We start from the raw sequence: 115,343 nt of genomic DNA on the forward strand, positions 1-115,343 counted from the left end.
CGGAAAGTTGTGACCGGATCTGACTGTGCACAACCGCAGCGCCGGCTGAAGCCGGCTTCAGCAACCGGAGATCACACCACCCAAGATGCCGCCCATCGCGGCCCCCATTGGCAGGCTCCAGAGGCGATTGCGGGAGTTGCTGGCCAACAACGCTCCCAATCCGCCACCAATGGCAGCCCCGGTCAGCACGGTGCCCCTATTGCAGCGATTCACGGGAGGAGGGCTATAGAGCTCAGGCTCAGAGGCGATGGGGTAGTCATAGGAACTCACGGGCAGGGGGGCATAGGTTCGGCCTCGGGGCGGACCGTAGTTGTCGTAGGAGTAGCGCTGACCGCCGTAGCGCTGATCCCCGTAGCGCTGATCGCCGTAGGGATAGGCCTGGGAGGCCTCAGGAGCCAGGGCTGCACTGCCGAGCAGGCCGGCCAAAACGAGAGGAAGAGCAGAGAGGCGCATGGTTGATCTTGCGGAAGGTGATCTCGAGGTAGGTGGTGTGGCGGGGAATGGGGTTCGGAGAAAGAAAACCGAAAAGGCCGTCAGAGGCTCAGGCCGGGCCGCCCGGGCAGCTGGGCGGTGAAGCCCTGGCGGTCCATCAGAAGCTGCCATTCCTTCTGATCGCGCCGCCTCTGACGCTCCCGAGCCTGCTCATCGCGGCGCAGGCACTGATCGTTGTCCCAGCGCTCACGGGCGCTGCTGAGGCAGCGATCCAGTTGGTCGAGGCGCCACTGGGTCTGGCGATAGGACTGATCCGCCAAGGCCCGCTGAGCCTGAACCCAGCCGCGCGTGAGGTCCGAATTAGGGCTCCAGGGGCCGAAGGCTCGACCGGGGAACTGGGGATCGGCCATGGCGGAGCCGTCACTAACGACGCCGCTACCCAACAGGCCCAGCACCAGGGCCAGACGGGGAAGGGGAAAGGACTTCATGGGAAGAAGGTGGGTGAAATTGTGCAGCCTCGAGCTGTCACCCCGGAACTTTGCGGCGAACCAACGGGCGAAGTGCAACCGAGTTGCCACCAACCTGTGACCAAATCCGACAGACGCGGGGGTTAACCGGCAGTTTCAGCTCCCCAGCTGGCTTTTGGAGCGCCCCCAAAGGGCGATTCCAAAACGAAATCCAAAGGCGGGGCTAGGGCCATTGCCGGAGCCATCGCTCTCCAGCCGCTCCAGCCCACCGCCGTGGGCGGCCGCCACCCGAGCGGCAATCGCCAGCCCCAGGCCGCAGTGGCCGCTGCCACCTCGGGCGGCATCGAGCCGCTGGAAGGGCATCAAGGCCTGATCCCACTTACCGGCAGGGATGCCTGAGCCCCCATCCCAAAGCACGATGCGGAAGCCCTCCCCCTCAGGCGGCCCGGACTGCAGTACCAGCCTCAGCGGTGGTGCGCCGTAACTGCGGGCGTTATCGATCAAATTGGCCACGGCCCTGGAAAGCGCCACCGGCTGCACCACTCGCAGCAAGGGCTGCAGCTCCAGCGCCAGGGTGTCGGCATCCAGGCCCGCCGCCACCTCGGCCAGCAGCTGGTCAAGCGGCACCGCCACGGCCACCTCGTTGTCGTTACCCCCAGCGAACAGCAAAAACTGTTGAGTGATCCGCTCCAGGGCCGCCAAATCGGCCTCAGCCTGTTGCAGATCCACTCCCGGCAAGCCGGCCAAGCTGAGCCGAAAGCGCAGTCGTGTAATCGGGCTTTTGAGGTCGTGGGCGATGCCACCCAACATCACCGAACGCTCCTGCTCGACGCGCCCCAAGCGCCGCACCATTGCATTGAAGCGGCCGGTGAGCTGGCGAACGGTGGTGGTGCCACGCTCCTCCGGCAGAGCGGGTGGCCCGGCGGCGGTGCCTACCCCGCCCAGGGCCCGCTGCAGCTGATGCAGGGGGCGTTGCACCTCGATCCAGAAAAACAGCAGCAGTGCCACGCTGCCGCCCAGCCCCAGACCCGCCAGCAGCAGCCAGGGATCGGGCGGCCAGCGGCGGGCCGGCGGAATCGGCGCCAGCAGCCACACCGGCTCCAGCGGTGCCAGCAGTTGCACCCACACACCCCTGTGCGGCAGCGCTGCCGGCAGCACGGTGGGACAGGGCCGCAGCTCACGGCAGAGCTGCTGGCGGAGCAGCCGTCCCTCGGCAGCCAGAGCAGAGTTGGTGGAGGTGAGCGGAAGGGCCCCGACTCGCAGGGACAGGCCACTGAGCCGGGCCAGGGTCGCCGGCGGCAAGCGATCGAGGGCCAGCTCCGCTAAGCGCACCTGAAACAGCACCTCGGGCCCCAACTGGGCAATGCGGGCCCGCTGCAGACGCTCGGCCAGCAGCGCCTGCAACTGGGCCGTACTCAGCAGGGCAACCCCAAGTCCCACCAGGCCGTAGCGCAGGGCGGTCCTAACGGCTGCGAGGTTGACCATCGGGCACGAATACATAGCCATAGCCCCACACCGTCTGCAGGTAGCGGGGTCGAGCGGGATCCGGCTCCACCAATTTGCGTAGCCGCGACACCTGCACATCCATGCTGCGGCTGTCTGTCACTGAATCCGGCCCCCGCGCCAGCTCGACCAGCCGCTCACGCGAAAGAGGTCGGTGCGGATGCTGCACAAAGGCCGCCAGTAAAGCGAATTCGCCTGAGGTGAGCACCGTGATCCTTCCCCCCTGCTCCAGGGTGCGGGCCGCCAGATCCAGCACCTGCTCACCAATCGTCAAGGACTCCCCTTCGGCCAGGGGCGTACCGGCCGGCAGGGCGACGCGGCGACGCAAAACCGCCTCAATGCGGGCGGTGAGCTCCCGCGGCAGGAACGGCTTGGCCAGATAGTCGTCGGCGCCCTGCTCCAGGCCGATGATCCGATCCACCGCATCGCCTTTAGCGGTGAGCATCACCACCGGCAGATCGTCGCCGCCGTCTCGCAGACGCCGCAGCAGGGTGAGGCCATCGTCTCCCGGCAGCATCAGATCCAGCACCACCAGATCGGGACGCTGGCCTGCCAACCGCGCCATCAGCTGGGCTCCGTCTGCCAGGCAGCGCACGTCATAGCCCTGGTCGATCAGGTAGGTGCCCACCATGCTCCGCAATTCGGGGTCGTCATCAACCACCCAGATGCTTTGACCAGGGGACATCGCGGTGCCATTCCGGAAAGATTTAGTCACAGCTTGGCCGGAATCTGGCAATAGCGGGCAGCACAGGGCTGCATAGCCTGAGTTCATTCCCACCTAAGCCATGCCCACCGCAACCATGGTTCCTGGTGTTCGTCACCCGCTGCGACTGATCGCCAGCCGCCTGGCGGGAGTGCTGCTTTTGGCCACTGTCGTCAGCCCAGAACTGCCGGCACGGGCGGCCGATGAGTTTGAGGTGTACCAACAGCGGCTAGCGCAATTGTTCCGGCAGCTCGATCGCAACGGTGATGGCAGGCTGGAGCTTGATGAAGTGCGCACCAACGCCTACCTTCTGCGCCACTTCGAGCGGCTCGACCGCGGCGGCAAGGGCTACCTAGTGCCCGGCGACCTGCGTTAAGGATCCAGCTGGGTCTTGTCGGCCACCACCAGCACCCGCTTGGTGGCACTGACGATGCCCTTGGGATGGACCAGCAAAATTGCCCAGGTCTGGGATCCCGGTGTGAAGGGAGCCTGCACCGACTTGAACAGGCCACCGCCACCCAATGCTCCCAGCTGGAGCTCTGGGCTCTCCAGAGCGTTCACCTGCTGACCGGTAAGGGCCACCAAACCACCCGCCGCGATCGCCCCCTCCAAGGGCTCGTCAAACAACGCGTCAACGTCATAACGCTGACCTGTGAGCACCGCATCCGGGATCAAAAGACTCACGGGTATATCGGTCTCACCGCTGCGCATCAGGGTCTGCTCTCGAATCACTATCTGGCCATTGATGCGGCCCCCAGGACCGCCACTGCTGCTGAGCACCAGCTGTTGCTGGGCATTGAGCCGGTAGCGAGTAGGGCCTTCCTGCCGGCTGCCGGTCACCTGGAGCTGCACGGTGCTGCGCCCATCACGCAAAGGCTTGCCCGTGGTGAGCTGCCAGCGGGCATCAGGGAACTGCCGCAGCACGCTGCGCCTTCGCAGTTCCACCAGGGTTACGTCGAGCCCAGGACCGTCCTCCATGGCGCCCCTGAGCTCGCCGGTGCCATTGAGGGCCGTTTCCAGGGCCTGGAGCTGAGCCGCACTGGGCCCGGCAGCAGCAATAGCGGGCACCGTGCTGACCAGCAGGACGGCGAGGCCGGCCAGGCCGGCCAGGCTTCGGGGCAGAAATCGGCCAAGTAGCTGGAGACGCGGCATGGGGCGGCGGAAACCGCTTTTAAGTTAGGCATGCTTCAGCCCCAGCACCCATGCCCAGGCTCCTAATTGCTGCCAGCGGCACCGGTGGCCACCTATTTCCTGCTCTAGCAGTGGCCGATGCCATGCCGGCGGATTGGAGCGTGTCGTGGCTGGGGGTGCCAGACCGGCTGGAACGCCAGCTGGTGCCTAGCCGCTATCCACTGCACACGGTGCGGGCCGGGGGGCTGCAAGGCCGGGGCCTGCGCAAGCTGCTCAACCTGCTGCAACTGCTGCAAGCGGTTCGGTCAGTGCGGCGGTTGATCCGGCGCGAACGCATCGCAGCGGTTTTTACCAGCGGCGGCTACATCGCGGCGCCTGCAATCCTGGCGGCCCGCTGGGCCGGCGTGCCGGTGGTGCTGCATGAGAGCAACGCTGTGCCCGGCAAGGTGACTCGCCTGCTGGGCCGGCTCTGCAGCCAGGTGGCTGTGGGCCTGCCCCAGGCCGCTGCCCGCCTGCCCCGCTGCCGCCCCCTGGTGACGGGAACGCCGGTGCGGCAAGCCTTTCTGGAGCCCGCCCCCCTGCCCGAATGGGCTCCCAAAGGCTCCGGGCCCCTGCTGCTGGTGATGGGCGGCAGCCAGGGAGCCGTGGGTCTCAACCAGATGGTGCGCCCCCTGCTTGCCAAGCTCACGGCCGCTGGCGTGCGGGTAGTCCACCTCACCGGCAGCAACGACCCCGAGGCAGGCCAGCCCCTGCCAGCCGGGGTGGTGGAGCTTCCCTTCAGCGACGAGATCCCGGGCCTGCTGCAGCACGCCGCCCTGGCGATCAGCCGCAGCGGCGCCGGCGCCCTCAGCGAGCTGGCGGTGTGCGGCACCCCGGCGGTGCTGGTGCCCTACCCCGCCGCCGCCGACCACCACCAGGACGTCAACGCCGCCGCTGCGGCCGAACTTGGGGCGGCCGTGATCGTGTGGCAGCACGGCCCCGCTGAGCCGGCCCTCGAGCGCTGCCTCTGGCGACTGCTGGGCCCGCGCCTGCGGGGTGCACCAGCTGCTTGTGATCCCTTAAAGCAAATGTCTACAGCCATGGGCGAGCTGGCGGTGCGCGATGCCGATCAACGAATGGCCTCACTACTCAGCCAACCCAGGGATTGATCACATCAAGCCCCACAATCGCACTCCTGCCGCAAGGCCCGGATGATGCGGCGGTTGTGGCGGCGGCTCTGGACGCCAATCCGGAGCCAACGCTCACCCAGCCCTTCGAAGGAGCGGCAATCGCGCAACAGGATGCGGTGACGGCACTCCAGGCCCTCGCGCAGCGGCACAAGGGACGCGTCGCCGTGAATCAAAAGAAAGTTGGAGGCTGACGGTAGCGGCGTGATGCCCGGCAACGCCTCCAGACGGGCCGAGAGCCAGGCCCCCTCGCGGGCTGTCCAGCGCTGCACCCGGCGGCACCAACGCCCGTAGGCCAGCGGATCGGCCAGCAACCGCTCACCCACCGCCAGCGCCAGACCGTTCACCGGCCAGGGATCGCGCCAACGGACCCAACGAGCCAGGCGCTCCGGCTGGCCGAGGGCATAACCGAGACGCAGGCCGGCGATCGACCACAGCTTGGTGAGGCTGCGGATAACCACCAGGTTGGGGTGGGCCTGTAGCAGCGGAATCAGGCTCTGGGCTTCCCCCCCTGGCACCAGCGGCAGAAAGGCCTCATCGGCGATCACCAGGGCGAAGCGCTGCAACAAGGGCTCGAGGGAGGCACGGCTCCACAGCGCTCCGGTTGGGTTGTGGGGGTTGGTGAGCCACAGCACCGCGCCCGCCGGAGCCGCCGGAAACGGCTGCGGCTCCGAACTGGCCTGCAGCGTCAACGGCAGAGATCGCCAGGCGCCGCCCCAGCAGGCCAGGGCACGGGGGTAATCGGCGAAGCCCGGCTGGGGCACCACACTCAAGCCGGCTGCCGCCGCATCGCGCGCTGCCCAGGTGAACAATTCCGCCGCCCCATTGCCCGGCAGCGTCCAGTCGGGCTCCACCCCATGCAACTGGGCCAGGGAGGCGCGCAAGCCAGTGGCGTGCCGGTCGGGATAAGCCCGCAGCGGCGACCCAGAGGCGAGGCCCAGGGCAGCCTTCAGCAGGCGGCCGCGCACAGCCCAGGGCGGCCCGAAGGGCACCAGGGAAGCGCTGGCATCCAGCAGCTGGGAGGGCCTGCAACCCAGGCGCGCGGCGGTGGCGGCCAGATTGCCGCCATGGCGCTGGTGGAGCGACATCGGCATAGCCGAAAGCTAAGTGCTGCCGGCGGCCGCCTGGAGAACAGCCCTGTGCAACCTGGGAAGCGCGCGAATTCCTGCGCTATAAGCCGTTGCAACGGGCACGAATGCCATGCCAAGACGCATCGCGCCTCCGACGTTGCCAAGTCCAGTCCTCCTGCTGAGCGCCTCCGCCAGCTTGCTAGCTGTAGTAGCAATGCTGATGCCGCCTACCGCCAAGGCGGATTCGCGCGACCTTTTCAAACTGCTGGAGACCCGCAGCTGCCGTGGCTGCAAGCTCCAGGATGCAGATCTGGTGCATGCGGATCTACGCGACGCCGATCTACGCCATGCCCAGCTGCAACGGGCCAACCTGGGTCAGGCACGCCTGGATGGGGCCCAGCTCAGCGGGGCCAATCTGAGCTTCACGAGCCTGATGGGCGCTTCCATGCGCGGGACCGACCTGCGCGGCGCGCGGCTAGATGGCACCGATCTGCGCCAAGCCGATCTCAGTGGTGCCCTGCTGGACGCAGGAGCCCTGTCCCGCAGCCACTGGCAACGGGCTACGGGCATCGAGCCCACGCAACTGAGTTACGCGGAATTGCACAACGCGGGCGCCGAGGCCGCGCAGCAGGGCCGCTATCCAGAAGCGGAATCATTCTTCAGTGCAGCCATCCGCAAGGAACCCACCGCCGCCATCAGCTGGGTGGCGCGGGGGATCTGCCGCGGCGAACAGGGCAAGAGCGAACTGGCCGCCAATGATTTCAACTACGCCGCAAGCCTCTATGGAGAACGCGGCGAACAGGAACAGGCCCAACAACTCAAGCAGGCCGCGGAGAAAATAGTGGCCGCTACAAAATTAGACAACCCAAGCGGGAACGGGATAGGCAGCAAAGCACTGGGCGGCGCCTTCGCGGCGTTTCAATTTCTGGCCCCGATCGCAGCCAAGGCGTTTCTGCCTATGGGATTCTGAATATAATTCAATTCATCCTCCGACGCGAAAATCGGGGACGGAATCCATACTCAGTCCTGATTAATTACGGCATTCAAGAGCTTCAATACATCAACATCCACGCCAAACGATTGATCGCAAGTTCACACCAAAGACAGCGCAGTCTCTAACCGGAGAGATCCTCTCGCATCCAGCCAGCTTTAGGCGGGCCAAGCAAGCGAACGACGCCACAAAGAATTCCATCATCTTTGATGTTAGAAAACCCTACTACAACTACAATCAGTCCCCCAATTCGTTTTAATTGACCACTAAATACCGATCCGGCTAACATAGGAAAACTCCTTGCCTAGCATAAATGAACAAGGATTATGCGACCAATGCCAGATAGCCTAGAAACCTGATCCTCCCATAAGCTCACGCGCCTGGGAAGTTGAAGGGCGATAACCGTACCCATAAAGTCCACCTTGCTCATCATCGAGCAATCTAGGAGTAACCAAAATAACTAATTCACGCTTCTGCCTTTGATTAGATGAATTTCTGAAGTATTGACCAACAAAAGGAATATCTCCCAAGATCGGCCATTTAGTTACCGCTGATTGATCTACATCTGAGATCACACCAGTCATCACAAGCGTCTGGCCATCTCGGACTCGAGCACTTCCAGTATCTAAACGGCGGAGAGAAAGGATGTCAATTGGTCCGCATCCTCCAATATTTTGCTGTCTTGTAACGGCTGAAATTTGTGGAGAAATTGTAAAAGTCACAAATCCATTGTCATCAATACGATTAACACGGGCGCCAAAGGTTAATCCTGCAATCCCGAGCTCAGGCTGACAGCTATTGGGTGCTCCATTTTGACCAGCTTTCACTTGATAGTTGGTAATTACTTGCTCTCCAACTGTGACAAAAGACTCATTGGCTCTTTCTCGGCCAATTGTCGCACTAGACCCCACCAAACCATTAGAACTAATTTGAGCCTGCTGGGCGGCACCTCCAATCGCTTCTGAATTTTCAGACAATATGAGAGTTGGGCTGGCTAAGACCTTAGTATTTCGAGACTGGATAGAAGCCCGCACCAAATCGTAAAGATTATTATTGCCATAGGCGAGTCCAGGGTTTCTTGCAGGATTAGCACCTTGCGCTATCTGGTTAAAACCAGGAAAAGGAAGCGACGAATCAATCACCGTCCCCGGGGGAGTAAAATTATTAAATGCTCCAACAAGCCTACCCTCATCATTGACTATAAAATTATTACCCAGCCTCAGGGCAAAGCTATTATTAATGTCCGTATCATTGTCCAAGGTAATGTCAAGGATCTTAATGCTAAGCGCAACCTGGCGCTGGCGAAGATCTATTTGGCGAAGATATTTCTCAGCAATAATTACAGCATTCTGGCTGCCTACCAAGGTAATTGTTTGCAATCTGGGATCAATCGTCCCTCCTAATCCCAGTAAAGGCCCCGTAGACGCGCTATAGGTATCAGCTTGAGTAATTTTTCTTGTGCTCCTCGCAGCCTCATCCTGATTCTGTTCTTGCTGACCATCTTTAGCTTTCCTGCCCGAATCCTGAGACTGGTCCGAATCTTGAGGACCTGAAGAAGTTACGCCCAATCCGATCTTAAATCCAGGAACAGCAATAGAAGCACCAAGTGAATTTAAATACTCAGCAGCAGATTCGGAAGACGCTTGATTTAACCTATAAGTTTTAGACATAACCGCCCCAAAAGACTTTGAAGCAGCGGAAAGGCCAGCAAATATTACGCGCCCTTCCAGCCTTCCCTGAAGACCAGCTGACAACAATACTGAATTCAATACAGTCTCGTATTTCTCGTTCACGAAGAAAGCAGTAACAGGCCTAGACCCTAAAGAAACCTTACCCACACGCGCTTTGGCATCTGCGCTAACATCGGCATCCATGAGGCCATAATCAAACTGATAGTTAGATTTATCAGGTTCCCTCTCGTCGATCATCACAAAGCCATAGCCGCCAATTTTCGCGATGGCCATCAGCGCATCTTTGGCCCTTGATTCACGCAATGTCAAAGTAATTCGAGGACCTGAGATTTTTACATAGCTTGGATTTTGCATCATCATCGTCCCAACCGCCATATCTCCCAGCGGCGGCGCAACAGCCCGGGGCTGAAGCGGTGGCGCATAGGTGGGCAACGGCACAGCGCCGGGCTGGCTGAGGTCTAGGCGATTTGTTTGCAGGGAAATCTGCGGCGAGGCGGGAAAGGTGAGGATCAGATTCACACCATCAGCACTCACCACCGGGCGCGCCAGGGGAACCCCAGGCATTGGGGTCACCGACAGGCTGTAACTGCTGCCGGATCCATCCAGGCTGACTGACTGAAAACCAAGCTCCGGCAAAGAGATGCGCTGCGGGCCAGACCGCAACCCCGTAGGAATAGCTGTAAGCAGCTGACCCTGCCAGCCATTGCTTCGCATTGACTGCTGCAACTGGGGAGCCGCGCCAACCCCCTGCACAACCAGCTCAACAGCATTACCCAGGCGACGCACCTGCAGCTGGATAGGCCCCGCCGCTACACCAGCAGAGCCACGAAAGGAGGAGGAGGATTGACCGGTCGCAGACGCTGGAGCACCTGCAGCGGATTGGCGAGGGCCAGCTTGGCCAACTGCGTCAAGAAGGACAAAACTGGGAAGGACTGCCGCCGCCGCGGCAGTAACAAAACGCCGCCCAAATTTGCTGCCCAACGTTTTTCGTACAACTCTACGCAGATCTTAGCGAAATGATTTCTAAAAAACCAGTGCACCAAATGAGGGCAATGGGCGACGGATTAATTGTTAAGGGCCACAGGCGCAGGGGGCCGATTAGCGCCAGCTTGATAATAAGTTATGGTCAATTTCAGCTCCGTTTTGGCTGCGACATGGGTCATAGCTGATGAGAACGAACCGTCCAGATTGCCCTTCTGATTAGCTTTCTGATTGCCATCCTCAGTCGCCGGCTGAGGAGCGGCTTTAGGAGACTCCACAGCAGTCAAAGACAAGTTGCTTTGTGACACCAAAACAGTCAGCTTTTCAGTGGCACGCAAAAACGCCAACACATTGGGATAGGCCCCCCGGGCCGTTAGCAAAACCTTCTGGGCGTTCAGACCGGCCCCCTCAAGGGGTGACTGGGGTGCTGGCGCTGGCTGATCACCCTTCAGGGACTCTTTCTTCCCATCCTCAGGAAGAGTAGGCAGTGCCGTCAGGGGCTCATACAGATCCAGCTGCACACCAAAGCGACTGGCCTCCCGATCCAGCTGGGCCAGGAATGTCACCAATTCGCCACTCCCCTCGATCAGTTGCAGCACCTTTTGCTGCTTACGCTCAGCTGCAGCCTCGCTTTCCGCCGTTTTGGCGATCTGAGCCCGTAGCAGAGGGATCCGGCCCTGGATCTCCTCGAGCTGGGCCAGCCTTTCACTTTCTGCCTGCAGCTTCAGCCACTGGGGAACCACTCCCAGACCCAGCACAAAAACTGCCAGCACGGCCCCCACGCCAATCGGCACCCCCAAAAGCAACCGTTGTAGCCCATGGTTGGCATGGCGATCAGCACCATCCTGAAGATTGGACATCAGAGCAAGCCCTCCCTTTGCAGCAGATCCAGACGGCGCACCAGGCCCTCAGCTCCAAGCTGGGTGAGTATCTGTTTCTCTGCTAGCGGACTAATAGGCGGACGAAAATTGATCAGAAGCTCAAAACTGACTGGTCCTAATCCAGATGTATTGGCCTCAGCAACACCCCGAGACGCTTTGACCAGAGTGACGGCATTGGTATCAACCAAAGCGGAGCGCTTCAACTGCAGCTGAAACGCATTTATACGGGCAAAGGCCTGTGGATCACGCGAAACCCCCTTGAGCCGGTAGCCATTCCCCTCTTCCGTAGCAGCGGTGAGTTGAACACCTTCAGGAACTCGCAGCTGCAGATCGCGCATCAGCGCCGATCCAGAGCGCACAGCAATCAACCCCTTGACCAAATCTGCGTTGGCTTTCTCCACCCTATTGAGCTTGCCCCGTGCCGCCGTGAGCTGAGTTTCAAACAGCTGGACTTCCGCCTCCACCGTGCCGAGGCGACCCACCTCAGCGCTCACCATCAGGGCACGCAGTAACACCAAAACAGCCATCCCCAGCGAGATCCCGATCAGAGCAGCACCGATCGCTACGCCCTGCACCAACAGTTGACGACTATGAACTGCAACCTGGAGTGGATCGGGCAGGTTCAGTTCCTGACGTTTTTCACGCAGGAGGTCGAAATCAGTGGTGAGTGGCATTGACGTCACTGGACCAGCTCCAAGGAGGCCAAGCCCTGCAAGCAGAGGGAACCAAAGCCATCTCGATCGACCAACTCGGCTTCCAACCCCAGCGCTTGCTCCAATGACGCCGCATCATCAAGGGGTGCAGAGAGCAGCAACCTCACCGGTGCCTGGGGAGCCTTGAGGTTTCGATAAAAATCCAAGCTCTGTTTCAAGGCCGGAATCAAATCAACCATCGGCCCAGGCAGCATCCGCTCAAACTCAGGCACTCCTTTGTTCCACACAATCAGGTTTGTTTGCTGATCCAGCGGCTGCAGCAGCGCCACCAGGGAGCTTGCGGGTGTGGCAGCCAGCTCGTCGCGGAGGCCCCACATCATGCACAGCTGCGAGGGCAGCAGATGCTGCAGGGTGCCACCAGCAATCGCAAACACCTCCACCCAGGCATCCACCACCGACCGCTCCGCTGCGATCACTAACGAGCTAGCGGCAAGGCCCGCCAGAGGCTGCACATCTATATAGGCCTGCTCCAGTGGAAACGGCCAGCCCAGATCCGGGTTCAGCGCGCGCAGGTCGCCCACGGAATTCGCCTGCTGGTGGCCGGCCGGCCAATCAACTACCCGCCAATGGGCCGCTTGCCGGGGCAGGGACACCACCAACTGAGCATCAATCACCCCGTACTCCAGCAGCAGGTCGCCCAAAAAATCCCCGACCGCATCCTTGAGTTGCGGCACCCCATCGCGGCAGGTCAGAGCAGGAATTGGGGCAGTCCAAATCGGCTCCAGAGGCTTACCCCGCTTCACCAACTGAGCAGTCACCAACTGCTCAGATAGATCAATCATCACCAGCTTGGGGAAGATCTGGGCACGGAGGGGGCGCCAAGTGTTTTGGAGTCCCGCCACTACCAAGGTGCAAACCCATTCGCTATTGCAACTTACCGAACATTCAGCGCCAGGCCAGACCGGTGCCCACGGCTGCGCTGATATGGCTCAGGCCATGACGATCCAGCTGGGACGCCAGACCTTCCAAAATCTGCGGCACCAGCGCTGGCCCACCGTAGATCCAGCCGGTATAGAGCTGCACCAGCGAGGCCCCCGCGGTGATCCGCTCCCAGGCGCTCTCGGCCGAATCGATCCCGCCGACGCCAATCAGGGGCAAGGCTGGACCCGCCGTGGCCCGCAGCCGACGCAGCACCTCAAGGGCCCTGCCCCGGAGGGGCACTCCGCTGAGACCGCCGGCCTCCTCGGCCAATGTGCGGCCCGTCTGCACCAGGCGCCGCTGCTCCAGGCCAAGGCGATGCAGACTGGTATTAACGGCGATTACGCCGGCCAGGCCCTCCTCGTAGGCCATGCGGGCGATGGCATCAATGGCGTCGTCCTCCAGATCCGGCGCGATCTTCACCAGCAGCGGCGGGCAGGCCGGCAAGCGCCGCAGCCGCTCCACCAGGCGCCGCAACAGGGTTTCCTCCTGCAGCTCCCGCAGACCCGGCGTGTTGGGCGAGCTCACATTGATCACCGCATAGTCGGCCAGGGGGGCGAGTAGCTCCAGGGAGGAGGCGTAGTCGTCGGGGGCCAGCTCCAGGGAGGTGATCTTGGATTTGCCCAGGTTGATACCAAGCACCGCCGGGCGCTGGCCCGGTGCCGGCAGCTGCTGACGCTCCAGGGTGCGGCGCAACACCTGGGCGCCGCCGTTGTTGAAGCCCATGCGGTTGAGCGCCGCCCGCTCGGCAGCCAAACGAAACAGCCGCGGCTTGGGATTACCCGGCTGGCCGTGCCAGGTGACCGTGCCCAGCTCGGCAAAGCCAAAACCAAACAAATGCCAGATCCCTGCTGCTACACCGTTTTTGTCAAATCCAGCCGCCAGGCCCACCGGGTTAGAGAAGCGGCAGCCAAACAGGGTTTGCTCCAGCCGTGGATCGGGGCGCTGCAGCTCAGCGGCCAAGCCTGCCAGGGCACCACTCACCAAGGGCCACTGGCGCCGCAAAGACGCCTGGGCCAGGGCCGTGAGGGTGAGCTGGCTGAGCTGCTCGGCGTCAGCGCCGTCATCGCGCCCCAGCAGCGGAGCCACCAGCCGCCCGTATAGGGCCTCTGTGCTGGTGCGAACCGTGCTGGTGAGAACCGTGTTGTTACCAGCCCTGGTCGAAGAGCCTGAATCCACCATCAGCCGCCGCCTACTCCCGCACCACCAATCCTCCCTCGTCCCGTTGCAAACGCCAGCGCCCTCCCTCCAGGGGCAACACCTGCCAGTCGCGCCAGCGCCAGGGGCCACTGCGGCGCTCCAGTTGCTGCAGGGGCTGCTCCACCAACTGGGCCAGCTCCACCAAGCTGAGACCGTAGCCCTGGCCAGCGAAGCGATCGGCCAGCTCACAGCGGCTGAGCTGCTGCTGCAGGGGCGCAGGCGCCGGGTCGGCAATCTCTGGGCTAGGGGCGGCGTTTTTAGTGCTGGGAATATCGGCAGGAATATCGGCAGGAACGTCGGCTTCGATCCGGGCAGTGGCGATCACCTCGCCAGCCGCCATGGCCGGCATCTGACCCTTGGAAAAGGCCACGGCGATCGCATCACAGCGGTCGTTGTCTGGATCACCGCTGTGACCCTTGACGTGCACCAGGGACACCCCCTCAAGCCTGGCCTGGTCCAGCTGCTCCCATAGATCCCGATTGAGCACCGCCCCGCCGGAGGCCGTGCGCCAGCCCTTGCGCTTCCACCCCTGGATCCACTTGCTGAAACCATCGATCAGGTAGCGGCTGTCGGTGCGAATGCTGAGCTGGTCCGGACGGGGTAGCTCCTTGATCGCCTCCAACAAAGCCAGGGCTGCGGTGAGCTCCATGCGGTTGTTGGTGGTGGCCCGATCGGCGCCGCCCATCTCATGCACCGAGCCATCCTCGAAGCGCAGCAAGGCGCCCCAGCCGCCTGGACCCGGATTGCCACTGCAAGCACCATCACAGGCCGCAGCCACCACTTTCACCGGCTTAGCCGCCACTGGACAACCCCCGAAAATTCGCTAGAGAACCCATCTGTCCGCTTGCTGCGCCCCGCCATGGACCCATCCAAACCGGGCCTGACCAGAAGCCGGGCAGAGCGCCGAACCTACCGTCCCTGGCGCAACGCCCTGCTGGCAGGTGCGGCCCTGGCCGCCCTCACCCCCTGGGCAGAGGCCGCCAACCTGTTCAATAGCCGGCCGCTCGATGCCAGCCGCTTCGCCGTGCTGGCGCGGCCCCTGGGGCGCAACGACTGGAACCTGCTGGTGCTTGAGCAGATCCAACCCCAGCCCCGCTGCTGGGAGGAGCGCCCCGACGGCCTGATCGACCCGGCCCTCAACCGCTTCAACTACACCGGCATCTGCAGCCGCTATCTCGACAGCAACGGCTACTCCCTGCGCATCGGCGATCAGGATCTGGCCAGTCGCTACCGGCTGCAGCTGCGCCAGAGCGGCAACGAACTGCAACTGCAGGCCAGCACCCCCAGCGATCCCACCACCCTGGTGGTTGCCCGCGCCAAGGTGCCCCTGCGGGATCGAGATGGGTTTGTAGCCCTGAAGCTCGAAGCCGGCTGGGACCTGCAACGCCGCAGCTTTGGCGAGCAGACCCTGAATCACCTGTACTTCGCCAACGCCGCACCCCTGCCCCAGCTACTAGCCGCAGCCAGCGGCACCTCCCAACCCCCAGCCAGGCCTGGAGCCCAGCTTGGCCTGCGTCCGCCGGTTGCCCCCCCGAGCCTGCTGGCCCAGGGGACAGGCCAGGGCCCTATTCGCTTGCCAGTGATCCCCTTCCGCGATTGAAGCCCAGGTGCCAGTTGCCGGAGAGTCCCAGTCCAGCTAGCCGATCCCAAAGCCTGCCATTAAGTTTCTGGGGTGTGAGGAGTGGGAACGCTCTTCCGGGGTCGAAACGAGGACAGACTCCCAGAATCGTTCCAACTCAGAGCCCTGCCTTCGGCGGGGCTTTTTTATTGGTCACATCTTTTTATTGGTCAGATCTTTTTGTTGGTTACTGCATCAAAAAACCGGCCCTGAAGGGGCCGGTCTGATAGCAACGAAATGACGTTGGCAGAAAGGTGATAGGGCCCCGCAGGGCCCCAGCGATCACTTGATCGAAACCTTGCCGCCGACTTCTTCCACAGCTTTTTTGATGGATTCGGCTTCGCCTTTGGCGATGCCTTCCTTGATGGCGCAGGGAGCGCTTTCCACCAGGGCCTTGGCTTCGCCCAGGCCGAGGCCGGTGACTTCGCGGACGGCCTTGAGGACCTTGATCTTGGCAGTGGCGTCAAAGCTGTCGAGCATGACGTCGAATTCGGTCTGCTCCTCGACGGCTTCAGCGGCAGCAGCGGGAGCTGCGGCCATCATGACGCCCGCGGAAGCGGCGGCGGATACACCAAAAGCCTCTTCAATCTGCTTGACGAGCTCGGAAGCTTCAAGCAGGGAAAGAGTCTTCAGTGACTCGAGAATTTGGTCGGTTGTAGCGGACATGGTTGAGAATCAGCAACAGATCTGTTTGTGAACAGTCGGATCGGGGGAGCTCAGCCTTCGCCTTCGGCGTGCTGTTTGAGCGCCCGGGCAAGACCGGACGGAACCTCGTTGATACCCACGGCCAACTTGGTAGCCACGGCGTTGATCGCACCTGCGATCTGGGCCATGAGCACCTCCTTGGAGGGCAGATCTCCGATGGCCTTGATGTCTTTTTCGGAGAGGAGTTTGCCTTCGAAAAGGCCACCCTTTACCTCAGACTTCTTCGTGTCCTTCTGGAAGGACTGCACGGCCTTCACCGCACCACCCACATCGCCCTTAACAAGGACGAAAGCGTTGGAGCCGGTGAGCAGAGAATCGAGATTCGCCCAGGCGGTATTTCCATCAATGGCGCGGCGCATCAAGGTGTTTTTGGTCACCTTGCACACCCCCTTGCTGGCCTGCAGACGAATCCGCAGATCAGACATCTCCTTGATGGACAAGCCCTTGAAATCAAGGACAAGCGCCATTTCGGCCTCGCCGAGGAGCCCCTTGAGCTCATCGACGATCTGTTGCTTGCTCTCCAGCGTGCGGCCCATAGGAAAGGAACGGATCAGGGGAACAAGCCGGGAACGCAGCCCGGGACGCTGACTTTTCCCAAGGGAAAGGTCAACTCGAGGCCGCTGCACGCTCCACAACCCTTCCGGACGAATCCTTCTTGGTGCCAAACCTGTCGCGATCACCTCGGCAGGACTTATGGACCGAAGTCCACCTGCTGTCTGGGGTAGGGCGCGTGCCCTTCTGGACAAAGCCAGTGGTCCACACTACACACTGCCCACACCCGAGCTCAGCCATGCCTGCCTCTCGCCGCCGCGGCGCCAAGCTGCTGCTCAGCTTGGTGATGGCCTTGGTGGTGGCCTTGGTGGTAAGCCTGGCGATTCCAGCTGGAGCTGCCCCCGCCTGGACCGTAGGCACCGATCCCACCTATGCCCCCTTCGGCATGACTGATGGGGCCAGCGGCGAGCTGCGAGGCTTCGATATCGAACTGATCGAAGCGATCGCCAAGCGCACTGGCCATCGGCTCAAGCTCACAGCTCTGCCCTTCGATGGCCTGATACCTGCCCTGCAAGCGGGCAACCTCGACCTGGCGATCAGCGCCATGACGATCACCGCAGAGCGGGCCGAAACCGTCGACTTTTCGCGCCCCTATTTTGCCGCTGGCTTGGGCATAGTTGTGCGGCGAGGCACCCGGGGCATCGCCAACCTCAAGGATCTAGAAGGACGCACGATCGCCGTTCAGATCGGTTCCACCGGTGCAAAGGCCATGGCAGCCGTGCCCGGAGCCAAGCTCAGCACCTTTGATTCAGGTCCTCTTGCCCTGCAGGAGCTTCTGAACGGCCACGTGGAGGCCTACGTAAATGACCTGCCTGCCACCTTGTATGCGATCGAAACGGCTGGCCTCGATGGCATCGAGATCGCCGGCAAGCCCCTCACTAGCGACTTCTACGGCATCGCCTTCCCCAAGGGCTCTGGCCTGCGCGAAGCAGTAAACAAGGGGCTGGGCCAGGTACTGGCCGATGGCAGCTACGCCCGTATCTATGAGCGCTGGTTTGGGCAGAGCCCGCCAGCTCTGCCCCAGCGAGCCCCTGCTCTCGATAGCCGCAGCGATAGCGCCGGACTTGACGGGGTGCAGTTGCTGCGCAATTTGATCCGCGGTGCGGGCGTGACCCTGGCGCTGACCCTCTGCTCCTTCGGCCTAGGCCTGATCGGAGCCGGCCTTGTAGCTGCGGGGCTACTGGGGGCCAACACAGTGATGCAGCGCTGCTGCCGCATCTACGTCGACTTCTTTCGCGGCACGCCAATTCTGGTGCAGCTGTTCGTGATCTACTTCGGCGTGCCTGCCCTAGCCCGCCAACTGGGACTAGAGCTGCAACTAGATCGCTTCGCGGCAGCAGTGCTCGCCCTAGGGCTAAACGGCGCTGCCTACCTAGCGGAAACCCTACGAGCAGGAATTATTTCCATTGACCGGGGCCAATGGGAGGCCTCAAGGGCCCTGGGGCTCAAGCCCCTAACGGCGCTGCAGCTAGTGATCTTGCCCCAGGCCCTGCAGCGGGTGCTGCCCTCCTTAGCCAATGAGTTCATCACGCTGATTAAGGACACCAGCCTGGCGGCGGTGATCGGCTTCGACGAACTTTTCCGCCAAGGGCAGCTGGTGGTGGCCACCAGCTACCGGGCGTTTGAGGTTTACCTAGCGGTGGCCTTGGTTTACCTAGTGATGACCACCACGGCCTCGCTGCTGTTCAAGCAGCTGGAGCGGCGACTCAGCCTTCCTGCTTGAGGTCCTGCAGGGCCGAGAAGTCAACTTCCACCGAGGGGCCCATGGTGGAGGTCACATAGAGGCTCCTCCAATAGCGGCCTTTAGCACCGCTGGGCTTATTGCGATCGATGGTCTCCTGCAGGGCCTTGAGGTTCTCGAGCAAGTTGGCTGGAGTGAAGCTGGCCTTGCCAAAGCGCACGTGCACGATGCCACTGCGGTCTGCGCGGAACTCAAGTTTGCCGGCCTTGAACTCGTTGATGGCGCCAGCCAGATCGGTGGTGACGGTGCCTGCCTTGGGGTTGGGCATCAGGCCGCGGGGACCGAGCACCCGGCCCAGCTTGGCCACCTTGGGCATCATGTCCGGGGTGGCGATCAGCAGGTCGAAGTTCATCTCGCCTTTGGCGATCTGATCCACCAGATCGTCGTCACCAGCGAGGTCGGCGCCGGCAGCCTTGGCGGCGGCCACGGCTTCACCGCGGGCGATCACGGCAATGCGGATCGCCTGGCCGGTGCCGTGGGGCAGGGCCACGGTGGTGCGCAGCTGCTGGTCGGTGTACTTGGGATCGATCCCGAGGCGCACGTGGGCCTCCAGGGTTTCGTCAAACTTGGCGTTGGCGTTGGTCTGAACCAGCTCAATGGCCTCGAGGGGGCCGTAGCTGCGGTCTTCGACCTTGGCGCTGAGCGCTAAGAAGCGCTTGGAGATTTTCGGCATGGTGGGGATGGGGTACGGGCGATTCAGGGCGTGGCTGTTGAGCAGATGAACTGATCAAGGCTGCCTGGATCTCCCCCGGATAAGGGGTGGAATTAATCGTTAACGGCGACGCCCATATTGCGGGCGGTGCCTTCGATGATGCGCATGGCCGATTCAACGCTGGTGCAGTTGAGGTCGGGCAGCTTGGTTTTGGCGATCTCCTCGAGCTGGGCGCGGCTGATGGCACCCACCGAACCCTTGGCAGAGGTGGCGGCACCCTTCTCGATACCGGCTGCTTTGGAGATCAGCACGGAAGCGGGAGGGGTCTTAGTGATGAAGGTGAAGCTGCGGTCTTCAAAGACCGAAATTTCAACCGGGATCACATATCCAGCCTTCTCCTGCGTCCGAGCGTTGTACTCCTTGCAGAACGCCATGATGTTGACGCCGTGCTGACCGAGGGCAGGGCCCACCGGCGGCGCGGGGTTGGCTTTGCCGGCTTGGAGGGCCAGCTTGATAACGGCAACGACTTTCTTGGCCATCGTCTAAGGCTACGGGGCGAATCTGCGGATCACCCCCATCGCCGGGGATGTGAACTGAAACGGCCGCCCTCCGCAGGGAGACGGCCGCTGAGCGGGGCCGAAACCTAGCTCTGCTTGCTGATCTGGGAAAACTCGAGCTCCACCGGGGTTTCCCGGCCAAAGATCGAGAGCAGGGCCTTGAGCTTGTTGCGCTCGCCGGAAACCTCGATCACCTCGCCCTGGAAATCCTTGAAAGGACCAGCCGTGACCAGGATCTGATCGCCTTCGGCTAGATCCACCTTGACGACTGCCTTCTTTTCTGCGGCTCGCTTAAAGATGCGATCAACTTCCGTGCGACTGAGCGGCCGGGGCTTGATGTGGCCTCGGGCCTTGGCCGTTGCGCGCCGCTCCTCTGCCCCCACGAAATTGATCACGTTGGGGGTGCTGCGCACGGCCATCATGGTGTCTTCGTCGAGCACCATTCGCACCAGCACGTAGCCGGGGAACACCTTTTCCTCCGTGCTCTGGCGCGAGCCATCCTTCTTCAGTTTCATCCCCGGGGTCTGGGGGATCTCGATCTCAAGGATCCGGTTGTCGACGCCCAAGGTGACGGCCCGCTGCTCGAGCGTGGCCTTCACCTTCTTCTCGCAGCTGGAGGCCACCTGCACCGCATACCAGCGGGCCACCTGCATCTTCTCAACTGGCGCCGGCGCTTCCAGCACTTGGGGCACCAGCTCGAGCTCTTCTGCCGCAAGCTCAAGCTCTTCTGCCGCAAGCTCAGTGGCTTCGATTTGGCTGTCGGTCAGGGACTCGGACACGGGGCTCAGGAAAGAAACGGGATCAACGGACGGGGGATCGACTACGGATCGGCTCAACGGAACACCTGATTGGCCCCCCAGCCATAAAAACGATCGATGGCGGCGATCGCTGCCGCCGAGAGACTCACCATCAAGATCACGGCCACCGATTCGCTGAACAGCTGCTGACGGCTGGGCCAAACGACTTTGCGGAGTTCCGCCAGGGTGGCGGCAGCAAAGCCATCAGGCACCGCCGAGGCTGCGGCAGGCGAGATGGACGCATCGGGGCTGGGTTCTGCCTCTTTGGAGTCGGGAGTTGGGGGGGTTGGGTCCACTGGCGCTCGCGCACGGGGGCGTCCGCGCGTACCGGCAAACGAACACCCTAGCCGAGGGGCACAAAGGTCAAGGGATTGCCCGGCTCAACACGCACGCCCCGTGCGCCACTGAAGCGCTCCGCCAGCAGCTCGGTCGCCAGGGGATTTTCCAGCTGGCGCCGCAGCACCCGCCGCAGGGGCCGGGCGCCGTATTCGGGCTCGTAACCCTGCTCAGCCAGGGCCTGCACCACCGGCTCCGGCACCTCCAGCTCCAGGTGCTGCTCAGCCAGCAGCCGGGCCAGCTCGGCCAGTTGCAGGCGCACGATGCGCTGCAGGTCGGCTGGACCAAGGGGGCGGAAGCGGATCACCTCGTCAATGCGGTTAAGGAATTCCGGCCGAAACTGGCTGGCTAAAGCCTGGTCTATCTGCTGGTCGAGCCAGATCTGCTGATCGAGCCAGGCCTGCTGGTCAAGCTCCACGCCCGCCTCCCGTGCCGCCTTTGCACTGTCGAGGATGGCGCGGCTGGCCAGGTTGCTGGTCATGATCACCACCGTGTGGCGGAAGTCCACGGTGCGGCCCTGGGAATCGGTAAGGCGGCCGTCGTCGAGCACCTGCAGCAGCAAATTGAACACCTCCGGGTGGGCCTTCTCCACCTCATCAAGCAACAGCACCGCGTAGGGCCGGCGCCGCACCGCCTCGGTGAGCTGGCCGCCCTCCTCGTAGCCCACATAGCCAGGGGGTGCCCCCACCAGCCGGGCCACGGCGTTGCGCTCCATGAATTCGCTCATGTCGAGGCGCACCAGGGCGTCGTCCTCGTCGAACAGCGCCGCCGCCAGAGCCTTAGCGAGCTCGGTTTTGCCCACGCCGGTGGGGCCCAGAAATAAAAACGAACCCACCGGCCGCGTTGGCGACTGCATACCGGCCCTAGCGCGGCGGATCGCCGCGGCCACCGCCGCCACCGCCTCTAGCTGGCCAACCACCCGCTCGCCCAAGAGTTGCTCCAGCTCCAGCAATTTCTGGCGCTCCCCCGCCAGCAGGCGCTGCACCGGAATGCCGGTCCAGCGGGCCACCACATCGGCGATGTCGCCCTCCTCCACCTGTTCACGCAGGATCGTCTCCCCCTTCAGTTCGGCCTCAAGGGTTTCGCGGCGCTGCTGCAAGCCATTGAGCTGGTCGTGCTGCAACCGGGCTGCTTCCTCATAGTCACCCTCCCGCTCGGCATCGGTAATGGCGTGGCGTAGGTCTTCGTCTTGCTGCAACAGCTCCCGCAGCTCCGCCAGCCGCTCCCGCTCCGCCTGCCAGCGCTGCTGCAGTGCCTGCAGGGTCTCGGTGGCGCGGCGGCGCTGCTCCTGCAACTGCAGCCGCTCCTCCAGCGGCGCCGCCTCAGCCGAGAGGAGGGCCAGCTCCACCCGGCGCAGCTCGGCCTCGGCGGCTTCCACCATCTGTGGCTTGGAGGTGACCTCCATCCGCAACTGGGCGGCGGCCTCATCCACCAGATCAATGGCCGAATCGGGCAAACAACGATCGGTGATGTAGCGGTCGGCCAGGCGAGTTGCCGCCACCAAAGCCTGGTCGGTGATGGCTACGCCGTGGTGCAATTCGTAGCGCTCCTTGAGGCCCCGCAGAATTTCCACACTGGTATCGAGACCTGGCTCCTTGATCAGCACCTGCTGGAAGCGGCGCTCCAGGCCAGGATCCTTCTCGATGCTGCGGCGGTAGTCCTCGGCGGTGGTGGCGCCGATGCAGCGCAGGTAGCCCTGGGCCAGGGCTGGCTTGAGCACGCTGCCGGCGTCGGCATTGGAGCGATCGCCGCTCACCACCGTATGCAGCTCGTCGATAAACAGCACTACCCCGGCTGCCCCAGGAACGGCATCGGCGTCGTGCACCTCCTTAAGCACGGCCCGGAGGCGCTCCTCAAACTGGCCGCGAAACTTGGCCCCTGCGATCAAGGCGCCCAAATCCAGGGCCACCAGCCGCAGACCCTGGAGCGAGTCGGGCACTTCGCCGGCCACGATGCGCTGGGCCAGCAGCTCAGCCACGGCGGTCTTGCCGACGCCGGGCTCCCCAATCAGCACCGGGTTGTTCTTGCTGCGGCGTGAGAGCACCTGAATCAGGCGTCGCATCTCCAAGTCGCGGCCGATCACCGGGTCGAGTTCGCCGGCCCGGGCCGCCGCAGTGAGATCCCGGCCGTAGCGCTCCAGGGCGCTGGGCTCGGGCGGCTCCTGCTCCAGTGGGGCGACAACCTGTGGGGCTGCCAGTGGGGCGGCAGCTACCGGCGCAAGCGGAGACGGGCCCGCGTCGATCCAGGCATCGGGGGGGGGGGCTGGCGCCTGCTGGGGAGCAGGAGCCGGTGGGGCTGGGCTGGCAGGGGAACCAGGCCGAAACTGGCGTTGCAGCAAGTCTTCGCTGAGCCCCTCAGCCGCCAGCAACGACGCCCCGATCCGGGGATCGCGCACCAAAGCGACCAGCAGGTGGGATACGTCTAAGAGAGAGTCGCCCCAGGCGGCCCGGCAGCGGTCCCCATCCTCGAGCAGATCCTCAAGGGCATCGCCGATGTAAAGCTCACCGCCAGCGCTGCCGGGTTGGTCGACGCAGAAACTCTCGAGCTGATCGAGCAGGCGATCGGGCTCAAGCGGCAGGGGATCCAGCCAGCGCCCGAAGCGTCTTTCCAGCAGCAGGGTCTGCAGCAGGTGCTCCACATCCATGGAGCCATGGCGCCAACGGCGAGCCGTGTCCTGGGAGGCCAAGAGCAACTCCCAGGCGTCTTCGCTGAAGCGATCTGGTTCGCTGGTGAGGCTTGGGGGCATGGGCTTAGCGGTCAGCCGCGGGAGGAGAGCTGGATTAGTTCCACCTTGTAGCCATCAGGATCTTCCACAAAGGCGATCACCGTGTTGCCGTGCTTCATCGGACCGGGTTCGCGCACCACCTTGCCGCCCTTAGCCCGGATTGCATCGCAAACCGACTGGATGTCCTCCACTCCTAGGGCGATGTGGCCATAGCCCGCACCAAGGTCGTAATGACTGGTGTCCCAGTTGTGAGTTAGCTCCAGCACGGTGGTGTCCCGCTCCTCGCCGTAACCCACAAAGGCGAGGGTGAAACGGCCTGAGGGATAGTCCTTGCGGCGCAGCATCCGCATCCCCAACACCTCCGTATAAAAGGTGAGGGAGCGCTCCAGATCGCCAACCCGGAGCATGGTGTGCAGCATGCGCATCAGCGGATCAGGCCAGGCAGCAACCTGGGCATAACAAATTCCATTGTGGCGAGCAACCCCAAGGGCGGTACCCATCAGCACAAATGGATGGGTGGGGGTGACCCATAGGATCTCGACAGAGAGCGCCAATGGCACTTCAACGTGATCGATTCCCTCGACCTTGTTATTGACACCGTGGTGGCACGGGAGGTGTTGGATTCCCGCGGCACACCCACGGTGGAGGCCGAGGTGCTGCTGGAGGGAGGCGCCAGCGGCCGGGCGATTGTGCCGAGTGGCGCTAGCACCGGTGCCCATGAGGCCCATGAGCTGCGCGATGGCGGCAGCCGTTACTTCGGCAAGGGCGTCACCCAAGCCGTCAACAACATCGAAGAGCGAATCGCCCCGGCCCTTTGTGGCCTCAGCGCCCTTGACCAAAGCGCCGTGGACGGTGCCATGGCCGAACTCGACGGCAGTGATAACAAGTCCAGCCTCGGTGCCAACGCCGTGTTGGCCGTGAGCCTGGCCACCGCCCGGGCAGCCGCCAACGGCGTCGGCCTGCCCCTCTACCGCTACCTAGGCGGCCCGCTGGCCAACCTGTTGCCGGTGCCGCTGATGAATGTGATCAACGGCGGCGCCCACGCCTCCAACAACATGGATTTCCAGGAATTCATGTTGGTGCCCCATGGCGCCAGCAGCTTCCGCGAAGCCCTGCGCATGGGCGCGGAGGTGTTCCACACCCTCAAGGGTTTGCTGAGCAGCCAGGGCCTCTCAACCGCCGTTGGCGATGAGGGCGGCTTCGCTCCGGACTTGGCCAGCAATGACGCCGCCGGAGAACTGCTGGTGCAAGCAATCGAGAAGGCCGGCTATCGGCCCGGCGACCAGATCTCCTTAGCTCTGGATGTGGCCAGCACCGAGTTTTTCAAAGATGGCCGCTACAACTTCGGCGGCGGAAGCTACAGCAGCGCCGAGATGGTGGACCAGTTAGCCCAGCTGGCCAGCCGGTTCCCGATCGTTTCAATTGAAGACGGCATCGCCGAAGACGACTGGGATGGTTGGGCCCTACTCACCGAGCGCCTTGGCAAAACGGTGCAGCTGGTGGGCGACGACCTGTTTGTGACCAACACCGCCCGGCTACAGCGGGGCATCGATCTTGGTGTCGCCAATTCAATTCTGATCAAAGTGAATCAGATCGGCTCGCTCACCGAAACCCTGCAGGCGATCGATCTAGCCGGCCGGGCTGGCTACACCAGTGTTATCAGCCACCGCTCCGGCGAAACCGAAGACACCACCATCGCCGACCTCGCCGTGGCAACCCGTGCCGGCCAGATCAAAACCGGATCCCTCAGTCGCTCCGATCGGGTGGCTAAATACAACCAACTGCTCCGGATTGAGGACGAACTCGGCAGCCAAGCGATATACGCCGGCGCTGAAGACCGGGGGCCCCGCGGCAAGGCCTAAGTATTTATTGTCCCCCAATGGGGGACAATAAATAAAAAAGCTAGGGTCAGCGATTAAATTAGTTTATTTCCCTGAACGCTTAAGGCCCGGAGGTGGCGCTGTTGGCACCCGCCTCCCAAGACCCTCCCACCAAATTGGTGGCGTCTGAATTCACAGCAAAAAGCCCAGAGTTCAATGCAAAGGGCTTAACGCGCCTCTCCGCCTTGCTCGGCGCTATCGGCATGGTTGTTACGGCTGGAGCGGCCGTATTCACCTATCAACTCCTGCATGAGCCTTTGGAGTCGGTTGGGGCCTCGGAGGTGAGCCACCTGGCCTCTGCCAAATGCACCACCATTGCCCGCTCGCTCACAGCCCTTTCCCTGGCTCGCAGCGATGTGCAAAACGGGGAACCAGAGGGTGAGCGCACCGATCCCGGTCCCAACGCGACCATCGGCGTAATCAGCCTCGGCAGCTGGGATCTCGAGGATTTTCGTACCAGCAGCATCTCCCAGCGGGAAAGCCTGGCCATCCTGCGCCGTTTACCTCTAGATCCCCGCAACGATCCCCAGGCTCGATCAGTTCGCACTGCCCTAAGCGGCGCCTCCCCTGAGCTCAGGGCCGACCTAAATCAGCACCACTGCAATGAATTGGGCTACAGCCTTACCCCTCTGGCGGTGCGGGCCTATCCAATACCGGGCCGCTCCAGTGGCTGGACAGCCTTTATCTACGGTCCATGGAACATACGGGGCAAGCAAAAAGCAGCCTTCGCCCTGGTAAATCTTTCGGCCAGCATTCTGGCGATCAGCGGTCATGATCAGGACCCAAGCCTGCAAGCGCTCTTCCCAAGAGGCGCTAGCCAACTTGACGTAGGCGTGACTCTCAACCCGGCCCAGGTGCTCGAGGACAAAGCGAGCCTGCGCCGGGCACTGCCCAAGATTGAGCTGGAGCCAGAAGACCAAAAACTGGTAGGGCTACGCATCGTGCCCTTTGCCAACCAGCTGGTCAGCACCCAGGTGAGCATTGACCACAACCGGCTCAACTGGATCTCCTGGCGCGCCGCTGCCCTGGTTTTTCTGATGGGTTCACTGGCCACCATCTCGTTGGTGTTAGTGAGTCGCAATTCGGAGGTCCGCCTACGCCAGCTCAATGGGGCCCTGCTGCGAGAGAGCCGCACCGATGGGCTCACCCGCATCGCCAACCGCCGCGCCTGGGATGTGAGCCTCAACCTTGAGGAGAGCCGCCGCCAGCGACACGGCCATCAATACGGGCTGGTGGTGGTTGACCTAGACGGCTTCAAGCAAATCAATGATGAGCAGGGCCATCAGATGGGCGACCAGGTGCTGCAGATCGCAGCCAGCCAGCTGAGCGCCCAAATGCGCAGCACGGATTTACTGGCCCGCGTTGGCGGCGACGAGTTCGCGCTGATGGTGTTCAACCCCAGCGCCTCCGGCTTGGATGAACTGATCGATCGCCTGCGGGATGCCCTGCAAGCCTGCGGCGTTCAAGCCTCGATCGGTGCAGCGATGAGTGAACCGCGAACCACCCTGGAGCAAACCTGGGCAAAAGCTGATGAGGCTATGTACACCTACAAGGCCCAAACCAGCAAAAAGCTCAACCCACGCCGGGCAATTGATCAATCCGGCCATCGCGCTTAAGCCGGCCCTGCAGCTTGATCCAGCTGAGCCCGACAGGCAGGCTGGCCAGCAGGGGGATGATCACTAAAGCGGGCCTAGCACTGACCGCCAGCAGGGCCGCTGCAACCGCCAAACCAGCTAGCAGCATCGACTGACCGGCAGCCTGCTGGGCCAGAGCCAAGCGCCGTAGCAGGCGATCCGTTTCGCCGGCGCGAATCTGCACCTGCAGGTCGCCCTGCTCGATGCGCGCCAGGCTGTCGTCTAATCGTTTGGGAATACCCAAGGCGCGGCTGCCTACCTCTGCCGCCTGGCGCGAGATTTCGTTGAAGAGGTCGTTTGCACCACCGCCAACACCAGAACCACTGCCACCGCTTGAAGTCATTAGGGGAAGTAGGTAGGGGCGGGCAATCGCCACCAAACTAAAGCCGCTATCGAGGCTGCGGCCGACCCCCTCAAAGGTGGAGAGGGCCCGCATCACAAAGATCAGCTCTGGGGGCAACCTGAAGGGCTGGCCGTAAACAAGGTCGTATAAGTCGCCCGACAGGCGCTCAAGCACATTGGCGGAAAAGGGAGGCGTCAGCGCCTCTTCCAGCATCACCCGCACCAGGCGCCGCACCGGGCCAGGATCAACGCCAGGTGCAATCACACCCGCCTGCTGCAGCTCCTTGACCAAACCAGCTGCGTCTCGGCCAGCAGCTGCACGCACCATGCTGCCCAGGCGGCCCCGCAGGCGGCTAGAGAGCTGACCCATCATGCCGAAGTCGTAGTAGATGAGAGCCCCATCGGCGGCAACGGCCAGGTTGCCGGGGTGGGGATCGGCGTGGAAAAAGCCGAAACGCACCAACTGCTGCAGGTAGCTGGCGGCGCCCTTTTCCGCTACGGCGGCGGGCACGATTCCAGCCTCGATCAGGGCCTGGCGATCGGTGATCTTGATGCCGGGCACATAGTCGAGGCAAAGCACCCGGCGGGTACTCAATTCCCACACCACGGCTGGAATGCGGATGCCGGGATCGTCAAGAAACTGCTGGCGGAAGCGGGCCGCGTGCTCGGCCTCCAGCCGGAAGTCGAGCTCTCTGAGCAAAACCCGCCGGCACTCCTGGGCAATGCCGATCCAGTCGCGGCCGCGGCCCCAGCGGGGATGGCGCTGCACCGCCGCGGCAACTTGTTGCATCACCTCAAGGTCGAGCCGGAAGGTGCGCTCCAAGCCAGGTCGCTGCACCTTGAACACCACCTGACGGCCGCTGCGCAGGCTGGCGCGGTGCACTTGGGCCAGGCTGGCCGAACCCAGCGGCTCGCTCTCCAGGTCAATTATCTCGGCGCAGCGCTCACCCAACTCCTGCTCCAGCAGGTCTTGCACCACCGCAAAGGGGAAGGCGGGCACCCGGTCCTGCAGGGTGGCTAGCTCCTCCACCAGTTCAGCGGGCAGCACGTCGGGACGGGCCGAAAGCAATTGGCCCAGCTTGATAAAGGCTGAGCCAAGCCCCAGGAACGCCTGGGTGAGCCAGCGAGCCCGGCGGCGCTGGCGACTCCGCTGCCGCTCTGGGGTGACACCACCGACATAGCTCCAGGCCTGGCCGTCCCACCACAGACCGAGCAGCAGGGCCAGGGCCAACCACCAGATGCGCAGCGGCCTAAGCAGGATCACGAATCCTGGTCCAGTCGGCGAGCCATGGCCGCCACCCGGGCGCGCAGGGCATCGATTTGATCCTGGATATCCGCAGACGGCGCCGTGATGGCTACCTCCGGCTCATCGTCCCTCTCGATCCGGGCAGCTTCTGCTTCCACTTCGTCCCAGAAAAGCTGAAACTCCTGACGCAGACGCTCGGGAGCGTCCTGGGCCAGCAGAGCGAGATTGGCGGCCGCATCAACGAGGCCGCTGCCTAGACGGGCCCCCAAGCGCTGCAAGGCAGCTTGCACAAGCGATTGCGGCGCACTCATTGGGGCCCGGCAGCAGGTGTGGACTGTGGCAGATCAGCGCCTGGTAAATCTGGAGGCGGCGGGGCATCCAGGCTGGGCGCGTCAGCAGGGACAGCCTGGGCTTCCGGTTCAGCCGCGGGCGAGGGCAACTCCTGGGGCGGCTCAGCTTCCCTGGCGGCGGGAGCCGCTGTATCGGGTTGCTGCTCTAACTGCAAAAGATCGGCGTCACCGCGGATGTCCTGGTTTTCAGCGCCAAACCGCAGCCGCAGGCTCTCCAGCGAGGTGCCCGGGAAGGGCCGCACCTCAAAGCCCTGACCAAGGCGCACCAGGGAAGGCAGCTGCAGGGCAAGCAGCCGCTGGGTGACGCCATAACCGAGGCCAAAGCAAAAGCCCACCAGTAATGGCACCTGCCATCGGGGGCGTTGCTGGGATGGCGGAGCTGCTGAAACCGAAGCCACTTGAGCCATAGGTGCCAAATCTAGGGGGAGGGGCTTTGCTGGGGGGAGTCCCCGCCTAAGAACAGATGCCCCTGATTCCCCGCTGGCGCTTCATGAGCGACGAGGCGAAGGCTTTGACAAAGCGCACCGCGGTGTCGTTGCTGGTGGTGTTGCTGGTGGCAGTTGTATTTCGAGCGCTGCTGCCATGGGCGCTGCTGGGGCTGGTTATTTGGTGGCTTTGGAGAGCGATCAACAAATAATGGCCAATAAAAAAGCGGACCCGTCCAGGACCGCTCGATGACCAAACCCAAATATATCACAATTTGTAACGCCCCCTTGCGGAGCTCTGTCAGGCGGCCTGCTGGTCCTTAGCCCAGGCTCGCTCAAGGGAGCTCCTGAACTGCTCGGTGCCGGACGGGGCGCCGATTAGGTGCCTGCGGAACAGGCTGGTCAAGCGCCAAAACTTGATTCCTGCCGCGATTGCAAAAACCGCCCAGGGCACAAGCATCCATAGGGGGTTGCTCATCGCTGGTGCTCTCCTCGACCAAGGCCTGTAATCACCGTTGAAATCTAATCACTGTAGAAATTCCAACACAGATCAGCTGAAGACTCGTTTGGTTTGCCTTCAGATAATTAGGTCGTGTAATCGGCGTTGATGCGGACATATTGAGCCGAAAGGTCGCAGCCCCAGGCGACACCTGTGCCGGGGCCATCGCCCACCACCAGGCGAATAATCACCGTGTCGCTCTGCAGATAGGTGCTGGCGGCGACACGATCGAAAGCCAAGGGCTGGCCAGCGGCCATCAGCTGGTGCTCGCCCAGCCACAGAGCCACCAGATCAGCAGCAAAGGGCACGCCGGCCCGGCCGGCGGCGGCCACGATCCGGCCCCAGTTGGGATCGCGGCCATGCACGGCGCATTTCACCAGCGACGAGCCGCACACGGTGCGGGCAATGGCACGAGCGCCGGTGTCATCGGCAGCTCCCTGCACCTGCACCTCGATCAGGCAGGTGGCGCCCTCGCCATCGCGGGCGATCGCCTTGGCCAGGTGTTGCGACACCGCCGTCAGGCCGGCTTCCAGCGCTTCGTAGTGCTCGTGGCTTAGGAGCTCCCCGGCTGCAAAGGCCAGGAACGTGTCATTGGTGCTGGTGTCGCCGTCCACCGTGATCGCATTAAAAGAACGATCCACCGCCCGCCGCACCATCGCCTGCCACACCTCAGCGGGTACGCCCGCGTCGCAGCTGAGATAGCCCAGCATCGTGGCCATATTTGGGTGGATCATTCCCGAGCCCTTGGCCATGCCGCCGATGCGCACACTGCGGCCGCCCAGATCCGCCTCCAGGGCTATCTGCTTAGCCACCAGATCGGTGGTGAGGATGGCGGTGGCTGCCGCGGCGCCACCCTCGGGGCTGAGGGCCGCCACCAAGGGATCAAGACCCGCCAGCAAGGTGCCCATAGGAATCGGCACGCCGATCACACCGGTGGAGCAGATCAGCACCTCTTCAGGCGCCAGACCCAACCGATCGGCGACGGCCTGGGTGGCCCGCAAGCTATCGATCAGGCCCCGATCGCCGGTGCAGGCATTGGCCTGGCCGGAATTGGTGAGCACCGCCCGGGCATGACCGCCTGAGTCCGCCAGGCGCTCGGCGCAGAGATCCACGCAGGCGGCCCGCACCATCGAGGTGGTGAAGGTGCCAGCGCACACGGCGCCCTCGGGCGCCAGCAGCAGGGAGAGGTCGGGATTGCCGGAAGCCTTCAGGCCCGCGGTCACAGCGGCGGCTTGGAAGCCACGGGGGGCGGTGATGCCGCCGGGGATCGGGTGCCAGGGGTGGGTCACGGGCTGCAGCTGCTGCGAACCTGAGCATGGAATAGCGCCACGCCCCTTCTCAAGCCATGGTTGCTGCACGCCGCATTGGCCTCACCGGTGGCATCGCCAGTGGCAAGAGCAGCGTGGGCCGGCTGCTGGCGTCGCGGGGCCTGCCGCTGCTGGATGCGGATGTGTACGCCCGCGAAGCACTGGCGCCCGGCAGTCCCGCGGCCGGCTCGGTACTGGAGCGCTACGGGGATGGGGTCCGGGCGCCCGGAGGAGAGATAGATCGCGCCGCCCTGGGGCAGATCGTGTTTGGCGATGGCGCCGAGCGCCGCTGGCTGGAGCAGCTGCTGCATCCAGTTGTGCGAGCGTGCTTTAAAGCCCAGCTTCAGGAGCTGGCGGTGGAGCCGGTAGTGGTGCTGGTGGTGCCGCTGCTATTTGAGGCGGGCCTGGAGACCCTCTGCAGCGAGGTGTGGCTGGTGGACTGCGACGAGTCGCAGCAGCTGCAGCGATTGATGGCCCGAGATGGCCTGGGCGAGGCCGATGCCCGCGCCCGGATAGCCGCCCAGTGGCCGCTGGCGCGCAAGCGCCAGCTGGCCGATGTGGTGCTCAACAACCGGGGCGACCCCGAGCAGCTGGCCGCCCAGGTGGAGCAGGCGCAAGCGTGGCTCAGGCAGCTTTGATCCAACCAATTAGCGCCGGATAATCAAGTATGAATCGGACTGCCAGCAATACCAGCATCACCGCCAGGCTTGCAAACACAAGTCTCAGCTTTTGACTAGAAAGATTTAAAAGGGCAAGGTCATCACCTTGCGTATTGACAATTTTGCGGAACCCTTTCGCAGCTTGATTGAGTTGATATGCCGCAAACAATGCCGCCAGCGCCTGAATAGCGTCATCTAGTGTTCGCAGCATCAAGGAGACCTTGCCGCTCGCAATCACATTGAACAGAAACGATGCATTAGCAACGGAATAAACCACCAGCGCCAGAGCCGAAACAAGGCAAAAGCTGGCTAGGGCGCTGAAGTGCTTGTTTTCAGCAGCCCCAAACTCGAACTGGGAGTTGGTCACCTAAGTTAGTCAAAATAAGACCCCAAGACCTTAACTTCCCTGCGACTAAAAGCAATACCAGTAACTTTAATTAACATGGCCTAGCATCAGGCCTCTTGGGTGCTGATCCAAACTTGATGCTCAGCCGTTTAGCTTGTTGATCAAAATCTGGTTGGCGAGCTTGGGGTCGGCCTTGCCACCAGTTTTTTTCATCAGCTGACCCACAAAGAAGCCCTGCAACTTGGTTTTACCGCCGCGGAAGGCTTCCACCTCCTCGGGGTGGGCAGCCAGCAACTCCTCCACAATCGCCGTAATAGCAGCGGGGTCGCTGATCATGCCCAGGCCGCGCTCCGCCACGATCGCCTTGGCGGAACCGCCCTGCTCAAGCAACTCGGGCAGAATCTCTTTAGCGATCTTGCCGCTAATAATTCCGCCCTCAATCAGCTGCACCAGCTCAGCTAGCTGCTCGGGCTTAAGGGGCAACTCGGCAATAGCCAGCCTGTTGGCATTTACATAGGCGGCAATGTCGCCGGTGACCCAGTTGGCGATGCCCTTAGCGTCAGCGCCGGCGGCCACCGCGGCCTCGAAATATTCAGCCATCGAGCGCTCATCGGTAAGCACTCGGGCGTCGTAGATCGACAGACCCAGCTGGTCGGCGTAGCGGTGCCGCTTAGCAGCGGGCAACTCGGGCAGCTCGGCGCGCCAGCCCTCCCGCTGGGCGTCACTCACCTCGATGGGTCCAAGGTCGGGATCGGGGAAGTAGCGGTAGTCGCTGGCGCCCTCTTTACCGCGCATGCTCTTAGTGAGCTGTTTGGATTCATCCCAAAGGCGGGTTTCCTGCCGCACCGGCTCGCCGGTTTCGTAGGCCTTGATCTGGCGCTGAATCTCGTAATCAATCGCCTTCTGGATAGCCGAGAAGGAATTCATATTCTTAATTTCCACCTTGGTGCCGAAGGGGGCATCAGGGCCGCGCCGCACGGAGATATTCACATCGCAGCGCAAGGAACCCTCCTGCATGTTGCCATCACTCACGCCCAGATAACGCATGATCCGGCGAATCTCCGAGGCGTATTCCGCCGCCTCGCGGCCGGTGCGCAAATCCGGCTTGCTAACAATCTCAGCCAGAGCTACTCCGGCGCGGTTGTAGTCCACCAGGGAGTGGGTAGAGCCGTCTAGGCGATCACTACCGGCGTGTACCAATTTGCCGGCGTCTTCTTCCATGTGAAGCCGCTCTATACCGATGCGCTTCAAATAGGTTTCTTTGCCTTTTTCGGCCACCTCAACTTCAATCCAACCATCTTCAGCGATTGGCTCATCGAATTGGGAGATTTGATAATTCTTGGGCAGATCGGGATAAAAATATTGTTTGCGATCAAACTTGCTGTGCGCAGCAATATGCAGGTTGAGGGCAAGGGCTGCTTTTACTGCATACTCGAGCACCTTTTGATTAAGCACTGGCAAGGTGCCGGGCAGGCCACACACCACCGGGTCGATGTGGGTATTGGGGGCGTCGCCGAAGGCGGTGGAGGCGCTGGTGAAAATCTTGCTGGCGGTGCCCAGCTGCACATGGGTCTCCAAGCCAATCACCGCCTCCCAAGGGAGCTGCTGGGAAGTGACTGGTGATGCTGGTGCTACTGCCGCGCCTGTCATGGCCTGTATCGATGCCTGAGCCGATCCTATGGGGAGGTACTGGACGCCGGCCTCACGGGGGCGAGGGGGCTCCGGGGCGGATAGTGATTTGCGCTGTTTAGCTAAGCTAAAACTAAGTCCAGAGGTTTTTGCAGCCATGGCCTACCCGCCATTCCCCCCTGAGCCAGCACCAAGCAACCGGCCCCAGCTGGTGAATGTGCATGAAGCCAAAACCCAGCTCTCCCGGCTGCTGCTTCAGGTGGAGCAAGGCGAGGAGATATGGATCGCCAGGGCAGGCAAGCCGGTAGCCCGCCTCAGCGCCTGGGTGCCCAGCCCCAGCGCCGCCCACGCGCCGGGCGCCATGCGCCACGCCATTGCCATCGCCGCCAACTTCGACGCACCGCTGCAATGAAACGCCTGCTGCTCGACACCCAGGTGCTGCTCTGGTGGCTGGCCGACGACCCGCGTCTGCCGGCCTGGGCCATTGCCGCCGTACAGGCGCCGGGAGCAGAGGTGTTCGTGAGCCAGGTGAGCCTCTGGGAACTGGCCCTCAAGCAACGCCAAGGCCGGGTGCAGCTCGACCTGGCCCGCCTGGAGCAGGAGGTGACCCGTCAACACTTCCACTGGCTGCCCCTACGCAATGAGCACCTGCTGGCCCTGGCCGAGCTGGATAGCAGCGCCGCCCCCAGCGACCTCTTCGACCAGCTACTGCTCGTGCAAAGCCGCCAGGAACCACTGCTGCTACTCACCGCTGACGCGGCCCTGCGCTCCTGCGGGGCCACGGTGCTAGGGCTGGAGCCAGCGGCGCTGGCCCAGCCATGACTACAGCCAAGGGGCCAGCCATCACGGTGCTGGGGGGCGGCCTGATGGGCCTGGCCATGGCCCATCAGCTCGCCCGCCGCGGCGAGCCAGTACGGGTGCTGAGCCGGCGCCGCAGCGAAGCCGCCGGATTTGTAGCCGCCGGCATGTTGGCGCCCCACGCCGAGGGGCTCACCGGCGACCTACTCGCCTTGGGGCAGGCCAGCCTGCAGCTCATCCCCTCCTGGGTGGCCCAGATCGAAGCCGATAGCGGCCTGAGCTGCGGTCTGCGGCCCTGCGGCATCGTGGTGCCCTTCGCCACCTCGGCGGAGCGGGATGCCTATCCCACCGCCGCCTTCGGCCAGCGGCTCAATCGCCGCGGCCTGGAGCAAGAGATTGCCGGCATTGGCGAGCGCTGGCAGGCGGGCCTGCTGTTTGAACAGGACGGCCAGATCGACAACCGCCGCCGGCTGATGCGCGCCCTGGAGCGGGCCTGCGTGGAACTGGGGGTGACCTTTCAGGAGGGCAGCCAGGTGCTGGAGCTGGTCTGCGACCCGGCCGGCGCCCTCAGCGGGGTGCGTCTACGCAGCGCCGAAGGGGAGGAGCACCATCTCGCTGCCGATCGGGCGGTGCTGGCCTGCGGTGCCTGGAGCGCCCAGCTACTGCCCCAGCTACCGATCGCTCCGGTGAAGGGCCAGATGCTGTCGCTGCAGGGGCCGCGACAGGCCCTGCAGCGAGTGATTTTTGGGCCCGGCACCTACCTGGTGCCGAGGCAAGACGGCCTGCTGGTGGTGGGAGCCACCAGCGAACCCGAGGCGGGCTTCAGCGAAGGGCTCACCCCCGCCGGCCAGCGCCAGCTGCAGGAGGGCTTAGCCAGCCTGCTGCCGGAGGCGAGCGCCTGGCCGCCGATGGAGCGCTGGTGGGGCTTTCGGCCCCACACCCCAGACGAAGCTCCCCTGCTCGGAACCAGCCCCATCCCCGGCCTGTGGCTAGCTGCGGGGCACCACCGCAATGGTGTGCTGCTGGCCGCGATCACCGCCGAATTGGTGGCGGGATCGATCCTTGGCGACCTAGGAGCGGCAGAACAGCGCCAGCTGAATAACTTCAGCTGGCGGCGATTTAAGCGGACCTGATCAACCCTCGACGCGCCACACCTGGTCGGCGGGGCTCCAATCGCTCAGCTCGGAGGGCTGGAACCACAGGCCGATTTCGAATTCAGCGGTTTCGGGGGCATCGGAGCCGTGAATAACGTTGCGGCCGATGTTGATAGCCAGATCGCCGCGGATCGTGCCGGGCTCGGCCTCGAGGGGCTTGGTGGCACCAATGAGCTTGCGGGCGCTGGCGATGACGCCATCGCCTTCCCACACCATCGCCACCACTGGACCAGAGGTGATGAAGTCCACCAGGCCGGCGAAGAAGGGGCGCTCGCGGTGCACGCCGTAGTGACTTTCAGCCAGCTCGCGGCTGGGGGTGAGCTGCTTAAGGCCAACCAGCTTGAATCCCTTGCGCTCGAAGCGGCCGAGGATTTCGCCGACCAGACCGCGCTGGACGCCGTCGGGCTTGATGGCAATAAAAGAGCGTTCGGCGGCCATGGAGAAGAAGTCGATCCGGCTCATCGTCTGCGGCGGCCCTGCCCATTGGCAAGCACAGTGGTGCCGTGATCACCGCCCCCCACCAGCCCCCTGCCGTGAGCGCGACGAGCCCCGACAACCGGAATTCAACCGACTGGAGCGCCGCCGCCGGCGCCGCCCTCTACGGGCTGGATCGCTGGGGTGACCCCTATTTCTCCGTGAGTGATCGCGGCCACGTGATGGTGCAGCCCCGGGGCGACCGGGGCGGCTCCCTCGACCTGATGGAGCTGGTGCAGGAGCTGCAGGGCCGCGACCTAAGCCTGCCGCTGCTGATTCGCTTCGACGACATCCTCGAAGACCGGCTCGAACGACTGCACGGCGCCTTTGAACGGGCCATCGCCCAGTACGGCTACGCCGGCCGCTACCAGGGTGTGTTTCCGGTGAAGTGCAATCAGCAGCGCCATGTGGTGGAGGAACTGGTGAGCAGCGGCCGGCGCTGGCACTTCGGATTGGAAGCCGGCAGCAAGGCAGAGCTACTTATTGCCCTGTCCCTGATCGACGACCCCGAGGCCTTGCTGATCTGCAACGGCTACAAGGATCAGCGCTATATCGAGACCGCCATCCTGGCCAGGCGCCTGGGACGCCAACCGGTGGTAGTAATCGAGCAGGCCGATGAGGTGGAGCGGATCATCAGCGCCAGCCGCGAGCTGGGTGCGGCACCCCTGATCGGCATCCGGGCCAAGCTCTCGGCCCGCAGCACCGGCCGCTGGGGCAGCTCAGTGGGCGAACGGGCCAAGTTTGGCTTGGGCATCCCCGAGCTGCTGGCCACGGTGGAAGCTCTGCGGGCCGCCGATCTGCTGGGCGAGCTGCGCCTGCTGCACTTCCACGTGGGCAGCCAAATCAACGACATCGCCGTGCTCAAGGACGCCCTGCAGGAGGCCGGCCAGATCTACGGGGAGCTCACCAAATTGGGGGCGCCCATGGGCTACCTGGATGTGGGCGGCGGCCTGGGCATCGACTACGACGGCAGCCGCACCGCCAGCTCCGCCTCCACCAACTACTCGCTGCAGAACTACGCCAACGACGTGGTGGCAACGGTGAAGGAGTGCTGCGAACCCCACGGCATCCCCGTGCCCACCCTGGTGAGCGAAAGCGGCCGGGCCTTGGCTAGCCACTTCTCAGTGCTGGTGTTCGACGTGCTCGGCGCCGGCAGCCTGCCCGGTGCCGTGCCCACACCCCAAGAGGGCGAAGCCCTAATCCTGCGCAACCTGCGCGACACCTACGCCGCCATCACAGCGCCTGATGCCAGCGTGGAAGCCCTCCAGGAGGCCTGGAACGACGCCCTCAAGTTCAAGCACGACGCCTTGGCCGCCTTCCGCCTCGGCTACCTGAGCCTGCCGGAGCGGGGACTGGCCGAGCAGCTCACATGGGCCTGCTGCCAGGCCATCGCCGAGCGGATCAAAGGGCTGCCAGCGGCCACGGTGATCCCCGAAGAGCTACGGGCCCTGCCAGCAGCCCTGGCCTCCACCTACTACGCCAACCTCTCGGTGTTTCGCTCGGCCCCCGACACCTGGGCGATCGACCAGCTGTTTCCGGTGATGCCGATCCACCGCCTCGACGAAAAACCAGAAGCGCTGGGCAGCTTCGCCGACCTCACCTGCGATTCTGACGGCAAAATCGCCCGCTTCATCGATCCGGCCAGGAGCTCCGGGCAAGGCCAGGTGAAACCCCTGCTGGAGCTGCACAAGCTGCGTCCAGGGGAGCCCTACTGGATCGGCATGTTCCTCGGTGGCGCCTACCAGGAGGTGATGGGCAACCTGCACAACCTTTTCGGCAGCACCAACGCCGTGCACTTACGCCTCAAGGCCAGCGGCGGCTACCAGCTCGATCATGTGGTGCGTGGCGACACCAATGCCGAGGTGCTGGAGGTGATGGAGCACAACCCGGAGCTGCTGCTGGAGCGGCTGCGGGTGGCCAGCGAGGCAGCCATAGGCCGGGGCCAGCTGGGCATCAGCGACGCCCGCCGGCTGATGGCCCACCTGGAAACGAGCCTGCGTCAGACCACCTATCTGCAGAGTTGAAGGCTGGACAGGGCTGAGGATCACCCGCGCCGATCAGCGGGCACAGAAGCGGGCCGATAAGCCCAGCCGATCGACAGGAGCCTGGAGCTCCTTTGGATCAAAAGAGGGCGAGGCGTCAGCAGCCGTGGCCCGCAACATCGGCATGGGACGCATGCCGCCATCCAGCTGAATTTCCAGGGGCACAAGGGTGGTGCGACCAAGAACGCCGGCGATCTCCAAGGCCTGACCGCGTGCATCCAGGTAGGCGTCCCGCAACAGTTGACGCTGCACTGCCAGGTCACCCACCGCTGAAGCCTGGGTAGTGACCGGAGCCAGCCGTACCCCCGGCAAAGAACCCACCTGGCGCACCAGGGGCTGGAGGCGGCCGGGGGCCAGGGCACCACTCACCTGCAACTGGGCCTGGACCGCCGCCGGTCGCTGGCCCTCGGCACCCCGCTGCCAGGTGCTTGGGGAGCTCACCTCCAACTCCTGGACCTGCAGGCCCTGAAGCTGGCGACGCACGGCGGCCAACCGATCCTGCAGCAGCCCCAGGGCCCCATCCGCCGTCGGGCCCTCCGCCTCAAGACCTAAGGAAAAACGCAGCCGTTCGGTGACCCGCTTGCGCTCCGCCTGACCCCGTGCCTCCACCAAGGTGCCATCGCAGCTCAACAACACCTGCCCCTCGGCCCTCAAGGGCCCTGCCTGCAGGGCCGACAGCAATAAGAGAGTTGCGCTGCAAGACAGCAGCGGAATCGAACGACAGACCATGGCCATGGACAAGGGAGTTGACTTCAATTGTGGAAACAACCTGATGCCTGCGGCAAAACAAGGGGCTTGCGCCAAACCAGATGCTTACGCCAAAAATCATGGTGCTTGGAGCGCGGCCGCGGCTGGCCAGCTGGACCATGGCCGCTACTGTTGAAGCAAAGGCAGCCCTAGAGAATCCCTGGCCATGGTCGCGCTGCTGGCTTCGTTGCTTGGCTCGCTGGCCACCAGCCCCGCAATGGAGACGGGCCTTACCGTTTCCCCAACGCCTGCGGCGGCTGCACTGGTCGACCTAGTGCTCCTGCTCAGCTTCGCCCACTGCCTCTGTGATTTTCCCCTCCAGACCGACAAGGTCGCCGTGGGGAAATGCCCAGGCACCACCGTGGTGGGGGTGCCCTGGGGCTACTGGATGGCCGGCCATTGCGGCACCCACGCCCTGGCAGTGGCCCTAATCACAGGGGTCCCCTTGCTGGGAGCGGCTGAATTTGCCGCCCACTTTTTGATTGACCTGCTCAAATGCAGGAAGGTCTTCAACCTCGCCACCGATCAAACACTCCATTTTCTTTGCAAGGTGGCTTGGGCGATCTGCGCCGTCTCCATTGCCTGAAGCCGCCGGAGCCTCCCTCCACCATGTAGATGCCTGAGATGCTCGATTCCGGCGTTCTTTTACAGGGCCTAGGGCTGGAGGTCCTGCTGTTGGCCATCCGGCTGCTCTGTGTGCGCGCACAGTTGGCGCCGTTACCCCTGCGGCTCCCCAGCGTCGCGATCCTGATCTGGCTGGTCCACGCCAACCTTCCCGCCAGCATTGCCAATGAACAGAACCAACTGTGGCTCGATTCAGTGCTGCTGCTAAGCCGCAGCTATGCAGGCCTGCAGCTCATGTTCTGGCTGTTCCTGGAACTGCCGAGCCCCATCAGCTGGTGGGCCCATCCCCCCAAAATCCTGCGGGACCTCAGCGCCCTGGCCATCGGTGCGGCCCTAACCCTGGTAGTGCTCCAGCAAGCCGCCAAGATCAACGTGGTGGGCTTGGTAACCACCTCGGCAATCCTCACGGCAGTTATCGGCCTGGCGGCCCAGGAAGCCCTCAAGGATCTGTTTGCAGGGATCATGCTGCGAGTGGACAATCCCTTCGTCGAAGGGGATTACCTAGAGCTGGGCGACGATGTCAACGGATGGGTCGATTCCCTAACCCTGCTCAGCACGCGTCTGCGCCATGTGCACGGCGCTGTGATCACCTTGCCCAACAGCATGATGTGGCAAAAAAATATGCGCCGCTTCAGCCCAAAGGGCCCGATAGCACGGGAATTACATATTCATCTTGACCGGGAATTGCCACCCAATGAGGCAACCAAACTGCTCCTACGCGTAGCCGAACGCAGCCATCTGGTCTTGAAAAAGCCGGAACCACAGGCGATTGTCTACGCCTACCACGACTATGCAATCACCTACGAACTGGAGGTGTGGCAAGAGGATCCGACGGACATTGGCTACGACGACCTCAGGGGAGAACTCCTGAGCATGATCTGGTATTCGCTTGAGCGTATTGGCCAGCGGGTCCCATTCCCCGTGCAGGAGTACAAGCGCAGGCATGGACCGGCAATTCCTGAAGAACCTCAGGAATTCAATCTCCAACAACGGCTCGCCATCCTTAGCAAGAGCCCCCTGTTCGGTAACCTCAGCGACGAGCAACTGGCTGACATTTCCGCCCTCACCCGCTGTATACGCTTCGCAGAAGGCGAGCAGATCGTGGTGGAAAACGAGGAAGGCGACACTCTCTACCAAATTGTGAGTGGCCAGGTGGCGGTGATCAAAACCATGGCCGAGGGTGACCATCAAGAAGTGGCTCGTCTTGGAGCTCCGGCAATCTTTGGGGAGATGAGTGTCTTCAACGAAGAGCCCCGCAGTGCCACCGTTAGAGCCCTCGAACAATGCGTTCTGCTTGAAGTGGAACGCAACGATCTCCGCCCCCTGCTGGAGAGTCACCCCGCCATCGTGGAGCAGCTAGCGCAAAGCATCAGCGAAAGGAGAGCCGCACTGCTCAAACTCACGCCTGAAACCAAGGCCAAACAGGGCAACGATCTACTCGACACAATGCTCCGGCTGTTCGTCGGCTCCTGAACAAAGGCCCGCCAACGGCCGCGAAGAGAGGACTTCTAGACGGTTCAAATCTGAAGCGATGTGTATCGGAGTGATTGCCCCAGCCGGGCAGGCAAGTTAGAACGCATCGGAGTGTCCAGGGCATTGGCCATTGGTCCGCGCGCTGCCGATCAAGCCCTGCTGGAGACCATGGCCCTGTTAGACCCCACTACCGAGAACCTCCTACAGGAGATCGCTCTCGAGCTGGCCTTTGCACCCACGGGTGGCCACCAGTCCGTCGTCACCCTGTTGCAGGCCCTGCGCCAACTGCAGCAGCTGGGCCAAGCCCAGGAGGCGATAGAGAACCTGGTGAACTGGCTAGCTCCCCTAGAGGCCAGCGGCGAGGCCCTGGCCGAGGGCGACCTGGACAACCTGCAACGCCAGTATCTCGCCGTCGAAAAAGCTGTTTACGCCCAAGCTGCTACCTCCGCCATCGTCGCTCCCTCAGCCTCGGACACGGTCCGATCAAAGGCTGAGCCAAGTGCAGAGCCAGATGATGAAGCTGGCGGCGTAAGCGCCGAAGAACCCGGATTGACGATCACGGTGGAGAGTAAAGATGACCTGGAATTACTCAACGAGTTTTGCAACGAAGGTCGCGATCTACTCAGCCAGGTTGAGCAAGGTGTCCTGGTTCTTGAGCAACAGCCCGAACACCGAGAGACCCTCAACCAGGTGTTTCGAGCCTTCCACACCTTCAAGGGCGGCGCGGGGTTCCTGGGACTGGATCCCATCAAAGAACTAGCCCACATCCTGGAATCACTGCTAGATGCAGCGCGACAAAACATCCTGCCAATCGATCGACAAGTAATCAATCTGATCCTTGCCGGGGGAGACACCCTGCGTCAGTTCATAGATGGCATTGAGCAGACCATCCGCAGCACCGATAACAACACACCAATTATAGTTCCCACCCTGGAGTTGATCGCCAGGGTGAAGGCGACCTTGGCTGGTCAACCCGAAGAGCCAAGCCCAGCGATGCCGGAGATGCCGGCTGCACCAGCTGCGGCGACAGTAACGACAGCAGCAGCACCAAGAAGCAATCCCGAGGCCAACTCACCCGGACCAAAACCCAATCCAAATCCAAGCCCCACCCCAAATCCAGATCCAGATCCAAGCCCAAATCCAAAAGTAACTGCAGAAGGACTAAGCAATTTTGTCAAGATTGACACCCAGAAGCTCGATGCCTTGATCGATTTAGTGGGTGAACTGGTGATTGCCCAGTCGATGGTGGTGGAACATCCCGTGCTGGCCCAAGAACGCAGCGGCGACCTACCTCGCCATCTCCGCCAATTAGCCAGAATCTCTTCCGACCTGCAACGAAATGCCATGTCGTTGCGGATGGTTCCCATCCGCAACACATTCCAAAAGATGAAACGCCTGGTGCGAGATCTCGCCAGCAGCCAAAACAAACAAGTAAGCCTTGTACTGAAGGGCGAAGACACCGAACTCGACCGCAAAATCGTCGAAGCGCTAGCCGAACCGCTGATTCATATGTTGCGCAATTCGATCGACCACGGGCTGGAGCAGGCGGACGAGCGGCTCAACCTGGGCAAACCGGCCCAAGGAACGATCGAAGTGGAGGCCAGCCATCAAGGCGGCGGCATCCTGATTCGGATTGACGATGATGGTCGTGGCATCGATCCCGACAAAGTGCTCGCTAAGGCCAAAGAGCGTGGCCTTATCGATGCTGAGTTCCACGGAAACAAAAAGGAAATCCTCTCTTTGATCTTCCAACCGGGATTCTCCACAGCGGAAACAGTGACGGATGTCTCCGGTCGTGGCGTCGGCATGGACGTAGTGCGAGGCAGTATCAGCCGCCTGCGTGGAAGCATCGATGTCGAATCGAACGTGGGAAAGGGCACCAGCTTCCGCATTTACCTGCCCCTCACCCTGGCCATCATCGACGGGATGCTGGTGGGGGTAGCCAAGCAACGGTTTATTCTGCCCACCCTGTCGATTCAGGAATCGTTTAGACCCACTCGAGCAATGTTGTCGAGTGTCAAAGGTAGGGGGCAGATCGTCAACCTACGTGGAAATCTGATTCCCCTGCTGCAGTTGGGCTCGAGACTTGGCCTCCAAGACGGGGTACAGGATCCAAGTGAAGGCATCGTTCTGATCATCAACTCGGGGGGGCAGCCCAGGGGAGTAGTCGTCGATCGATTGATCAGCAAACAAGAAGTAGTCATCAAGGCACTCGGGGATACCTTCCAGAGCCAACCTGTCTTCTCCGGTGCCGCAATCATGGGCGATGGCCAGGTGGCCTTGATCCTTGATCCCGATGCGCTGGGCCGAGCTGAGAACCATGGGCCAGCTATGGCGATCAGCCGCAAAGACAGCCACAGCGAAGGTCCTTGATCAAACGAAGCCAATAACAACGGGAGTGAACCCGCTCAAAGCTTGGCTGATCCGCGTGACAGCCCAATAAATCAACGTTAGCATTGCGAAAATGAAGAAAGCTTCTCAGCAGGCCATGGCGCTCAATGTAAAATTCATGATTCGAGCCAATGCCGTATTATTCACAGCGGCATTGATCGGCGAAGTTATTTTTGTGACCAGCCTGACCAAAGAAATTTGGATTAAGCAGCCTCTCTACAATAAAATCGTAGCCAACAAAGATCTGATGGCCGACGTAGCCCCTCCGCCCCTATTCTTGCGAGGGCTCAGAGGCGAAATTTCTCGCACCTTGCTGAAAGCCGAACAACTCAAAGACCCGGCAAAGATCGCTAGGGATTCCAGCGTTTCCGACCTAGAGCAATACTACAATAACGCTCGGAGGCAATACGAAAAACGCACAGCATACTGGTCAGACAATCCAAACATAGCGCCGAACCTACGGAATCAAATTAGGGAAAAGGGATCAGACTCAGGCACGAGCTTTCTCAACCCTGTTGGCAGTCGACTGATCCCCGCCTTGCAAAACGGAAACTTGAGCCTTGCGTTGCAGATCGACCGCGAAGTTGAGCGCCATTACAATACTCATTTGGCCGCAGTTAATTCCATCGAAGCCAGCATCATTGCCTCCATCAAAGACGACGAAGATGAAGCCAATGCCAGTCAAACCCGAAGTCTCCTATTGGTACTTTTCAGCACCATTGGACTTCTGGCGCTTACTTATTATGCTCTCTACATGATGCAGAAGGCATCGGTGGGGCCCCTTGGAAAGATCGCCAGCGAGCTCGGCGAAGGCTCCGATCAGTTCATGGGCGCCACCAATGACGTGGCCAGCGCCAGTCAGGAGATTGCCGCTGGAGCTATCGAGGTTGCCACGGCCAGCCAACGCATGGCCGAAGGGGCCTCAGAACAAGCTGCTGCCATCGAGCAAACGAGCGCTTCGCTGGAGGAGATGTCGAGCATGATTCATTCCTCCGCCAAAAATGCTGAACATGCCAAGACCCTGGCCGGCGAAGCCCAGGCCAGTGCCAGCATGGGCAACGCCAGCATGGAGGACATGAGCCTGGCCATGGCGGCAATCGAACAATCCAGTAACGAGGTTGCCAAAATCGTCAAAAGCATCGACGAAATTGCGTTTCAGACCAACATCCTTGCCCTCAATGCAGCCGTGGAAGCAGCAAGGGCTGGAGAAGCCGGCGCTGGATTTGCTGTCGTTGCCGAAGAAGTGAGATCCCTAGCCCAACGGAGTGCAGCCGCCGCCCATGAATCATCCGACAAAATCGAGGCGTCCATACTGAGCAGCAGGGAAGGCGCTGAATGCCTCAAAGGGGTCGGCGCCTCCTTCGCAAGAATTGAAGAAAAAGTTCAACAGACAGATAACCTGGTCTCAGAAATCACCCTAGCCGCCAAAGAGCAAGCTCAAGGTATTGAGCACATCACCAGTGCCATTCAGGAAATGAGTAAGGTGGCACAAGATAGCGTAGTTTCGATTGAACAGATGCGTAAATCGGCGGAAGAAAGTGCCAGCAACAGTCAACGTATTGCCGGCGCGGCCGAGCAAATGCGCAGCCAAGCCACTCGTCAACGGCAAATCACAGCCAATCTGCGTAATGTCATCGATGGCAGCAGCCTCGATGAAAACCCATCAACCACCTATCACAATCAAAGTGGGGGCACGGCAATGGCAACGACCGCCAATAAAGCCGCAAGGAATCCAGCCAACAACAACATAGATGCACACTTCAGTGACTATTAAAACCCACTCAAGCATCAATCCATGAACCTCCTGACCCCTCTAACAGTTACAAGATGAGTGAGACACTAACGAGCAACGATCTACCTGTTGCCGGAAAATTCCTACATCTCCAGCTGGGCCAAGAGCGCTACAGCCTTCCCGTCACTGCTGTGAGGGAAATCATACGTGTTTGTCCGATCACCCATGTACCCAGGATGCCAGCCCATCACCTAGGGGTGATTAATCTGCGCGGAAAAATTGTACCTGTGATGGATCTACGCCGGCGCCTGCATTTGCCCCCAGCCGAGAATCTCGAGCGGGCCTGCATCATTGTTGTGCACAATCAGACCGAACAAAATCCTGACCAATTGGTTGGGCTGCAGGTCGATGTAGTAGAGGAAGTGGCCTTTATTAGTCAAGATGCTATCGAACCTGCACCAGACTTCTGCGATGTGATAGATGGCAAGTTTATCTTGGCAATGGCTAAGAGCAAAGAGTCCGTGATCACGATCCTCAGCATTAAAGAGCTGCTGGAGAACAGTGGAAATACTGAGCTACACCCTGCACGGCCATCCGACGAAGAAGCCATGCAGACCTGAAGTGGCCCAGTGCTTGCGTACCCTCAAGCCAGAGCATTGCCTAAGTGAACCCAACCACCAGGAACCATGAGTCTCAACGTCAAAGTTCTGATCAGAGCCAACGCTGCCCTTATCACCATTGCATTGGTGGGCGAACTGGTTGTGACCAGCATCCTAACGAAATCAACATCCATCAACGGCCCTGCCTATGACAAGATTATTGCCAGCAAAGATCTGATTGCAGACATCCTTCCACCGCCCAATTATATCATCGAGCTCCACTACTATGTGACCCGCGCCATGGTAGACATCAAAAAAGGAGTTGGCCAAAAGAATGGCATGCAATCAGCCAATATCTCTCGATTAATCAGCGTCTTCCCAAAACTACGGGAAAGCTACGAAGACCGCATCGCCCACTGGAGCACAGACAAGAACATCACCGACGATGAACGAGTCCTGCTCACGCAAGGTGCCAACAAATATGCCGGCGAATACATCAATCTTTTGAGCTCCGGCCTGCTGCCATCGCTCGAGGCTGGAAACTACACAAAAGCAATAGAAATCTATACCCAGCTAGACCAAAACTATGAACAGCACAGAGCGCAGGTTGATGAGCTGGTGGAGATAGCAGGCCGCGAGATCGTCAAAAATGAGCAGGCAGCTACTGCCACTTCGCAGCGCACAAACCTTTGGATTCTATTGTTTACAATTTTACTCCTCGGCACTTCCTACATCGTACTTTATATAATGCTCCGTGATTTTGCCCGTCCCCTTGACAAGATAGCTGTTGATCTAGGCCATGGCGCGGATGAATTTCTACAGGGCTCCATCCAGATCGCTGAGTCCAGCAACCGCTTAGCCGAAGGTGCCAGCGAGCAGGCTGCTGCTATTGAAGAAACTAGTGCTTCCTTGGAGGAGATGTCGAGCATGATCCACTCCTCGGCTCGCAATGCTGATCATGCAAAAAACTTGGCCAGCGAATCTCAGGCGAATGCCAAAGAAGGAATGGCCGGCATGCAAGAGATGACAGAAGCCATGGCAGCTATCGAGTATTCCAGTAATGAAGTGGTAAAAATCGTCAAAAGCATTGATGAAATTGCTTTTCAAACCAACATCCTTGCCCTTAATGCCGCCGTGGAAGCTGCGCGAGCCGGTGAAGCCGGCGCCGGTTTTGCAGTGGTGGCGGAAGAGGTACGATCCCTCGCCCAACGCAGTGCAGCAGCAGCCCACGAATCAGCAACCAAGATCGAAGCCTCAATCCAAAGCAGCCGCCAAGGTGCAAGGTGTCTGCAAGGAGTGGGGGATTCATTCACCAAGATCAGCACCAAAGTGAAGGAAACAGACAATTTAGTATCGGAGATTGCCATGGCAGCTAAAGAGCAAGCCCAAGGCATCGAACACATCACCTCAGCGATCCAGGAGATGAGCAAAGTTGCACAATCCAGTGCCGCCAATACCGAGCAGATCGCCAGTGCAGCTGAAGAGATGAGGCGACAGGCAGCCATGCAGCGTCAAAGCACCTCCGAATTACGTGAGGTCATCGACGGATCGACTACCAACCCATCCTCATCGGCAGGAAGCGCAGGGGAAGTCGGCAAAACCGGGGGCCCTCGCCATCCCAGAGGAGCAAACCAAGACCAGGGTGGCCTGGGGGGGGGTAGCTTGGACGACCACTTCAGCGACTACTGATGGTTGTCGACGCCAGAGGTGGACAGGCGACAACAGATGCAACCATGTCTGAGGCCACCTATCGGAGCCTCTGCGACCTCATCTTCAGTCATAGCCGCATCTATCTAGGAGCCAACCGCCAGTCCATGCTGGTCAGCCGACTCAACAGCAGACGTCAACATCTAGGCATCAAATCATGGAATGCCTACTATGAGCATCTCAGCAAGAATCAAAACGGAGAAGAACTGGGAATATTGATCGATTTAATAGCCACCAATCACACCCAATTTTTTCGAGAAAATCTTCATTTCGACCGCCTAAAGTCGGAAATTATTGATACCATTCTCAAGGAATGTAGTGGTGCCGCCACAAAGTTTTTGGCCTGGTCTGCCGCCAGCTCATCCGGAGAAGAGCCCTTTTCTCTCGCCATCACAATCAAAGAGCATTTCAGCCAACGCCCTGGACCTCCCATTGATTGGATGGTTTACGCCAGTGACATCTCGCGTAAAACTTTAAAAGTTGCAGAGGCTGCAATTTATCCCAGCACCAACCTCAACCTACCCAATCCTGAGTGGCTGCGACGCTATTTCAAACGAGGCAGCGGACCCTACGAGGGCCAATGCAGAGTTAAGCCAGAGATCCTTAAACACGTCAAATTTCAGCAAATTAATCTATTTCAAAAAAACTATCCATTGCCCCAGCCTCTTCACCTCATCTTTTGCCGCAATGTTCTAATCTACTTCGAGCAAGAATCCCAGGCTCAACTCGTTGCTCGCCTTCACAGCATGTTAACCCCAGGCGGCTTCCTTATCGTGGGTCACTCCGATAGCCTTAATTGTTTCCGGCATGACTTCACACCCTTGGGTGGCGGCGTCTATCGGCGCAACACCTAGCCGTTGCAAAACATGCTCGCCATGAGACGCAAAATTCGTGTACTCGTGATCGACGATTCTGCCCTCGTGCGCAAGACGATCACAGACACTCTGCAGATGGACCCCGAAATCGAGGTGGTCGGAGTGGCCAATGATCCGCTGATCGCCATCGACAAAATTCCGAAGCTGCAGCCCGATGTTCTGACCCTGGACATGGAGATGCCGCGCATGGATGGCCTCACATTTCTGCGCAAACTCAAGAGTGAAAATTCACCCATCCCTGTTGTGGTGATCAGCTCCCTCACCCAGCACGGATCCAAGCTTGCCCTCGATGCCATGGAAGCCGGGGCCAAGGAAGTGCTGGCCAAACCGGACGGCAGCAGCTCCATCGGCGCCCTGGCGGGGAAATTGGCGTACCACGTCAAGGCTGCCGCCAAAGCCCGCCGAGACCTCTCTCCCCTGTCGGCACCCCAGCAACGCCAAGCCTTTCGCCCCACCAGTGGCTCACCACTGAGCCCATCGGACCGGCGCCTGGTGATCATCGGCTCCTCCACCGGGGGGGTGGAGGCCCTGCGCTACATCCTGCCGGCCCTGCCGGTAGACCTCCCGCCCATCGCCGTAGTGCAACACATCCCGGCCTACTTCTCCAAGGCGGTAGCGGAGCGCATCAACAGCCTCAGTGGCCTCGAAGTTAAGGAGGCATCTGACAACGACCCCTTATTGCCCGGCGTTTGTCTGATCGCTCCTGGGGACTATCACATGATGATCGTCAAACAGGGAACCTATCGGGTGCGCCTGATCCAGACGCCGCCTGTGCACCACTGCCGACCAGCCGTGGATGTGCTGTTCCGCTCGGCCGCCGCCGCCGCCGGACCCCACGCCCTGGGGGTGCTGCTCACCGGCATGGGCAGCGATGGCGCCCGGGGGCTACAAGCGATCAAAGAGGCCGGGGGCCGCTCCCTAGCCCAGGACGAAGCCAGCAGCGTCATCTATGGCATGCCCAGGGCCGCCGTTGCTCTGGGGGTGGTCGACCGCAGCGTCTCTCTGCAGTCGATGCCCCAAGCCATCGTGGACAACCTCAATCAGCTCAGGAGCTGAATCCCAACGGCCTCGCCCTCTGCCCCCCCACCCGTGCCCGTGACATTCCCCGAAGCAGACCTGCTCAGCAATGCCCGCATCCTGGTGGTGGACGACAGCAAAATGCTGCGCATGGGCATCGCCCGCTCGCTGCGTCAACTGGGGGTTGAGCAGATTGAGGAAGCCGTGGATGGTCAGCACGCCCTTGAGCGCCTGGAGCAGGAGGCATTTGACCTGATGCTGCTGGATATGGAAATGCCCCAGATGAATGGCCTGGCCGTGCTGGCCCGCATGCAGACCAATCCGGAGCTGAGGAACCTACCGGTGATCGTGATTTCCGGTGGAGAGGCGATCGAAGAGGTGGTTTCTTGTATCGAGATGGGGGCGGAAGACTATCTCCCCAAACCCTTCAGCCAGGTGCTATTGCGTGCCCGACTCACCTCATCCCTCGAGAAAAAAAAGCTACGTGACATCGAAATCAATCAGCGCAAACAACTCGAATCCCAACACCTGCGGCTGATTCAGGAACAGGAAAAATCTGAACTGCTGCTGCTCAATATTCTGCCAGTCGCGATCTCCGAACGCCTCAAGGGGGGGGAGCATCGCTGCGCCGACAGCCACGCCAATGTCTCCGTTCTCTTCGCCGATCTAGTTGGATTCACGAAGATGTCCCAGGGCATGACTGCCGGCCAACTGGTCGAGGTGCTGCACAACCTGTTCTCGGAATTCGACCAGTTGGTAGAGCAGGCGGGGCTCGAAAAAATTAAGACCATCGGCGATTGCTACATGCTGGCGGGGGGGCTGCCGGAGGCGCGCAACGACCATGCCAAGGCCGTGGTGGCAACGGCCTTGCTCATGCTCGAGGCGATGGCGCGCTTCAACGAAGCCCACAGCACCGATCTGATGATGCGGATTGGTATTCACAGCGGCCCGGTGGTCGCCGGGGTGATTGGCAAGCACAAATTCACCTACGACCTGTGGGGCAACTCGGTGAATGTGGCCAGCCGCATGGAATCCAGTGGCACACCTGGGAGAGTGCATATCTCCGCCCAGACCGCCGAGTTGCTGGGCAACGATTTCGCTCTGGAGTCCCGCGGACTGGTGCAAGCCAAGGGGCTTGGTGAAGTTGCCACCTTCTATGTGAATGGGCTCCAGGGCTCGACCACCAATCCGTAGTCAATCAGCAAGATCAATCCACAACCAGCAACGATGCGGTGAGCTCTGCCCGCGCCTGCTCCAGGGCCCCATCGAGAGCCGCGCCATCACGCCCGCCCGCCTGGGCCAGGTTGGGTCGGCCGCCGCCGCCGCCGCCGCAGGCCTTGGCCACCGCTCCGATAAAGGCACCAGCCTTGGGCCCCGCCGCGATCACCGCCTGGCCAAAGGCCGCCACCAGAATCACCTTGGCCAGATCGGCCGGATCGGGCAAACCGCCAAGCACCACGGCAGCACCAGCGCCGAGCTGATCGGCCAGGCCCTGGGCCGCGCTCTGCAGGCCGGTGCCCTCAACGCCATCAAGGCGGGCCACCAGCAGCTGGAACTCCCCGAGAGCCTGGGCCTGGCCCGCCAGCGCTGAAGCCTTGGCCAGGGCCAATTCGCCGCGGACCGCAGCCAGCGCCTTGCCGCTGGCCTTGAGCTCCTCCTGCAGGGCCCCCACCCGCTCAACGATCTCGCCGGGCTGCACCTTGAAGCGCTCACCCAGCAGCTTCACGACCGCATCGCGCTCATTGAGATAGGCCAGCACCGCCGGGCCTGCCACCGCCTCGATGCGGCGGATGCCGGCAGCCACGCCGCCCTCGCTCACGATCTTGAACAGGCCGATCTCGGCGGTATTCGCCACATGGGTGCCGCCGCAGAGCTCCATCGACACGCCGGGCACGTCCACCACCCGCACCACATCGGCGTACTTCTCGCCAAACATCGCCACCGCACCGGCCGCCTTGGCCTGCTCGATCGCCATCTCCGCCACCTCGAGGGTGTGGGCATCGGCGATCCAACCGTTAATCAGGGCCTCGATCTGCTCCAGCTCAGCCGGCGTCACGGCCCGGGGGCTGTTGAAATCGAAGCGCAGCCGATCAAAGGTCACCAGCGAGCCGGCCTGGCCGATGCCGGGATCCACCACCTGCTTAAGCGCCGCCTGCAGCAGATGGGTAGCCGTGTGGTTCGCCTGGGCCCGGCGGCGGCAGGCCCGGTCCACCTGGGCATTCACCAGCTCGCCAATGGCCAAGCTGCCGCGCTCGATGCGGCCGCTGTGCACAAACACTGAGCGGTTGCGGCTGACGCCATCAATCGCCACGATCACGCCAGCTCCATCGTCACCCTGGCCGCAGAGCACGCCCCGATCGCCCACCTGGCCGCCGCCTTCGCCATAGAAAGGGGTGGAATCGAGCACCAGTTGCACTGCGTCGCCCGCCACGGCACGCTCCGCCGGCTCACCGTTCACCACCAGGGCCAGCACGCAGCTGGGATGCTCCAGGGCCTCGTAGCCCTTGAAAGCGGTGGCGACCGCAGCGGCTGTCACCTGATCAATAGCGCCCTGCAGGGTGAGGTCGATGCTCACCGCCGCGGCCTTGGCCCGTTGGCGCTGGGCCTCCATCGCCGCCTCAAAACCGGCCAGGTCCACCGTGAGCCCCTGCTCCTCAGCGATCTCCTCGGTGAGCTCCAGCGGGAAGCCGTAGGTGTCGTAGAGCTCGAAGGCCTGTTCACCGCTGATCTGGGTGGGCTTGGCCGCCAGCACCTCAGCCAGCAGCTTCTCGCCCCGCTCCAGGGTTTCCAGGAAGCGGGCCTCCTCGCGGGCGAGCTCGGCCAGAATCACCTCACGGCGCTCCACGAGCTGCGGGTAGGCCGCCGCCATCAGCACGATCGACGCCTCGCCCATTGCCGTCAGGAATGGTTTGTCGATGCCGAGGAGCCGCCCATGGCGCACGACGCGGCGCAGGAGGCGCCTCAGGATGTAGCCGCGGCCCAGGTTGGAGGCCGTGACGCCATCGCAGATCAGCTGGGTGATGGCACGGCTGTGATCGCCGATCACCTTGAGCGATGTCTGGCCCTTGGCATCGAGGACGGAGTAGTCGACCCCAGCTAGGCCCGCCGCCGTTTCAATCAGCGGGTAGATCAGATCGGTTTCGTAGTTGTTCGGCACCGCCTGCAGAATCTGGGCCATGCGCTCAAGCCCCAAGCCCGTATCGATGTTGCGGTTGGCCAGCGGCGTGAGGATGCCCTCCGCGTCGCGGTTGTACTGCATAAACACCAGGTTGTAGAACTCGATGAAGCGCGAGTCGTCTTCCAGGTCGATGCCGTCGTCGCCGAGTTCGGGCTTGAAGTCGTAATAGATCTCCGAGCAGGGGCCGCAGGGGCCGGTGGGGCCTGAGGCCCAGAAGTTGTCGGCCTCATCCATGCGAATGATGCGCTTGGGGTTAACCCCCACCACGTCGCGCCAGATAGCGCCTGCCTCATCGTCTTCGCGGAAAACACTCACCACGAGGTTGTTGGGCGAGAGGCCGAACACCCCAGTGCTCAGCTCCCAGGCCCACTGGATCGCCTGCTCCTTGAAATAGTCGCCGAAGGAGAAGTTGCCGAGCATCTCAAAAAACGTGTGATGCCGCGCCGTGCGGCCCACGTTTTCGATGTCGTTGGTGCGGATGCACTTCTGGGAGCTGGTGGCCCTCGGCGCCGGCCGCGGCGCCTGGCCAAGAAACACCGGCTTGAACGGCAGCATGCCAGCGATCGTGAGCAGCACCGTCGGATCGTCCGGGATCAGCGAGGCGCTAGGCATGCGCCGGTGCTGGCGCTGCCCATAGAAATTGAGAAAAGCCTCGCGGATCTCGGCTCCGCTGCGGGGGAGATCATCACCGGCGGAGAACGGGGCGCAAGGAGCGGCAGCCATGGCAGATCGGAAGCGAAGCAAGACTGAGAAGTCATGATCGCCCAGCGTCAGCGGCGCCATCCAGCGCCAGATCAGTCAATCAGACTGCACTGGTACTGGCCCGGTCAAGCAACGCGGCAGGACTGCATTGGGAGGCAGATGCATCCAGGCTCAGGATCTCCAGCAGCCGCGTTTCCAGAGCTGTCACCGAAATGCCCGGCTGGTCGATCTGGCTCAGAAGCAAGGCGGACTGTTTCGAGCTGGGCAGTCCGAGGCGGGGCTGACGGAATACGGACGACGCCAACTCCGGGTTGCGCCGACGCAACATCCAGAGCGCCCAGGCGGCCGTAAGCGGATCGGGGTCCTGCCACAGCTCCTGGAGCACCCCATCCAGGGGGGGCGGGGCTAACGCCGTCTCGGCCTCACTGGACTTCGACCCAGGATCCGCAGCCGGCAGGCGAATCCCCCTGAGGTCAAGTCGTATCTCCACCGAACCCGGCAGCTGCCGGAGCAGGCGCTCCCAGACGAGCTGCAGCTCGTCCTCCAGACCCTTCGCCATCGCCGGCGCGAGGTTGACCAACACACTCACGATCTGGAGATCGAGAGCAACCAACAGTGGCTGCATCAGCAATTCATGCTCGCAGGCCTGAGCGACGCTCCGGCGGGATTCGATCAGCAGCGCCAGGAGCTCCAGATTCCTGGCGATCAGGGGAGAGCGCAGGGAGGCCGAGGAATCGAAAGCTGCCAGCACCGCGGCCCAAGCCGCATCCTCAAGGCCGCTCTGCTGACGCAGGCGCTCCAATCGCTGGCGTTGCCTCGGCGTCAGGGCATCGAGCTGGGCCGGCGATCCAGACCCGAGATCGAGCAGATCGGCAACCGCTTCAGTGGCAGCAGCCTGGCGCAGATCTCTGGCCTGGCGCTGTCGGGCATCGAGTTCGAGCAGGCCGGGATCGCTGAGCGCCAGTTCCCTCAGGGCCTCATGGTGATCGGCTTCCTGCAGGCCGAGGACACCCCGAAGTTCCTCCAGCTGCAGAAAGGCCGAAGCCCGATCGAGGCGCCCGGAACTGAACATGTCCTCGAGCACATTGCGATAGATCGTGAGGGTGTTCGTGCGCAGGTGCGCGGGAAGCGCCTTGGCCAGGGTAAACACTTCCGCCGCCGATAACTGGGCCAGGGATCGGCCATCCAATGCAGCCTGCAACTGAGGCTCGAGGGGCTCTAGCTGACGACGCAGGCTCACACTGAGACTTTCCCGGCGATAGTCGTCAGGACTGCGTCGCCACCCCCTAGCCAGCCAAGCGGCGGTTACCACAAGCATCAGGGAGCGCACCAGCTGTCCTCCCACACCACCAGCAAGTCCAAGGGTGGGATCAGCGAACCAGAAAAAACTGTTGATCGCCAGAAAAGAGGCAATCAAACGCGTGCGCTGGATCGCCATATCCGCAGCCAAGGCATAACCCTGAGCTGACAGCCAGCGCCGCTGCAGCCGCTCAATCTCCTTAAACAACAGAAAGGAGATGAGACCAGCGAATAGCAGCAAAGCTGGTATCGAGACCAGCCGGGGAAGAGCCCAGGGGAGAATGAACCCAATAGCAGCAGACATAAGCTATTTATCCTAAAAAAGACAATAACTAGACCTAGAATGCGCTTCCCGGCTTGCGACTACCTCCAGTGAAATCTGGCGGCATATGATCCAGCAACTGACCCTTATCGTGAATTGAATCCTTAGAAGAATCACTTTGCTCGATCGGAGGATCCTTCTCAGGAGGAACAGGGCGAGCCCTCCAATTGCCCGACCTAGGCAATTGGGATGGGAATAAAGACTTCTGCTTTGGAGGCGGCAACACGGGAGCCTTCGGCAGCAACACCTGGAGGGGCTGAAGGATCGGCTCTGTCACTTTGCGACTGAACCCGCCCAGCGGTGTGAGCACCCGTTCGGCAAGACCATTGTCATAGGCCCAGCGGCCACTTCTGAGGTAATTGATATCACCATCGCCCTGCCACTGGATGAGCAAGAAGAAGGCGAAAATCAACCCAGGGTAGGAATACCAGGCCCAGTCCAAACCACGCTTCCCGCGCAGGGTCTGCCAATAGAGCCGTTCAGAATCAATATCGATGCAAGGACTCTGACAGGCCACACAGGCGCTGGTCTCTTTACCAAGCTCGCCAACGCTTCGGCACATTGACTGGGTCATCTTTGACTTGCCGCCCAGATGGGCTGAGCTGCCCAGAAGACTGCGAGGTCCGATCAGAATGGCCTGCACGGGCGCCATGGGGCAGACGTACTGACACCAGGCCTTACCTCCATAGGCCCAGCCAACCCCCAGGGAAGCACCAATCGTGAGCAAGAGCAGCAACCCAAGCCCGAGCGGACTGCTATTCACTACCAGCAGGCGGAGCACCAGCCCTGCAATCAAAAGCGACCATTGCAGCTGGATGTGATAGCGGCCCAGCCAGGACTCAGGCGACACCTTTACAACTTCACGACGACCCGTCTTGCCCAGTTGCGTGCGCTGCCAGCCCAGGGCCCTGAACAACTGGGAAACAAAGGCAAGGGGACAGGTGCGCCGCCAGACCTCATGGCTCAACGCCACAATCACCAGCAGACCAGCGGGCACAACCAGACCCCAGAAGATCCGGTTGCCATCATGTCGATGAAGTTCGCAGGAAAGCCCTGGGGCACAAGGAACCATGCCTCCGGCCCAGCGATGGAGCTCTAGGGAATACCAGGGCGAGATCAGCAGGGAAAGAATCAGCAAAAGCCATCCAGCCACCAAGCCCCAGCGAAAAAGCCGAACCTGCCGCTCAGACACAGAATTAAAGATATTCATGGTCCTTGCGCCGAATAATCAGAGCCGAAAGGAAACATAATCTTCCCTGGCAACAAGAATAAAATCATTTCAGGACGAATTTCCGAAACAGCCATGGATGATATGCAAACTATTTGACAAAAATTAACGATCCGATTTACCGTGAGATTCATCTCTTCTGACTGGGCCGGCATCTAGTGAAAGCCGTGGGGTTAAGGGCTTCCCGCCGTTCTGAAAGGAGGATGCAGCCACGTCAAGGGACTCATGCAAAACACAGCTGCCTTTACCGCTGCCGCAAAGTACATGCCGCGCCTGGTCGCCTCGGCGAGACTTAAAGTCATAAAGCAGAGTATTACGCCATGACCAACCTTTCCGCCCTTCGTGAGAAATGACTTGGCATTCCAAATGGTCCTGCTTAGCTAGACCTTTTGCAGGGCTAGGTGGAAGTTGTACATAGCCTGACCACATATCAAACCCACTGCCACCTGCCCAGCAAAGCAGGCATGATTTCTGGCTGATACCAAAGCACCAGGCTTGAGCAGCCTCCAGACAACTGCGATCAGTCGAGCGGATCTAAGGCTCCGCTCGATCGGTTGGGCCCTGGCCGCCGGTGCCGTGGCGGGCTTGCCAGAGCTGCTGGGCGCAGGCCTGGATCCAGCCCTGCGCTCAGCGGGCTGCGGCTTTTTTTATGGTCTGCTGGCCTTTCACCTGCAGCGGGTCGACCCCGACGACAGCCACCTACAGGCGGGATTGGTGGGCGCGGTGTGTGGAATTCGCAGCCTCGGTAGCCCCCTAGAGCTGGCATCGGGCCTACCAGCTGTGATGATGGCGCTGATCCGCGGGTGGCTGCCGCTCTGGCTGCCGCTGATCGGCAGTGCCTTGGTGCTGCATTCAGCGCAGCGCTTGGCCCCACGCCTCCTGCCCGCCCGACGGCCGTAAGGCCGGGTTCATGAGCCTGCTGCACGCCACCTGGCTGTTTCCCCCCGAGGGTTCGGGCGGCCGCCTATTCCTGTGGGCCGACACCTGGCGGGTGGCGACCCCTGCCGTGCCGAAGCTGGAGGCCCCTGAGCACCCACTGGCCCTCAACGAAGACGACCTGGCCACCTGGCTCGACGACAACGGGCTGTGGTCGGAGGCCCTGCGCCCAGCCCGGGCCACCCTGACCCTGCCCAGCCGCAACCAGGCGGCCAAGGGCCGCCGCACCAGTGCCAGCACCTGGAGCGGCCTGCCCCTGCAGGCCGGCGAACCGATTCCCAAACAGCTCGAATGGTGGCCCTGGCAGGTGGAGGGCTGGGCCCTCGATGCTGCCAACGCGGGCGAATGGCTCAGCCAGATACCCCTGGCGGGTGAGCACCCGGAGATGGCCGATGAGCTGCGCTGGTGGAGTCACCTACAGCGCTGGGCCCTAAGCCTGATCGCCCGCGGCCGCTGGCTGCCCCAGATCGCCGAGGGCAAGGCCCGCTGGCTGCCCCTGCTCAACCGCGAAGACGACCGCCGCCGCCTCGAAGACCTGGCCAGCGGCCTGCCCCAGGTGGCCACCTGCGCCCTGGCCGCCGGCCCCAGCGGCGACCCCTCCCTAGCCTGCCGCCGTCCCGGCAGCGGGCGCCTGCGGGTGGCGAGCCTGCTGGAAGCCCTGCTCGATGGCCAGCTGCGGGTGGGCTTCAGTGCCAGCGCAGGCGGGCTCGATCCCTTGCTGGCGGCCTGGCAGAAGGCCCTGGGCAAAGGCGATGGCAGCCTCAGCCTGGGCGAGGAGGAGCTGGAGCGTCTCAGCATCGCCACCCACCACTGGCGTGAAGGGGTGGCGGGCAAGGTGGAACCAGCCCGCACCTGCCTGGAGCTGTTCACCCCAGCCGAGGGCGAGGAGCTGTGGGAGCTGCGCTTCGGGCTGCAGGCGGAAGCCGACCCGAGCCTGCGGGTGCCAGCCGCCGCCGTCTGGGCCGCCGGCGATCGGGGCCTGCAAATGGGCGAAGTGGCCGTGCCCCAACCGAGCGAGCTGCTGCTCGAGGGCATGGGCCGGGCCCTGACGGTGTTTGAACCGATCGTGCGGGGGCTGGATTCGGCCACCCCGGAAACGATGCAGCTCACGCCAGCCGAGGCGTTTGTGCTGGTGCGCACCGGCGCCCACCAGCTGCGCGATGTGGGCGTGGGTGTGGTGCTGCCGGCCAGCCTCGCAGGGGGCCTGGCCAGCCGGTTGGGCCTGTCGATCAAGGCCGAGCTGCCTGAGAAATCACGCGGCTTCACCTTGGGCGAAACGCTCACCTGGGAATGGGAATTCATGATCGGCGGGGTCACCCTGACCCTGCGGGACCTGGATCGCCTGGAGACCAAACGCAGCCCCCTGGTGCAGCACAAGGGGGCCTGGATCGAGCTGCGGCCCCTCGATCTCAAGAACGCCAAGAAATTCAGCGGCGCCGATCCGGGCCTGAGCCTCGACGACGCCCTACGGCTCACCGCAAGCGAAGGCGACACCTTCCACCGGCTGCCTGTGCATCGCTTCGATGCCGGCCCGCGGCTGCAGGCCGTGCTGGAGCAGTACCACCAGCAGAAAGCACCCGACCCCCTGCCCGCCCCACCTGGCTTCTCCGGCCAGCTGCGGCCCTATCAGGAGCGGGGCCTGGGCTGGCTGGCCTTCCTGCACCGTTTCGACCAAGGCGCCTGCCTAGCCGACGACATGGGCCTGGGCAAAACGATCCAGCTGCTGGCCTTCCTGCAGCACCTCAAGGCCGAAGACGAGCTCAAACGACCGGTGCTGCTGGTGGCCCCCACCTCAGTGCTCACCAACTGGAAGCGCGAAGCCCACGGATTCACCCCCGATCTGGGCGTGCGGGAGCACTACGGCCCGCGCCGGCCCTCCAGCCCCGAGGCCCTAAAGAAAGCCCTCAAAGGCGTGGATCTGGTACTCACCAGCTACGGCCTGCTGCAGCGCGACAGCGAGCTGCTCGAGAGCATCGACTGGCAGGGGGTAGTGATCGACGAAGCCCAGGCGATCAAAAACCACACAGCCAAACAAAGCCAAGCGGCCCGGGACCTGGCCCGCCCAAGCCGTGGCGGCAAAGGGGGCAGCCGCTTCCGGATTGCCCTCACCGGTACGCCGGTGGAAAACCGCGTCAGCGAGCTGTGGGCGCTGATGGATTTCCTCAACCCCAAGGTGCTCGGCGATGAACCCTTCTTCCGCCAGCGCTACCGGCTGCCGATCGAGCGCTACGGCGACATGTCGTCGCTGCGGGATCTCAAAAGCCGGGTGGGGCCGTTCATCCTGCGGCGCCTCAAAACCGACAAGTCGATCATTTCCGACCTGCCGGAGAAGGTGGAGCTCAACGAATGGGTGGGCCTGGCTCCAGAGCAGAAGAAGCTATACAACAAAACAGTCGACGAGAGCCTCGATGCCATCGCCCGGGCACCGCTGGGCCAGAAGCACGGCCAGGTGCTGGCCCTGCTCACCAAGCTCAAGCAGATATGCAACCACCCGGCCCTGGCCCTGAAGGAAAACGCCGAGGCCGTGCTGGCCAGCGGCAACGGCAGCTTCAGCAGCCGCAGCGCCAAGTTGCAGCGGCTCGAAGAGATTCTCGAGGAGGTGATCGAGGCGGGCGACCGGGCGTTGCTGTTCACCCAGTTCGCCGAATGGGGGCTGCTGCTCAAGGCCCACCTGGAGCACAAATGGCGCCAGGAGGTGCCGTTCCTATACGGCAGCACCAGCAAAACCGAACGCCAGGCCATGGTCGATCGCTTCCAGGACGACCCCCGCGGCCCCCAGCTGTTTTTGCTGTCGCTCAAAGCTGGCGGTGTCGGCCTCAACCTCACCCGAGCCAGCCACGTCTTCCACATCGACCGCTGGTGGAACCCGGCCGTGGAAAACCAGGCCACCGACCGGGCTTATCGGATCGGCCAGCAAAATCGGGTGCTTGTGCACAAGTTCATCACCAGCGGCTCAGTGGAAGAAAAGATCGACCGCATGATCAAGGAGAAATCAAAGCTGGCCGCTGAGATCGTCGGCTCCGGTGAAGAATGGCTCGGCGGCTTTGATGTGGGCCAGCTCAAAGATCTAGTGGCCCTGAGCGAAGAGGATTAATGCCATGACCCTCACCCCCACCACCTACGCCAGCGCCATCAACACCCAGCTCGGCGACCAGGGCCTGGCCCAGCAGCCCTGGTGGGTGGAGCAGTGGATGGAGCTGATCAACTCCTACCGCTTCAAAAAGCGCCTGGAGCGCGCCTGGGAGTATGCCCGCAGCGGCAATGTCACCTCGATCCGCTTTGAGGGGCGGCGAGTGCATGCCCGGGTGCAGGGCACCGACGAGGAGCCCTACAAGGTGAAGCTCTGGCTCGACGTGCTCCAGGACGACGACTGGAACTACGTGCTCGACGCCCTCACCCAGAAGGCGCGCTGGTCGGCCCAGCTGCTGGCCGGCGTCATGCCCCAGGACATCGAGCGCGCCTTCGCGGCCAGCGGCAAGCGCCTGTTTCCGTTCAAGTTGCAGGAGGTGCGCAGCGAGTGCAGCTGCCCCGATAAGGCCAACCCCTGCAAGCACGTCAGCGCTGTTTACTACCTGATGGGCGATCGCTTCAGCGAAGACCCCTTCGTGTTGTTCCAGCTGCGCGGCCGCACCCGGGCCCAGCTGCTGGCCGACCTGGCCAAGCGGCGGCGCAAGGCGCTGGCAAAACAGGCCAGGCAGGCTGCAGCCAAACAGGGCTCCCAGCCGGTCGCCGCAGTGGCGCTGCAGCCGGTGCATCCAGCCATCAAGGACCCAAACCGCTGGTGGCGCTATGGCGCAGCCCTCGATTCGGATCTGGTCGTGATCACACCAGCCCTGGAGGGCGACACCGGCCTCGATGCCGCCGGTCCCCTGCCCCTGGCAGAAGAACCCCGCTTCCCCGAGGCCAATCTCCACTTCCTGGAGCACCTCAAGGCCCACGGCCAGCAGCTGGCGGCCCTGGCCATGGCCAAGGCCATGGGCCCGGCCAACGGCGATGAAAGCTGAGCTCATCAGTCCGCCCCCCTGGCTGACGCCGGCGGCCCAAAGCCTGGCCCTGTGCCTGCTCAGCAATTACCAGCGCGCCTTCGGCACCCCCCTGATCGCCGGCCTAGCCGCCGACGCCTCGCCCCAGCTGGTGGCCCAGGAGCTGTTTGCCGCCGAGCTGGTGCTGCTGGCCCATGACGGCGCCGATCCCAGCAGCGAGCCAGGGCCAAGGCTGATCTATGCCAACCGGGCGGCCCTGCGCCTATGGCAGCGCCCCTGGGCCGAGCTGGTGGGCATGCCGTCTCGGCTCACCGCCGAGCCCGCCGAGCGGGCCAGCCGCCGCCAGGCGTTGGTGACAGCCCAAGCCAAAGAAGCGATCTCGGGCTACCGGGGCATCCGCATCGACAGCCGCGGCCGCCGCTTTGCCATCGAAGCCGCCCGCCTCTGGACCCTGCGCGATAGCTCAGGTCAGCCCTGCGGCCAGGCCGCCCGCTTCAGCCGCTGGTGGCTGTTGTGATCGCCACCATCCCAGCGCCGCCGCCCCAACTGCCCGCCGAGCTGCGGCCCCTGCTCACAACCCTGCAGCAACGGGGTTTTCAGGTGCGGCTGGCCCCGCCGCCAGTACGCGGCGCCTACGGGCTGTTCCAAGCCAAAACGCGCACCCTCTGGATCGCGCCGGTGGCCTTCGATCTGGGCATAGGCCGGCAGGTGTTCCTGCATGAGGCCATTCACGCAGCCCAGAGCTGTCCCACCGGCGTGCTCCAGCCCTTGGGCTGGAGCGTGCGGCTCAACCCGGTGGTGGAGCAGGAGATCAGCGGCATCCTCACCACCCGCTACCACCACGGCAACCGGCAACTGGAGCGGGAAGCCTTCAGCGTGCAGGGCCATCCCGACGCCATCGGCCGGGTGATCGCCGCCTTAAAGCAGCGCTGCCGGTTGCCCCTACCTGCCAGTGGTGCCAACCGAACGGGGCCGTAAGGGCCGAACCAAAACGGGCGGTCTACCCCCTGCCGTCGCCCGGCTGGCCGCAGCACATTGGCTGTGTCCCGGAGAACATCCGATGCTCACCCTGCACCAACACCCCTTCGAGTTACTCGAGCAACAACTGCGCGCTGCCGAGCGTCCCGCCGCCGAGCGAGTGCCGGCCGCCGAGGTGCACGAAACCGACGACGCCTACGTAATCGCCCTGGAGCTTCCCGGTGTCGATAAGACCTCGATCGACGTCAAGGCCACCGACCGCAGCCTGGTGATCAACGCCGAGCGCCGTCAGCCGAGCCCCGATGCCTCTTCCCCGGTCGCCAAACAGGCCTCCTTGATCAGCGAATTCCGCTACGGCACCTGGAGCCGCAGCTTCCGCTTTCCCGGTGGCATCAATCGCGAAAGCCTGCAAGCCCACTACCGCGACGGCCTACTCACCGTGACGGCACCTAAGGCCCAGAACCTCACCACCGTGCAGGTGCAGGTGGAGGGCTGATCAGGGCCGAGCGGACACGAGAGAGAAGAGAACCCTCCCAGGCCCGGCCCACCCGCCGGGCCTTTTTTGTCGGCGGGCTTCCTACAGTTAGGAAAATCGCGGATCGATCCATGGTTGGTGCCGTCGCAACCGCAGCCCGGCTCAGCCTGCAATGCGAGCCGATCGGCCCGGACACCACCACGATCCGCTCGCTCGACTGGGACCGCAGCCGCTTTGATATTGAGTTTGGCCTGCGCAACGGCACCACCTACAACAGCTTCCTGGTGCGGGGCGAGCGCACCGCCCTGATCGATACCAGCCACCTCAAATTTGAAGGCAGCTGGCTGCCGCTGCTGCGGGAGCTGATCGACCCCAAAGCAATCGATCACCTGATCGTGAGCCACACCGAGCCCGACCACTCGGGACTGATAGGCCACCTGCTCGACCTCAACCCCGAGATCGAGATCGTGGGCTCCAAGGTTGCGATCCAGTTTCTTGAGAATCAGGTGCACCGGCCCTTCAAAAGCCGGGCGGTAAAAAGCGGCGAAGAGCTCGATCTGGGCACCAACCCGACCAGTGGCGTGGCCCACCGCTTCGAGTTTCTCAGCGCTCCAAACCTGCACTGGCCCGACACGATCTTTTCCTTCGACCACGGCACCGGCATCCTCTACACCTGCGATGCCTTCGGCCTGCACTACTGCTCCAAGGAGCTGTTCGACACCGATCCCGGCGCCATAGCCCCCGACTTCCGCTTCTATTACGACTGCCTGATGGGCCCCAACGCCCGCAGCGTGCTGCAGGCGTTGAAGCGCATGGATGGGTTGCCCGAGATCACCACGGTGGCGGTGGGTCATGGGCCCTTGCTGCGCCACCATCTCGGCCTCTGGCTGGATGACTACCGAACCTGGAGCAGTGAGCGCAGCACGGGCGAAAACTATGCAGCCGTTTGCTATCTGAGCCAATACGGCTTCTGCGACCGCCTCAGCCAGGCGATTGCCCGCGGCATCGGCAAGGCCGGCGCCGCTGTACAGCTGGTGGATCTGCGCGCCACCGACGCCCAGGAGCTCAGTGCCCTGATCGGTGAAGCCAGTGCCGTGGTGGTACCCACCTGGCCAGCCCGGCCCGATGCCGAGCTGCAAGCTTCGATCGGCACCTTGTTAGCGGCCCTCAAGCCGAAGCAGTGGGTGGGCAGCTACGACGCCTTCGGCGGCAACGACGAGCCGATCGACACCGTGGCCAGCCAGCTGCGCAGCCTCGGCCAGAAGACCGCCTTTGAACCGCTGCGGGTGCGCCAGGTACCTGGCGGCAACGACTATCAGCGCTGCGAGGAAGCCGGCACCGACCTAGGCCAGCTGCTCACCAAGGAGAAGACAATCGCCGCGATGAAGTCTCTCGATGCCGATCTCGACAAGGCTCTGGGTCGCCTATCCGGGGGGTTGTATGTGGTGACGGCGCGGCAGGAGACACCGGAGGGCACGCGCAGCTCAGCGATGGTGGCCAGCTGGGTGAGCCAGGCAAGTTTCGAGCCCCCCGGCCTCACGGTGGCGGTAGCCAAAGACCGGGCCATTGAGGCGCTGCTGCAGGTAGACGATCGCTTCGTGCTCAACATCCTGCGGGAGGACAACCACCAGGAGCTGCTGCGCCATTTCCTCAAGCGCTTCCCGCCCGGCGCCGACCGCTTCGCCGGGGTAAGCACCCTCGAGGGCGCCGCCACGGGCGGCCCGGTGCTCGGTGATGCCCTGGCCTACCTGGGCTGCCGCGTGGTGCAACGCCTCGAAGGCCCCGACCACTGGATCATCTACGCCGAGGTGGAGCAGGGGAACGTGGCCGACACCGAAGCCAGCACCGCCGTGCACCACCGCAAAGTCGGGAACCACTACTGATGGGCAGCCCTGCCGAGCGCGGCAACAGCCGACGCGTTATCCAGCTCCCCATCGAGCCGGGGCTGATCTGCCTCAAGGGACTTAGCCCCAACCGGCTGCGCTTCGAGGTGGAATACGGCCTGGAGCGCGGCACCACCGCCAACAGCTTCCTGTTCCAGGAGGTGCCCCTACTGGTCCATCCCCCCGGGGCCTCCTTTGCCGAGCCCTTCCTGGCGGAGCTGGCGAAGCTGGTGCCGGCCGAGGCCGCCTTGAAGGTGGTGGTGGGTCACGTCAACCCCAATCGGGTAGCCCTGTTGCACCAACTGGCGGCCCGCTGGCCCAACCTGCTACTGGTGAGCTCCAACGCCGGCGCCAAGCTGCTCGAAGAGCTTTGGAACCTGCAGAAACCGGTCTCCCCCGGCAGCGAGACAACCCCCGAGCCGATCCCAGCGCTGCCTCGGATCGATGTGGTGAAGCAGGAGGCCAGCCGCAACCTCGTCGATGGCCACGTGCTGCGCCTGATTCCCACCCCCACCCCCCGCTGGCCCGGGGCGCTGATGGCCTTCGAGGAGACCAGCGGCCTGCTGATGAGTGGCAAATTTTTCGCGGCCCACCTCTGCAGCGAAAGCTTCGCTGAGGCCAACCGCAGCAGCAGTGAGGAAGACCGCCGCTACTTCTACGACTGCCTGATGGCACCGATGGCGCGCCAGGTGGAGTCGGTGGTGGAGCGGCTCGAAGCCCTCGACATCCGCACCATTGCGCCCGGCCACGGGCCGGCGATCAGCGAGAGCTGGCGCAGCCTCCTCAACGACTACCACCGCTGGGGCGCAACCCAGGAGCGGGCGCGCCTATCGGTGGCACTGCTGTTTGCCAGCGCCTACGGCAACACGGCCGCCATCGCCGATGCCCTCGCCCAGGGGGTCGCCCGCACCGGCGTGCGGGTGGAGAGCATCAACTGCGAGTTCACGCCACCCGAGCAGCTGCTGGCGGCGATCCGCAGCTGCGATGCGATCTTGATCGGCTCTCCCACCCTCGGCGGCCATGCCCCCACACCGATCGTGTCAGCCCTGGGCACGGTGCTAGCTGAGGGCGACCGCAGCAAGCCGGTTGGGGTCTTTGGCAGCTTTGGCTGGAGCGGTGAAGCCCTGGATCTGCTGGAGAGCAAGCTGCGCGATGGCGGCTTCCAGTTCGCCTTTGAACCGATAAAGGTGAAGTTCAGCCCCGATGCGGCCAGCCTCAAAGCCATCGAGGAAACCGGCACCGCCCTGGGCCGCCAACTGCAAAGCGAACAGCGCAAGGTGCAGCGCCGAAGCGCTAGTGGCGGACTCAGCGAGAGCCGCAGCAACCCGGCCGTGCAGGCCCTGGGCCGGGTGGTGGGCTCCCTTTGCGTACTCACCACCAGCAAAGGGGAGGGCGGCAACCGCCTCAGCAGCGCCATGGTGGCCAGCTGGGTGAGCCAGGCCAGCTTCTCGCCGCCTGGCTTCACTGTGGCCGTAGCGAAAGACCGGGCGGTGGAGGCCCTGCTGCACGTCGGCGATCGCTTTGCTCTCAACGTGCTGGCCGCAGGGCGTGAAACCGGTCCGATGAAGCAGTTTTTGCAGCCGTTTGCCCCAGGCGCCGACCGCTTCGCCGGCCTGGAGCTGGAGCACAGCCCCAGCGGCCAACCGCTTATACCGGAGGCCCTGGCCTGGCTGGAGGCCACGGTGCAGCAGCGCATGGAATGCGGCGACCACTGGCTGCTGTATGCCCAGGTGAGCCAGGGCGGCGTGCTCGACGCCAGCGCCACCACGGCCGTGCACCAGCGCCGCAGCGGCGCCAACTACTGAGAGCCGCAAAGCCCGGGGCCACGGAGCCATAAAGCCACGCAAACACAGCTAACTCATAGTCGTTTCGACTTCGGACAAGCTAAACTCTCCGTCTTTCCCAACACCTGCCAAGCCATGGATATCGCCAAGCCCAGCACCAAGGCCAATCTTGAAGCCGCTTTTGGCGGCGAGAGCATGGCCAATCGCAAATACCTATTTTTCGCGGAGGTGGCCAAGCAGGTCGGCAACCCCGAGCTGGCCAAGCTGTTTCGCGACACCGCCGCCCAGGAAACCGAGCACGCCTTCGCCCACTTCCGTCTGCTCCATCCCGAACTCGTCATCGACGATCCCGCCAACCTCTCCGGCGAGCAGAAGCAGGCCCTGCTCAGCCGCTGCCTGGAGCTGGCGATCGAGGGCGAAACATACGAATACACGACCATGTATCCGGAGTTTGCCGCCCAGGCCCGCACCGATCGCGATGGCGAAGCCGCAGCTGAATTCCAGGAGCAGATCGACGAATCACAGCAGCACGCCGGCATTTTTCGCACCGCCGCCAAAAACTTCGGCCTGCTGACGCCGATCGAGCAGCACCACGCCGAGCGATATGGCATCGCCCTCGAAGCCCTGGAGGGCAAGGGGGTGGCCGGAGAGGCAGATGAGCCCGTAGCGGGCAAGTGGATCTGCAAACTGTGCTCGATGATTTACGACCCCACAGCAGGCGACCCCGATTCCGGCATCGCTCCGGGCACCCCCTTTGAGGCGATCCCCGACGACTGGCGTTGCCCGATCTGCGGCGCCCGCAAGGCCAGTTTCGTGCCCTACCGGGAGCCCCAACTTCTGGGTGTTTGATACCCCAACTGGGCTGCAATTTTTGTAGCCCAGAACACTATCTCAACCAATTGCTACGCCGAAAAGCCCAGAGCAAAAACCCAGTAAAGCAAAGGTGTTTTAGGGTCTGGGCTTAGATCTGCGCAGACCTTTTGCAGGGCGTAAAGGCAATCCCAAAGTAATTCAGTAAACGGCCGCGAATTTGCCGCCAGCCCGCTGCAATAGCTGCAGTTTTGACCCCAAGAATGGCCAGCGCCAGCACCGCTATCGCCTCAACTAGCAACTATCCCCTCGGGGTGCGGGCAACGGTGCGTTATCGGGGGTTCGTGCTGATCCCCCAGGCCGATTTCACCTGGCTGGTGCGCCCCGAGAGAAGTCCCATGCATCTGCTGCCATTTCGGGCACCGGCCAGCTCCCTAGCTGACGTCAAAGCCCTAGTTGATTGGCGCTTGGGCGAAGCAATTTAAGCGGCTTGATTTAGCCAAACCCGACTTCAAGCTGCCTGGGGAGGTGGCGTTGGATCGTGGTGGATGTGAAAAGGCAGCACCAGGGTGGCCCAGTGATCGGGGCGCTGGGGACGGGGGCGGCGGGAGCGACGCACACCAAAAGGAACACGCACTACGTTGGTGCCCTCGACCCGCAGCACCTGGCCCGTTCCTTTATCAGTTCCGTCGTTGCTGCCCTTCATGGTGCCGAGAATGAATGGCTTAAGCGCTGATTGTGCCTGTTAGCAGGCGTCGAGCTCGCACAGTTTGCGCCATGACGGCACTAATGAACAGTGGCAGCTGGTACCACTTGGGCCAGTTCCTGCTCTGCCAGCTCCTCCATGCTCGGGCAGGTGCACACCAGGTTGCGATCGCCGTAGGCGTTGTCGATCCGGGCCACCGCCGGCCAAAACTTCGCCAAGCGCTGATCCTCACCCGCCGGAAAAGCAGCCTGCTGGCGGGTATAGGGCCGATCCCAGTGATCAGCAGTCACGGCAGCCAGAGTGTGGGGGGATCGCTTGAGGGGGTTATTGAGGGGATCGGCGCTGCCGGCCTCCAGCGCCGCGGCCTCCTGGCGGATCGCCACCATGGCCGCGCAGAAGCGATCGAGCTCAGCGAGCGACTCGCTTTCCGTGGGTTCCACCATCACCGTGCCCGCCACTGGCCAGCTCACCGTGGGGGCATGGAAGCCGTAGTCCATCAGGCGCTTGGCCAGATCATCGACCTCCAGGCCGCAGCTGCGCTTGAGCGGCCGCAGATCGAGAATGCACTCGTGGGCCACGCGCCCGCCAGCGCCCCGGTAAAGCACGGGAAAATGGGGCTCCAGGCGCTCGGCCAGCAGGTTGGCGGCCAGCAGGGCCACCTGGCTGGCCTGGCGCAGGCCCGCGCCGCCCATCATGCGGATATACATCCAGCTGATTGCCAGAATCGAAGCACTGCCCAGGGGTGCCGCAGCCACGGGCCCCACCCCTCCGCCCCCAACCCCGGCGGCACCCGGCAAGAAGGGCAGTAGGTGGGATGCCACCGCAATCGGGCCCACGCCGGGGCCGCCTCCGCCGTGGGGAATGCAGAAGGTCTTGTGCAGGTTGAGGTGGCAGACATCGGCGCCATAGAGACCCGGCTTGCACAGGCCCACCTGGGCGTTGAGGTTGGCGCCATCGAGGTAAACCTGGCCGCCGCGGGCGTGCACCAGCTCGCAGATACGGCGAATAGCCGGCTCAAACACGCCGTGGGTGGAGGGATAGGTGACCATCAGCGCCGCCAGCTGCTCGGCGTGGGCAGCGGCCTTGGCCTCCAGGTCGGCGAGATCAATGTTGCCGGCCTCATCGCAGGCCACCGCCACCACCTGCAGGCCGGCCATCACGGCGCTGGCTGGGTTTGTGCCGTGGGCACTGGTGGGAATCAAGCAAACGGTGCGATGGGCGTCCCCTTGGCTGCGGTGCCAGGCCCGGATCGCCAGCAGGCCGGCATATTCCCCCTGGGAGCCGGCATTGGGCTGCAGCGACACGCCGGCAAAACCGGTGATCAGCGCCAGCCAGCGCTCCAGATCCGCCGCCAGAAGCTGGTACCCGGCGGCCTGCCCAGCCGGAGCGAAGGGGTGCAGCTGGCTGAAGGCCGGCCAGCTCACCGGCGCCAGCTCGGCGGCGGCATTGAGCTTCATGGTGCAGCTACCCAGCGGGATCATCCCGTGCACCAGCGATAAATCCTTAGCTGAAAGGCGCTGGATGTAGCGCAAAAGCTCGGTTTCACTGCGGTAGCGATGGAAGACGCTCTGCCGCAACCAAGGCTGCTGGCGCAGGGGCATGGCCGGGCCAGCAGGCGGGCTTTTGCCCAGCTCCCGCCAGGGCTCAGCGCACCCAGCCAGCGCCCGCAGCAGCCGCTCCAGCTCCTCGGCGCTGCTCAGCTCATCAAGGCTGATGCCAACGCCATCTTCTGCCTGGTGCAGGTTGAAGCCAGCCGCCAGGGCAGCGGCCACCAGCACCTCGGCCTGATCCGGCGGCAGGGGCAGCCACACAGTGTCAAAACCCTGGCCCGGCAAGACCGGCAGAGCGAGGGCCTCCAATCCAGCCACAAGGGCCGCGCGCAGGCTGATCAAGCGCCGGGCGATCGCCTCCAGACCATCGGGGCCATGGTGCACCGCATAAAAGCCAGCCATCACTGCCAGCAGCACCTGGGCAGTGCAGATGTTGCTGGTGGCCTTGTCGCGGCGGATGTGTTGTTCGCGGGTCTGCAGGGCCAGGCGCAGGGCCGGCTGGCCTGCCGCATCCAGCGAGCGCCCCACCAGGCGGCCGGGGATCTGGCGCTTGAACTGCTCGCCCGTGGCAAAAAAAGCGGCATGGGGACCACCAAAACCCAGCGGCACCCCCAGGCGCTGGGCACTGCCGACGGCGATATCAGCGCCGAGGTGGCCCACCGGCTCCAGCAGCACCTGGGCCAGGGGATCGATCGCCACAGCCGTGATCACCCCGGCCTGGCGGGCGCTAGAAAGCAGCTCGCTGGGATCCCAGAGCCGGCCCTGGCGGCCAGGCAGCTGGATCAACAAACCAAAAGCATCCGCTGGCAGGGGGGCTGCAGCCAGCGACTCGGCTGCCACCAGCTCGAGCTGGATACCCAGGGGCTCGGCCCGGGTTTGCAGCACCGCCAGGGTCTGGGGGAACACGGCCCGATCCACCAGAAAGCGGCCGGCCCCGGGGCGCTTGCAGACAGCGCTAGCCATGGCCATGGCCTCAGCGGCGGCGGTGGCCTCATCTAATAAGGAGGCATTGGCGATCGGCAGGCCGGTGAGCTCGCTGATCAGGGTCTGAAAATTCAGCAGGGCCTCAAGCCGGCCCTGGGCAATTTCGGCCTGATAGGGGGTGTAGGCGGTGTACCAGGCGGGGTTTTCAAACACCTGGCGCTGGATCAGCGCCGGCGTGGCGGTGCCGTTGTAGCCCTGGCCGATCAAGCTGCGTTGCAGCTGGTTGGCCGCAGCGATCTCGGCAAGTTCAGCCAGGGCCTGGGCCTCACTGCAGGGCTCGGGCAAACCCGCAGCCGAGGCCGCCGGATCTAGCAGCAAATCGGCGGGCACCACCTGGGCGGCCAGGGCCTCGAGGCTGGACGCTCCGAGTTCCGCCAACATCCGCTGCTGCTCAGCGGCGCTCGGACCGATGTGGCGCCCAATAAAGGAGAGGGCTGGTGCGTCCGCAGTGCCCATCAGGCGCCCTGCACCTTGGCGGAGTAGGTGGCCGCATCCAGCAGTCCAGCGAGCTGGGCCGGATCAGCTGGCTGGAGCACCAGCAGCCAACCCTCGCCGTAGGGATCGTTCTGCAGCTCCTCCGGGCTAGCTAGCACCGCCTCATTGCGGGCCAGCACCACACCGCTCACGGGCGCCAGCAGATCTTCCACCGCCTTCACCGATTCGACGCTGCCAAAACTGGCGCCCTGAACAAGGCTGGCGCCCACTGCGGGCAGCTCCACAAACACGATGTCGCCGAGCTGGTCGACGGCGAAGGCACTCAGGCCCAGCCGCAGCCTCTCGCCCTCAGGGCGCACGTACTCGTGGCTGTCGGCGTAGCGGCAATCACCGGGGATGGGGAGCGCCATTGCAGATCACCAAGTACGCGTCATTCTGTCGGGAATGAAGCGTTAAACAGCGGTGAGATCGGCGTAATCAAACCTGGTGACCTGCCTGAGCCAGTGCCACCAGAGCCCGCTCCAGGGCGATCTGGGCATGGGCGCGGTGGGTGCCGCCCTGGGCAAACAGCACGTAGGGCTCCCGCAGCGGCGCATCGGCGGAAAACTCGCTGGTGCTGCCGTCGATGAAGGTGCCGCCCGCCATCACCAGGGCACTGGCGTAGCCGGGCATCGGCGCCGGCACCGGATCGAGGTAGGCGCCCACCGGTGATGCGGCCTGGAAGGCGCGGCAAACGGTTTTGAGCCGCTCGGGATCGCCGAGCCGCACCGCCTGGATTACGTCGCTGCGGGGGGCAGCGGGCAGGGGCTGCACCGCGTAGCCCAGATCCGAGAAGACCGCCGCCACCAGCTCGCTGCAGATCAGGGCCTCAGCCACCATCTGGGGAGCCAGGAAAAGTCCCTGGGCCAGCAGGCGGTTGAGGTCGAAGCTGGTGCCCCCCTCGCCGCCGATGCCCGGCGCCGTGAGCCGGCAGCAGGCCTGCTCCACCAACTCAGCCCGGCCGGCCACGTAGCCGCCGGTGGGGGCGATGGTGCCGCCGAGGTTTTTGATCAAGGAACCGGCAATCAGATCGGCCCCCACCGCCGTGGGCTCCTGGGCCTCCACCAGCTCGCCATAGCAGTTGTCGACAAACACCACGCAGCCGGGCTGGAGCGCTTTCACCCGCTCGCAGAGCAGGCCGATCTGGGCCACCGACAGGGACGGCCGCCAGCTGTAGCCGCAACTGCGCTGGATCAGCACCATGCGGGTAGGAATAGCCAGGGCGTCCTCCAGGCCGTCGAAATCGACATGGCCGGCGGCGGTGAGCGCCAGCTCGGCGTAGGCGATGCCGAATTCCGCCAGGGAGCCCTGGCCGCTGCCGCGGATGCCAATCACCTCTTCGAGGGTGTCGTAGGGGCGGCCGGTGAGGGCGAGCAGGCGGTCGCCGGGGCGCAGCACACCAAATAACGCCGCTGCTATGGCGTGGGTACCACTGACAAATTGCAGCCGCACGGCCGCCGCCTCGGCCTGCAGCACCCGGGCAAACACCCGATCCAGCAGCTCCCGGCCCTGATCGCCATGGCCGTAGCCGCTCACCGAAGCGAAGTGCTGGCTGCCGAGTCGCTCGGCGGCGAAAGCCTCGAGCACCCGGGCCAGCCGCGGCTGCACCTGGCTGGTGTGGTGGGCGGCGGCAGCGGCGGTTGAGGCCACTGCAGCGGCCACCCGCTCGGCGGCCTGACGGGCCAAGGCCTCCGCTGCATCCACCATCTGCCTAGCCCTCAGGGAGTCCCATGTTGCCGGGCGACGCCTAGCTAGATTTCCGCCGCTGCCCAGGCCTGATTCGGGCGAGCACCACCCGGAGAGTTCCTTGGTAGTCAGCACCGATTCGGCCCAAGTTTTGGGTGCGGCCACACCCAGCGCGCTTGAGGATCAGCGCATCCGCGCAGCCGTATCCGAAAGGCGCCAACCCCTGCCGGGCCGCCAGCGCAAATTCAAGGGTGGCACCACCAGCTTCATGCTGGTGATGCACGTGGGGGCGGTGTTTGCCCTGCTGCCGCGCTTCTGGAGCTGGCAGGCCGTGGTGGTGCTGGCGGTGCTCTATTGGACCACCGTGCTGGGGGTGACCCTGGGGCTGCACCGGATGCTGACCCACCGCAGCTTCAGTGCCCCGCTGTGGCTGGAGCACCTCCTGGTGCTGATGGGAGCCCTGGCCTGCCAGAGCGGCCCGATCGAATGGGTGGGACTGCACCGCCACCACCACAAGTATTCCGACCAACCCAACGACCACCACGACGCGGCCCGGGGCCTGTGGTGGGCCCACAGCGACTGGATGCTGCACGAAATCCCGGCCCTGCAACACGTGGGCCGGCTCACCGGCGACCTGCAGCGCGACCCCTTCTACCGCTGGCTGGATCGCTGGTTTCTGCTGCTGCAGCTGCCGCTCGGCGTCGCTCTCTATTGGTATGGCGAGCTGGCCGGCGTCCATGGCGGCGGCTTAGGCCTGGTGCTCTGGGCGATCCCCCTGCGCCTGGTGATCGTCTATCACGTCACCTGGCTGGTGAATTCCGCCACCCACTTCTGCGGCTACCGCAACTTCAATTCCCCCGACCTTTCGCGCAATTGCTGGTGGGTGGCAATCTTGAGCTTCGGCGAGGGCTGGCACAACAACCACCACGCCTTCCCCCACTCAGCGCGCCACGGCCTGCGCTGGTTTGAGTTCGACATCACCTGGCAGCACATCAAGCTGCTACGCAAGCTTGGCTGGGCCAAGCGAGTACGGGAAGCGAGCTACAACCCCTCCTGAGGGCTGGCTGGCGGGGCCTGGATCTGCTGCCTAATTGCAGCTGCTAGATCCAGTTTTGCCATGGCGCCGGTGGCCGTTAAGCCCATGGCTTTGGCCTGCTGGCGCAGCAGCTCAAGAAACTGATCCGGCTCCAGCTCCGCCTCGCCCGTCGCCCCCAGCCGAGCCAGGGTGCGGCGCAGATCAGGGAGTTCGCTGTCGAGCTCAGCTGCCGAAAAATCGCGCTGACCCGCCATCACCTCGGCAAACCGCTCCCGCCGCTGCCGCTTCTCGACCGGATAGGCAGCCAGCACCGGCTCGCGGCACAAACGCCAGGGCCGCCCCGCCGTGAACAGCTGGGCCAAAGCCGCACTCAAGGGCACCGCTTCGGCCGCATCTATACGCAGATCAAAGGCCACCGGCGGCTGGCGCAGGCCCACAAACACCTCGAGCAGTTCGCCGGGCCCCAGCACCGGAGCGCCCTCGTCCTGCACGGGCAGGGCAGAGGTTTCCAGGGCCGCTACCAGCTCGGGGCTGTCGGCCAATCGCTGGCGCAGGCCGTCGCCCAGACTGCCGCCACGCACCTCGCGGGCCAGCAGCTGATTTATACGACCAAGGGCCAGGAACACCTCCGGGCCGGGGGAGGCCAGCTTGCCGTTGCGCAGCATCGAGAGCTGGGAGTTGTGGACCCGGCCCAGATCGAGGGCCTCAGCCAGGGCCGGCAACACCCGGTGCGACCAGCCGTTGCGCTCATGCCACACCTTGATCAGATGGGCAAAAGCGACCCGGCCCGATAGGAGATCTTCCCGGTACCCCACGCGATATGGATCCGTATTGCTACCATTCTACCGATCAGTACGGAGCCGGTCCGTTATGGCCGCACCAGTTAGTCCCAGCGCACCAGCCACCCAGCGCCTTGCCACCCGCAAGCCCGCCTTCATCAACCAAGGCGTCAGCGGCGAGCGCCGCGCCGAGGCCCTGCACCGGCCGCGCCATGGCAAGGCCGCTAGCGCCAAGGGGTCGAAAACCACCCCCTGGGTCACCATCGGCTTCATGGCCGTCATCCATGTGCTGGCGCTGGTTGCCCTGCTGCCCCAGTTCTGGAGCGTGCCCGCCCTGGCCAGCTTCCTAGTGCTCTATTGGGTCACCGCCTGCCTGGGCGTGACGATCGGCTACCACCGCATGCTCAGCCACCGCGCCTTCCGGGTGCCCCAGTGGCTGGAGCGTTTCTTCGCCACCTGCGGCGCCCTCAGCTGCCAGCACGGCCCAATCGATTGGGTGGGCCTGCACCGCCACCACCACAAGTTTTCCGATACGGAAGTGGATCACCACACCAGCCTGAAGGGCTTCTGGTGGAGCCACATGGCCTGGATGCTCCAGGCCATCCCCGCCATGGCTGCCGTGCCCCGGCTCACCGGCGATATCGCCAAAGATCCCTACTACCGCTGGTTGAACACCAATTTCCTGTTGCTGCAGGCGCCCCTAGCCGCCCTGCTGTTTTGGATCGGCACCGCCACGGGCGCTGGTGGCTGGGCCCTGGTGCTCTGGGGCATCCCCCTGCGCCTGGTCGTTGTGTACCACTGCACCTGGCTGGTGAATTCGGCCACCCACCTTTGGGGCAGCGTTGCCCACGACAGCGGTGATGGCTCCAAGAACAACTGGTGGGTCGCGGCGCTCACCTTCGGCGAGGGCTGGCACAACAACCACCACGCCTTCCCCCACTCAGCTCGCCACGGCTTTGGCCACCAAATCGATCTCACCTGGCAGCACATCCGCCTGATGCGCTTCCTGGGCCTGGCAAAGCACGTACGCCTGCCCGCAGCTGCTGAGCCTCAGCGGACCTGAGGCCTGATCACCCCCTGATTTAGGGTGTTGGATCGGGTCTTGATCAATCTCCTACTTATTTGCCATGGCTAAGCGCGTTCAAGTCGTCCTCAACGCAGACGTTCTCAGCCTGGGCAAGAACGGTGATCTGGTGGAGGTAGCCCCCGGCTACGCCCGCAACTTCCTTGTTCCCACCGGCAAGGCCCAGCCCGTGACTGCAGCTGTGCTGCGCCAGGTGGAAGCGCGCCGCGCTAAGGAGGCGGAGCGTCAGGCTGCCCTCAAGGCTGAGGCGATCGCCTTCCGCACCGCCCTCGACACGATCGGCCGCTTCACGGTCAAGAAGCAAACCGGCGGCGACGACGTGCTGTTTGGCACCGTCACCAACGGTGACGTGGCCGAAGCGATCGAAGCTGCCACCAAGAAAGAAGTGGATCGCCGCGACATCACGGTGCCCGAAATCCACCGCACCGGCTCCTACAAGGTGCAGGTGAAGCTCCACCCCGAAGTCACCGCCGAGCTCAACCTGGAAGTCGCCAGCTTCTGAGGCCCGAGCCCTCTGTTGAAACCCCAGGGGTAGGGCAGCTTGTGTGTTGAACCCCCACCGGTAGGGCCCGTGGGGTGGCCAAATGGCGCCGCCGCGCTCAAGATTGCCCTCCTGGCTAAGCGCCCCCAAGATCATGGTGAGCGTTCCCCTCAACCAATCCAGCAGCCGCGAATCCCGTTCAGACGGGCGCTCGGAAGCCCGTTTTGAGGCCCTGCCCGATTCGGTGCCGCCCCAGAACCTGGAGGCAGAAGAGGCCGTGCTGGGCGGCATCCTGCTCGACCCAGACGCCATCGGCCGCATCGCCGACGTGTTGCAGGCAGAGGCCTTTTATCTCGGCGCCCACCGCGAGATCTACCGCACGGCTGTGATGTTGCACAGCCAGGGCAAACCCACCGACCTCACGGCGATGTGCGCCTGGTTGGCGGACACCGGCGCCCTGGAGAAGGTGGGCGGTCAGGGCCGGCTGGTGGAGCTGGTGGAGCGCATCACCTCAACGGCCTCGATCGACCAGGTGGCTCGCCTGGTGATGGACAAGTTTCTGCGGCGCCAGTTGATTCGCTCCGGCAATGAGGTGATTGCCCTGGGCTTTGACCAGAGCAAGCCGATGGAGCAGGTGCTCGATGAGGCCGAGCAAAAGATCTTCGCGATCAGCCAGGAGAAGCCCAGCACCGGCCTCACCCCCACCGCCGAGATCCTCACCAGCACCTTCAACGAGATCGAGAGCCGCTCGCTGGGCACCGCCGTGGCCGGCATCCCCTGCAACTTCTACGACCTCGATGCCATCACCCAGGGCCTGCAGCGCAGCGACCTGATCATCGTGGCCGGCCGGCCGGCGATGGGCAAAACCTCAATCGTGCTCAACATCGCCAAAAACGTCGCCCAGCTGCACCAGCTGCCGGTGTGTGTGTTCTCCCTGGAGATGAGCAAGGAGCAGCTCACCTACCGCCTGCTGTCGATGGAGGTGGGCATCGAAAGCGGCCGGCTGCGCACCGGCCGGCTGCAGCAAGAGGAGTGGCCCCTGCTGGGCCAGGGCATCAATAGCCTGGGCCAGCTGCCCCTTTTCCTCGACGACAAACCCAATTCAGGCGTGCTGGAGATGCGCTCCCTCTGCCGCCGGCTCATGGCCGAAACCGGCAAGGAGCTGGGCCTGATCGTGATCGACTACCTGCAGCTGATGGAGGGCTCCACCCCCGACAACCGGGTGCAGGAGCTAAGCCGCATCACCCGGGGCCTCAAGGGCATGGCCCGCGAGCTGAACGTGCCGGTGATCGCCCTATCCCAGCTGAGCCGCGGCGTCGAATCGCGCACCAACAAGCGGCCGATGCTCAGTGACCTGCGCGAATCGGGCTCAATCGAGCAGGACGCTGACTTGGTGCTGATGATCTACCGAGACGAGTACTACAACCCGGAAACCCCCGACCGGGGCATTACGGAGGTGATCGTGACCAAGCACCGCAACGGCCCGGTGGGCACGGTCAAGCTGTTGTTTGAGCCCCAGTTCACCCGCTTCCGCAACCTGGCGGCTTGAGCGGTGGCGCCTACGCAAGCACCCCTCAAAGTAGTGACGGTGCAAACCGGCCACCGCTACCCCGATCTCTGGGTGAGTCGGCTGGCGGCAATGGTGGCCCGGCAGCTGAGCGAACCCCATCGCTTCATCGTCTACACCGACAGGCCGGAACCGGGTCGCTTTGGCGAACCAATCGCCAGCCATCAACAGCTGGTGCAACAGGACCTAGAGGCCGGCAGCCTGCGGGGCTACTTCAGCAAACTGCGCCTGTTTGATCAGGCCCTCACGGGTAGCGATCCCTTCCTGTTTCTCGACTCCACACTGGTGATCAGAGCCGACCTCGCCCCCCTGGTGGAGCTCGGCCGCAACGCAAGCGCCAGCTTGATGGGCGTACGCGACTGGAACTACCCGATCCTCAATTCCTCGGTGCTGTGGTGCCGTCCCGACGCCCACACCCAGGCGGTGTGGCAGTGCTGGCAGGAGGGTCGCTACGCCGGAGCACATTTTGCTGGCGACCAGAACTTCATCTTCCGTGTCTTCCAGGAGCTGGCGCCGGCAGCTCTTGCCTATTGGCCTGCGGAGCTGGTGCGCTCCTACAAGGTCCTGCGCAAGCTCGCCAGCCGCGATGCCGCAGCCGCCCAAAGCCAGCTGGAAGCCTGCACCATCCTCAAATTCCACGGCCGGCCCAAGCCCGAGGAAGTGCTGCACCCCTGGCGCCATCCCCGGCGCACGATCCTGCGCCATCCACTGCAGCCCAAGCTCTGGGACTATCTCGCCGGCGAGATCCGCAACCACTGGCACTGAGTCGTCTAGAGCCAGGATGATTCAAGGCAGCCGCCGCAGATCCTCTGCCGCCGTGCAGCCAAACTCCCGGCGGTAATCCCGGCAGAAAGAGGAAAAACTGATGTAACCGCAGGCGAGGCTCACCTGCTGCACCTTGGTATTGGCAGGCAAGGCCTCCAGCAGCAACTGACGAGCCTTGTGCAACCGTCGCCGCCGAAGCCACTGCATTGGCCCGCAGCCAAAACGCTCCTTAAAGGCATGCTGCAGCGATCGGCGTCCGAAACTGCTGCGCTCTTCCAGTTCACTGAGGCTGAGGGCGCGGTGACAGTTGGCGTCCATCCAATCGAGCAACTGCCCAAACCACGACTCTTGAGTCGAAGGGGAGAGGGAGAACCTGGATCCTTCTTCCAGCCCAGGCATCATCAGCAGCAACAGCTGCCGCACCAAAAGATCGTCGAGCCGCAGGATCTCCGGCACCGTTGCCTGGAGCTGCAACACCGATTCCACGAAGCCAAAGAAACGAAACAGGGCATCGAGAAGGGCGCTGCCGCGGGAATCATCGGTGCGCAGTTCCGCCGTGTTGGCCAACGCTGCCGACAAGGAATCCAGCGAGATGCTGCCGGCACCCATTGCCTGGGCCGTGCTCTGCAGCAGATCAGTCGGAATTAACAGGGACAGCCCCGACAAAAAAGGGGTGTGGCATTGAAGGCGCCAGGGCACCGGCGGGATGAATAGAACATTGCTGCGGTAGTGATTGGTGAAGTCTTGACCCTCTATGCGGTAGCCACCCCCGCAATCGAAATAGGGCAGCATGAAGGTGGCGTGCTGCACCGCGTCGGCCACCACCACCACCGCCGAACCACTGGAGGCCAGCACGGACACCTGGCCCAGGGTCACCACACTGGTCTCACTCCAAAAGCCTGCGGGGCTGTGGAGTGAGTCACAATCGCGGACCCGCAACATCAGGTTCAGCGTCTCGGCGAACGTCTGTGAATCACGGCCGGACACGATGGAATCCGGCGACGAGAGGAATGGAACCCTTCTCAAAGCAGGATCGGTGAATAACCTGACTTTAATTGGCGCTCCAGCGCCAGCCACCAGCCCCAATTCAATGGGAGCGTGATCCATCGCTAACTGCACCTCCCTCAGCGAACCCTGCACCGAGCACTTCGACTTGATCGTGGTGGGCGGCGGCCACGCCGGCTGTGAGGCCGCCATCACCGCCGCTCGGCTAGGGCTAAACACGGCCCTGTTTTCACTCAACCTCGATCGCATCGCCTGGCAGCCCTGCAACCCGGCGGTGGGCGGTCCGGCCAAGAGCCAGCTGGTGCATGAGGTGGACGCCCTCGGAGGCGTGATCGGCCGGCTGGCCGATGCCACGGCCCTGCAGAAGCGGGTGCTCAATGCCAGCCGCGGCCCCGCTGTGTGGGCCCTGCGCGCCCAGACCGACAAGCGCCAGTACGCCCGCCAGATGCTGCAGCTGCTGCAGCACACGCCAAACCTGGCCCTGCGCGAAGCGATGGTGACCGGGCTGGTGGTGGAGGGCACCCCCGGCGAAGACGCCCGCATCAGCGGCATCAGCACCTACTTCGGCAGCAGCTACGGCGCCGCCGCCGTAATCCTCACCACCGGCACCTTCCTGGGCGGGCAGATCTGGGTGGGCAGCCAGTCGATGAGCGCCGGCCGGGCAGGAGAGCAGGCCGCCGTTGGCCTCAGCGAAGCCCTTGAGGCGCTGGGCTTCCAGATGGGCCGGCTCAAGACCGGCACCCCAGCCCGGGTAGACCGGCGCAGCATCGCCCTCGACCAACTCGAAGAGCAGCCAAGCGATGCCGTAGATCGCTTCTTCTCCTTTGATCCGGCCTCCTGGGTGAGCGGCGAGCAGATGAGCTGCCACATGACCCGCACCACGGCCGCCACCCACCAGCTGATCCGCGACAACCTGCACCTGACGCCGATCTACGGCGGCTTCATCGACAGCAAGGGGCCCCGCTACTGCCCCTCAATCGAAGACAAAATCGTGCGCTTCGCCGAGAAGGAAAGCCACCAGATTTTTCTCGAACCCGAGGGCCGCGACACGCCTGAGATCTACGTGCAGGGCTTCTCCACCGGCCTGCCGGAGCGGCTGCAGCTCGAACTGCTGCGCACCCTGCCGGGCCTGGAGCAATGCGTGATGCTGCGGCCCGCCTACGCCGTCGACTACGACTACCTGCCCGCCACCCAGCTCAAGCCGTCGCTGGAAACCAAGCGGGTAGCCGGGCTGTTTTGCGCCGGCCAGCTCAACGGCACCACCGGCTACGAGGAAGCCGCGGCCCAGGGCCTGGTGGCTGGCCTCAACGCCGCCCGCCTGGTGCGGGACCAAGAGCCGGTGCACTTCCCCAGGGAGGGCAGCTACATCGGCACCATGATCGATGACCTGATCAGCAAGGATCTGCGCGAGCCCTACCGCGTACTCACCAGCCGCAGTGAATACCGGCTGGTGCTGCGGGGCGACAACGCCGACCGACGCCTCACCCCCCTAGGGCGGGAGCTGGGCCTGATCGACGAGCGGCGCTGGGCCATCTACAACGCCAAACAACAAGCCATCAGCGCCGAAAAACAGCGCCTGGAATCGGTGCGCCTCAAGGTCAGCGACCCGGCTGCCGCCGCCGTGGAGGCCCAGACCCAAGCCCCCATCAAGGGATCAATAACCTTGGCCGACCTGCTGCGCCGCTCCGGCTTCCACAGCAGCGATCTGGTGCGCCTAGGCCTGGCGCCGGTGGAGTTGCCAAGCGACGTCCGTGAGGGCGCTGAGATCGACATCAAATACAGCGGCTACCTGGCCCGCCAGCAGCAGCAGATCGACCAGGTGAAAAAGCAGGAGCACCGGGCCTTACCAGCAGACGTGGATTACGCCACCATTGCCACCCTTTCAAAGGAAGCCCGCGAAAAACTCAACTCAATCCAACCCCTCAGCCTGGGCCAGGCCGCCCGCATCCCCGGGGTTAGTCCTGCCGACGTCACGGCCCTGCTGCTCTGGCTGGAGCTACGCAAACGCCAAACCTCGTCAAGTCAGAAAAGGGCCGTTAATCTTGACCCCACTAGATAAGGCAAAGCAGGTGAGTCCGGTACGAGGCATACCTACCTCCCGGGCCTACTGGGAACTCAAGGCAGAGCAGGTGCTCAATCGGGTGTTCGAGCCAGAAAAGCCAATTGAGGTGGAGGTCTGCGTCACGCCCGCAGCATTTTCAAATGCCGGCAGCATCCCCGTAGAGCTGCATGATCTGCAGCCAGCCCCAGCCAAACAACCAACTTCCAAACCAAAGCAGGCCTCCGCAAATCGCCGCCAGCCCAGCCTGCTACTGGCAGGAGCCAGTGTGACGGTGATGGTGGTGGCAGGAATGGCCCTGGCCGTGTTCGGCCTCTGGAACCAGAGCCAGCAGGCCATCCGCCAGGAGCGCAATATGCTGCTGATTGAGCGGCTGCGCACCATGGGGCCCGGCACAACCCCAGCCCAAGCAAACGAGCCCGCCCAGGCAGCCAGCGCCGTTGGGGCAGGGGGAGACGGAGAGCTGCCCCCAGCGCCTCCAGGCGAACCCTGGATGGAAGAGCTGGCAACCCTGCCAGCCAGCAGCGCCCCAGCAGCCGACGTACTCAAAGTGCCCATCAACAGCCGCCTCACCAGTCCGGCTCCCGCTGCCACCGGCTCAGCCAGCACCCCTGGAGGCAGCGCCTCGAGTGGTGCTGGTAATAGTGGGGGTGGCAATAGTGGCGGTGGTGGCAACGCTCCCCAGCTCGTGGGCGTGGTGCAGGTGCCAGGGCAAAGCGGCTCAGCAATCTTTCAATTGGGCAGTAGCTCTACCAGCGCCGCCGTGGGCGAGAGCATCGGCAGCAGCGGCTGGCGATTGCGCTCAGCCAGTGGTGATACGGCGGTCATTGAGAAGGGCGGCGAGCAGCGCCGCATCAGCATCAGCAGCGGCTTTTGAGCCCAACTCAAACTGCCTTGAATCGAACAAGCGTTATCAGCGTTTGCTTCAACAGTTCGGCAGTAATTGAATCACTGCTTCGCACAATACCGACAAATACAACCATTATTTTAGTAGACAATGGATCTGGAGATGTAGAAATTATCCAAGACTTGGCAAAGACATATAATGCTCAATTGATTAGCAATCCAGGCAACTCAGGCTTCGGCAGCGCCTGCAATCAGGGAGCAAGTCTCTGCAAGAGCGAATTTGTCTTCTTTATTAATCCAGACAGCATACTGGAGCCCTCAACAATCGCACTGCTGGAATCGGCGGCAGACACCCACCCAAAAGCCTCCTGCTTTAACCCTCGCATCCTTAATAGCCACGGTAAAGATTCATTTAAACGGCGCAGCTGCCTTCTAAAAGCGGAGCAAATTATGCCCCGTGGCACGCCTCTAGAAGCAAGCGAGGTTCCCATACTCTCTGGCGCTGCACTCTTTGCTAGAAAAGAAGCTTTTGATCGCATTGGCGGATTTGATAATAATATTTTTTTGTATCACGAAGACGACGACATTAGCATAAGATTTCGCAAGCAAACGGGCCAAGCTTGGATTATCCCCGAAGCACGAGTTGTGCACCTAAGCGGTCATTCAAGCGGCCGCTCAGCTGCAACGACAGCCCTAAAGGCTTGGCACATGGGACGATCACTTGTTTATACGACAACCAAGCACCATATCAATCACGCTTATCGCAAAGCGGTTTTTTCAGCTTTGAAACAGTTTTTGTCGCCCGCAACAATCTTAAGCAAGCGAAAATTCTGGAAACATCGAGCATTTCTGCAGGGAGTTCTCAGCGCTCGTAAAGACCAAGGCGCCTCAAGCCTGCCATGCCCCTATGACATCAAGCGTCCATAAAGGGCATTAATCTTGCTGGCCTCACGCTCTAGCGAATACTGCTCGACCACACGCTGGCGTCCGTGCTTACCCATGCGCCACAACAAGCCAGGGTCAGCAAGTAGTCTTCGCAATACTATAATCAGAGAATCAGTCGATCCAGTTTCGAAGGATGATCCCACCTCGTCATCCACAACCTGTGGCCAGATTCCCGCACCGGAAACTAAAACTGCACGACCACAGGCCATAGCCTCTAAGGGGGTAAGACCAAAACCCTCAGTGCGGGAAGCCGCCACACACAAAAGAATTCGGCGATAGCAGGCCAATACTTGTTCGCGATTGAGGTCACCCAAAAAAACAATGCGCTCTCCAAGACCGGCCGCACTAATTTTTTTCTGCATAATCTCAAAGAAGGCCATATCCTTGGCTTGACATAAACCCGTAAATACAGCCCCAAAATCAGGAAACTCTGGAAGCACCTTAATTAAAGCTTCTACCAATAGATCCGTACCCTTACTTGGCCTGATCCGACCAAAAGCGCCAACCCAATACAAACCCTGCAACTTAGAAGGGAGCACAACCCCTGGCAAATCAACAGGCTGACGAAGGGTCGCCAGGCAGTCACCATCGAGAGGGGAGTAGTGGTTCACATCTACTCCATGATAAATAACTTCAGCCGGACAATCAAGGTAAGCTGCCGAACGTTCAGAAGTGGCAATAACGGCATCACAATTCCGCAGCAACGCAGCTAGGAACCTGCCAGGCGGCTTTGGGGCTGCGGAAGTAAAAAGGATTTTCCAAGGCTGATTTAATAGTTTTTTTAGTACAATTCCGCAAGCTATTTCAATATCTCGCCGGGCATGCCAAACCCGGCAGCGGCCCCGAGATGGTCGCGACCATCCCTGCCTCAACAGCTCTCCCCACCGCACTTGAGCAGGCAAACCCAGTCCGCCCCAATCCAGCAAGCCAATAGATAAATCCTGGCGCTGCAGGGGCACCAGTGCACGCACCGTCGCCGACACCCCTGTGTAACGGCGGTGCAGGTTGGTAACGACTACATCCGGCAATGCAACCGGCCGCTCGGTCGAGCCCAATCCCACTACCAAGACATGAGTTACTAGCCTAATCAACACAGGTCATGAGTCATTCTCATAACAGCGAATCACCTGCAAACCTCGCCGGAGCCGATTTGGCAGCTCAACCTCAGCGATGGCAGCACCGCCGCTGGAGATGGTCTGCTGAGCGGCCCCTGGCGCCTGCTGCTACTGGGTGACGGCAGCCCCACCCGGCACCTGGAGTCGCTCACAGGGAAGCCGGTGGAGATCGAGCTGATCGCCATGGCGCCTGAGCCAGCCGGCCCCCGTGCCGGCGCGCCACCGCCCCCTGAAATCGTGGAGCTCGATGGTCCCCTGCTGAGGCGCCAGGTGTGGCTGCGCTGCGGCGACAAAACCCTGGCCTGGGCAGAGAGCTGGTGGAATCAAAGCCAGGCCGACGCCTACCTGCAGCAGCGGGAACTGCCGATCTGGCGCAGCCTGACGGCCAAACGGGCTGAACTATTCCGCGAGGTGGATGGCCTGGCCCTTGTTACTGCTCCCTGGCTAGAGAAGCGCTTTGGCCTGGCGGGCCCCTTCTGGAGTCGCCACTACCGCTTCTTCCGCGGGGGCAAGGAGCTCACCGTGATTCGGGAGGTGTTCTCGCCAGCCCTTGAGCACTGGCTGGGCCCAGCCAAGCTTTGTCACGATTTACAAACTCAGTAACGGCTTACAGCAATTCCAGGTTGACGGATTGACGCGCCTAGTGCTGTGTCCAGCATGGGGCCACTTGCGCCGGGGAGCCTGGCCATGACTACAAGCCTCTGGTTGAGCCTCACCGACCTCGGCCGCATCTTCGGCATATCCGCCGTGCATTGCGGCCGGCTGCTCAGCGATGCCGGCCTGCGCCAGCAGAACGGTGCCCCCAGCAGTAAGGCCCTGCAACAGGGCCTGGCCTATCAACACCATCCCCATGCCACCTGCCCTAACGCCGTTTGGAACGGGGAAGGCTGCGCAACCCTGCTGCAGGAGCAGGGTCTGCGGCCCATGGCCGAGCGCAACCTGATCGACCAATGGGCAGACCTGCTCAGCGCCTTGGAGCAGGGATCCCCCTCGATAAACACCTCCGCCGAGGAAATGGCCAGCGACCTACCTGAAAACCTGGTGACCCAGGTGAATCAGGAGCTGCGCCAGCGTGGCTGCAACTTTCAGGTCAGCCCGCAGGCTCAACCCAAACGCAGGGCTTCCGCTTGCAGGCGCGCCCGCTCCAGCAGCTCCCGCAACTGATCCTCGTCGGTATGGCTGAGGTTGGTGCGTAGCAGCTTGGCGTGGGGAGCATGGGCGCGCAGGCGCTCAATCACCCGATCTGGCGTGGCTTCCCGCACCAGCAGGCACAGGGCCGCGCTGCCGCGGGGCAGGGTCTCGCCCAGCTCGCGCATGAAGCCATCGTTGATGCCGATGTCGGAAAGGGAGCCCGAGGCTGCGCCCACGCCCGCTCCCACGGCAGCACCCAGCAGGGGATTGAGAAACAGCAGGCCCACCAAGGTGCCCCAAAAGCCACCGCCTAGGGCGCCAGCAGCGGTGAGATTGATCGCCTGACGCAGGTGCACCTGGCCCTCGCTGTCGTGCTCCACAACCACCGCATCCTCTAGGGCAATCAGCTGCTCACGCTGAATGTCCACCAGCTCGCGCCGCACCTGCTCGGCTTCTTCCGCCTTCGGAAAGCCCACCACCACAAGGCTGCCCATCATTTAAGTGCATTTGAAACCAACCTAACCAGCTTTCCGGAGCGGGCCCTCAGCCACCAGCTCGGCGCCTGGTGGAGCGGGGCATGGCCCGGCCCGCGAGCTGGGATTGAGATGGAGGTTGCGATTGGGGCTGGGATTGGGGCGCAGTAGACGGCTGCCGCTGCCAACGGGGCAGGGCGAAAGCGTCATCTTCGGGCCAGTCTTCCGGCTCCCTTTCTTGGCTGGGCTGGCCCTGGGGCGGCTCGGCGCTGCGACGAGAAATGGCATCAAGGCGGCGGCGCGGCCGGGCCTGGGAGCTGGGCTGAGGGCGAGCCTCCTGCCAGGGCTCGCGCCAGTCGTCCTCGTCTTCCAGGATCCAATCGAGCTTGTTTTCCACCCAACGACCCAGGCCATCGAGCCGGGGCATTCCGGCGGGGCCGGCGGGCCGGCGGCCTTCGCCCCGGTTGCCGCTGCGGGAGCCGGGGCGGGCGCCCGACACGCCATCTACCAGCTGGCGGCCCGCACTCACCAGGCGATCTAGGTCTTTCCAGGATTCAGGCATGGCCCCAGGCTAAGGATCCAGCTAGCGACGACGACCCGCCAGCCAGCGCTCCCGGGCCATCCCCACCAAGGCAATGGTGAGACCTCCGAATTCCAGGGTCCAGAGGAAAACGCCCATGGCAGTGCCGTGCTGCCGGGACCTTAGGCCGCCTGCTCAAATCTCAACAGACAACTGGCGTGCCAGCGGCCGCCGTGGAGCCGGTCGCAACAGAAGCGGCAGGCCAAACCCTGCACCCGGCGGCGGTAGGGGGCGCTGACGCCGCAATTGGGGCAAGAGGCCAGCCAGCGGGGCGCCCTGGTGCTGGAGGGCAAGGGGTAGCGGTGGCGGATGCTCACCTTGAAGCCAGCCTGGGCGGCGTTGATGGCGGCCATGCGGGCGCGGAAGTGGGGGCCATGGGCCTCCTCGACACCCACCACCCGATCCACCCAGGCGTGGATCATTTCGTGGCAGAGGGTGCTGAGGGTGGCTTCCTGCGGCAGGGGGTCTAGCAGGGGCCGAGACAGCACGATTTCGCACAGGGGGCGGCCATCGGGATGGCGTCCGCGCCGGTAGAGCCCGGCGGTGCGGCGCATGCGGCCGTCGCTCCAGCGCAGATCCACTAACCGCTGACCAGCCGGCGCCAGGCTGCCGTCAAACCATTCCCGATCGAGCCGGTGAAACAGCGGCAGCAGAGGCTCAAGGGGCATGCCGCCAGGGAACGAGGGGCTGGGCGCATTGTGCCGAGCCCAGGCGCCAGGTCTCAAGATGCAAGGCCGTCGGTCAGACTCTGCACCTCTCAAGCGCAGCTGGAATCGAGATGGATTGGGGTATCGCCCGCGAGATCGGCACCAAGGCCCTAGCGGCCGGCGCAGGCTCCCTGCTGCTCTTCTGGACCGTGAACGCCGTGAAGCTGGTGCTCAGCGCCCGCGGCATCAACCCACTGATCAAGCAGTTCTTCACCCAGGTGGCCAGCGGCCAGGTGGACGGCGCCTACATGCTCACCACCAAGAACTACCGCTCCCACGTCAACCGGCAGCAGTTCATCCGCTTTCTGGCGGGGCTGCAGCTAAACAAATACCGCAACCTGAAATCCGGCAGACCCCGGCTTGATGAAGGCCAGCTGATCCTCACGGTGAAGCTCAAAAGCGAAGGCAAAGACGAGCTGCCCCTCGACTTCACCTTCGTCAAAATCGAAGAGCAGTGGCGGGTAGATCGGATCACCAAGCTCGCAGCGGCCTGATTCAATAGCCGTGAGCGCCGCTCCCCCCAACCAGGACCGCGCCGGCGAACTGAGGCGGCTGCTCCAAAGGGCTGCCCACGCCTACTACGTGCTGGATGCTCCAGAAATGGAGGATTCGGTCTACGACCGGCTCTACAAAGAGTTGCTGGAGCTGGAAGCAGCCCACCCGGAGCTGATCACCCCAGACAGCCCTAGCCAGCGGGTGGGGGGCGCTCCGGCTGAGGGGTTCAGCAGCGTGGAGCACCGCATCGGCCTGCTCAGCCTCGACAACGCCTTCAACCCGGACGACTTGGAAGCCTGGTATGGCCGGCTGCTCAAGGTGCTGGACCGTGAGCCGGCCACCCCCCTAGAGATGGTGGGGGAACTGAAGATCGACGGCAACGCCCTGGCCCTCAGCTACGAGCAGGGGCTGTTGGTGCAGGCCGCCACCCGGGGCGACGGCGAGCGGGGCGAACAGATCACCGCCAACGTGCGCACCATCGCCTCGGTGCCGCTACGGCTGCAGCTCGAGAACCCACCTGCCTGGGTGGAGGTGCGCGGCGAAGCCCTGATCCCCGATGACACCTTTGCTGCCATCAACGCCGAGCGGGCGGCCCGCGGCGAGGCCCTGTTTGCCAACCCCCGCAACGCCTGCGCCGGCACCCTGCGCCAGCTGGATCCAAAAGTGGTGGCGGCGCGGCGGCTGGATTTCTTCGCCTACACCCTGCACCTGCCGCAAGACACGCCCCAGGGTCCCAGCAGCCAGTGGCAAAGCCTGCAATGGCTGCAGGCCGCAGGCTTCAAGGTGAACCCCAATGCCGAGCTGCTGCCGAATCTGGCGGCGGTGCAAGCCTTCTTCAGCGCCTGGGACACGGGCCGCCGCGCCCTGCCTTACGCCACCGACGGCGTGGTGGTGAAGCTCAACGACCTGCGCCTCCAGGACGCCGCCGGCTTCACCCAAAAGGCGCCTCGCTGGGCGATCGCCCTGAAATACGCCGCCGAGGAGGCGCCGAGCTTCTTGCTGCGGCTGGCCTGCCAGGTGGGGCGCACCGGGGTGGTAACTCCCGTGGCCGAATTTGAGCCGGTGCCCCTGGCCGGCACCACCGTGAGCCGAGCCACCCTGCACAACGCCGATCGCCTGGCCGAGCTGGATCTGCACGCCGGCGACACGATCGTGGTGCGCAAGGCCGGCGAGATCATCCCCGAGGTGGTGCGGGTGCTGAGCGAGCTGCGCCCAGCGGGAGCCGTGAGGCTGGAGCTGCCCCAGGTATGCCCCGAGTGCGGCTCGGAGCTGGTGCGGGAGCAAGGCGAAGCGGCCACCCGCTGCGTCAATTCCAGCTGCCCGGCGATCCTGCGCGGCGCCCTGCGCCACTGGGTGAGCAAGGGGGCCCTGGATGTGGATGGCCTGGGAGCCAAGCTGATCGAGCAGCTGGTGGATCGGGGCCTAGTGGGCTCGATCGCCGACCTCTATGGCCTCGATGGGGCCCTGCTGGCCAGCTTGGAGAGGATGGGAGCCAAAAGCGCCGACAACCTGGTGACTGCCCTGGCCGCATCCAAACAGCAACCGTGGCACCGCCAGCTCTACGGCCTGGGCATCCACCACGTGGGCGAGGTGAACGCCAAAGCCCTGGCCAAAGCCTTCCCTAGTGCTGCTGATCTGGCAACCGCCACGGCCAACACACCCGAATCGATTACCGCCGTGTTCGGCATTGGCGCTGAAATCGCCCAATCGCTGCAGCAGTGGTTTGCCACTCCTGCAAACCAGCTGCTGCTGGAGGATCTGGAGCGGCTGGGCTTCTCGTTGGAAGCCGGGCCCGAGGAGCCTGGAGCTGGTTCCGAGACGCCCCTAGCCGGGCAGACTTTTGTGCTCACAGGCAGCCTGCCGTCTTTGAGCCGCAGCGCCGCCCAGGCCCTGATTGAGGCGGCCGGTGGCAAGGTGAGCGGCTCGGTGAGCAAGAAAACCAGCTACGTAGTGGCCGGCGAGGAGGCCGGCAGCAAACTCAGCAAGGCCGAGAGCCTGGGGGTGGCGGTGCTGGATGAAGCTGGGCTACTGGAGCTGCTTAAAGCTGGAGCAGGGCGATCACCTCAGCCATAGATGCCTCCTCATCGCCATCGAGGGTTTCCTTCACCTCAATGAGCTGCCTGCATAACTGCACGATCTGACTTTTTAGGGAAGCTTCCAACAACGCAAGCCGTTGTATTGCCAGCCTGAAATCATCGCGATTTGGCACAGGCTTCCAGGCCAGATCATGGGCGATCTCATCAACTTGCAAGGCTCCACCTGTAAATCGGCCGACCAGGTAGTGGGCAATTCATTCCTTTTCGCGCCGCTGCACAACCCCATCGGCACGCCCCACATATAACGGAACAGCCAAGTCATCTTGGTGGCTGTGATAGAGGCGCTCAAGCTGTCCCTGCTGACTAGCAGCATGGCTGGCCTCAAGAAAGGAGGGCAGATCATCGATCCGTTGGCCACTCTGCAAATCCAAGCAGCCCTGCAGAGACTGGCTATTGAACTCCAGGAATCGCTTCAGTAGCTGACAGTGGGCACCGAGAATTGCCTGATCACCCTGCTTACTAAGGCGATAGCGCTTGACGCGGATCTCGCCCCTCAAAGTTGTGCCATCCCCCTGGAGGTGATCAACCTCCAGCAAAAGGTTGATCGGTCGATCCGGCTGCCATTGCCCTAAATCGAAGGAGGTTGGCGCAGCAAAAGTTTTCTCAGCTGGGGGTTGCCCGCCTCGGGGCCGACGGCGTGAACGCCCAGCTCCCAGCAGCCACAAAAGCAAGTCGATGGCCCTATCTCCAAGCAGGAAAAGGTTATTGGCAAAGATTAGGGATCAGAAGTCGCTTCGGCGGGCCGCAACGCATCGCTGCCGCAGCGCACACAAAAGCGGTGCTGGCCCGTTTGGCTGTAACCGCACTTGCCGCATACCTGCAGCACAGGCGCCACATTGCGCCCATCGGCAACCCCATCGCGCAAATCAAGCTCGGTCACCTTCTCCAGCAGCTGGGCTTCGCTCAGCAGTCCTCCAGCCGCCAAGCTCTGCCTCACCGCCTCAACGATGAGGGCAAGCCGCTGCATGCGCTCCTCAACGCCTACTAGGTAGGCAGTGAGGACCTCCGGCGAGCCGATCTGACTTAGATCCGGGGGCTGGGGGGCTCGATCGATAGCCAGCCAATCCCAGGCGCTGGGTTGCGGGGGTTCCATCAACTGTGAGTGCTCTACCCACTTAAGACGTAAAAGCGAACCACAGCTCCCCTAAGGGCCTGCGCGGCAAGATGGCTTCATGGACGATCCTCTGCCGCAGGCCTACCGCTGGATCAAAACTGAGTGCGGCCGGGCCAAATACGCCGAGCTGGCTGCACGACAAGGGCCGCTGGCAAAGCTGCGGCTGGCTTGGTTTGTGTTGATCGCAGCGCTGCGGGATTGGCGGCTAACGACGTGAACTCGCCCCGGAGTTAAGAGATAGCCAAGAAGGTAAAGGCTTGCTTAAAGCCCTACGCCTAAGGCGGATGCAAAAACTCAGCCCATGTATTGCCCAATACGAGATGAAGTATGGCGCCAAACTTTAGGCCCCTAATAAACAAACTGATAACCACCCCTTAACTCCCTGCGGGGTCAAAGGTTGGCAAGGTTGTGAAAACTGATTTAACTCAGCGTGGCCATGGTCTTCAATCTTCTTGTCCCGGCGTCAGCTGCAGTTGAGGGTGTTCTTTCTCTCGCGAGTATTGGAGCGAATGCGGAAATCTCCGCTTTCAGCCCTAAGTCTGGCTTCCTGTACACGGTGGGTGGCGGATCTGGTGCCCTTGGAGTCAGCGATCTTCGCGATCCGGCTAGCCCTGTGGTTGTGGCTCGCGGAATCTCCGACGTCGTCGGTGAAACCTTCCAGAGCGTGGCGGTCTTCGGAAATCTGCTCGCAGTTGCGGTTCAGAACGCCGTCAAAACAGATCCGGGATCAGTTCAGTTCTATGACCTGACCAATCCCTCGCTTCCGACCCTGCTCAGCACCGTCACCGTGGGCGCCCTGCCCGACATGGTGAAGTTCAGTGCCGACGGCAAGAAGCTGCTGGTCACCAATGAGGGTGAGCCCAATACCCCCTACACGATCGATCCGAACGGTTCGATCTCCGTGATCGATACCGCGGCCTATCTGCTGGCAACGCCTGCGGCTCCGGCCCAGGTGAATGTGCAGACGATCGACTTCAGTGCCTGGAACAACCGCAAGGCCGAGCTGATCAGCCGCGGCATCCGCATCACCGGCAAGGCTGGCGTTACCACCACGGTCGCGCAGGACATGGAGCCCGAGGCGATCGCGATCACTCCCGATGGCAAAACGGCTTACATCTCTCTGCAGGAAAACAATGCCATCGCCGTGCTTGATATCAGCACGGCCACCCCTGCGATCACTTCGATCTTCTCGGCAGGCATCCAGGATTGGGATCGCGGCACTGCCAGCGCCAAGAACTACTCCTACACCCTCTCCTACGCACCTGGAAACGAGAATCTTCCCTCTGGCGTTCAGGCAGGCGGCCTCTCCGGCCTGTTCTTTGCTGGCACCGAAACGGTCGGCACCGCAACGCTCGACATCTATTACTCGGTGACGGACCGTGGCCCAAACGGGACGCTGGTTGCCGGCAAACGACAGTTTCTCGATCCCGACTTCCAGCCCACCATCTACAAGCTGGGCATGGATCGCGCCTCCGGCGCAGTAACCGAACTGGGCAAGATCGGTCTGAAGCGAGCTGACGGCACTCCCCTGACTGGATTGCCTCAGCTGCAAGGCAAGGACGATATCCCGGTCGATTCCACAAACCAGAATCTTGCCTACGACCCCTTCGGCATTGATTCAGAGACCATCTCGGTTTTCAGCATCTCCACCGACGGCCTGAGCGAGCGCAAGGTGTTTGCCGTCGGCGACGAATACCGCGGCCAGATTTCGATTTTTGATTTCAACACCGGCAATCTGATCAAGCGCTACATCCCTTTGGGTCAGAAAGCCCAGCTGCAAGCGCAGCACGGCAGCGTGATCGGCGCTGAAACAATCGACAGCCTGCCCGCCATCTATGGCACTCGCTGGAGCAACCGCGGCATCGAAGGCATGGCCTTCAACTCCAAGGACGGCCTGCTGTATGCGTTCATGCAGAGCCCCTTCGATATCGACACCAATAACGATGGTGTTGCAGCCGAGCGCAGTCCTTCGCAACTCACCCGCATCCTGGCGATCGATCCCGCCACCGGCACCCCGGTCAAGGAGCATCTCTACCTACTGAGTGGCCGCCCGGGTCAAGACAAGATCGGCGATGTCGCCTATGACGCCGCCCGCAACGTGTTCCTAGTGATGGAGCGCGACAGCAGCCGCGCCCTGAACGGCTTCAAGAGCGTTTATGAGGTGGATCTGCGCGGTGCCACCAACACCCTGCCCCTCACCCTCGGCAGCCAGGTGAGCGAGGCCGCTCTTCCCGCACAAACGTTCCTGGTTGGTACAGAAGGTCGCGCCGTATTCCGCGAAGTGATTGATGCCGGTGAGCAAGGCAACAACGGCTACCGCTTCAACGGCATCCCCGATGGCATTGGCGTTACCGACAACGGTGACGGCACCCTGCGCGTCTTGGTCGCGCATGAATTCCAAAGCACGGCCGGTGATGTGAGGGCCCATGGTTCCAAGGGCGCCTATGTGTCGGATCTCACGATCGACAAAGCCACTCTTTCGGTGATCAGTGGCAAGGACTTCCTCGCATCTGCCAACGATCTCTTCCTGGCAAGCGCCGACGGCACCACCTGGACCAACGGCGCCACCACCGCATTTAACCGCTTCTGCTCGGCAGATCTGGCCGCCGCCACCGCCTTCCGCAACGGCACCAACGGCTACGGCGGTCGCATCTTCCTCGCCGGCGAAGAGGCCGGAGCTGAAGGCCGTGCTTTTGCCCACGTGCTCGACGGCACGGATGCTGGCAAGGTTTATGAGGTGGCAAGCCTCGGCAACCTCTCGTTCGAGAACGTCGTTGCCAACCCCTTGGCCCAGGACAAAACTGTCGTCGTCAGCCTCGACGACACCAGCAACAACGGTCAGGTCTACGTCTACGTCGGCAACAAGGCCACCACTGGCAACGCCATCCAGCAGTCCGGCCTCGCCGGTGGCATTACCTACGGCGTTCGCGTCAACTCCACTGGCACCACCAACACCGAGGTGGGTACTCTCGCGACCCCGAATGACACGGGCCTCGGCCTGAATGGCAGCGGCGTCGGCACCTTTGAACTCGTCAACCTCGGCGATGTCAAGGCCAAGACCGGCGCCGAGCTCAACACCGAAAGCATTGCTGCTGGTGTCACCAACTGGCTGCGGCCAGAAGATGGCGCCTGGAGCAAGGACGGCAAGAGCTTCTATTTCGTCACCACCGCCACCGCCACCAGCGCCAGCCGCCTTTGGGCCCTGGAATTCACCAACCCCGCCAATCCGGAGCTGGGCGGCACCGTGAAGATGCTGCTCAACGGCAGTGAAGGGCAGGTCATGCTCGACAACATGACCGTGGCCGATGACGGCTCGATCCTGCTCCAGGAAGACCCCGGCAATAATGCACGCCTCGCCAAGATCTGGCGTTACAACCCCTCCACCGACACCCTCGTGGAGCTGGCCCAGCACAATCCGGCTCTGTTCACAGGCGCGGGAGCGATCACCCAGGACGAAGAGTCCTCCGGCATCGTTGATATCTCCTCCTTCCTCACTGGCGTCGGCGGTTACGACACCACCAAGTACAGCTACTTCCTGATCGCTGATCAGATCCACAAAGCTGTCACCACTCCCACCAGCCAGGTGGAAATCGGCGAGCTCAGCGTGATGGTGACCGCTAAGGCTTCACCTGCCGGCACAGCCACATGGGCTGACGCCATTGGCGTAGCCAGCCCCGAACGGCTCGACAACAGCCTCACTCTCGTGAATGGCGTCTATTCCGCCTCCAGCGCTGACCGCCTGGCAGCCGCCGGCATAACGCTGGTGAACAAAGTGGAGCTGTTCAACCTGCCTTCGGTGGGTGGAAGCCTGGCCTACGACAAACCCGAAGGCCTCACCCTGCGCGACGACGGCTCAATCGTTATCAACTACGACAACGACTTCGGCACCGAAGGAGCTAACGGCAACGCCTTCACTGTGGTGAGCCTCAGCAATCCAGCAGTGGATACCGAAGACAATGCGAATGGAGGTTATACCCCAGCCACCAACCATGATGTCTACGGCATTGTGATGCCCGATGGCCTAGCCACTTTCGTCTACAAGGGTGAAAATTTCATTCTCGCCGCTGGCGAAGGCGACGACAGGAACGATTTTCTCAATCCCGACGAAACCAGCCGCGTTTCAGCCCTTCTTACCGCGGCAGCTAGCGCAACCACCGAACAGAAAGCCGGTCTGGTTGCTACCAATGCCCAAAGGCTCAACATCCTCACCAATACCGGCGATTACGATCGCGACGGCATCATCGACCAGGCCTATGTGACCGGTTCCCGCTCCCTGCGCATCTTCGATTCGAAGGGCAATGTGGTGTTCGATTCCGGCGTTGCCCTCGAGGAGCTTGCCAATGCCCGTGGCCTCTATCCGGTCAACGATCGCGAAGATGCCAAGGGCGTGGAGACCGAAATGGTGGAGGTGTTCACCATCAACGGCAGCACCTACGCCTTTGTGGCCCTAGAGCGCGCCACCACCAGCATGGTGGCGATCTTCGATGTCTCCAATCCCTATGCCCCGGTGGCCGTGGATCCGGTGATCTTCCCTGGTGCCCAGCGGGTGGAGGGGATCACCTTCCTCACCACCGCCACCAACGCCGCCCGCAGCTTGATTGCGTCCAGTGAGGGCAACGATGTGGTGTCGGTGGTGGACTTCCCGATCCCCTATCGCCTGCAACTTCTGCACCTCGCCGATGGGGAAGCCGGCCTGCTGGCGTCCCAGACGGCACCTTACCTCGCAGGCCTTGTTGATGGATTTGACAACACCTATGCCAACACCCTGGTCCTGGCCGGTGGCGACAACTTCATCCCAAGCCCCTTCCTCAACGGCGGCACAGACATCAGCGTGCGCGATGAGCTCAATGCCGTAACCGGCTCCACCATCACCGGCAACCTTCCAATCGCTGCGGTGGACATCGCCATCCACAACCTGATCGGTGTGGAAGCTTCCACGATCGGCAACCATGAGTTTGACCTGGGCTCGCGGGTGTTCCGGGACAGCTTCACACCAGGCTCAGGCTGGGTGGGTGCTCAATTCCCCTACATGTCGGCGAACCTCGATTTCAGCGCCGACGCGGATCTGAACCCGCGGTTCACCAATACCTTCGCCACGGCAGGCCTAGAGGAAGCCTCTGGCCAGAAGGGCAAGATCGTGCCCTCGGCCGTGGTTACCAAAAACGGCGAGAAGATCGGCCTGGTGGCTGCCACCACCCAGATCCTCGAAAAGATCAGCTCCACCGGTGGGGTGGAAGTGAAGGGCTTCGTCGGCGACGGCTCAGAGCGTGACGACATGGTGCTGCTGGCCAGCCAGCTGCAGCCGGTGATCGACGACCTGATCTCTCAGGGCGTGAACAAGGTGATCCTGATGGCGCACCTGCAGCAGATCTCGAATGAGAAGGCACTCGCGCCGCTGCTTCGGGGTGTGGACATCATCCTCGCCGGTGGCTCCAACACCCGCCTGGGCGACAGCAACGATCAAGCCGTGCCCTTCCCGGGCCATGCTGGCAACTTCGCCGACACCTATCCGCTGGTTGCAACCGGCGCCGATGGCGGCACCACCCTGATTGTCAACACCGACAACGAATACACCTACCTGGGCCGATTGGTGGTGGATTTCGATGCTCAGGGACGCATCATCCCTTCCAGCATTGATCCTCTGGTGAGCGGTGCCTATGCCGCCACCGCCGCCAATGTGGCCAAGGCCTGGAACGTGACCGAAGCCGAGCTTGCCACCACCGCCTTTGCGGACGGCACTAAGGCCGAGAACGTGCAAGATCTCACCGATGCCGTACAGGCCGTGATCGCCAGTAAAGATGGCCAGGTGTGGGGATTCACTGAGGAGTATCTCGAAGGTGAACGGCTCTACGTGCGCTCAGAAGAAACCAACCTCGGCAATCTCACCGCTGACGCCAACCTCTCCTACGCGAAGGGAGTAGACCCCGCGGTTGTGATCTCCTTCAAGAATGGTGGTGGCATCCGCTCCCAGATCGGATCGGTCGATGCGGTGACTGGAGAGAAGCAACCACCCCTCGCCAATCCCTCAGCCAATAAGCCTGAGGGCGGTGTGTCCACCCTCGATATCGAGAACTCGCTGCGGTTCAACAACAGCCTCTCCCTGCTAACCGTGAGCGCCAGCAAGCTCAAGGAACTGCTCGAATACGGCATTGCCGTGTACCCCAACCAGGGACGCTTCCCCCAGGTGAGCGGCCTGGCCTTCAGCTTCGATCTCACCAAGCCGGCCGGTAGCCGCATCGTGAATCTCGCCATCCAAGACAGCCAGGGCAATGACCTGGATGTGGTGGTTCGAGCCGGCGCCCTGGTGGGTGATGCAACCCGCACGTTCCGGATGGTGACGCTCAACTTCCTTGCTAGCGGTGGCGACGGCTATCCGTTCCCCACCGATGCTGCTGCCAATCGCGTGGACCTGTTCAATCCCACCGCACCTCTCACCGGTGCAGCAACATTCAGTGGCGATGGCACCGAACAGGATGTCCTGGCCGAGTACCTCAAGACGAATTACGGCACCCAGGCCCAGGCCTACGACCAAGCCGAAACCCCAGTCTCCCAGGATCTGCGGCTGCAGAACCTGGCGGTGCGCACGGATGAGGTGATTGATCCCGTGCGGGTCGGCACCATCGGCGATGACACCACCCTGCCAGGAGCCTCCACCATTCCGGGCTTCGACGGCCGCCTCGACACCGTGTTCAGCGGTGCCGGCAACGACGAGATCGACATCGACATCACCGGTGGTGGAGACAACACCATCTTCACTGGCTCCGGCGCCGACGTCATTTACGCCGGCATGCGGGATGTCATCACTGGCGGCGGTGGAGCTGATCAAATCTGGGCCACTGGCGGCAATGGCAACCGCCTCAGCGGCAATGGCGGCGACGATGTCTTCTTCATCGGCAGCTCCGGCAACAGAGCCCTGGGTGGCGAAGGCAACGACTGGTTTGAGATTCTTGATGGTGCAGGAACCAATTACCTCAACGGTGGCGCTGGCTCCGACCAGTTCTGGCTGATTAGCGCACCTGGCGATAAGCCTGGGGCTAAGCAATTCGTGATGGACTTCAAGGCCGGTGAAGACTTCGTGGGCCTAGACGTTTCATTCAGCGCCCTGAGCTTTACCCAGGTGGGCGCCGACACCCTGCTGAAAGTGGGAGGAAGTGAGGTAGGCCATTTCACCAACCTCAGCGCAACAGCGCTGAACAATCAGGCCAACTTCATCTTCGGCCTCGCGGTCTAGTCCCTGCGAGTCGTCAACCATGCCGATCTCTCCGACAACGGGGAGATCGGTTTCTGGCTACTTGCTTTTTCGCAGTTCAGCGAACTGATTCCCTCTTCGAGACAGCCACGTACGTCACACCATGTCAGTTTCCAGCAGCAGCTTTGTTCACGGTGTGGCGTCAGGCGATCCCTACGCCGATTCGGCGATCCTCTGGACCCGTGTCACACCACCCGCCGGCTTCGCCGGGCTACTCGACGTCCGCTGGGAGGTGTCACGCAGCGCCGGTTTCGAGGCAGGCTCGATCATCGACAGCGGCACATTCAGCACCAGTGCCGACCGCGACTGGACCGTGAAGGTGGAGGCCGATGGCCTCAGCCCAGACACCCCCTATTACTACCGCTTCCGCGTCGGGGATGTGGAATCGATGGTGGGGCAGACCAAGACTCTTCAGGTTAATAGTGATGCGGTGCGCCTGGCGGTGTTCTCCTGCAACAACTTCACCGCCGCCGAACAGTTCGCGGCCTACGGCCGCGCCGCCGCCATCAACGCCGTTAACCCTTACGACGCGCTGGTGCACCTGGGCGACTACATCTACGAATACGGCCCCGGAGGTTTCGGAGCCGCTGAGGATGCAGCCACTGATCGGGGCTTCCTGCCGAACCGCGAAATAATCAGCCTCGACGACTACCGCCAGCGCTACGCCCAGTACCACACCGATCAGAACCTCCAAGACCTGCGCGCAGCAGCTCCCTTGATTGCCATCTGGGACGACCACGAAACCGCGAATGACAGCTGGAGCGGTGGCGCGGAAAATCACCAACCTGCAACAGAAGGCGATTGGATCGCGCGCCGCAATGCTGCCCTCAAGGCCTACTACGAGTGGCAGCCAATCCGCGAACCGCTCCTGCGTCAAGGGGTCGACAAGGGCGATGCCACCACACCACTTACCCAGGGCTACCGCTCCTTCAATTTCGGGGATGTTCTGTCGCTGCATGTGCTCGAAACCCGGCTGACAGCCAGGGATGAGCAACTGGAATACCCAGACGCCGCAGCCGTACAGGCCCGTATTGGGGCGATTCTTACGAACCCCACCGAGCTCCTTGCCTACGCCGGCAAGCTCGGACTCACTCCTCCCACAACCCCGCAAGCAATCCCGGCCTTCGGCGCTGCCATTGCACCGGCTGTCACCCAGGAGCTGGTGCAGGCCACCGTGCAGAAAGCCTGGGGCGATCCCAGCCGGGATCTAATCGGCGACACCCAGCTGGCCTGGCTGCAGAAGCAGATGGCTGGATCAAACGCCACCTGGCAGGTATTGGGCCAGCAGGTGTTGATGCAGTCGATGGCCGTTCCGGCGGAACTGCTGCTCGACGCCGGCAATCCCGCCCTGCTCGACAAGTACGCCGCACCGCTGCAGAAACTCGCCACCGGCACTGCTTTTGCCGATCTGTCGGCGGCTGAGAAGGCCCTCTTCTCAGAAGCCGGCAAGATCCCCTACAACCTCGACGCTTGGGATGGCTACGGCGTCGAGCGCGAGACGATCCTGCAGACCGCCCAGGCCCTGGACAAACGGCTGATCAGCCTCGCCGGCGACACCCACAACGCCTGGGCCGGCGTGCTCGACACGATGAGCGACGGCACCCAGCCCGCTGGCAGCGTCGCTGGGGTGGAATTCGCTACCCCGGGCGTGACCTCCCCTGGTTTCGAGAAGTACCTGCCTGGCGCTGATGCCTATATCCGCGCCAAGTATCCAGCCGTGGATGGCCTCGATGGCCTGTTTCTGGGCTATGTGAATGGACTTAAATACGCTGAGCTCAACCGCCGTGGCCTCCTAGAGCTCACAGTGAGCAAGGATCAGGCAGTGGGAACGTTCCAGCTGCTGAACGGCACTGATCCGCTGAGCGGCAAACCTGTCTGGAGCAGCGAAACGGTCGTTTCCAGCGCCAGCTTTGCCCTCTCAACCAGCGCCGAAGCCTTGCCGCTGATCAACTGGCAACCGAGCTGGAAAGAGCTGGATCTCAACTTCGGCCTGGCCTTCGACGCCAAGGGAGTTCCCACACTGCTGGACCCAGCCGCTTACGCCAGCGTGCCCCGCGATGGCGTGCAGCTCGCCGATGTGCGGGTGCAGGGCTCCGTTGGTGCCGACCGGGTGGTGGTGGGCGCCGGAGCCATCGTGGAGGCCGCTGCCGGCAGCGATGAGCTTGACAACACGGACAGCCTGGGCGGGAACGTGCTGGCGGGTGGGGTAGGCACAGATCAGTTCCTCCTGCGGGCCGCCGGCGACACGGTGATCGGCGGCGAGCTGCGGGCCAATGCGAGCGGCCTGGGCCTGCCCGCTGTCGTGGGCTTTGTGGATAGCGAGCGCGATACCTTCCTGATCGACAGTTCCAATCCGGCGCCGGCTGGGAGGCTACGGATCCTCGATTACGAGATTGGGATCGACCGGATCCTGCTCAATGGAGTGACCTTGCAGACACCCTGGCCGCAGATCAAGAGCCAACTGCAGAGCCTGAACATCGATGTCAACGCGGCGCCGCAACTCAGCGGCACAGTGAGCACATTCAACCTCAAGCGCGGCCTTGAGGTGAGCCAAGACCTGGCCTCCTTCGTAAGCGATGCCGACACGGACTCTCTCACCCTCATCAAGCTCGACGGCCCTGCCTGGATTACCACCTCTGGCACCACACTACGGGCCACGGCACCTCGCACCCTCAACGAGCAAGATCTGCCTAATCTCAATCTAAAGCTCGCTTTCAGCGATGGGAAGGTCTTGGTGCCCTTCGCGCTGCCGCTGGCTCTTCTGAACGTTGCGCCCACCGCGCTGAGTCTCGCCAACACCATCCCTTCCCTGGCCGAAAACACCAGCACCGCCAGCCGCATCAAGGTCGCTGACATCGTCATCGCCGATGACAACCTCGGCTCCAATGTCATCAGCCTCTCCGGCCCCGATGCCGCCAGCTTCGAGGTGGTCGGCACCGAGCTCTTCCTCAAAGCCGGCATTGCTCTGAACTTCGAGGCCAAAGCCTCTTACGCCCTCACGGTCCGTGTCGTCGATCCGGCCCTGCCTGGCAGCACTGCCCTAAGTGCTAATTACGCTCTGGCCATCACGGATGTCAATGAGGTCCCTGGAGTTCAAGCCAATACCACCGTCGTTTCCGTCACCCTCCCCAACGGCGACATCAAACCGATCACGGTCAGAATTGATGACGGCGATCTCGCCCCAGGCACCAACCTCTCGGTCATCAGCAACCTCGGCATCAATCCCGCTGGTCTCACCAACCTGGCCACGCTCGGGGTCACGACCAATAAATCGGGTCTTGATTTCCAGCTCACAGTTGATCAAGGCGCCAGCGCATCCCTCAATGCCCTTCTCGATCTGGTGGCGGCAGACCTCCTGCCCCAGCTCACCAACCCCACCGGAGCAAGGCGGGCCGATCGCAAACTCCTCTATTACGCCGTCAATTCAACAACAGGAGGATCCATCTCGCCCCTCACCTTCGACCCGATTACCGGCGCCGGCGCACGCTTCTTCGACCTCGACAACAACGGCACCGCCGATTTCTTCTCGCTCAGCCTTATTGAGGGCGGCTACGGCGACAAGGATGGCCGAGTCAACGGGGTCATCGATGATCCATCCGTCGGCGGTTTCGTCGACCTCACCAATCTTCGGTTCTCCAGCGCCGGCTCCGGCATCGTCACCGTCGGCGATCCCACCAATGCCGCACCCGCATCCGTAGGCCTCCGCGCCACACTCTCCAGTCGCCCCAGTAGCTCCAACCAGATTGGCTATGTGGTGCTCAACCCCTCAGAAGTCCCTACCTCTGCCACCCTGCTTACTGATCTCACTTGGCTGCGCGGCAGTGCCCGCACCCTGTTTTCCAGTCTGGAGAGCACCGATGTCACCCTCCCAGCCGGCAGCTCCTTCGATCGGGACATCCAGCTGATCAACGGCCAGAGCATCAGCTTCTTCGAGGTTCAAGACGGGAGCCTTGACCAGCTCCCTAGCCTGGCCGACAGCCGCTTCAGCCTGTTCACAACAGGGGAATTCGCCAACGGTCAGGTTGCATTCAGCTCCAGCAGCGGCGTGCGCTTCTCCCTCAACCTGCTGCCAAACGATCCTGGCCTCAATGCCCTGATCAGCCAGGCCCAGGGGCAGGCACCCGTTTTAGATCTCAGTGCCTTCAGCACCGCCCAGAGCCTGAGCGGCACAGTGGCTTTTGGCCGGGAAGCCGATTTCAATTCCGTCGCTGGCTTTTACCGCACCCTCGATGCCTCAGGCACCGTGCTCGGGGCAGACTCCATCACGCGCTTCAGGCCCGGTGACAGCGGCTACATCGCAGCCGCCCTGCGCACGGACAACCTCATCGGCCAGCTCGGCAATCTCAGCGTTGCCGATAACCAGACCGCCAACTTCAGCTTCAGCGGCGTCACGGGCGGTACCTTCCTGGCACCATTCGCGCAGGTGAATGGCAATACCTTCTTTGCATTCGGCGGGGCCAACACCGATCGCCTCAGCCACTTCCGTTCGCTTGGCAACAACCTCTTCGGCCTTGAAGATATTGTCGGCGGTGGTGATAAAGATTACGACGATATGGTGATCGGATTTAACTTCTCTAATGTTGTTTAATTTAGGCGAATCTGTTACTCCCTAAGGTCGGCCTTGAGTGCCTTACCGCGCCGGACCGCAGCACATGGGCTGTGGTTCGGAGAGCATCTGATGATCACCCTCCACCAATACACCTTCGATTCACTCGAGCAAGCCGGCTTCGGCTAGATCACGCGTCACGATTACCCAGCGCCCGCTGCGCCGCCTTACCAGCCAGCCAAACGCTGGCGACGGTGGCCAGCAGGCCGCCTATGCGCAGGGCCCAGGTGCCGGCATCGGCCTCGCCGGAGAGCACTTCGCCGAAGCGGGCCACATCGCCGGCCAGGGCGCCCAGGCCGCAGAACAGAATCGTGCCGGGCAGGATGCCGATCAAGCCAATGGAGTAGTCGCGCAGGCTCACCTCGCTGAGGCCATAGGCGAAATTGAGCAGGGAGAAGGGAAAGGCCGGCGAGAGACGGGTGAGCAGCACCAGCTTCAGCCCCTCCCGGCTCACCGCCTGCTCGATCGCCAGCAGCTTCGGCACCGCCGCCAGGCGCCGGCGGGCCCAATTGCGCAACCAGGTGCGACCGAGCAGGAAAGCGGCCTCGGCCCCCAGGCAGGCCCCTACAAACACGATCAAACTGCCCCACCAGGTGCCATACAGGGCGCCAGCCAGCATCGAAGCCCACACTCCTGGCAGCAGCAGGGTTACCCAGAGGGCGTAGAGGGGCACAAAGGCCAGGGCACCGAGGGGGGAGCGCAGGGCGGGCAGAAGCTGGTCGAGCAGTGCCGATCCATCCATGAACGAACCGTAGCGGTGGGCAGAGCCAGCCCGGCGCCCTATAACCGGCCCAGGCCAGGACACATCCAACGATGACCATGCCCAGTCCCACGGGTCGCAAGGGGGGCCGCGGCCCCTGGCCGCTGGTGGCGGCCCTGCTCGCCCTGGTGATGCTGGCCGGCCTTGGCAGTCGCCTGTGGCAGCAACGCCAGCAGAAGCAGGTCGAAGCGCGGAAGGCCGTACCGCTGCTGCCCCGCCAGGTGTCCGCCCTGGGCCGGATCGAGCCCCTGGGCGGCATCAGCCAGGTGTCGGTGCCCAGTTCCCTGAGCAATGACCGGGTGCGGGAGATCCTGGTGAAGGAAGGCCAGGAGGTGCGTAAAGGCCAACCTCTGGCGGTGCTCGAAAGCATCGACACCCTGGAGAGCAGTGTGCGCCAATCCGAGGCGGAGATCCGCGTGGCCGAGAGCAAACTGGCCGCCCAGGACAGCGTCATCGCCCGCTACAAGGCCGACCTGCGCCAGGCCAGTGCCGAGGCACGCCGGGCCGAGCAACTGTTCGCCGCAGGGGCCACCAGCGCCAACCGGGTCGAAAAGCTGCAAGCTGACGAAAGCAGCGCCAAGGCCCAGCTGGCCGAAGCGATCGCCACCAAGGCAACCCTGGTGGAGGAACTGCGTTCCAGCCGGGCCTCCCTGGACAAGGACAAGACCGAACGGGCCAAGGCCACGGTGCTGGCGCCGTTCTCCGGCACCGTCTTCAAGGTGCATGCCCGCCCCGGCGACAAGGTTGGTGAGGATGGCCTGCTGGAAATGGGCGACAGCAGCCGCATGGGCGTGATCGCCGAGGTTTATCAGAGCGATCGGCCGATGATCGCCCTGGGGCAGAAGGCCAGCCTCAGTGCGGATGGTTTCAAGGGCCGCAAGGTGGAGGGCCAGGTGGTGGAGATTGCCCGGGAGGTCAGCCGTCAGACCGTGTTCAGTGGCCAGGCCGGCGAGAACCTGGACCGGCGAGTGCTGGAAGTGAAGATCGGCCTTACCCCGCAGGAGTCGGCCCTCGCCAGCCATCTGAACTACCTGCAGGTCAATGTGCTGTTCGCCCCGCTGACCGCGGCCCAGCAGGCTGACCAGAAGACGGCCCGGGATCGCGTCCTGAGTGGCGCGCCATGAACCCGTTCGCCGCGCTGCGCCGCACGCCCCTGGCCTGGCGTCAGACCAGCCATCGGCCCATGCGGTTGCTCGCCGCCATTGCCGGAGTGAGCTTCGCCAACGTGCTGGTGTTCTTCCAGCTGGGGCTGGCCAGCGGGTTGTACGCCAGCCAGAAGCGGCCGCTGCAGCGCCTCAATGGCGAGCTGGTGATGGTGAGCCGCCGCTACACCAACCTGGGCGAACCGCTCAACCTGCCGCGCAGCCGCCTGATGCAGGCCCTGGGGGTGCAGGGGGTGGAAGCGGTGACACCGCTATACATCGGCAAGACCGACTGGCTGAACCGCGACAGTCGCGAGAAAAAGCAGGCCCTGATTTTTGGCCTGGCGCCGGAGAATCCAGCCCTACGCATCCCCGAACTGGAGGCCGATCGCGACAAGTTGCTGCGTCCCGATGGCCTGTTCTTCGACACCCTCTCCAAGAAGGCGGCCGGTCCAGTGGCCCAGGTGGTGACCAAAGACGGCTTTTATGACACCGAACTGCGTGGCAAACGGGCGGTGGTGAATGGCCTGTTCACGATGGGCCTCACATTCGCCGCAGACATCAACCTGCTGACGTCGGCCAGCAACTTCAAAACCTGGTTCCCCGATCAGAGCAGTGATGACATCCAGCTCGGGGTGATCCAGCTGGAACCGGGCGTGAGCCCGCAGCGGGTGCAGGCCACCCTGGAGAGCTTCCTCGATCCCTCGGTGAAGGTGCTCACCCTCAAGCAACTGGAAGCCGTCGAAGTGGACCATTGGCGCAACAACACATCCTTTGGTCTGATCTTCAACCTGGGGGTGCTGGTGGGCCTGATCGTCGGCGCGATTATCGTCTACCAGATTCTCTATTCCGACGTCAGTGATCACCTGCCGGAATACGCCACGATGAAGGCGATGGGCTACAGCGATCGCTTCGTCGTCGGCATCATCGTGCAGGAATCGGTGCTGCTGGCTGCCCTGGCCTTCGTGCCCAGCCTGGTGCTGGCGATCGGGCTCTATGCCGTGCTGGCCAACTCCACCTCGCTGCTGATCGCCATGACCGCCCAGCGAGCCGTTGCGGTGTTCGCCCTGACCCTGACGATGGCGGCCGGATCGGGCTGGCTGGCCACCGGCAAGCTGCGGCGGCTCGATCCCGCCGACATCTTCTGATGGGGCCGCTGGACGCTGCAGCCGGCTCACCCGATCACACCGGGCGCGAACTGCGGATCGAGGTGCAGCATCTGAACCACTGGTTCGGCGAGGGGGACACCGCCAAGCAGGTGCTCACCGACATCAACCTGACCGTGCATGCCGGCGAGATCGTGATCCTCACCGGCCCCTCCGGCTCGGGCAAGACCACCCTGCTGACCATGCTCGGCGGCCTGCGGGCCGCCCAGAGCGGCAGCCTGCGGGTGCTGGGTGAAGAGCTGCTGGAGGCCGACAACACCACCCTGACCCGGCTGCGGCGCCAGGCCGGCTTCATCTTCCAGGCCCACAATCTGCTGCCCTACCTGACGGCCCTGGAGAACGTGCGCTTCGGCCTGGAGGTCAGCCCCGTCTGGCTGGGGCAAGGCCGGCTGGCGATGGATGACTGCGCCGCCGTCATGCTGGGCCACGTGGGACTGGGGGAACGGGTGAATTACTACCCCGAGAAACTCTCCGGCGGCCAGAAGCAGCGGGTGGCGATCGCCCGCGCCCTGGCCCCCAGCCCCCGATTGCTGCTGGCCGATGAACCCACCGCAGCCCTCGACAAAACCTCCGGTCGCGATGTGGTCGACCTGTTCCGCCAGCTGACCGACAGCCACGGCGCCGCGATCGTGATGGTGACCCACGACAACAAGATCCTCGATATCGCTGACCGAGTGGTGAACCTGGAGGACGGCCGACTGGTGGCCGGCAGCTAAAGCGCCTAGGACAGGTCAAGCTGACGCACCACCAGCCGGTTGCGCCCCTGGCGCTTCGCGGCATAGAGGCAATCGTCGGCCAGCTGCTGCAGGGCATCGACGTCGCAGCGGGGGGATGTCTGCGGGCACCACAAGGCAAGGCCGACACTGATCGTGAGGCGATGGTCGCAGTCGGCCGAGGGATGGTGGATGGCGGCAGCGGCCACGGCCTCCCGCAACTGCTCACAGACCGCCGCGGCCTGGCTGGCCTCGGTGTGGGAGAAGATCACGCCGAATTCCTCACCGCCGAGCCGGGCCACGAGATCGTTCTCTCGCTGGAGGTGGCGCGCCAGCAGCTTCGCCACCTTGGTGAGGCAGGTGTCGCCGTAGGCATGCCCCATCGTGTCGTTCACGGCCTTGAAGCGATCGATGTCGATCAGGGCCAGAGCCAGGGGGGATCGCACCGTGGCGGCAGCCACGATGGCCGCCTTGAGATGGGAATCGTAGCGGCGGCGATTGGGCAGCTCGGTGAGAGCATCGAGCAGCGCCAGCCGCTTGGAGCGCTCGCTTTCATAGGCATGGAAGAGCAGGCTCAACAGGCTGCTCATCGCTTCGATTCGCTCCACCTGCTGCTCGGAGAAGCGGCTGTCGCCGGCCAGACACACGGTTAGCACCGGAATGGAGACGCCCCGGGAGTCGAGCCGCAGGCCCAGGTAGTCGCTGCCCCCCTCGGCCTGCAGCACCCGCAGGAAGGGAAAGGGCGGATCGGCTCCGGCGGCGAGCCGGAGGCGAAAGACCCGGCTACGAGTGGCGAGGAAATGGAGCGGGCTGGAGCGGTGCTCCTCGGTCTCGAGGAAATCCCGCTGCATCTGCATGGTCTTGACCTCGCCCGGCCTGGTACGCAGCCACACGTACTGGCTGCAGTCGATGTCGTCTTTGTCGGGCAGGAAGGCCAGCGACAGCCGCAGCACCTCCAGTCCCCAGGCCCTGAGTTCCTGGACGAACAGCAGCACAAACTCCTCGAAGCTGCGCAGGGTCGACCAGTTGTCGAGGATGTAGCGCTCCAGCGGCACACTGGCGGAGCCGGGCGGACGACCACTGGACTCGGGATCCGCCAGGGTCAGGTCGCGATCCGCGGCCCGCAGCTCGGCCTGCAGCTGAGCCACCCCGGAGGGCGAGGCCCAGGGGGAGTCGCGCAGGAAATCGAGCAGTTCCTCCCAGGTCATGGGCCTGGCGACCAAATAACCCTGGATGGCATCGGCCCCGAGCCTCAGCATCGCGGCCAGGTCGCGATGGTTCTCCACCCCCTCGGCGATCACGGTCTTGCCGAGCTGATGGACCGTGGCGATCAGGGAGCCCACGAAGCGCTGCAGGCGGAAGGAGCGGCCGATCCCCCGCACCAGGCTGAGATCGAGCTTGATGGCGTCGTACCAGGCCTCGCTAACCCGGCGGTAGTTGGAGAGGCCGGAGCCGAAGTCGTCGATGAACAGCCGGAAATCCAGCTCGTTCTTGAGCCACTGCGACGTGGAGACCAGACTCCGCTCCTCCTTGACCAGACCGGTGGCCGCGGTTTCCGTGAGCTCCAGACAGAACAGCGACGCATCGACCCGATGGGCGCGCAGCAGGGCGATCAGCTCCGCTAGGCGCTGGGGCGTGGCCACCGAGGCGCTGCTGACATTCACGGAGATGTAGTCAATCCGTGAGGCCAGGGGGCCGAGCGCCTGACGCGCCTGACGCACACCGGCAAGCCGCTCCAGCAACAGGGCATCGATTCGGTGGGCGATTCCCATGGCCAGGGCCCGCTGGAAGACGGCCTCGGTGCCAAGCCCGGCCAGTCCAGGGGGCCGGAACCGCATCAGCAGCTCCAGCCCGATCTGGCCAGGACTCGCCAGCAGGAGGATGGGCTGAAAGCGCAGCTCCAGATCCTCGGCGCTGAGGCCGAGCAACTCGCGCTGGATCGCATCGTCGGCCTCAAGCCGCTGGCGGTCGCCGGGCCCGAGCAGATGCAGGGCGCGCGGGTGCTCGTCGGCCAGGCCCTCACCGAAGGTCTGGAGCCGCAGCCAGGCCTGGGCGCTCTCGCCGCCGTGGAGATACTGGGCCACGAGGCGGATGTCGTCGTCCTGGCCGGCACCCGCCAGAAAACGGGTGCAGACCCCAGCGGCGCGGGTGCGCAACTCCTCCAGCCAGGCCTGGCACGCGCCCGGATCCAGCAGGGGATGGTCCACCTCGAGCCCGAGGCTCAGGGCAAGGGAGACGTCACCGGCCCGGTAGCCGCTCCAGGCCCAGCTCTCCGGCAGGGCGGCCTCCAGGTCCTGCTGGAGCGCCGCGAGGATGGAGGCGATGGAGGTGGTGGGCTCCGCCAGAAGACGCTGGCGCCCGAGGCAGCGGCAGTGGAGCGTCACCAAAAGTGCGACGGGCCTGGGGCCGGATGGCTTCAGGGCGGCGGCGTGGGCCTCAAGGTCATGCTCCAGGGCAAAGCGGGAGAGCAGGGCGCTGGGGCCGTCGCGGCGCAACGCCGCTAGGACGAGGCGTTCACGACGCGAGCGACTGCGGCGCAACAGCGCTGCCGCGGCAACCGAGCCCAGGGCCAGCCCCGCCAACAGCGCAATAGCAACGTGCCCACTGAGCACCGGCGCCGGCGACCCCGCACCCGGACTTGATCGAACCGCCAGGGGAACCGCCAGGGCGCCGACCAGCAGAACCAGGAAAAGTCCTGCCCTTCTTCGTGGCGGACAGCCCATGCGGGGTTAAGACTCCAACGCAGGGCTCGCAGCGGGAAACGACACCACCAACAACGCCATTGCGGTGTGCATTCCTAGCCAACCCTCGACACACCATCTCAACGCTACTGCGCTAGGCCCGCGCCCATGGGACCTCGGCTCGGCGCACCCCCTCCAGCAGGGGCGGCTTCAGCCCGCTAGATCCCCCAGCCGCCGGCGGGCCAGGTCCGCCTGGGCTTCAGCTTCGGCCAGGTTTGCCTTGCACTCCAGCACCACCTCAGGCGGGGCCTTATCTGCAAAGTTGGGATTGGCGAGGCGACCCGCCAGGCCCTTGATCTCCCTATCAGCCTTGGCGATGTCCTTCTCCAAGCGACCGCGCAGGGCGTCGAGATCCACCAGGCCCTCGATGGGCAACAGCACCTGCAGCTCACCACTCACGCCGGCCAGGGCCTTGGCGGCCGGAGCAGCTTCGGCCTGCTCGGGGCTAAGCACCGCCACGCTCTCGGCTCGGGTGAGGGCCGTGATGTCGGGGCTGGCCTCCTGCAACAGGGCTGCCAGCTCAGCGCGGCCAGTCACAAACGACACCGGCGCGCTCTGGCTGGGCTTGAGCCCCGCCAAAGCCCGCAGGTTGCGCACCACCCGAATCGCCTCGATCAGCTCGGCAAACTGGGCCTCAAGCTGGTCGTCTAGAGCGGCCTGATCAAGCGCCGGCCAGCTCTGCAGGGCCAGAAAGCTGCTCTCTGGCTGGCCAGTGAGGCCGTGCCAAAGCTCCTCACTCAGGTGCGGCATCAGCGGATGCAGCATCACCAGCAACTCGCCAAGAACCTTGGCCAACACGGCGCGGGCGGTGCGCTGGTCGGCAAGGGCTGCTGGGCTCGGGTTTTCACCTGGGTTGAGCCGCCGCTTGATCAGCTCCACATACCAATCGCACACCTCGTTCCAGGCGAACTCATAAAGCCCCTTGGCCACCTCGCCCAGGCCGTAGTTGCCATAGCGCTCCGCCGTTTCGCGGTTCACCCGCGCCAGCCGCGAGAGGATCCAGCGATCGGCCAGCTGCAGAGCCGCCGGATCCGGCTCGCCCAGCGAAGCGGGCATCTCGCCCCCCAGGTTCATCAGGGCGAAACGGGTGACGTTCCAGAGCTTGTTGGCGAAGTTGCGGGAGGCCTCCACCGTGGCGGAGGTGTCGGATTTGCGGTCGTAATCGAGGCGGATGTCCTGGCCGGCACCGGCCACCTCACGCACGAGGGCGAAGCGCAGGGCATCGGCGCCGTAGCGCTCGATCAGCAGCAGCGGGTCGATGCCGTTGCCAGACGACTTACTCATCTTGCGGTTCTGTTCATCCCGCACCAGGCCGTGGATATAAACGTCTTTGAATGGAATCCAAGGGATTCCAGAACCTTCCCGACCACTCATTAGGGCGCCAGCCATCATCGTCATCCGGGCCACCCAGAAGAAGATGATGTCGAAGCCCGTCACCAGCACGCTGGTGGGATACCAGCGCTCCAGGTCGGCAGCATCGGCATCGGGCCAGCCCAGGGTGGAGAAGGGCCATAGGCCGCTGGAAAACCAGGTATCGAGGGCGTCGGGGTCCTGCTCCAGCACCACGGGATGGGCGTGGGTGCCAGTGCCGTAGATGGATTCGGCCTTCGCCATGGCTTCAGACTCATCGCGGGCCACCACATAGGGCGTGTTGTCGGTGATCACACCGCCCGTTTCACTCACCACAAACCAGGCGGGGATGCGGTGACCCCACCACAGCTGACGGGAGATGCACCAGTCGCGGATGTCGGTGAGCCAATCGCGATACACCTTGCTCCAGCGCTCCGGCACGAAGCGGGGATCGGCGTTCTCGAGGGCCTCCCGGCAGCGGGCCGCCAACGGCTCTGTTTTCACGAACCACTGGGTGGAGAGCAGCGGCTCCACCGGCACCTTGCCGCGATCGGAGAAGGGCACGCTGTGGCGGTAGTCCTCCACCTTCACAAGGAAAGCTTCCGCCTCCATGGCGGCCACCACCGCTTGGCGAGCCTCGAAACGATCCAGGCCGGCGAAGCGGCCTGCCGCTTCATTCATGGAGCCGTCCTTGGCCATCACCGTGATCAGCGGCAAGTTGTGGCGCTGGCCGATCGCGAAGTCGTTGGGGTCGTGGGCCGGGGTCACCTTGACGCAGCCGGTGCCGAACTCCGCATCCACGTGGTCGTCGGCCACGATCGGAATCTGGCGGCCCACCAGGGGCAGGGTCACGGTCTGGCCCACTAGCTCGGCGTAGCGCGGATCCTTGGGATTCACCGCCACGGCCGTGTCACCCAGCAGGGTTTCGGGACGGGTGGTGGCCACTTCCAGGAAGCCGGCGCCGCTGGTCAAGGGATAGCGGAAATGCCAGAGATGCCCGTCCACCTCCTTCATCTCCACCTCCAGATCGCTCACCGCCGATCCCGAGGCCGGGCACCAATTCACCAGGTATTCACCCCGGTAGATCAGCCCCTGCTCGTGCAGGCGGTTGAAGGCCTCGATCACGGCGGCGCTGCAGCCGGCGTCGAGGGTGAAGCGCTCGCGCTGCCAATCCACCGAGTAGCCAAGGCGGCGCAGCTGGCCCACGATCGTGCCGCCGCTTTCAGCCTTCCACTGCCAGGCCTTCTCCAAAAAGGCTTCGCGGCCAAGATCCTCTTTGCGCTTCCCCTCAGCCTTGAGCTGCTTCTCCAGGATCGTCTGCACGGCGATCGAGGCGTGGTCGGTGCCCGGCAGGCAGAGCACGTTTTTGCCGCGTAGGCGCTGGAAGCGCACGATCGTGTCAATCAGGGCGGTGTTGAAGGCATGGCCCATATGCAGGCTGCCGGTCACGTTCGGCGGCGGAATTACCACAGAAAAGGGCTCACCCGGTGCCGCAGGATCCGGGTGAAAGGCACCGCTGCTCTCCCAGGCCTGCTGCCAGCGGCTTTCCGTGCCCACTGGGTCGTAGGTTTTGGGCAGAGCGTCGATCACAAGATTGACTTTGAAGTTGCTTTCAGTCTCTCAAAGCGTGGGCAATTGGGCGGGCACGTCCCTTGAGACTAAAAGAAATAGAGAATTTCTTAGCCTTTCAACAGTCTTAATCAAGATTTGGATCGAAACATCCTCTGCAGAATCTTGATCAGAAAACCCAAACGGATTATCAATATCGTCGATCAACCTAAGCAGTAGCATTACCAGAAAGGAAATAACCGCCAAGAAAAAGATTGATGCGGAGAGGTTCTCAGACTTTGCCAGCACTAGTCCCGCAACCAAAAGAGCAGCCGCTATGTACGCCATCCAGTAGACCAGTGGAACAAAGTCCGTATCTCGGATGACCTGCACTCGATTAACCCGTTGAAGGATGAGGGCCATATCCGCCATCAACCTGCCACGAAGAGTAGAAGCGTCCCCCTTGATCTGGGCGGAAGCTTCGGCAATCATTAAATGAGTTTCAGCATAATTCCCATAAAGGGTGCTTTCAGGAGCCCGTTCATAAAACCAATTGACTATACAATCACCGAATTCAACCAGCTTTTCAAGATATTTGGCAGTTTCAGCCTGTGAGTTGTAAACCCTAATAGCGACAATTTCTAGGTACAGAGACTCGAGCGAGGTGGAAATTTCCCCAGGTATCTTTTCGCTTTCCTTGAAATCAGTGAGGACTCCACTCAACAAAAAACCCATTAGAAAAACAGTTGAAGCAACCATCGCCGAAAAAAGCTGATTTACCTCAAATTTTTCAAGTCCAAAATAATGAACCGCAGCTTTAATTGTGCAAACTATTAAGACCAACTGCGCTACTGAGCCAACTTTGTTAAGACGAATTCGCCGGGGTGAGCCTGGCTTGCCCACCAGCCTGAACAGGTCTTTCATGGCGTAAAATTTTTAGTTTATATTATCACAATGTGCCGGGGGCCTTGGCTTTACGGTCAATTAAACTCATTTTAATAATACATTAATCTTAATTCCTCGGGCTCAATAGATTCTTGCGCAACACGATTTATCCATCATTGAAGATTGCCTTCTGCTAGGCCAAGCCTTCTCGAAAGGCAGCGATTCTCGGAAGTTGCTCGTATCGGATCAATCAACCCATTTCCCAAAGTTGCAAAACTCTGGCAACGATGCTGGCAACCAGCCCCACCTTGATGAGCCATGCTCGCAAAGCGCCCACGCAGCGGGATGATGGGTCAGCTCGTGCCATCCATGGCCCCGCCCCCTGCCGCTCAGAAATCCCAACGTCGGCGCGACCGCCTGCTCAGGCTGCTGGGCGGCCTGACCCTGCTCGCCCCCCTCGGGGGCTGCACCCTTGGCCGTGAGTTGCCCAACATCGTTTACGTGGCGATCGGAGCCAACAAAGACCAGCTCATCAACGCGGAGCTGAAACAGGCATTGCAGGAGCAATTAATGAAGGTGGGTGCGCGATTCCGCCAGATCCACCCAGACACCCATTTTCAGTTCGGCGTCTACCCCGAAGATCAGATGGTGGAGGTCATGCGCCGGCGCAGCCGGAGTGGCCTCGTCCCGGATCTGCTGATCGTGAATGGCGACACGGCCCTGCGCTTGCGACAGGCCGGCCTTGTGGACCCCTTCCCAATCCGCAAGGACCAGCTGGCTATCTTCAACGACGAGGAATTGCGAAGGTTGCGCAGCCCGGATGGGCGGCTGGCAGGCCTGCCGGTACTGGTGCAGACCCAGTTGAGCTGCTTCAACCGCCAGCGACTTAGCGAACCGCCGGCAACCTTGCAGGAGCTGCTCAATGCCAGTGCCAACGGTCACCCCATGGGCCTGTCGCTGGACCTCTATTACCTGTTCTGGATCGTGGGCAGCACTGGCTCCCTACCAGCCATTGACCGAGCCGTTCTGGGCCAACAGCTCAACCCGGCCGATCGCCAGGCCATGACGGACTGGCTGGCCTGGCTGCAAAACGCCAGCAACCAGCAGCGGGTCACCTTCTTCCCCGACCAGCCCACCGCCGAAGCCGAATTTAAGGCCGGCCGGATCGACTGGATCCCCTGTCGCAGCACCGTGCTGCCCCAGCTGCGCCGGGTGATGGGGAGTGCCCTCGGGGTCGCCCCCTTGCCTGATGGGGAGGGTCACCGGGCCAGCCCGATCAACCGGCTGCGGGTGCTGGCCCTGGGCCGCAGCTCCAGCGCAGCGGGTCGTCGCCGCGCCCTGACCTTCAGCTTCTACAGCGTCAATCCGCTCACCCAGCGCACCCTCACCCTGGGATCCCAGACGGTGCTGCCAGCCAATCGCTTCGTCACCGTACCGGTGCAGAGCTCCCAGGTGCTGGCCGCCATGGTGGCCGCCTCCAACCAAGGCCTTCAGGCCAACAGCCTGGTGACCCTTGTGCACACCAATGACCCCCGCATTCCCCGCCTGCAGACCCTGCTGACCGAGTTGGTGTTCGGGGAGAGCAGCCCCGAGGACGCCAGCACCGAGCTGGTCCAGATCCTGCAGGCACGCCCATGAAAGAGCTGCTGCTGGAGATATTCGGCTGGCTGGGTTATCTGGAGCGCCCCTCGGTGCTGCTGCAGCTGGGCCTGGTGATCGCCGTGGTGCTGCTCACCCGACGGTCCCGGCGCCGGCGCTGGCTGCAGCCCCTGCCGCTGCTCGCCTATGCGCCCGTGGGGATATTGACCCTGGCCTTGGGCTGCGGGGCCCTGGCCGCCCTGGGCCAGCCCCAGGGGCTGGCGAGCCTGCTGGGGCTGCAATGGCTGGGCTGGTACGGCATCAGCCTGCTGCCCAAGCGGCTGCATCAACTCGAATCCCGGCTACTGCGGCCTGCCTACCTGGTGGCATCTGCCCTCCTACTGATCCGGGAAGTCGACAACTTCAACGACATCGCCGTGATCCAGCTGGGGGAGGTGCTGGGGGTGTCGGTGAGCTTCGGCAGGCTGTTCAACTCCCTGGTGGTCATCTACCTAGTACTGGTGGGCTGCGGACCACCGGCGGCGGGGGTGGCTTGGCTGGCGCAACGCAGCCTGGGCCTGAGCGACGGCAGCAGCAAGGCCATGGAGCTGATGCTCCGCTACCTGGTGGTGAGCCTGGGGCTGGTGGGCGTAGCAATGCACCTGGGCATCAACAGCACTGCCTTAATCGCCGTGGCAGGTGGCCTCTCAGTGGGCCTGGGTTTCGGCATTAAGGAGTTGTTCTCCAACTTCATTAGCGGCATCTGGCTGCTGTTTGAGGGATCCGTACGTCCAGGCGAAGTGCTGATGCTCGACGGCGATCCCTGCGAAGTTCGAAGTCTTGGACTGCGTGCCACCTTGCTTTGGCGC

General features: G+C 63.0%; 101 protein-coding genes (1 of these 101 running past the window's edge). 52 read left to right on the forward strand and 49 right to left on the reverse strand.

All coding sequences use genetic code 11. The features are described 5' to 3' along the window. Positions 1-57: 57 nt before the first annotated feature. The 4 genes from KBY99_RS04615 to KBY99_RS04630 all read right to left on the reverse strand — a co-directional run bounded on the left by KBY99_RS04615 (position 58) and on the right by KBY99_RS04630 (position 3,087). Positions 58-453: a glycine zipper 2TM domain-containing protein gene (locus KBY99_RS04615; protein WP_254997630.1), complete on the reverse strand. Its 396-nt coding sequence runs from the start codon at positions 451-453 to the stop codon at positions 58-60. A gap of 80 nt (positions 454-533) precedes the next feature. Continuing rightward, the gene (locus KBY99_RS04620) at positions 534-920 is read right to left on the reverse strand and encodes a hypothetical protein (RefSeq protein WP_254997633.1); all 387 of its coding nucleotides are present in this window, start codon (positions 918-920) and stop codon (positions 534-536) included. A gap of 135 nt (positions 921-1,055) precedes the next feature. Beyond that, complete coding sequence (locus KBY99_RS04625) at positions 1,056-2,384, reverse strand: ATP-binding protein (protein ID WP_254997635.1); 1,329 nt, start codon at positions 2,382-2,384, stop codon at positions 1,056-1,058. Beyond that, the gene (locus KBY99_RS04630; protein ID WP_254942233.1) at positions 2,362-3,087 is read right to left on the reverse strand and encodes a response regulator; all 726 of its coding nucleotides are present in this window, start codon (positions 3,085-3,087) and stop codon (positions 2,362-2,364) included. Before KBY99_RS04630 ends, KBY99_RS04625 begins: the two co-directional genes overlap by 23 nt. 100 nt (positions 3,088-3,187) lie before the next feature. On the opposite strand from KBY99_RS04630, the gene KBY99_RS04635 reads away from it, so the two are divergent. Continuing rightward, entirely contained in the window at positions 3,188-3,481 is a 294-nt protein-coding gene (locus tag KBY99_RS04635) for an EF-hand domain-containing protein (protein ID WP_254960775.1), read from the forward strand. Here the strand turns inward: KBY99_RS04635 and KBY99_RS04640 are convergent. Then, the gene (locus KBY99_RS04640; protein WP_254997637.1) at positions 3,478-4,257 is read right to left on the reverse strand and encodes a hypothetical protein; all 780 of its coding nucleotides are present in this window, start codon (positions 4,255-4,257) and stop codon (positions 3,478-3,480) included. The genes KBY99_RS04635 and KBY99_RS04640 overlap by 4 nt on opposite strands. Before the next feature lie 50 nt (positions 4,258-4,307). Between KBY99_RS04640 and KBY99_RS04645 the strand changes: the two genes are divergently transcribed. Next, complete coding sequence (locus KBY99_RS04645; protein ID WP_254997638.1) at positions 4,308-5,384, forward strand: UDP-N-acetylglucosamine--N-acetylmuramyl-(pentapeptide) pyrophosphoryl-undecaprenol N-acetylglucosamine transferase; 1,077 nt, start codon at positions 4,308-4,310, stop codon at positions 5,382-5,384. A gap of 5 nt (positions 5,385-5,389) precedes the next feature. Here the strand turns inward: KBY99_RS04645 and KBY99_RS04650 are convergent, their stop codons facing one another. Continuing rightward, positions 5,390-6,490: a pyridoxal phosphate-dependent aminotransferase gene (locus KBY99_RS04650; RefSeq protein ID WP_254997640.1), complete on the reverse strand. Its 1,101-nt coding sequence runs from the start codon at positions 6,488-6,490 to the stop codon at positions 5,390-5,392. 202 nt (positions 6,491-6,692) lie between these two features. On the opposite strand from KBY99_RS04650, the gene KBY99_RS04655 reads away from it, so the two are divergent. After that, positions 6,693-7,442, forward strand: a complete 750-nt coding sequence (locus KBY99_RS04655) for a pentapeptide repeat-containing protein (protein ID WP_254997642.1) — start codon at positions 6,693-6,695, stop codon at positions 7,440-7,442. A gap of 368 nt (positions 7,443-7,810) precedes the next feature. Here the strand turns inward: KBY99_RS04655 and KBY99_RS04660 are convergent, their stop codons facing one another. The 6 genes from KBY99_RS04660 to KBY99_RS04685 all read right to left on the reverse strand — a co-directional run bounded on the left by KBY99_RS04660 (position 7,811) and on the right by KBY99_RS04685 (position 14,649). Continuing rightward, the gene (locus KBY99_RS04660; protein ID WP_254997885.1) at positions 7,811-9,718 is read right to left on the reverse strand and encodes a type II secretion system protein GspD; all 1,908 of its coding nucleotides are present in this window, start codon (positions 9,716-9,718) and stop codon (positions 7,811-7,813) included. 500 nt (positions 9,719-10,218) lie between these two features. Beyond that, a complete protein-coding gene (locus KBY99_RS04665; protein WP_254997644.1) occupies positions 10,219-10,995 on the reverse strand; it encodes a hypothetical protein in 777 nt (258 codons plus the stop codon). Next, entirely contained in the window at positions 10,995-11,690 is a 696-nt protein-coding gene (locus tag KBY99_RS04670) for a PilN domain-containing protein (protein WP_254997886.1), read from the reverse strand. The genes KBY99_RS04665 and KBY99_RS04670 overlap by 1 nt, the downstream gene beginning before the upstream one ends. Before the next feature lie 5 nt (positions 11,691-11,695). Beyond that, positions 11,696-12,487, reverse strand: a complete 792-nt coding sequence (locus tag KBY99_RS04675; protein WP_254997647.1) for a hypothetical protein — start codon at positions 12,485-12,487, stop codon at positions 11,696-11,698. A 127-nt stretch (positions 12,488-12,614) separates the two neighbouring features. Continuing rightward, positions 12,615-13,829: a quinone-dependent dihydroorotate dehydrogenase gene (locus KBY99_RS04680; protein ID WP_254997649.1), complete on the reverse strand. Its 1,215-nt coding sequence runs from the start codon at positions 13,827-13,829 to the stop codon at positions 12,615-12,617. A gap of 10 nt (positions 13,830-13,839) precedes the next feature. Then, complete coding sequence (locus tag KBY99_RS04685) at positions 13,840-14,649, reverse strand: ribonuclease H (RefSeq protein ID WP_254997650.1); 810 nt, start codon at positions 14,647-14,649, stop codon at positions 13,840-13,842. Between the two features lie 57 nt (positions 14,650-14,706). Here KBY99_RS04685 and KBY99_RS04690 point away from each other — a divergent pair, with 57 nt between their 5' ends. After that, positions 14,707-15,447, forward strand: coding sequence for a DUF3747 domain-containing protein (locus KBY99_RS04690; protein WP_254997651.1), 741 nt, complete (start codon positions 14,707-14,709; stop codon positions 15,445-15,447). Between the two features lie 300 nt (positions 15,448-15,747). Here the strand turns inward: KBY99_RS04690 and rplL are convergent, their stop codons facing one another. Next, positions 15,748-16,131, reverse strand: a complete 384-nt coding sequence (gene rplL, locus KBY99_RS04695; protein ID WP_106632876.1) for a 50S ribosomal protein L7/L12 — start codon at positions 16,129-16,131, stop codon at positions 15,748-15,750. A gap of 50 nt (positions 16,132-16,181) precedes the next feature. Next, on the reverse strand, positions 16,182-16,706 hold the full coding sequence (rplJ, locus tag KBY99_RS04700; RefSeq protein WP_254997652.1) for a 50S ribosomal protein L10: 525 nt from the start codon (positions 16,704-16,706) through the stop codon (positions 16,182-16,184). Positions 16,707-16,960: 254 nt separating this feature from the next. Between rplJ and KBY99_RS04705 the strand changes: the two genes are divergently transcribed. Continuing rightward, the gene (locus KBY99_RS04705) at positions 16,961-18,445 is read left to right on the forward strand and encodes an ABC transporter permease subunit (protein WP_254997653.1); all 1,485 of its coding nucleotides are present in this window, start codon (positions 16,961-16,963) and stop codon (positions 18,443-18,445) included. Here KBY99_RS04705 and rplA read toward each other — a convergent pair. The 6 genes from rplA to gloA all read right to left on the reverse strand — a co-directional run bounded on the left by rplA (position 18,429) and on the right by gloA (position 23,955). Continuing rightward, a complete protein-coding gene (rplA, locus tag KBY99_RS04710) occupies positions 18,429-19,136 on the reverse strand; it encodes a 50S ribosomal protein L1 (protein ID WP_254997655.1) in 708 nt (235 codons plus the stop codon). The two genes, KBY99_RS04705 and rplA, sit on opposite strands and share 17 nt — an antisense overlap. A gap of 92 nt (positions 19,137-19,228) precedes the next feature. After that, a complete protein-coding gene (rplK, locus tag KBY99_RS04715) occupies positions 19,229-19,654 on the reverse strand; it encodes a 50S ribosomal protein L11 (RefSeq protein ID WP_106632872.1) in 426 nt (141 codons plus the stop codon). A 104-nt stretch (positions 19,655-19,758) separates the two neighbouring features. After that, complete coding sequence (gene nusG / locus KBY99_RS04720; protein WP_396093237.1) at positions 19,759-20,325, reverse strand: transcription termination/antitermination protein NusG; 567 nt, start codon at positions 20,323-20,325, stop codon at positions 19,759-19,761. Positions 20,326-20,504: 179 nt separating this feature from the next. Then, on the reverse strand, positions 20,505-20,765 hold the full coding sequence (gene secE, locus KBY99_RS04725; RefSeq protein WP_409996527.1) for a preprotein translocase subunit SecE: 261 nt from the start codon (positions 20,763-20,765) through the stop codon (positions 20,505-20,507). A 47-nt stretch (positions 20,766-20,812) separates the two neighbouring features. Then, complete coding sequence (locus KBY99_RS04730) at positions 20,813-23,551, reverse strand: ATP-dependent Clp protease ATP-binding subunit (RefSeq protein WP_254997657.1); 2,739 nt, start codon at positions 23,549-23,551, stop codon at positions 20,813-20,815. Positions 23,552-23,562: 11 nt separating this feature from the next. Continuing rightward, positions 23,563-23,955: a lactoylglutathione lyase gene (gene gloA / locus KBY99_RS04735; protein ID WP_254941896.1), complete on the reverse strand. Its 393-nt coding sequence runs from the start codon at positions 23,953-23,955 to the stop codon at positions 23,563-23,565. Positions 23,956-24,096: 141 nt separating this feature from the next. Here gloA and eno point away from each other — a divergent pair, with 141 nt between their 5' ends. Next, positions 24,097-25,392, forward strand: a complete 1,296-nt coding sequence (eno, locus tag KBY99_RS04740; RefSeq protein ID WP_254997659.1) for a phosphopyruvate hydratase — start codon at positions 24,097-24,099, stop codon at positions 25,390-25,392. A gap of 101 nt (positions 25,393-25,493) precedes the next feature. Continuing rightward, on the forward strand, positions 25,494-27,026 hold the full coding sequence (locus tag KBY99_RS04745; protein ID WP_254997661.1) for a GGDEF domain-containing protein: 1,533 nt from the start codon (positions 25,494-25,496) through the stop codon (positions 27,024-27,026). On the opposite strand, the gene KBY99_RS04750 is transcribed toward KBY99_RS04745, so the two are convergent. Genes KBY99_RS04750 through KBY99_RS04760 form a run of 3 tightly spaced genes read right to left on the reverse strand, consistent with a single transcriptional unit; the run spans position 26,983 to position 29,389 of the window. Next, a complete protein-coding gene (locus KBY99_RS04750) occupies positions 26,983-28,647 on the reverse strand; it encodes an ABC1 kinase family protein (protein ID WP_254997888.1) in 1,665 nt (554 codons plus the stop codon). The genes KBY99_RS04745 and KBY99_RS04750 overlap by 44 nt on opposite strands. Then, positions 28,647-28,943, reverse strand: a complete 297-nt coding sequence (locus tag KBY99_RS04755; protein WP_254941894.1) for a hypothetical protein — start codon at positions 28,941-28,943, stop codon at positions 28,647-28,649. Before KBY99_RS04755 ends, KBY99_RS04750 begins: the two co-directional genes overlap by 1 nt. Further along, entirely contained in the window at positions 28,940-29,389 is a 450-nt protein-coding gene (locus KBY99_RS04760) for a hypothetical protein (RefSeq protein ID WP_254997663.1), read from the reverse strand. Before KBY99_RS04760 ends, KBY99_RS04755 begins: the two co-directional genes overlap by 4 nt. Before the next feature lie 56 nt (positions 29,390-29,445). Here KBY99_RS04760 and KBY99_RS04765 point away from each other — a divergent pair, with 56 nt between their 5' ends. Continuing rightward, positions 29,446-29,619 (forward strand): hypothetical protein, encoded by a 174-nt coding sequence (locus KBY99_RS04765; RefSeq protein WP_254997664.1) that lies wholly within the window; start codon positions 29,446-29,448, stop codon positions 29,617-29,619. Between the two features lie 89 nt (positions 29,620-29,708). Here the strand turns inward: KBY99_RS04765 and KBY99_RS04770 are convergent, their stop codons facing one another. After that, a complete protein-coding gene (locus KBY99_RS04770) occupies positions 29,709-29,885 on the reverse strand; it encodes a hypothetical protein (protein ID WP_254941892.1) in 177 nt (58 codons plus the stop codon). A 107-nt stretch (positions 29,886-29,992) separates the two neighbouring features. Continuing rightward, a complete protein-coding gene (argJ, locus tag KBY99_RS04775) occupies positions 29,993-31,195 on the reverse strand; it encodes a bifunctional glutamate N-acetyltransferase/amino-acid acetyltransferase ArgJ (protein WP_254997665.1) in 1,203 nt (400 codons plus the stop codon). A gap of 56 nt (positions 31,196-31,251) precedes the next feature. On the opposite strand from argJ, the gene coaE reads away from it, so the two are divergent. Further along, positions 31,252-31,851 (forward strand): dephospho-CoA kinase, encoded by a 600-nt coding sequence (gene coaE, locus KBY99_RS04780; RefSeq protein WP_254997667.1) that lies wholly within the window; start codon positions 31,252-31,254, stop codon positions 31,849-31,851. Here coaE and KBY99_RS04785 read toward each other — a convergent pair. Further along, positions 31,838-32,239 carry a hypothetical protein gene (locus KBY99_RS04785; RefSeq protein WP_254997668.1) on the reverse strand — a complete coding sequence of 134 codons (402 nt, stop codon included), beginning with the start codon at positions 32,237-32,239 and terminating at the stop codon, positions 31,838-31,840. The genes coaE and KBY99_RS04785 overlap by 14 nt on opposite strands. 120 nt (positions 32,240-32,359) lie before the next feature. Beyond that, on the reverse strand, positions 32,360-33,868 hold the full coding sequence (gatB, locus tag KBY99_RS04790) for an Asp-tRNA(Asn)/Glu-tRNA(Gln) amidotransferase subunit GatB (protein ID WP_254997671.1): 1,509 nt from the start codon (positions 33,866-33,868) through the stop codon (positions 32,360-32,362). Between the two features lie 136 nt (positions 33,869-34,004). Here gatB and KBY99_RS04795 point away from each other — a divergent pair, with 136 nt between their 5' ends. The 3 genes from KBY99_RS04795 to KBY99_RS04805 are packed head-to-tail and all read left to right on the forward strand — an operon-like array spanning position 34,005 to position 35,778. Next, complete coding sequence (locus KBY99_RS04795) at positions 34,005-34,259, forward strand: type II toxin-antitoxin system Phd/YefM family antitoxin (protein ID WP_254997674.1); 255 nt, start codon at positions 34,005-34,007, stop codon at positions 34,257-34,259. After that, positions 34,256-34,669 (forward strand): type II toxin-antitoxin system VapC family toxin, encoded by a 414-nt coding sequence (locus KBY99_RS04800; protein ID WP_254932388.1) that lies wholly within the window; start codon positions 34,256-34,258, stop codon positions 34,667-34,669. Before KBY99_RS04795 ends, KBY99_RS04800 begins: the two co-directional genes overlap by 4 nt. Next, entirely contained in the window at positions 34,666-35,778 is a 1,113-nt protein-coding gene (locus tag KBY99_RS04805) for an FAD-dependent oxidoreductase (RefSeq protein ID WP_254997676.1), read from the forward strand. Before KBY99_RS04800 ends, KBY99_RS04805 begins: the two co-directional genes overlap by 4 nt. Here KBY99_RS04805 and ndk read toward each other — a convergent pair whose 3' ends face one another. After that, the gene (ndk, locus tag KBY99_RS04810) at positions 35,779-36,237 is read right to left on the reverse strand and encodes a nucleoside-diphosphate kinase (protein ID WP_106502738.1); all 459 of its coding nucleotides are present in this window, start codon (positions 36,235-36,237) and stop codon (positions 35,779-35,781) included. A gap of 95 nt (positions 36,238-36,332) precedes the next feature. On the opposite strand from ndk, the gene speA reads away from it, so the two are divergent. After that, positions 36,333-38,297 carry a biosynthetic arginine decarboxylase gene (gene speA / locus KBY99_RS04815; RefSeq protein ID WP_254997890.1) on the forward strand — a complete coding sequence of 655 codons (1,965 nt, stop codon included), beginning with the start codon at positions 36,333-36,335 and terminating at the stop codon, positions 38,295-38,297. Positions 38,298-38,330: 33 nt separating this feature from the next. Here the strand turns inward: speA and KBY99_RS04820 are convergent, their stop codons facing one another. Then, entirely contained in the window at positions 38,331-39,050 is a 720-nt protein-coding gene (locus tag KBY99_RS04820) for an SIMPL domain-containing protein (RefSeq protein ID WP_254997678.1), read from the reverse strand. A gap of 178 nt (positions 39,051-39,228) precedes the next feature. Here KBY99_RS04820 and KBY99_RS04825 point away from each other — a divergent pair, with 178 nt between their 5' ends. The 9 genes from KBY99_RS04825 (at position 39,229) to KBY99_RS04865 (ending at position 50,674) form a co-directional block, all read left to right on the forward strand. Further along, entirely contained in the window at positions 39,229-39,648 is a 420-nt protein-coding gene (locus KBY99_RS04825; protein WP_254997679.1) for a DUF3307 domain-containing protein, read from the forward strand. 29 nt (positions 39,649-39,677) lie between these two features. Beyond that, entirely contained in the window at positions 39,678-41,159 is a 1,482-nt protein-coding gene (locus tag KBY99_RS04830) for a mechanosensitive ion channel family protein (protein ID WP_254997680.1), read from the forward strand. Positions 41,160-41,270: 111 nt separating this feature from the next. Continuing rightward, positions 41,271-43,532, forward strand: coding sequence for a chemotaxis protein CheA (locus KBY99_RS04835; protein ID WP_254997683.1), 2,262 nt, complete (start codon positions 41,271-41,273; stop codon positions 43,530-43,532). Positions 43,533-43,623: 91 nt separating this feature from the next. Continuing rightward, positions 43,624-45,324, forward strand: coding sequence for a methyl-accepting chemotaxis protein (locus tag KBY99_RS04840; RefSeq protein WP_254997685.1), 1,701 nt, complete (start codon positions 43,624-43,626; stop codon positions 45,322-45,324). A gap of 53 nt (positions 45,325-45,377) precedes the next feature. Further along, positions 45,378-45,902 (forward strand): chemotaxis protein CheW, encoded by a 525-nt coding sequence (locus KBY99_RS04845; protein WP_254997687.1) that lies wholly within the window; start codon positions 45,378-45,380, stop codon positions 45,900-45,902. Positions 45,903-45,968: 66 nt separating this feature from the next. Next, positions 45,969-47,570, forward strand: a complete 1,602-nt coding sequence (locus tag KBY99_RS04850) for a methyl-accepting chemotaxis protein (RefSeq protein ID WP_254997689.1) — start codon at positions 45,969-45,971, stop codon at positions 47,568-47,570. Then, positions 47,570-48,442 carry a CheR family methyltransferase gene (locus KBY99_RS04855; protein ID WP_254997691.1) on the forward strand — a complete coding sequence of 291 codons (873 nt, stop codon included), beginning with the start codon at positions 47,570-47,572 and terminating at the stop codon, positions 48,440-48,442. The genes KBY99_RS04850 and KBY99_RS04855 overlap by 1 nt, the downstream gene beginning before the upstream one ends. Positions 48,443-48,454: 12 nt before the next feature. After that, positions 48,455-49,519, forward strand: coding sequence for a chemotaxis response regulator protein-glutamate methylesterase (locus KBY99_RS04860; protein ID WP_254997692.1), 1,065 nt, complete (start codon positions 48,455-48,457; stop codon positions 49,517-49,519). A gap of 33 nt (positions 49,520-49,552) precedes the next feature. After that, the gene (locus tag KBY99_RS04865; protein WP_254997693.1) at positions 49,553-50,674 is read left to right on the forward strand and encodes an adenylate/guanylate cyclase domain-containing protein; all 1,122 of its coding nucleotides are present in this window, start codon (positions 49,553-49,555) and stop codon (positions 50,672-50,674) included. Between the two features lie 13 nt (positions 50,675-50,687). Here the strand turns inward: KBY99_RS04865 and alaS are convergent, their stop codons facing one another. From alaS to KBY99_RS04880, 3 genes are all read right to left on the reverse strand, one after another. Then, positions 50,688-53,381, reverse strand: coding sequence for an alanine--tRNA ligase (gene alaS / locus KBY99_RS04870; protein WP_254997694.1), 2,694 nt, complete (start codon positions 53,379-53,381; stop codon positions 50,688-50,690). A gap of 79 nt (positions 53,382-53,460) precedes the next feature. Then, positions 53,461-54,963 carry a hypothetical protein gene (locus KBY99_RS04875; protein WP_254997695.1) on the reverse strand — a complete coding sequence of 501 codons (1,503 nt, stop codon included), beginning with the start codon at positions 54,961-54,963 and terminating at the stop codon, positions 53,461-53,463. A 34-nt stretch (positions 54,964-54,997) separates the two neighbouring features. Then, a complete protein-coding gene (locus KBY99_RS04880) occupies positions 54,998-56,134 on the reverse strand; it encodes a hypothetical protein (protein WP_254997696.1) in 1,137 nt (378 codons plus the stop codon). Positions 56,135-56,704: 570 nt separating this feature from the next. Here KBY99_RS04880 and KBY99_RS04885 point away from each other — a divergent pair. The 10 genes from KBY99_RS04885 to KBY99_RS04935 all read left to right on the forward strand — a co-directional run bounded on the left by KBY99_RS04885 (position 56,705) and on the right by KBY99_RS04935 (position 67,543). Further along, positions 56,705-57,109 carry a hypothetical protein gene (locus KBY99_RS04885; RefSeq protein WP_254997697.1) on the forward strand — a complete coding sequence of 135 codons (405 nt, stop codon included), beginning with the start codon at positions 56,705-56,707 and terminating at the stop codon, positions 57,107-57,109. 10 nt (positions 57,110-57,119) lie between these two features. Continuing rightward, complete coding sequence (locus KBY99_RS04890) at positions 57,120-60,239, forward strand: DEAD/DEAH box helicase (RefSeq protein ID WP_254997698.1); 3,120 nt, start codon at positions 57,120-57,122, stop codon at positions 60,237-60,239. A 4-nt stretch (positions 60,240-60,243) separates the two neighbouring features. Beyond that, the gene (locus KBY99_RS04895) at positions 60,244-61,149 is read left to right on the forward strand and encodes an SWIM zinc finger family protein (protein WP_254997699.1); all 906 of its coding nucleotides are present in this window, start codon (positions 60,244-60,246) and stop codon (positions 61,147-61,149) included. Beyond that, the gene (locus tag KBY99_RS04900) at positions 61,139-61,645 is read left to right on the forward strand and encodes an MEKHLA domain-containing protein (protein WP_254997700.1); all 507 of its coding nucleotides are present in this window, start codon (positions 61,139-61,141) and stop codon (positions 61,643-61,645) included. The genes KBY99_RS04895 and KBY99_RS04900 overlap by 11 nt, the downstream gene beginning before the upstream one ends. Further along, the gene (locus tag KBY99_RS04905) at positions 61,633-62,106 is read left to right on the forward strand and encodes a hypothetical protein (protein WP_254997701.1); all 474 of its coding nucleotides are present in this window, start codon (positions 61,633-61,635) and stop codon (positions 62,104-62,106) included. The genes KBY99_RS04900 and KBY99_RS04905 overlap by 13 nt, the downstream gene beginning before the upstream one ends. Positions 62,107-62,188: 82 nt before the next feature. Continuing rightward, the gene (locus KBY99_RS04910; RefSeq protein WP_254997702.1) at positions 62,189-62,602 is read left to right on the forward strand and encodes an Hsp20/alpha crystallin family protein; all 414 of its coding nucleotides are present in this window, start codon (positions 62,189-62,191) and stop codon (positions 62,600-62,602) included. A gap of 110 nt (positions 62,603-62,712) precedes the next feature. Beyond that, positions 62,713-64,464 carry a diflavin flavoprotein gene (locus KBY99_RS04915; protein ID WP_254997704.1) on the forward strand — a complete coding sequence of 584 codons (1,752 nt, stop codon included), beginning with the start codon at positions 62,713-62,715 and terminating at the stop codon, positions 64,462-64,464. Further along, entirely contained in the window at positions 64,464-66,269 is a 1,806-nt protein-coding gene (locus KBY99_RS04920; protein WP_254997706.1) for a diflavin flavoprotein, read from the forward strand. Before KBY99_RS04915 ends, KBY99_RS04920 begins: the two co-directional genes overlap by 1 nt. A gap of 114 nt (positions 66,270-66,383) precedes the next feature. After that, the gene (locus KBY99_RS14810; protein ID WP_261352193.1) at positions 66,384-67,097 is read left to right on the forward strand and encodes a rubrerythrin family protein; all 714 of its coding nucleotides are present in this window, start codon (positions 66,384-66,386) and stop codon (positions 67,095-67,097) included. 224 nt (positions 67,098-67,321) lie between these two features. Further along, on the forward strand, positions 67,322-67,543 hold the full coding sequence (locus KBY99_RS04935; RefSeq protein WP_106502698.1) for a hypothetical protein: 222 nt from the start codon (positions 67,322-67,324) through the stop codon (positions 67,541-67,543). Positions 67,544-67,569: 26 nt separating this feature from the next. On the opposite strand, the gene KBY99_RS04940 is transcribed toward KBY99_RS04935, so the two are convergent. The 4 genes from KBY99_RS04940 to KBY99_RS04955 form a co-directional block, all read right to left on the reverse strand. Then, entirely contained in the window at positions 67,570-67,764 is a 195-nt protein-coding gene (locus KBY99_RS04940) for a hypothetical protein (protein WP_254997707.1), read from the reverse strand. Between the two features lie 80 nt (positions 67,765-67,844). Continuing rightward, positions 67,845-70,754 carry an aminomethyl-transferring glycine dehydrogenase gene (gene gcvP / locus KBY99_RS04945; RefSeq protein ID WP_254997708.1) on the reverse strand — a complete coding sequence of 970 codons (2,910 nt, stop codon included), beginning with the start codon at positions 70,752-70,754 and terminating at the stop codon, positions 67,845-67,847. Next, positions 70,754-71,143 (reverse strand): glycine cleavage system protein GcvH, encoded by a 390-nt coding sequence (gene gcvH, locus KBY99_RS04950; protein ID WP_254960702.1) that lies wholly within the window; start codon positions 71,141-71,143, stop codon positions 70,754-70,756. The genes gcvP and gcvH overlap by 1 nt, the downstream gene beginning before the upstream one ends. A 67-nt stretch (positions 71,144-71,210) precedes the next feature. Continuing rightward, on the reverse strand, positions 71,211-72,479 hold the full coding sequence (locus KBY99_RS04955; protein WP_254997709.1) for an aminotransferase class I/II-fold pyridoxal phosphate-dependent enzyme: 1,269 nt from the start codon (positions 72,477-72,479) through the stop codon (positions 71,211-71,213). A gap of 130 nt (positions 72,480-72,609) precedes the next feature. Between KBY99_RS04955 and KBY99_RS04960 the strand changes: the two genes are divergently transcribed. After that, complete coding sequence (locus KBY99_RS04960; protein WP_106502735.1) at positions 72,610-73,515, forward strand: acyl-CoA desaturase; 906 nt, start codon at positions 72,610-72,612, stop codon at positions 73,513-73,515. On the opposite strand, the gene KBY99_RS04965 is transcribed toward KBY99_RS04960, so the two are convergent. Next, a complete protein-coding gene (locus KBY99_RS04965) occupies positions 73,500-74,309 on the reverse strand; it encodes a hypothetical protein (protein WP_254997710.1) in 810 nt (269 codons plus the stop codon). The two genes, KBY99_RS04960 and KBY99_RS04965, sit on opposite strands and share 16 nt — an antisense overlap. 55 nt (positions 74,310-74,364) lie before the next feature. Between KBY99_RS04965 and KBY99_RS04970 the strand changes: the two genes are divergently transcribed. The 4 genes from KBY99_RS04970 (at position 74,365) to KBY99_RS04985 (ending at position 78,170) form a co-directional block, all read left to right on the forward strand. Beyond that, positions 74,365-75,336, forward strand: a complete 972-nt coding sequence (locus KBY99_RS04970; RefSeq protein WP_254997711.1) for an acyl-CoA desaturase — start codon at positions 74,365-74,367, stop codon at positions 75,334-75,336. A 64-nt stretch (positions 75,337-75,400) separates the two neighbouring features. Continuing rightward, the gene (gene rplI / locus KBY99_RS04975) at positions 75,401-75,859 is read left to right on the forward strand and encodes a 50S ribosomal protein L9 (RefSeq protein ID WP_106502692.1); all 459 of its coding nucleotides are present in this window, start codon (positions 75,401-75,403) and stop codon (positions 75,857-75,859) included. Positions 75,860-75,992: 133 nt separating this feature from the next. Next, on the forward strand, positions 75,993-77,387 hold the full coding sequence (gene dnaB / locus KBY99_RS04980; RefSeq protein ID WP_106502691.1) for a replicative DNA helicase: 1,395 nt from the start codon (positions 75,993-75,995) through the stop codon (positions 77,385-77,387). Positions 77,388-77,390: 3 nt separating this feature from the next. Continuing rightward, positions 77,391-78,170: a hypothetical protein gene (locus tag KBY99_RS04985; RefSeq protein ID WP_254997713.1), complete on the forward strand. Its 780-nt coding sequence runs from the start codon at positions 77,391-77,393 to the stop codon at positions 78,168-78,170. 21 nt (positions 78,171-78,191) lie between these two features. Here the strand turns inward: KBY99_RS04985 and KBY99_RS14860 are convergent, their stop codons facing one another. After that, a complete protein-coding gene (locus tag KBY99_RS14860) occupies positions 78,192-79,157 on the reverse strand; it encodes a helix-turn-helix domain-containing protein (protein ID WP_254997714.1) in 966 nt (321 codons plus the stop codon). A gap of 166 nt (positions 79,158-79,323) precedes the next feature. Here KBY99_RS14860 and mnmG point away from each other — a divergent pair, with 166 nt between their 5' ends. The 3 genes from mnmG to KBY99_RS05005 are packed head-to-tail and all read left to right on the forward strand — an operon-like array spanning position 79,324 to position 83,007. Further along, positions 79,324-81,234, forward strand: coding sequence for a tRNA uridine-5-carboxymethylaminomethyl(34) synthesis enzyme MnmG (mnmG, locus tag KBY99_RS04995; RefSeq protein WP_254997715.1), 1,911 nt, complete (start codon positions 79,324-79,326; stop codon positions 81,232-81,234). Positions 81,235-81,244: 10 nt separating this feature from the next. Beyond that, a complete protein-coding gene (locus KBY99_RS05000; RefSeq protein WP_254997718.1) occupies positions 81,245-82,111 on the forward strand; it encodes a hypothetical protein in 867 nt (288 codons plus the stop codon). Positions 82,112-82,128: 17 nt separating this feature from the next. After that, entirely contained in the window at positions 82,129-83,007 is an 879-nt protein-coding gene (locus KBY99_RS05005; protein ID WP_254997719.1) for a glycosyltransferase family 2 protein, read from the forward strand. Here the strand turns inward: KBY99_RS05005 and KBY99_RS05010 are convergent. Next, entirely contained in the window at positions 82,986-83,984 is a 999-nt protein-coding gene (locus KBY99_RS05010; RefSeq protein WP_254997720.1) for a glycosyltransferase family 4 protein, read from the reverse strand. The two genes, KBY99_RS05005 and KBY99_RS05010, sit on opposite strands and share 22 nt — an antisense overlap. A gap of 168 nt (positions 83,985-84,152) precedes the next feature. Here KBY99_RS05010 and KBY99_RS05015 point away from each other — a divergent pair, with 168 nt between their 5' ends. Both KBY99_RS05015 and KBY99_RS05020 read left to right on the forward strand, forming a co-directional pair. Next, positions 84,153-84,743 carry a chorismate lyase gene (locus KBY99_RS05015; RefSeq protein ID WP_409996532.1) on the forward strand — a complete coding sequence of 197 codons (591 nt, stop codon included), beginning with the start codon at positions 84,153-84,155 and terminating at the stop codon, positions 84,741-84,743. A gap of 84 nt (positions 84,744-84,827) precedes the next feature. Further along, the gene (locus KBY99_RS05020) at positions 84,828-85,304 is read left to right on the forward strand and encodes a hypothetical protein (RefSeq protein ID WP_254997721.1); all 477 of its coding nucleotides are present in this window, start codon (positions 84,828-84,830) and stop codon (positions 85,302-85,304) included. Here the strand turns inward: KBY99_RS05020 and KBY99_RS05025 are convergent. The 3 genes from KBY99_RS05025 to KBY99_RS05035 all read right to left on the reverse strand — a co-directional run bounded on the left by KBY99_RS05025 (position 85,244) and on the right by KBY99_RS05035 (position 86,992). After that, complete coding sequence (locus tag KBY99_RS05025) at positions 85,244-85,765, reverse strand: DUF1269 domain-containing protein (RefSeq protein ID WP_254997722.1); 522 nt, start codon at positions 85,763-85,765, stop codon at positions 85,244-85,246. The genes KBY99_RS05020 and KBY99_RS05025 overlap by 61 nt on opposite strands. Positions 85,766-85,814: 49 nt before the next feature. After that, positions 85,815-86,306, reverse strand: a complete 492-nt coding sequence (locus KBY99_RS05030) for a hypothetical protein (RefSeq protein WP_254997734.1) — start codon at positions 86,304-86,306, stop codon at positions 85,815-85,817. A 140-nt stretch (positions 86,307-86,446) separates the two neighbouring features. After that, positions 86,447-86,992 carry a SprT family zinc-dependent metalloprotease gene (locus tag KBY99_RS05035; RefSeq protein WP_254997736.1) on the reverse strand — a complete coding sequence of 182 codons (546 nt, stop codon included), beginning with the start codon at positions 86,990-86,992 and terminating at the stop codon, positions 86,447-86,449. A 110-nt stretch (positions 86,993-87,102) separates the two neighbouring features. On the opposite strand from KBY99_RS05035, the gene KBY99_RS05040 reads away from it, so the two are divergent. After that, positions 87,103-87,525 (forward strand): hypothetical protein, encoded by a 423-nt coding sequence (locus KBY99_RS05040; protein ID WP_254942972.1) that lies wholly within the window; start codon positions 87,103-87,105, stop codon positions 87,523-87,525. A gap of 10 nt (positions 87,526-87,535) precedes the next feature. Further along, complete coding sequence (gene ligA / locus KBY99_RS05045) at positions 87,536-89,599, forward strand: NAD-dependent DNA ligase LigA (RefSeq protein ID WP_254997737.1); 2,064 nt, start codon at positions 87,536-87,538, stop codon at positions 89,597-89,599. Here ligA and KBY99_RS05050 read toward each other — a convergent pair. The 3 genes from KBY99_RS05050 to KBY99_RS05060 all read right to left on the reverse strand — a co-directional run bounded on the left by KBY99_RS05050 (position 89,565) and on the right by KBY99_RS05060 (position 90,715). Beyond that, positions 89,565-89,777, reverse strand: coding sequence for a hypothetical protein (locus tag KBY99_RS05050; protein WP_254997739.1), 213 nt, complete (start codon positions 89,775-89,777; stop codon positions 89,565-89,567). The two genes, ligA and KBY99_RS05050, sit on opposite strands and share 35 nt — an antisense overlap. Before the next feature lie 39 nt (positions 89,778-89,816). Further along, the gene (locus KBY99_RS05055) at positions 89,817-90,158 is read right to left on the reverse strand and encodes a hypothetical protein (RefSeq protein WP_254997741.1); all 342 of its coding nucleotides are present in this window, start codon (positions 90,156-90,158) and stop codon (positions 89,817-89,819) included. 179 nt (positions 90,159-90,337) lie between these two features. Next, positions 90,338-90,715 carry a hypothetical protein gene (locus KBY99_RS05060; RefSeq protein ID WP_254997742.1) on the reverse strand — a complete coding sequence of 126 codons (378 nt, stop codon included), beginning with the start codon at positions 90,713-90,715 and terminating at the stop codon, positions 90,338-90,340. A 79-nt stretch (positions 90,716-90,794) separates the two neighbouring features. Here KBY99_RS05060 and KBY99_RS05065 point away from each other — a divergent pair, with 79 nt between their 5' ends. The 3 genes from KBY99_RS05065 to KBY99_RS05075 all read left to right on the forward strand — a co-directional run bounded on the left by KBY99_RS05065 (position 90,795) and on the right by KBY99_RS05075 (position 102,573). After that, complete coding sequence (locus KBY99_RS05065) at positions 90,795-90,953, forward strand: hypothetical protein (protein WP_254997743.1); 159 nt, start codon at positions 90,795-90,797, stop codon at positions 90,951-90,953. A gap of 219 nt (positions 90,954-91,172) precedes the next feature. Further along, the gene (locus tag KBY99_RS05070) at positions 91,173-97,967 is read left to right on the forward strand and encodes a choice-of-anchor I domain-containing protein (RefSeq protein ID WP_409996528.1); all 6,795 of its coding nucleotides are present in this window, start codon (positions 91,173-91,175) and stop codon (positions 97,965-97,967) included. Between the two features lie 121 nt (positions 97,968-98,088). Then, positions 98,089-102,573 (forward strand): alkaline phosphatase D family protein, encoded by a 4,485-nt coding sequence (locus tag KBY99_RS05075; RefSeq protein ID WP_254997745.1) that lies wholly within the window; start codon positions 98,089-98,091, stop codon positions 102,571-102,573. A gap of 148 nt (positions 102,574-102,721) precedes the next feature. Here the strand turns inward: KBY99_RS05075 and KBY99_RS05080 are convergent, their stop codons facing one another. Beyond that, positions 102,722-103,333 carry a TVP38/TMEM64 family protein gene (locus tag KBY99_RS05080; RefSeq protein ID WP_254997747.1) on the reverse strand — a complete coding sequence of 204 codons (612 nt, stop codon included), beginning with the start codon at positions 103,331-103,333 and terminating at the stop codon, positions 102,722-102,724. Between the two features lie 77 nt (positions 103,334-103,410). Between KBY99_RS05080 and KBY99_RS05085 the strand changes: the two genes are divergently transcribed. Genes KBY99_RS05085 through KBY99_RS05095 form a run of 3 tightly spaced genes read left to right on the forward strand, consistent with a single transcriptional unit; the run spans position 103,411 to position 106,375 of the window. Beyond that, positions 103,411-104,475, forward strand: coding sequence for an efflux RND transporter periplasmic adaptor subunit (locus KBY99_RS05085; protein WP_254997749.1), 1,065 nt, complete (start codon positions 103,411-103,413; stop codon positions 104,473-104,475). Beyond that, entirely contained in the window at positions 104,472-105,641 is a 1,170-nt protein-coding gene (gene devC, locus KBY99_RS05090; RefSeq protein WP_254997750.1) for an ABC transporter permease DevC, read from the forward strand. The genes KBY99_RS05085 and devC overlap by 4 nt, the downstream gene beginning before the upstream one ends. After that, the gene (locus KBY99_RS05095; protein WP_254997751.1) at positions 105,641-106,375 is read left to right on the forward strand and encodes an ATP-binding cassette domain-containing protein; all 735 of its coding nucleotides are present in this window, start codon (positions 105,641-105,643) and stop codon (positions 106,373-106,375) included. Before devC ends, KBY99_RS05095 begins: the two co-directional genes overlap by 1 nt. Positions 106,376-106,380: 5 nt before the next feature. Here KBY99_RS05095 and KBY99_RS05100 read toward each other — a convergent pair whose 3' ends face one another. The 3 genes from KBY99_RS05100 to KBY99_RS05110 all read right to left on the reverse strand — a co-directional run bounded on the left by KBY99_RS05100 (position 106,381) and on the right by KBY99_RS05110 (position 112,935). Next, positions 106,381-109,095 carry a GGDEF domain-containing protein gene (locus KBY99_RS05100; protein ID WP_254997752.1) on the reverse strand — a complete coding sequence of 905 codons (2,715 nt, stop codon included), beginning with the start codon at positions 109,093-109,095 and terminating at the stop codon, positions 106,381-106,383. 168 nt (positions 109,096-109,263) lie between these two features. Next, a complete protein-coding gene (locus tag KBY99_RS05105) occupies positions 109,264-112,050 on the reverse strand; it encodes a valine--tRNA ligase (RefSeq protein WP_254997892.1) in 2,787 nt (928 codons plus the stop codon). A 33-nt stretch (positions 112,051-112,083) separates the two neighbouring features. Next, entirely contained in the window at positions 112,084-112,935 is an 852-nt protein-coding gene (locus tag KBY99_RS05110; protein ID WP_254997753.1) for a hypothetical protein, read from the reverse strand. Between the two features lie 330 nt (positions 112,936-113,265). Between KBY99_RS05110 and KBY99_RS05115 the strand changes: the two genes are divergently transcribed. Then, on the forward strand, positions 113,266-114,534 hold the full coding sequence (locus KBY99_RS05115) for an extracellular solute-binding protein (RefSeq protein ID WP_254997755.1): 1,269 nt from the start codon (positions 113,266-113,268) through the stop codon (positions 114,532-114,534). Continuing rightward, positions 114,531-115,343 carry the 5' portion of a mechanosensitive ion channel family protein gene (locus KBY99_RS05120; protein WP_254997756.1) on the forward strand. 429 nt of this gene lie beyond the right edge of the window, so 813 of the gene's 1,242 nt are visible here — the first part of the coding sequence; it begins with the start codon at positions 114,531-114,533; its stop codon lies off the right edge, out of view. Before KBY99_RS05115 ends, KBY99_RS05120 begins: the two co-directional genes overlap by 4 nt.

Origin of the sequence: Cyanobium sp. Maggiore-St4-Cus, assembly GCF_024345615.1 — a bacterium.
Taxonomy (GTDB): Bacteria; Cyanobacteriota; Cyanobacteriia; order PCC-6307; family Cyanobiaceae; genus Cyanobium_A; species Cyanobium_A usitatum.

Excerpts from the sequence above, each read along its gene's own strand:
- KBY99_RS04615 (WP_254997630.1), bottom strand. The coding sequence starts at position 453 with ATGCGCCTCTCTGCTCTTCCTCTCGTTTTGGCCGGCCTGCTCGGCAGT.
- KBY99_RS04620 (WP_254997633.1), bottom strand. The coding sequence starts at position 920 with ATGAAGTCCTTTCCCCTTCCCCGTCTGGCCCTGGTGCTGGGCCTGTTG.
- KBY99_RS04625 (WP_254997635.1), bottom strand. The coding sequence starts at position 2,384 with ATGGTCAACCTCGCAGCCGTTAGGACCGCCCTGCGCTACGGCCTGGTG.
- KBY99_RS04630 (WP_254942233.1), bottom strand. The coding sequence starts at position 3,087 with ATGTCCCCTGGTCAAAGCATCTGGGTGGTTGATGACGACCCCGAATTG.
- KBY99_RS04635 (WP_254960775.1), top strand. The coding sequence starts at position 3,188 with ATGCCCACCGCAACCATGGTTCCTGGTGTTCGTCACCCGCTGCGACTG.
- KBY99_RS04640 (WP_254997637.1), bottom strand. The coding sequence starts at position 4,257 with ATGCCGCGTCTCCAGCTACTTGGCCGATTTCTGCCCCGAAGCCTGGCC.
- KBY99_RS04645 (WP_254997638.1), top strand. The coding sequence starts at position 4,308 with ATGCCCAGGCTCCTAATTGCTGCCAGCGGCACCGGTGGCCACCTATTT.
- KBY99_RS04650 (WP_254997640.1), bottom strand. The coding sequence starts at position 6,490 with ATGTCGCTCCACCAGCGCCATGGCGGCAATCTGGCCGCCACCGCCGCG.
- KBY99_RS04655 (WP_254997642.1), top strand. The coding sequence starts at position 6,693 with ATGCCGCCTACCGCCAAGGCGGATTCGCGCGACCTTTTCAAACTGCTG.
- KBY99_RS04660 (WP_254997885.1), bottom strand. The coding sequence starts at position 9,718 with ATGCCTGGGGTTCCCCTGGCGCGCCCGGTGGTGAGTGCTGATGGTGTG.
- KBY99_RS04665 (WP_254997644.1), bottom strand. The coding sequence starts at position 10,995 with ATGTCCAATCTTCAGGATGGTGCTGATCGCCATGCCAACCATGGGCTA.
- KBY99_RS04670 (WP_254997886.1), bottom strand. The coding sequence starts at position 11,690 with ATGCCACTCACCACTGATTTCGACCTCCTGCGTGAAAAACGTCAGGAA.
- KBY99_RS04680 (WP_254997649.1), bottom strand. The coding sequence starts at position 13,829 with ATGGTGGATTCAGGCTCTTCGACCAGGGCTGGTAACAACACGGTTCTC.
- KBY99_RS04690 (WP_254997651.1), top strand. The coding sequence starts at position 14,707 with ATGGACCCATCCAAACCGGGCCTGACCAGAAGCCGGGCAGAGCGCCGA.
- rplL (WP_106632876.1), bottom strand. The coding sequence starts at position 16,131 with ATGTCCGCTACAACCGACCAAATTCTCGAGTCACTGAAGACTCTTTCC.
- rplJ (WP_254997652.1), bottom strand. The coding sequence starts at position 16,706 with ATGGGCCGCACGCTGGAGAGCAAGCAACAGATCGTCGATGAGCTCAAG.
- KBY99_RS04705 (WP_254997653.1), top strand. The coding sequence starts at position 16,961 with ATGCCTGCCTCTCGCCGCCGCGGCGCCAAGCTGCTGCTCAGCTTGGTG.
- rplA (WP_254997655.1), bottom strand. The coding sequence starts at position 19,136 with ATGCCGAAAATCTCCAAGCGCTTCTTAGCGCTCAGCGCCAAGGTCGAA.
- rplK (WP_106632872.1), bottom strand. The coding sequence starts at position 19,654 with ATGGCCAAGAAAGTCGTTGCCGTTATCAAGCTGGCCCTCCAAGCCGGC.
- nusG (WP_396093237.1), bottom strand. The coding sequence starts at position 20,325 with ATGCAGGTGGCCCGCTGGTATGCGGTGCAGGTGGCCTCCAGCTGCGAG.
- KBY99_RS04730 (WP_254997657.1), bottom strand. The coding sequence starts at position 23,551 with ATGCCCCCAAGCCTCACCAGCGAACCAGATCGCTTCAGCGAAGACGCC.
- gloA (WP_254941896.1), bottom strand. The coding sequence starts at position 23,955 with ATGCGCATGCTGCACACCATGCTCCGGGTTGGCGATCTGGAGCGCTCC.
- KBY99_RS04755 (WP_254941894.1), bottom strand. The coding sequence starts at position 28,943 with ATGAGTGCGCCGCAATCGCTTGTGCAAGCTGCCTTGCAGCGCTTGGGG.
- KBY99_RS04760 (WP_254997663.1), bottom strand. The coding sequence starts at position 29,389 with ATGGCTCAAGTGGCTTCGGTTTCAGCAGCTCCGCCATCCCAGCAACGC.
- KBY99_RS04765 (WP_254997664.1), top strand. The coding sequence starts at position 29,446 with ATGCCCCTGATTCCCCGCTGGCGCTTCATGAGCGACGAGGCGAAGGCT.
- KBY99_RS04770 (WP_254941892.1), bottom strand. The coding sequence starts at position 29,885 with ATGAGCAACCCCCTATGGATGCTTGTGCCCTGGGCGGTTTTTGCAATC.
- coaE (WP_254997667.1), top strand. The coding sequence starts at position 31,252 with ATGGTTGCTGCACGCCGCATTGGCCTCACCGGTGGCATCGCCAGTGGC.
- gatB (WP_254997671.1), bottom strand. The coding sequence starts at position 33,868 with ATGACAGGCGCGGCAGTAGCACCAGCATCACCAGTCACTTCCCAGCAG.
- KBY99_RS04795 (WP_254997674.1), top strand. The coding sequence starts at position 34,005 with ATGGCCTACCCGCCATTCCCCCCTGAGCCAGCACCAAGCAACCGGCCC.
- KBY99_RS04800 (WP_254932388.1), top strand. The coding sequence starts at position 34,256 with ATGAAACGCCTGCTGCTCGACACCCAGGTGCTGCTCTGGTGGCTGGCC.
- KBY99_RS04805 (WP_254997676.1), top strand. The coding sequence starts at position 34,666 with ATGACTACAGCCAAGGGGCCAGCCATCACGGTGCTGGGGGGCGGCCTG.
- ndk (WP_106502738.1), bottom strand. The coding sequence starts at position 36,237 with ATGGCCGCCGAACGCTCTTTTATTGCCATCAAGCCCGACGGCGTCCAG.
- KBY99_RS04820 (WP_254997678.1), bottom strand. The coding sequence starts at position 39,050 with ATGGCCATGGTCTGTCGTTCGATTCCGCTGCTGTCTTGCAGCGCAACT.
- KBY99_RS04825 (WP_254997679.1), top strand. The coding sequence starts at position 39,229 with ATGGTCGCGCTGCTGGCTTCGTTGCTTGGCTCGCTGGCCACCAGCCCC.
- KBY99_RS04830 (WP_254997680.1), top strand. The coding sequence starts at position 39,678 with ATGCCTGAGATGCTCGATTCCGGCGTTCTTTTACAGGGCCTAGGGCTG.
- KBY99_RS04840 (WP_254997685.1), top strand. The coding sequence starts at position 43,624 with ATGAAGAAAGCTTCTCAGCAGGCCATGGCGCTCAATGTAAAATTCATG.
- KBY99_RS04845 (WP_254997687.1), top strand. The coding sequence starts at position 45,378 with ATGAGTGAGACACTAACGAGCAACGATCTACCTGTTGCCGGAAAATTC.
- KBY99_RS04850 (WP_254997689.1), top strand. The coding sequence starts at position 45,969 with ATGAGTCTCAACGTCAAAGTTCTGATCAGAGCCAACGCTGCCCTTATC.
- KBY99_RS04855 (WP_254997691.1), top strand. The coding sequence starts at position 47,570 with ATGGTTGTCGACGCCAGAGGTGGACAGGCGACAACAGATGCAACCATG.
- KBY99_RS04860 (WP_254997692.1), top strand. The coding sequence starts at position 48,455 with ATGCTCGCCATGAGACGCAAAATTCGTGTACTCGTGATCGACGATTCT.
- alaS (WP_254997694.1), bottom strand. The coding sequence starts at position 53,381 with ATGGCTGCCGCTCCTTGCGCCCCGTTCTCCGCCGGTGATGATCTCCCC.
- KBY99_RS04875 (WP_254997695.1), bottom strand. The coding sequence starts at position 54,963 with ATGTCTGCTGCTATTGGGTTCATTCTCCCCTGGGCTCTTCCCCGGCTG.
- KBY99_RS04890 (WP_254997698.1), top strand. The coding sequence starts at position 57,120 with ATGAGCCTGCTGCACGCCACCTGGCTGTTTCCCCCCGAGGGTTCGGGC.
- KBY99_RS04895 (WP_254997699.1), top strand. The coding sequence starts at position 60,244 with ATGACCCTCACCCCCACCACCTACGCCAGCGCCATCAACACCCAGCTC.
- KBY99_RS04900 (WP_254997700.1), top strand. The coding sequence starts at position 61,139 with ATGAAAGCTGAGCTCATCAGTCCGCCCCCCTGGCTGACGCCGGCGGCC.
- KBY99_RS04910 (WP_254997702.1), top strand. The coding sequence starts at position 62,189 with ATGCTCACCCTGCACCAACACCCCTTCGAGTTACTCGAGCAACAACTG.
- KBY99_RS04915 (WP_254997704.1), top strand. The coding sequence starts at position 62,713 with ATGGTTGGTGCCGTCGCAACCGCAGCCCGGCTCAGCCTGCAATGCGAG.
- KBY99_RS04920 (WP_254997706.1), top strand. The coding sequence starts at position 64,464 with ATGGGCAGCCCTGCCGAGCGCGGCAACAGCCGACGCGTTATCCAGCTC.
- KBY99_RS14810 (WP_261352193.1), top strand. The coding sequence starts at position 66,384 with ATGGATATCGCCAAGCCCAGCACCAAGGCCAATCTTGAAGCCGCTTTT.
- KBY99_RS04935 (WP_106502698.1), top strand. The coding sequence starts at position 67,322 with ATGGCCAGCGCCAGCACCGCTATCGCCTCAACTAGCAACTATCCCCTC.
- KBY99_RS04940 (WP_254997707.1), bottom strand. The coding sequence starts at position 67,764 with ATGAAGGGCAGCAACGACGGAACTGATAAAGGAACGGGCCAGGTGCTG.
- gcvP (WP_254997708.1), bottom strand. The coding sequence starts at position 70,754 with ATGGGCACTGCGGACGCACCAGCCCTCTCCTTTATTGGGCGCCACATC.
- gcvH (WP_254960702.1), bottom strand. The coding sequence starts at position 71,143 with ATGGCGCTCCCCATCCCCGGTGATTGCCGCTACGCCGACAGCCACGAG.
- KBY99_RS04955 (WP_254997709.1), bottom strand. The coding sequence starts at position 72,479 with ATGGTGGATGCAGCGGAGGCCTTGGCCCGTCAGGCCGCCGAGCGGGTG.
- KBY99_RS04970 (WP_254997711.1), top strand. The coding sequence starts at position 74,365 with ATGGCCGCACCAGTTAGTCCCAGCGCACCAGCCACCCAGCGCCTTGCC.
- rplI (WP_106502692.1), top strand. The coding sequence starts at position 75,401 with ATGGCTAAGCGCGTTCAAGTCGTCCTCAACGCAGACGTTCTCAGCCTG.
- dnaB (WP_106502691.1), top strand. The coding sequence starts at position 75,993 with ATGGTGAGCGTTCCCCTCAACCAATCCAGCAGCCGCGAATCCCGTTCA.
- KBY99_RS05020 (WP_254997721.1), top strand. The coding sequence starts at position 84,828 with ATGACTACAAGCCTCTGGTTGAGCCTCACCGACCTCGGCCGCATCTTC.
- KBY99_RS05025 (WP_254997722.1), bottom strand. The coding sequence starts at position 85,765 with ATGGGCAGCCTTGTGGTGGTGGGCTTTCCGAAGGCGGAAGAAGCCGAG.
- KBY99_RS05030 (WP_254997734.1), bottom strand. The coding sequence starts at position 86,306 with ATGCCTGAATCCTGGAAAGACCTAGATCGCCTGGTGAGTGCGGGCCGC.
- KBY99_RS05035 (WP_254997736.1), bottom strand. The coding sequence starts at position 86,992 with ATGCCCCTTGAGCCTCTGCTGCCGCTGTTTCACCGGCTCGATCGGGAA.
- KBY99_RS05040 (WP_254942972.1), top strand. The coding sequence starts at position 87,103 with ATGGATTGGGGTATCGCCCGCGAGATCGGCACCAAGGCCCTAGCGGCC.
- KBY99_RS05060 (WP_254997742.1), bottom strand. The coding sequence starts at position 90,715 with ATGGAACCCCCGCAACCCAGCGCCTGGGATTGGCTGGCTATCGATCGA.
- KBY99_RS05065 (WP_254997743.1), top strand. The coding sequence starts at position 90,795 with ATGGACGATCCTCTGCCGCAGGCCTACCGCTGGATCAAAACTGAGTGC.
- KBY99_RS05070 (WP_409996528.1), top strand. The coding sequence starts at position 91,173 with ATGGTCTTCAATCTTCTTGTCCCGGCGTCAGCTGCAGTTGAGGGTGTT.
- KBY99_RS05075 (WP_254997745.1), top strand. The coding sequence starts at position 98,089 with ATGTCAGTTTCCAGCAGCAGCTTTGTTCACGGTGTGGCGTCAGGCGAT.
- KBY99_RS05080 (WP_254997747.1), bottom strand. The coding sequence starts at position 103,333 with ATGGATGGATCGGCACTGCTCGACCAGCTTCTGCCCGCCCTGCGCTCC.
- KBY99_RS05085 (WP_254997749.1), top strand. The coding sequence starts at position 103,411 with ATGCCCAGTCCCACGGGTCGCAAGGGGGGCCGCGGCCCCTGGCCGCTG.
- devC (WP_254997750.1), top strand. The coding sequence starts at position 104,472 with ATGAACCCGTTCGCCGCGCTGCGCCGCACGCCCCTGGCCTGGCGTCAG.
- KBY99_RS05095 (WP_254997751.1), top strand. The coding sequence starts at position 105,641 with ATGGGGCCGCTGGACGCTGCAGCCGGCTCACCCGATCACACCGGGCGC.
- KBY99_RS05100 (WP_254997752.1), bottom strand. The coding sequence starts at position 109,095 with ATGGGCTGTCCGCCACGAAGAAGGGCAGGACTTTTCCTGGTTCTGCTG.
- KBY99_RS05110 (WP_254997753.1), bottom strand. The coding sequence starts at position 112,935 with ATGAAAGACCTGTTCAGGCTGGTGGGCAAGCCAGGCTCACCCCGGCGA.
- KBY99_RS05115 (WP_254997755.1), top strand. The coding sequence starts at position 113,266 with ATGGCCCCGCCCCCTGCCGCTCAGAAATCCCAACGTCGGCGCGACCGC.